The sequence below is a fragment of the Actinospineispora acaciae DSM 45401 genome, from assembly GCF_000620785.1.
Lineage (GTDB): Bacteria > Actinomycetota > Actinomycetes > Mycobacteriales > Pseudonocardiaceae > Pseudonocardia > Pseudonocardia acaciae.
The window spans coordinates 55,289-168,411 of the sequence record NZ_JIAI01000014.1 but is presented as its reverse complement, the minus strand read 5'-3'; the positions used below and the strand labels follow the sequence as shown (position 1 = coordinate 168,411).

Below are 113,123 nucleotides of genomic sequence, written 5' to 3'. Positions count from 1 at the left end.
ACGCGCCGCTGCCGCACCAGGCCAGCCGGGAGGAGCAGATAGCCGTTGCGGAGAAGGTCCGGAGCTCACGCGGCGGGTTCGGGGCGTGGCCGGCGTGCTCCCGCAAGCTCGGCCTCGGCGGGCGATAACCCGGCCGCGCCGCCCGTGAACGGCCACGCTCCGTACTCAGGAGCGGCGCAACTGCTCGGGCCCGCCGAGGTGCGGGCGCTGGCCGAACGGCTGGGCATCCGTCCGACCAAGCGGCTCGGGCAGAACTTCGTGCACGACGCGAACACCGTGCGGCGGATCGCCAGGCTGGCGGAGGTCCGGCCGGACGACGTGGTGTTGGAGATCGGGCCGGGGCTGGGATCGTTGACGCTCGCGCTGCTGCCGCACGCCGAGGCGCTGGCCGCCGTGGAGATCGACCCGGTGCTGGCCGGCGCGCTGCCGGACACCGTCGCGGCGAGGGCGCCGGAGCTGGGCGGGCGGCTGCACGTGCTGGAGGCGGACGCGATGACGCTGCGTGCGCAGGCGCTGCCGGCGCCCGTGCGCGAGCCCACGGTGCTGGTGGCGAACCTGCCGTACAACGTGGGCGTGCCGGTGTTGCTGCACGTGCTGGAGGCGTTGCCGTCGCTGCGGCACGGGCTGGTGATGATCCAGGCGGAGGTGGTGGACCGGCTGGCGGCGGGGCCGGGCGGTCGGGAGTACGGGGTGCCGAGCGTCAAGCTCGCCTGGTACGCGAGCGCGCGGCGGGCCGGGTCGGTGCCCAGGGCGGTGTTCTGGCCGGTCCCGGGCGTGGACTCGGCGCTGCTCGCGCTGCACCGCCGGGAGCCGCCCGCGCCGGAGAGCCAGCGCGCCGAGGTGTTCACGGTGGTGGACGCGGCGTTCGCGCAACGGCGCAAGGCGCTGCGCGGCGCGCTCGCGGGGTGGGCCGGTTCACCGTCGGAGGCCGAGCGGGTGCTGCGCGCGGCCGGCGTCGACCCCGCGACCAGGGCGGAACGGCTCGACGTCGCCGACTTCGCGCGCATCGCCGCCGCCCGCGCCGGCTGAATCCGCGCCGATTGCGGCGCCCACCGACGGCCGACCGTCCGCTCGTGCACGTACAGTGATCGACGTGCTCGCCATCGTCCCACCCCCGGTGACCGTGAGGGTCCCCGCCAAGGTGAACCTCCATCTGGCCGTCGGGGACCAGCGCGAGGACGGCTACCACGACCTGGTCACCGTGTTCCACGCGGTCAGCCTCTTCGACGAGGTGACGGTGGCGGCGACCGACCAACCCGGGGTGGAGGTGCTCGGCGAGGGCGCACCGGGCACCGGCCCGGAGGGCGACCCGGACGGCATCGGCGAGGTGCCCGCCGACGGGCGCAACCTGGCCTGGCGGGCGGTGCTCGCGGTGGCGAAGCTGGCCGGCAAGGAACCCGACGTGCGGGTGGTGCTGCGCAAGGGCATCCCGGTGGCCGGCGGGATGGCCGGCGGCAGCGCGGACGCCGCGGCCACCCTGGTCGGGCTGTCCGCGCTGTGGAAGCTCGACCTGCCCCGCGACCAGCTCGCCGCGCTGGCCGCCGAGCTGGGCAGCGACGTGACCTTCGCGCTGCACGGCGGCACCGCGCTGGGCACCGGGAGGGGCGAGCGGCTGGTGCCGGTGCTGTCCCGGCACACCCAGTACTGGGTGATCGCGCTGCACCACCGGGGCCTGTCCACGCCGGCCGCGTTCGCCGAGCTGGATCGGCTGCGCGAGGCGTCCAAGTCGGCCAACGTCCCGCCACGGGCGGGCGCGGTGGAGCCGGTGCTGGAGGCGTTGGCCTCCGGCGACCCGCGCCAGCTCGCGCTGCTGCTCGGCAACGACCTGCAGGCGGCCGCCGTGAGCCTGGAGCCCACGCTGCGCCGGACCCTGCGCGCCGGGGTGGAGGCCGGCGCGCTGGCCGGCATCGTGTCCGGCTCCGGGCCGAGCTGCGCGTTCCTGTGCGCGGACCAGGAGGCGGCGTTCTCGGTGGCCGCCGAGCTGGCCGGCGTCGGGGTGTGCCGCACGGTGCGGGTGGCGCACGGGCCGGTGCCGGGGGCCAAGGTGGTCGACGACGAGGAGGCGGACCCGAACGGAGCCCCGCCCCGGGTGCCGCCGCCGGCCCGCGCTTGACTGTCACTCGATGGCTGAGACGAATCTGATCAACTTCGAGGCGGTCACCGCCAGCGTGCCCGGTGACGCCTCCCGGGTGCTGCTGGACAGGGTGTCGCTGGGCATCGCGGCCGGCGAGCGGATCGGCGTGGTCGGCCCCAACGGCGGCGGCAAGACCACCCTGCTCGAGGTGATCACCGGTGACCGGGAGCCGAACGCCGGCCGGGTCAGCAGGGTGCGCGGGCTGCGCATCGCCTCGGTCGGCCAGCGCACCGAGCTGCCGGCCGGTGCTCGGGTCCGGGACGTGGTGCTGGGCTCGCTGGGTGTCGCTGACGAGCATGAATGGGCGGGCTCGCCGAAGGTCCGCGCGGTGCTGGCCGGGCTTGGCCTGCGCGGGGAGGCCGGGCTGGATCGGACGGTGGACGGGCTGTCCGGCGGCGAGCGGCGCCGGGTGGCGCTGGCCGCCGCCCTGGTGGTGGACGCCGACCTGGTGGTGCTCGACGAGCCGACCAACCACCTGGACGTGGAGGGCATCGCCTGGCTGGCCGAGCACCTGGTGGCGCTGCGGAAGGCGCTGGTCGTGGTCACGCACGACAGGTGGTTCCTGGACGCGGTGTGCACCAGGACCTGGGAGGTGACCGGGGCCGAGTCGCGCGGCGCGGGCGGCCGGGTGGAGGCGTACCAGGGCGGCTACGCGGACTGGGTGTACGCCCGCGCCGAGCGGGCCCGGCTGGCCGACGCCGCCGAGGAGCGCCGCCGCAACCTGGCCCGCAAGGAGCTGGCCTGGCTGCGCCGTGGCGCCCCGGCCCGCACCTCCAAGCCCCGCTTCCGGATCGAGGCCGCCGAGGCGCTGATCGCTGGCGTGCCCGAGCCGCGCAACACCGCCGAGCTGATGTCGTTCGCGTCCGCCCGGCTGGGCCGCACCGTGCTGGAGCTGGAGGACGCCACCCTCCAACTGCCGGGCGACACCGGGCGGACGCTGTTGGACGGGGTGACCTGGCGGCTCGGCCCCGGCGACCGGATCGGCGTGGTCGGGGTGAACGGCTCGGGCAAGACCACGCTGCTGCGCGCGCTGTCCGGCGCGCGGGGGCTGGACGGCGGCCGGCTGGTGACCGGCAAGACCGTCCGGCTGGCGCACCTGACCCAGGAGGTCGACGGAGCGTCGCTGGACCCCGGCCTGCGGGTGCTGGAGGCGGTGGAGCAGGTCGCCCGGTTCGTCCGGCTGGGCCGCTACGAGATGCCGGCGTCCTCGGTGGCCGAGCGGCTCGGCTTCCCGGCCAGCCGGCAGTGGACCCCGGTGGGTGAGCTGTCCGGCGGCGAGCGGCGGCGCCTGCAGCTGACCCGGCTGCTGATGGGCGAGCCGAACGTGCTGCTGCTCGACGAGCCGACCAACGACCTGGACATCGACACCCTGCAGCGGCTGGAGGACCTGCTCGACTCCTGGCCGGGCACCCTGGTGGTGGTCAGCCACGACAGGTACCTGGTGGAACGGGCGTGCGACACGGTGGTCGCGCTGTTCGGCGACGGTCGGATCACGCACCTGCCCGGCGGGATCGACGAGTACCTGGCCCGCCGCCAGGACGCGTCGGCGGGCCCCTTTGCCCTGCGTACGGATACGCAACGCGAGGCGGTGTCGCGTCAAGGTGCGCAGGGCAAAGCGTCGTCGGCCGCCGAGCAGCGGGAGGCCCAGAAGGAGGCGCGCCGGCTGGAGCGGCGGCTGGAGGCGCTGGCCACCCGCGAGACCGAGCTGCACACCGCGCTGGCCGAGGCCGCCACCGAGCCCACCCGCCTGCTCGAGCTGGACGCCGAACTGCGCGCCCTGACCGCCGAGCGAGCCGAGCTGGAAGATCGGTGGCTGGCCGCCGCGGAATCGGCCGAGAGCTGAACGAGCATCGACACCGAGAGCAGCGCCAGCGGAACGAGCGTCAACACCGAGAGCAGCGCCAGCGGAACGAGCATCGACACCGAGAGCTGAGCGACATGTAACTGATGCGGACCGGCCGTCGAACCGGGATGATCGTCGAGTGCACGGTCCCGCCCAGGTAGCGACGCCGCTGTCCGAGGTGCTGGCGCGCGGGCCGGTGCCGGTCGCCACGCTGGCCCGGTGGGGCGCGCAGCTCGCGCGGGCGCTGGCCGCCGCGCACGCGGCCGGCTCCAGCCACGGCGATGTGCGCGCCTCGGTGGTGACGGTCCGTCCGGACGGCTCGGTGCATCTGGGCGGGTTCGGCCTGCCGAGGGCGGAGCGGCCTGCGCATCCGGCGCCGGAGTGGACCCCGGAGTCCTGGCCGTCCCCGGCCGCCGACGTGTACGCCCTGGGCGCGCTGCTGCACGGTGCCGGCGCCGGCGTCGAGCCGGGGCTGGCCGACCTGTGGGCCTGGACCGGCGACTCCGAGCCGACCCGCCGCCCGAGCGCCGCCCAGCTCGCCGCGCGCCTCGACAGGTTCGCCGACGCGGCCGACCCGGCCGGGCGCCCGGACACCAACCGGCGGAAGCTGGTCGTCTTCCTGGTCGTGGTGGGGGCGCTGGTGGCCGGCGCGCTGGTCGGCAGCGGGACGTGGCTGCTGATCCGCCCGCACCCGAACGAGACGACCTGGGCGAACCCGATGGCCGAGGTGCGCACCGCCGACCCGTGCGCGCTGGTCGACGCGACGGAGATGCAGCGCTTCGGCTCGACCAGGCTCTACCCGGACCGCAACGTCGTCACGGCCTGCACGCTGTACATCCTGCCGGGCAGCGGGCCCGGCTCGTGGCTGACGGTGGCCATCACCGGGCCCATGAAGGACGAGAAGGACCTCGCGGAGCTCGCCCACCAGCGCGTCGGGCAGATGACCGTCTACGAGGAGCCGAGCGGGCCCCGGTACTGCTCGCGGGTCGGGCTGCTGCCGGATCGCAGCCGCGTCTACCTGCGGATGGACGGCGAGGGCTCGACCAGCTCACTGGACGCCTGCACGGCGGACGACGCGGCGGTGCGGATCGCGGCCCGTGCGCTGGACGGCCCGACGCTGCCCCGTCGCCCCATCGCCGGCCCGCCGAACTCGCTGGTCTGGCTGGACGCCTGCAACCTGGGCGACGAGCGGACGCTGCGCTCGCTGCCCGGGCTCAACGTCAACCTGCGCGAGCGGTCCTACGGCGGCTGGGGATGCAGCTGGGGGTATGACGGGGCGCTGGCCAACCCGCCGCCGTACGTGCGGTTTCTCGTCATGCGGGACGAACCGCTGAGCGGCGAGACCAAAGTGATCGGCGGGCGCACCGCGACGGTGGTCCCCTCGGGTGACACGACGTGCGTGGTCCGCATCGCCCAGCGCTCCTACCAGGGCGTTTTCGACCAGCCGAGGGTGGAGACGCTGTATGTGAACGTCTTCCTGCCGCTGGCGCAGCCGGGTGTGGCGTGCTCGGCCGCCACCTCGCTGGCCGAGGCCGCCTCGGCCAAGCTCCCGCCGCCGGGATGACTAGCGGGGCACGACACGCAGGATCGCGCCGTCCTGGCCGATCGCCGCGACCCCGATCGACACCTTCTCGAACGTCATGCGGCCACCGGTCCTGCAGTCACCGGTCACCAGCCCCGGCGCGGCGGCGGTGGCCGTCTGGATGTTGACCGAGCATCGGGTGGAGCGCACGGAGCCGCCGCCGGGCGCGCTGGCCGAGAGCCGCACGTTGTCCGGGCCGATCGAGAGGACCCGCACGTCGGCGAGGCCGAAGCGGGCGTCCAGCGGGATGGTCACCGCGCCGGGGGTCTTGACCTCGCAGGAGCCGCCGGTGCACGCGGCGAGGTTGGTGCCGTCGGCGGCGGTGGGCAGTGGCGCGAGCGGTGGGGTCGACACGGGCTCGGGGGGCGGTGGGGGCGCGGGTTCGTTCCGCATGCCGGCGCAGCCGGAAAGCCCGAGCAGCACGCACCCGAGCGCCACGACCAGCGACACCGCGCGCGCCGGCATAGGCCAACCCCTTTTCACGTCGGACGATCCAGGCGATCTTTTCGGACCCTCCCGGCGGCGGCAAGGGCCGGACGCGGCGGCCGACGATTCCGCAACGAAATCCTGCGCACCGGCGGGCGAACTGACATGATCCTCTGGTGGGCGAACCGGGCCAGGGCGCGACCCCGCTGTCCGAGGCGCTGGCGCGCGGCCCGGTGGCGACCGGGCGGCTGGCCGGATGGGGCGCGGACCTCGCGCACGCGCTGGCCGCTGCCCACGCCACCGGCAGGACGCACGGCAACGTGCGTGCCGAGGCGGTGCGGATCACCGAGGACGGCACCGCCCGGCTGGAGGGTTTCGACCGGCCGCCGCCCCAGCGGCCCGAGCACCCGGCCCCCGAGCTGGTCTTCGGCGGGAAGCCGTCCCCGGCCACCGACGTCTACGCCCTGGGCGCAATGCTCCACCAGGCCGGCGGCGGCGCCGAACCAGCCCTGTCCGAGCTGCTGACGGCCATGGGCGACGCCGAGCCGTCCCGCCGCCCCGACGCCGCGCAGGTGTCCGATCGGCTGCGCCGCTTCGCCGGGTCCGCCGCCGAACCCGCGTCACCGTTCGAACCGACCGTGACGACCTCGCCGTTCGACCTCAGGGCGCTGTCCGGGCCGGCGTCCAGGCCCGTGCCCATCTCACCGTTCGAGCCGACCAGACCGTCCGCGTCGTCCGCGCCGTCCGCGCCGGCCTCGCCGTTCGGCCCGCCGGCGCCCGCGCCCACCAAGCGCCGCCGCCGGCTGGCCTGGATCGCGGTGGCGGCCGTCGTGGTGCTGTTGGGCGCGGCGGGCGGCGCGGTGTGGCTGATGCGGGAGCGGCCCCAGGCCACGGCCGTCGACCTGGCCGACCCGATCGGCGACGTCCGCACGGTCAGCCCGTGCTCGCTGGTGGACTCGGCGGCGATGCAGCGCTTCGGGGCGACCAGGCTCTACCCGGACATCAGCCTCCCGTCGTCCTGCTCGGTGTTGATGCGCCCGGACACCACCGACAGCGCGATGCTGACCGTCACCGTCGACGAACCCCACGCGGACGACCACGACCTGGCGCGCCGGCCTCGCCAGCGCGCCGGGGCCATGACCGTCTACCACCTCGGCGAGCCCGATCCCGGCTTCTGCGCCCGCCAGGTGCTCCTGCCCAACCGGTCCCGGGTACTGGCGGTGACCAGAGCCGACACCCCGACCAAGATGGACATGTGCGCGATCACCGACGCCGGTGTGCAGGTCGTGATCGCCGCCCTGAACAAGGGCAGCCTGCCCCGTCGCGCCGTCGCCGGGCCGCCGAACTCGGTGGTGTGGATGGACGCCTGTGGGCTGCTCGACGATGCGACGCTGCGGCGGGTCGTGCCCGGCATCGACCCCACCCGGCGCCAGCGGATGGACGGCGGCTGGATGTGCAAGTGGGGCGCCGACGGCGCGCGGGCCGACCCGGCCACCGTGAGCATCATCCTGTCCAGCAACGTGCCGACGACGGAACCGACCACCGTCATCGGCGGCCGGACCGCCGCGGTGGGCGACCTCTCCTGGGAGAACGACCGCGCGATGTGCGCGGTGAAGCTGCTGCACCGGGACTACAAGGGCAACTTCGACGAGCGGCGGGTGGAACAGCTCTGGGTGTATGTCCACCTCACCGTGGCGACGCCCGACGACGCCCAGTGCGCGATCGTCAACACGCTCGCCCAGGAGCTCGCCCCCAAGCTCCCGCCGCCCAACTGACAATTTTCGCGCCGGGTGTCTGTCCGGGTCGGCATCGTTCGACGCACTGACCGAGAGGCGCCGGGAGCAACCCGGCCCCGCACCCGGAAGGACACCGGCGATGAGCGTCAACCCCGAGACCACTCACACCACCGACACCGCCGCGCGGCCCGGCAAGGGCGCCGCCAGGACCGGCATGGTGCTCACCGTGCTGGCCGTGCTGTTCCTGCTGTTCGACTCCGTGACCAAGCTGGCCAGGCTGCCGTTCGTGGTCGAGGCCACCGTGCAGCTGGGCTTCCCGGCGTCCAGCGTCGTGGTCATCGGGGCGACGCTGCTGGCCTGCCTGGTGCTCTACGTGATCCCGCGCACGGCGGTGCTCGGCGCGGTGCTGCTGACCGGCTACCTCGGCGGCGCGGTCTGCACCAACCTGCGGGTCGAGGCACCGCTGTTCTCCCACGTGCTGTTCCCGATCTACGTGGCGGTGTTCGTCTGGCTGGGGCTGTACCTGCGCAACCCCGGGCTGCGCGAGCTGGTCCGCACCGGCGGGAGGTAGTTCACCCGAGGTGGGCGCCGGCGAGCCACCGGTCGTACCCGGAGCCGGCGCCCGTGGCCCTGGCGACCAGCCGCAGGTAGCGCTTGCTGTTGCCGGCGTACCAGATCGGCCGGTCCTCCGGCGCCCAGGCGTAGGACGGCACCCCGCCGCCGGTGAGCCGGTCCACCGGCAGCCGCAGCGAGCTCGCGGCGAAGGCGTAGAGCTCCTCCAGCCGGGGCGCGATCACGCCGTAGTCCAGCGACCTGGCCAGCGACCCCTCCACCGCGATGAGCTCGTCGAGCGGGGTGTCGAGCGGGTACTCCACCGGGAACGCGTGGCGAAGGTCCAGGAACAGCCCCACGGTGCCGCGCCGTGGGTCGGCCACCGCCCGCGCCGCCCGCGCCAGCCGGCCCGCCGCGAGCCGGGGCTCGGCCACCATCGCGTGCGCGTGGAAGACCCGCAGCAACGCCACGTTCATCATGAACCGCTCGCTGCGCACCTCCAGGTAGGCCAGCGGCTCGTGCTCCAGGTACCCGCCGGCCACGCTCGCGTTGTGCGCCCGGTACCAGCGCGCGGGCGACGGTGACCGCAGGAACCGGGCCCACAGCTCGACGCTGTACGCCGACGCCGTGCCCCCCGCCCCGGCCAGCAGCAGCCACGCCTCGATCTTGTCCCGCAGCAGCCGCTCGTTGACCGCCCGCCACCACGGGCTGCCCGGCCGCCGCGCCGACGGCGGGTTGAGCACCCCGCGAGCCACCTCCCAGCGCAGGAAGCTCAGCTCCGCCCTCCCGTACCTCCGCAGCGCCGTCTCCCGGTAGAACGCCTCGACCAACCGACACCGCCCGGCCGGGCTGTCCTTCACCTCCGCTACTCGGGATGTGGCGCGGGCCGCGGCGTCACCGAGGTTCGTCACCGCCCCAGCCAACAACATGACCCGTCGCGGTGTCGACGCCCGCGCCGGTCGGTGCTCGATACTGGTCGCCACGTTCACGCTCGGACACGACAAGCACCTCGACGACGTCCTCGCCGGCTACGGCACCGATGTCGACATCTACGTGATCCGCGCGTGGTGGTCGCCGCGAAGCCTGCTGGGGGTTCGCTGGCTGGTCGAGCACGGCTTCGACGCGTTCGCGCCGGGTTGCGAGGTCGACGTGCTGCGATCCCGGATGTGAGGGCGCGCGTACTACGAGCGACCACCCAGCTCGGTGAGCAGCAGCGCCTCGGCCAGCACGGCGCGGCGGAACATGTCCAGGTGCAGGCTCTCGTCGATGCCGTGCCAGCGGCTGGCCGGATCGCCAACGCCGGTGACCAGGACGGCCGCGCCGGGGAAGGTGCGGGCGAACTCGGCGATGAACGGGATCGACCCGCCGATGCCGACCTCGACCGTCTCGTTGCCGTAGGCGGCCGCGAACGTGCGCCGGGCCGTGTCGTACACCGCGCCGACCGGGTCCAGCGCGAACGGCGCGCCGACCATCCCGGGCGTGACCGTCACGGTGGCGCCCCACGGCGCATGGGTCTGCAGGTGCTCGTGCAGCGCGCGCTGGGCGTCCAGCGGGTCCTGGCCGGGCGCGAGCCGCAGGCTGACCACCGCCCGTGCCGACGGCAGCAGCACGTTCGCCACCTCGGAGACCTTGGGCGCGTCGATACCGAGCACGGACGCCGCGGGCTGCTGCCAGAGCCGCTCGGGCAGCGTGCCGGTGCCGATCAGCTCCACGCCGTCCAGGACGCCGGCGTCCGAGCGGAAGGTGGCCTCGTCCAGGTCCGGCGCGCTGGAGTCGTTGTGCACCAGGCCGGGGATGGCGACGCGGCCCTTGTCGTCGTGCAGGGTGGCCAGCAGCCGGCACAGCGCGGTCAGCGCGTCGCCCAGCGCGCCGCCGTACACCCCGGAGTGCGCCGGCCGTTCCAGCATGCTGACCTCGACGGTGCAGTCGACCAGGCCGCGCAGGCTGGTGGTCAGCGCCGGGACGTCGGTGGCCGGGTTGGACGAGTCGGCGATGACGATCACGTCGGCGGCCAGCTTCTCGCGGTGCTCGGCCAGCAGCGCGGGCAGCGTCGGCGAGCCGGACTCCTCCTCGCCCTCGATGAACAGCGTCACCCCGACCGGCAGTCCGCCTTCCAGCGAGCGGAACGCGCGCAGCACCGACAGGTGGGTCATCACGCCGGCCTTGTCGTCGGCGGCGCCGCGCCCGTACAACCGGCCGTCGCGTTCGGTCGGCTGGAACGGCGGGCTGGTCCACTTCTCGTCGCCGCCGGTGGGCTGCACGTCGTGGTGGGCGTACAGGAGCACGGTCGGGGCGCCGGGCGGGGCGGGCCAGCGGGCGATCACGGCGGGCGCGCCCTCCCCGGCGGACACGACCTCGACAGCATCGGCGCCTTCGGCGCGGGCCAGTTCGGCCACGGCGGCCGCGCTGCGGTGGGTGTCGTCCCGGTGGGCGGGATCGGCCCAGATGCTCGGGATCCGGACCAGCGCCTCCAGGTCGGCGCGGGCCTCGGACAGGACGTTCTGGACGGCTGTTTCGATGGCCGGGCTCGCGGCCGGATGCAGGTCGGACACGCCGTCAGAGGCTACTCGCCCGTAGGCTTCCGGTCGTGAGTCATTTCCTCGACCTGCTCGTCGCCAGCGCCGCCGAATCGACCCGGGGCATGACCACCGGCGAGCCGCGTGAACCCGTCCGCCGAACCTGGGCGCAGGTGCACGCCACCGCCCGCCGCATCGCCGCCGACCTGGGCTCCGGAGCCGGGGCCGGCGGTGGGGTGAGGCCGGGCACCTCGGTCGCCGTGCTGGCCGGCGAGCCAGCGATGATCGCGCCCGCCGCGCAGGGCGTCTGGCTGGCCGGCGGCAGCGTCACCATGCTGCACCAGCCCACCCCGCGCACCGACCTGGCGGCCTGGGCCGAGGACACCGTCCGGGTGCTGGACATGATCGGCGCTGGCCTGGTGCTGCTCGGGCCGCCGTTCGACCCGCTGGCCGACGTGCTCACCCAGCGCGGCATCGCGTTCCGCCCGATCGGCTCGCTGGGCGCTTCGTTCGAAGGGGACGACCCGCCGCTGCCGGACGTCCCGCACGACGAGGACGACACCGCGCTGCTGCAGCTGACCAGCGGCTCCACCGCCGAGCCCAAGGCGGTCCGGATCACCCACCGCAACCTGTACGCCAACCTGCGGGCGATGGTCACCGCGTCCGAGCTGAAGGTGGACCGGGACATCATGGTGTCCTGGCTGCCGCTGTTCCACGACATGGGCATGGTCGGGTTCCTGACCGTGCCGATGACCGTCGGGCTGGAGCTGGTCACGGTCACGCCGGCGGACTTTCTCGCAAGGCCGCTGCTGTGGGCGGACCTGATCAGCCGGTACGGCGGCACCGTGACCGCCGCGCCGAACTTCGCCTACGCGGTGCTCGGACGCCAGCTCGCGCGGGCCGAGGCCGGCTCGCTGGACCTGTCCAGCATGCGGTTCGCGCTCAACGGCGCCGAGCCGATCGACCCGGACGCGGTCGCGTCGTTCACCGGGGCCGGCGCGCGGTTCGGGTTGCGGCCGGAGTGCGTGGTGGCCGCGTACGGGATGGCCGAGACGGTGCTCGGGGTGTCCTTCGCGAAGATCGACACCGGCCTCGAGGTGGACGTCATCGACGCCGACGAGCTGGAGGCGCACCGGCGCGCGGTGCCCGCCGAGTCCGGGCACGAGGCAGCCGTCCGGAGGTTCCCGCTGCTCGGGCCGCCGCTGCCCGGCCTGGAGGCGCGGGTGGTGGACGACTCCGGGCGGATCCTCGGCGACCGCGAGGTGGGCGCCATCCACCTGCGCGGCGAGGCCGTCACGCCCGGCTACCTGACCGTGCACGGCCCGGAGGCCACCCAGGACGCGGACGGCTGGCTGGACACCGGCGACCAGGGCTACCTGACCGACGGCACGGTGGTGGTCTGCGGCCGGCTCAAGGACGTGATCATCATGGGCGGCCGCAACATCTTCCCGACCGACATCGAGCGCGCCGCCGCCGAGGTGGACGGGGTGCGCGCCGGCAACGCGGTGGCCGTTCGGCTGGACGCCGGCAGCGGGGTCGGCGCGTCGCGGCGGGAGTCGTTCGTGGTCGCGGTGGAGTCGCGCCGGGCCGCCGACGACGAGGCCGCCGAGCTGATCCGCAAGGAGGTCACCTCGCGCGTGGTCTCCTCCGTGGGCGTACGCCCCGCCCGCGTGGTCGTCCTCCCGCCCGGCTCGCTGCCCAAGACCCCCTCCGGCAAGCTCCGCCGCGCCGCGACCAAGGACCTCGTGAGTGGTTAGCGTTGTCAGAGCAACGCTAACCACTCACGGCTGCAACTGGTCCACGCAAGCGGGGTTCAACTGGACCCCGGGCGTGGACAGGTGCGGGCTAGCGTCGGTGGCATGACACAGAGAGTTCAACTCACACCGGGGCATTCGAAGTCGTTCAAGGCGCTGCTGGCGCTGGCCGGCGAGATCACCCGGGCGGGCGCGGACGCCGGCCTGGACCCGCTGCTGCTCGAACTGATCAAGATCCGGGCGTCGCAGGTCAACGGGTGCGCGGCCTGCCTGGACATGCACACCGCCGACGCGGTCCAGCTCGGCGAGAACCCGCACCGGATCTTCATGCTGGACGCCTGGCGGGAGACCGAGCTGTTCACCGAGCAGGAGCGGTCCGCGATCGAGCTGACCGAGGTGATCACCCGGCTGTCCCAGACCCAGGACGTGCCGGACGAGGTCTACCAGCGGGCGATGACGGCGTTCACCGAGGCGCAGTACGTTGCCGTCGGCTGGATGATCATGCTGATCAACTGCTTCAACCGGCTGGGCGCGCCGAGCCGTCCCCGGCTACCGGAGCGGCCGCACGTGTCGGTCGGCTGACCGGCCGCTCGGGTTCGGGGGTTTGGCCGGTGCGGGTGCGGGTACAGGTGGAGCATCAAGCTCCCTCTAACCGACACCGTTGCATATCGCCGGGGCCAGCATATGAGTTCCCTGCAGACCGAACCGCAGATCGAGATCCGAACCGGCCCGGTGGAGTTCGTCCACCGGGCCTGGCCCGCCGCCGCGTCGGAGCTGTCCGGAATCCGGCGCGAGGTCTACGCATGGCTGGCGACGTTCAGGCTCGACGACGACGAGAAGGACGACCTCGTGCTCGCGGTGGACGAGGCCACCGCCAACGCCGTCGAGCACGCCTACGATCCGGACGAGCACGGCACCGTGGAGCTGCTGCTGTGGACCGAGCCGCACGTGCTGTACATCGAGGTGGTCGACCACGGCCGGTGGAAGCCGCCGTCGGATGCCACCTCGTACCGCGGCCGGGGCATGCAGGTCATGCGCAGCATCACCGACTCGGTGCTGATCCACTACGACGGCCGGGGCACCCGGGTGTTGCTGCGCCGCCGGCTGCCCCGCCACCGCAAGCAACGACCCTGACTAGGGCCAGAGCAGCTCGCGCACCCAGTCGTCGCCGTCGCGGCGGTAGCGGAGGCGGGCGTGCCGGCGGTCGTGGCTGGCCTGCCAGAACTCGATGGTGTGCGGCGTGAGCTCGTAGCGGGTCCAGGCCGGCGGCACCCGCTCGGGGTCCTCACGTACCCGGCCGGCGGCGGCGTGGGCGGCGGCGGTCAGTTGGGCGCGGTCGGTCAGTTGGGCGCGGTCGGCCAGTGGCTCGGACTGGTGGCCGACCAGCACCTCGGCGCGTGAGGCCGGCGAGCGCTCCCGGAAGTCGACGGCGGACGCCTCGGCCGAACACGGCGCCACCGACCCCCGCACCCGGACCTGCCGCCCGCGCCCCGGCCAGAAGAACGTCAACGCGGCCCGGGGCTCGCCGGCGAGCTGCACGCCCTTCGGGCTGTCCGCGCCGGTGGCGAACCGGAACCCGGCCGCCACCACGTCGCGCAGCACCACCACGCGCGCGTCCGGGGCGCCGTCCGCGTCCACCGTGGAGAGCACCGGTGCGTGCGGCGCCAGCAGGTGCTCGCCGGCGTCGGTGAGCCAGCTCAGGAACAGCTCGTGCGGGTCGTCCGGCGCGTCATCGGGATCGAACGCGGGCAGCTCGTCCGGGAACGAGGGCCAGCCGCTCATGATCAGGAGCTGAGCGCGTGAAAGCGGTTCTGCGCCGCCTCCAGCCCGTCGGTGAGCAGCGCCAGCGCCGCGTCCGCCGCCAGGTCCACGGCCAGCGCCAGCTCGGTCCGCTCGGCGGCGGCGAACGGGCGCAGCACGTAGTCGGCGGGGTCCATCCGCCCCGGTGGCCGCCCGATCCCGAACCGCACGCGCAGGTAGTCCTTGGTCCCCACGGACTGGCTGATCGAGCGCAGCCCGTTGTGCCCGCCCTCGCCGCCGCCGCGCTTGAGCCGCACGGTGCCGAACGGCAGGTCCAGCTCGTCGTGCACCACGACCATGTCCGTCGGCGCGACCCGGTAGTAGCGCAGCACGCCGGCCACCGGGCCGCCGGAGAGGTTCATGTACGAGCGCGGCTTGGCCAGCACCACGCGGGCTCCGTCGTGGGCTCCGTCCAGCCGTCCCTCCGCCACGTCGGCGACCCCGCGATGGGGCCGGAACCGCTCGCCGGCCCGCTCGGCCAGCAGCTCCACCACGGCGAACCCGACATTGTGCCGGGTGGCGGCGTACTTCGGCCCCGGGTTGCCCAGCCCGATCACCAGGTGGGGCGCGCTGCTCATGCCCGGTCCGTCAGCTCTCCTCGGACGCGGCGGCGGCCGGGGCCTCCTCGCCCTCCTCGGCGGCCTCTTCGCCCTCGCCCATGGCCTCGGCGGTCGGCGAGACGACCACGTGGACCACCAGGTGCTCCGGGTCGGTGCGCAGCTCGACGCCGGCCGGCAGGGTGACCTGGTTGGCCAGGATCTGCGTACCGGCCTCGATGTTCTCGACGGAGACCTCGAACGCCTCCGGGATGCTGGACACGTCGGCCTCGACCTCGAGCCGGTCCAGCTCCTGGCGGACCAGGGTGCCGGGCAGGGCATCGCCGACGACGTGCACCGGCACCTCGACGACCACCTTCTCGCCCCGCTTGATCACCAGCAGGTCGACGTGCTCGATGTAGTTGCGGATCGGGTGCGTCACCACCGTCTTGGGCAGCGCCAGCTGCGGCCCGCCGCTCAGCGCCAGGGTGAGCACCGCGTTGCGCCCGTTCTCCCGCAGCGCGCGGGCGAAGTCGAGCGCCGGCAGCGCGAGGTGCACCGGCTCGCTGCCCCGGCCGTAGAGCACCGCCGGGATCTGTCCGGCGCGTCGCACACGTCGTGCCGCGCCCTTCCCGAACTCGGTGCGGGGTTCGGCGTTGATACGGACCTCGGCCACGGCAGTGCACTCCTCGGACTAGCAAACTTCAGGGGTCTTCGTTGGCGGGCCGCGGCAAGGACGCGCGTCGGATCAAGCCGGGCCAGATCCGCCATCCACGTCGATCACGGTGAACCAGACGTTCACCCTCGCCGAGGCAGCTTGTCCAGGATACGTCACGCCCTGGTCACCCCTGACCTCGGCTCAGCCCGTGCCGACCTCGCGGCGCAGCAGGTCGGCCTCGCTCTCCCTGCGCACCACCAGCCGGCTCTCCCCGTCGGCGACCGCGACCACCGGCGGACGGCCCACCATGTTGTAGTTCGACGCCATCGAGAGCTGGTAGGCGCCGGCCACCGGTACCGCGAGCAGGTCGCCCGCGTGCACGTCCTCGGGCAGCCCGACGTCGGTGGCCAGCACGTCGCCGGCCTCGCAGTGCCGCCCGACCACCGTGACCGGCCGGTCCGGCGCCCGCAGCGGTCTCCCCAGCAGCCGCACCGCATAGCGCGCGCCGTACAACGCCGGCCGGGGGTTGTCGCTCATGCCGCCGTCCACCGCCACGAACGTGCGCCCGCCCGGGCGCCGCTTGACCGCCGCCACCCGGTACAGCGCCACCGCCGCCGGCCCCACGATGGCCCGGCCGGGCTCGACGGTCAGCCGCGGCTCGGAAACCCCGTGCCGCGCGCAGGCCGCCCTCACCGCGCCCGGGATCCGCCCGGCGAAGCTGCCCAACCGCAGCTCCCGGTCGTCCTCGGTGTACCGGATGCCGTGCCCGCCGCCGATGTTGAGCTGCTCGAACGTCACCCCATGCTGGCGGGACAACCGGGCCAGCAGGCCCACCATCCGGTCCACCGCCCGCTCGTACCCGCACACCGAGCCGACCTGCGAGCCCAGGTGGCAGTGCAGCCCGACCAGCCGCAGCTCCGGGCGCTCCAACACCCGCGCGACCGCGTTCGCCGCCGTGCCGTCCGCCAGCCCGAACCCGAACTTCTGGTCCGCCGTACCCGTGGTGACCGCCCGATGCGTCCCGGGATCCACCTCCGGCGCGACCCTGATCAGCACGTCCTGCCGGTCCCTGACCAGCGTGGCGAGCTGGCCGATCTCGTCGACCGAGTCCAGCACGATCCGCCCCACCCCGGCGCCGAGCGCGGCCTTGACGTCCTCGGCGGTCTTCACGTTGCCGTGCAGCAGCATCCGCTCGGCGGGAAAGCCCGCGGCCTCGGCCACCGCGATCTCCCCGGCCGAGCACACGTCCAGCGACAGCCCCTCCTCGGCCACCAGCCGGGCCATCGCCGTACACAGGAACGCCTTGCCCGCGTACGCGACCTCCACGCCGGGCAGCAGCCGCCGGTACTCCCGGCAGCGCCGCCGCACTTCGTGGACGTCCAGCACGTAGCTCGGGGTGCCGTGCTGGGCCGCGAGCTCGGATAACGGCACTCCGCCGACGGTGACCTCACCGTCGCAGCCGGCGCGCGCTCCGGCCGGCCACAGGCCGGGTTCGAGCTTCGCTTTCAACGAGGTACGCAGGGACGGGACGAGATCGCCCAGAGTCACAGATCCTCCGTAGGCCGGGTCGCCCACCGGCCGGTTGGCCGGCGTCCACACCGGTATGCCCCGCCGCGCGTACCGGCGGGGGAAGGTCAGCGGATTCCGCGCGGAACGGGCCGGTTCCTTGGCGGGTTCCTGACGCTGCCGGTGACGGGGATCACGGCGCGTCATGGCGCCGAAATCCGCGACTCATACGCCCTTTACATCCCCCATTCGTGCAGCCTCTAAACGTCGTGAGATCGCGGTCGCGGGTTGCGGGCGTTCCTAGGCTCGCCCGATGGAGCGGCGGCAGCTGGAGTACTTCCTCGCGCTGGTGGAGCACGGGGGGTTCACCAACGCGGCGCGGGCGTTGCGGGTGGCGCAGCCGTCGTTGTCGCACGCGATCGCGGCGTTGGAGGCGGAGGTGGGCGGGCTGCTGTTCCACCGGCTGCCGCACGGGGCCGTGCTCACGCCGGCGGGGGAGGCGCTGGTGGGGCCGGCGCGGCAGGTGGTCAGGGATCTGGCCACGGCGGCGGCGTCGGTGCGCGAAGTGCTCGGGTTGTCGGGCGGGCGGTTGGACATCGTGGCGCAGACGACGCTCGCGGTGGATCCGTTGGCGCGGATGCTCGGACGGTTTCTGGGGGAGCATCCGAGGGTGGCGGTGCGGGTGACCGATCCGGAGCGCGGGGTGGAGGTCGATCACCTGGTGCGGACGGGACAGTGTGAGCTCGGGCTGGTCAACGCCGCGCTGGCCACGGACGGGCTGGAGGGCGTGGACCTCACCGAGCAGGAGCTGCTGTTGGTGCTGCCTCCGGGGGTCACCGCGTCCGGCGGCGGACCGATAGGGCTGGGTGAGCTGGCGGGGATGCGGCTGGTGGCCACCGCGGCGGGCACCGGGATCCGGGACATCCTCGCCGATGCGGCCTCCGGGCTGGGGTTCGAGCTGACGGTGGCGGTGGAGACGGCGCATCGGGCGATGATCGTCCCGTTGGTGCTGGCGGGGGCCGGTGCCACGTTGTTGCCGCCGTCGATGGCGGAGGAGGCGGCGAGCAAGGGCGCGGTGGTGCGGGCGACGGATCCTGTGTTGCGGTACCGGGGGCGGCTGGTGTGGCGGTCCGGGCCGCTCTCGCCGGCGGCGGATCGTTTCGTCGCGATGTCCCGGGAGCACTACGCGCGGCCATAGGCCGGGCGAATGGCGTGCATCGAAAACCGGTCTCGGCTGGTCGTCACGGGTCGTTGTCGCGCCGCTTACCGTGTGCGATTGTGATGTGAACCACATTTGCGGTGCGGCGCCGACGAGCATCTGCGAACTCGACGAAACGAGAGCCCGGTGTCCCATTCGCACGCCCATTCGCACGGTCACGCGCACTTCTGCGGCTTCGACCACCACAGCGGGGAGTACACCGCCGCGCAGCGCGCCGACCTGGACCTGGTGCTGGCGTTCAACCGGCGGCTGGCGGCGGCGATCGAGGAGTGCCGGGACGTCTCCGGGGTGGAGAAGCTGCTGGACCCGGACCCGCTGCGCTACATGTGGGTGGACGAGGGCGCCGGGCACATCGGCGAGTTCCTCCGCCGTGGCGACGAGGCGCTGGCCGCCGCGCCGAAGGTGGCCGGGCAGATGCGGGTGTCGGGGCATGCCGTCTCGGACGACGGTAGCGCGTCGGCGGCTCGTCCTGCCGTTGCCGCTAGCCAGGACGGGCACATCGTGTGGGCCTGGGTCGAGTGGCGCAAGGACGTGGGGGAGACGGTGGTCGCGGCGCTTGCGAGCCCGGGCGAACAGCCAGGTGAACCGGTCACCTTGTCCGGCGAGCCGGCGGACTGTTTTCGTCCGACCGTCGCGTTCGACAAGGCCGGGCGGGCCTGGGTGTGTTGTGCGCGAGCTGGCGCGGACGGCGGCGTCGGGGTGTGGGCGTGCCGGCACGAGGACGGCCGGTGGAGCGAACCCGAGCCGGTGAGCACGACGGGGCATCCGTCGTTCAACCAGGAGGTGCTCGGGCACGCGGACGGTTCGGTGCAGGTGTGCTGGCAGGGGTACGCCGGCGGGCGGTTCGGGATCTACTCGCGGCGGTGGGTCGACGGACGGTGGGGGGCCGAGGAGCTGGTCAGCGGCGCGAACGCGGCGAACGTGTGGGATCCAACGCTCGCGGCCACGCCGGACGGCGGCACGGTGTACGCCTGGAGCGAGTACCACGGGGGCAGCTACCGGGTGGTGGTGCGCCGCGGCGGCGGGGAGGCGCGGGCGGTCAGTTCGGGTACGGACTACGCCCTGCACCCGAGCCTCGCGGTGACCTCCGACGGCGGCGTCTGGTGCGCGTTCGACGTGATCACCGTGCACGGCCACGGCGGCTCCGGGCCGACCCGGCTGCGCGCGGCCGCGACCCTGCGTGGCGCGAACCCCGAGCCGACGGGCATGCGCGCCGCGGGGGAGTTCGTCCCGCCCGAGCTGCTGCCCGACATCGAGGCGTCCATGCGGGTGGTCCGGGTCGACGACACCGGACTGTCCGAGCCTGCCGGCGAGCTGGCGCCGAGGCTGGACACCACGCCGTGCGGGCTGCCCAAGCTGGCCGCCACCGCGTCCGGAGGCCTGGTGCTGGCCTACCGGTACCACCGCAGGCTGCCGCTGATGACCTACTACTGGGAGGTGGCCACCCAGACGCTCGGCGACGGCGGCTGGTCCGCGCCGACCACCTACGCCGGCAGCGACGCCACCCTCGAAGAACCAGGCCTTTCCGCGTTCGGTGACCGGGCGGTGCTGGCCTGGCAGGTGGACGGGCGGTTGCGGCGCGGGCTGGAGTGGACGGAGGGGTTCGGCGGGCGGGAGTGCCCGTTCCTGCTGGAGCACCAGGGCGAGGTGATCTGGCACAGCGTGCACGGCACCGGCGCCGTCCGGTACGCCGAGGTGCCCGCCCCGTCCGGCACACCCCGCGCGCCACACCCGAAGGCGGTGGTGGCCGGCGAGCGGCGGCGGGAGGCGCGGACCTGGCTGAGCGCGGAGCGGGAGCGGTACCGGACCCGGTGCGGCGGTCGGGACTACGGGCTCTACTGGGGTGACCTGCATCGACACTCGCTGGTCAGCCGGTGCACGTCCGGGGACGAGCCGTCGCTGGAGGACTTCTACAGGTACTCCTGGGACGTCTGCGAGTACGACTTCTGGGCGGTCACCGACCACGCCGAGAACAGCAGCGACTACCAGTGGTGGAGCATCCAGAAGATGGCGGACCTGTTCCGCATCGACGGCCGGTTCGTCCCGCTCTACGGCTTCGAGTGGACGGGCATGAGCGGGCACCAGAACGTCATCTTCGGCGACGTGGCGCGCGGCGCGCCGATCTACTCCTCGTACGCCCAGCCGTCGTCCACCCCGGCCCGGTTGTGGGAGCTGCTGGACCGCCACCCGGACCACCCGGCGATCACCATCCCGCACCACCCCGGGTCGGCCATGGTGCCCTTCGACTGGGACTTCTACGACGCGCGCTACCTGCGGCTGGCCGAGGTGTTCCAGGCCTGCCGGGGCAACTACGAGGACGACGACTGCTTCCGCCAGTACTCCGACGGCACGCTGCCCGGCACGTTCGTGGCCGACGGGCTGCGGCGCGGGTACCGGTACGGGCTGGTCGCCTCCTCCGATCACGGGCACGGCGCGAGCTACGTCGGCGCGTACGCCGAGCGGCTGGACCGGGCGGCGGTGTTCGACGCGCTGGCCCAGCGGCGGGTGTACGGCGCGTCCACCCGGGGCATCGTGCTGGACTTCCGGCTGGACTCCGCGTTCATGGGCTCGGAGGCTCGCGTCCGCGCCGGTGACCAGGTTGCCGTCGGCGGCTACGTCCGCGGCTACACCGACCTGGCCCGCATCGACGTCATCCGGGACGGCGTCGTCGCCCACTCGGTGCGCCCGGAGCTGGACCTGCCGGCGGGCTGGCTGGAGGTGCCGCTGCGGCTGGAGTGGGGGCGCGGGCACGCCACGGTGGCCTGGGACGGCACGCTGCGCATCGACGGCGGCGAAGTACTGGCCACGCCGTTCCACAGCCCCGAAGTGACGGCGGCGAACGCCCACGAGCTGTCCTGGGCGGCCACCACCCGGTCCTTCGGCGAGCCGTACGGCGCGCAGCGCGGCGGCATCGAGCTGACACTGGTCGGACACGCGGACGCCGCCGTCACGGTCCGCACCGCGCACGGCGGGCTGACCACGACGCTGGGCGCGGTGGCCGGTGCCGTCACCGAGGTGCCGGTGAGCTGCCCCGGCCGGTTCGAGCTGCGGCCCGGCACCGGCGGGCTGACCACCATCGGCGGCCCCGAACACCGCCTGACCTGGGTCGACACCGTCGACACGCCTGCCTGGTACTACCTGCGCGCCATCCAGGTCGACGGCGAGATGGCCTGGTCCTCGCCGATCTGGGTAGACCCAAGCTAGCTTTCGAACCGAAAGGCACCAGCCATGGGCTTCACCGCCGTCGACGAAGCGCCGGTCACCGGCTTCCACCGCAAGCTCGCCGCCGCGTGCAGCGGGGGACCGCTGCTGGACGGCTACCTGCTGGGCATCGTGGGCATCGCGCTCACCGGCGTCACCGCCGAGCTGAGCCTGGACACCACCATGGAGGCGGTGGTCGGCGTCGCCGCGCTGGTCGGCATGTTCTTCGGCGGCCTGGTCTTCGGCCCGCTGACCGACCGGATCGGCCGCAAGCCGATGTACACCCTCGACCTGCTCGCACTGATCATCGCCTCCGCGCTGTCCGTGATCGTCACCGAGACCTGGCAGCTGATCGTGCTGCGGTTCGTCATCGGCGTGGCCATCGCCGCCGACTACCCGATCGCGACAGCGCTGCTGATGGAGTGGCTGCCGCGCAAGACCCGGGCGAAGATGTTCACCTCCGTGATCATCATCTGGTACATCGGCACCGCGCTGGCCTACTTCGTCGGCTACCTGATCACCGCGACCCTCGGCCCCGAGGGCTGGCGCTGGATGCTCGGCAGCTCCGCCGTGCTCGCCGTCGCGGTGTTCCTGCTGCGCATCGGCACCCCCGAGTCACCGCGCTGGCTGGTCAGCGCCGGCCGCACCGCCCAGGCCCGCGAGGTGATCGAGCGGTCGCTGAACCAGAAGGTCACCACCGCCGACCTGACCGACGCCGCCGCCGGCACCGACGCCGCCGCCGCACCCGAGGCCGGCCGAGGCAGCATCACCGAGCTGTTCCACGGCATCTACCTGCGGCGCACCGCGTTCGTGGTGATCTTCTTCAGCTGCGCGATCATCCCGCTGTTCGCGCTGCTCACCTTCGGCCCGCAGCTGCTGGGCGCGTTCGGCCTGGGCACCGGCAACGGCGCCAACCTGGGCACCGCGCTGGTCAACCTGATCTTCGCGGTGGGCTGCCTGCCGGCGATGTGGCTGCTGGAGTCCGTCGGCCGCCGTCGGACGATCACCTGGTCGTTCGCCCTGATGGTGCTCCCGCTGCTGGCCCTCGGCGCCTTCACGCACGCCCCGGCGTGGCTGGCGGTGTCGTTCTTCTGCCTGTACGCCCTGTTCTCCGGCGGCCCCGGCATCCTCGAATGGGGCTACCCGAACGAGCTGTTCCCGACCCGCATCCGCGCCGCCGCCGTGGGCATGGCCGTCGCGCTCACCCGCTTCGCCGCCGCCATCGGCACCTTCCTGGTCCCGCTCTCCCTGGCCGCCCTCGGCGCGTCCACCACCCTCTACATCGGCGCGGCCATCACCTTCGTCGGCTTCCTGGCCTGCGTCGCCTGGGCCGAAGAAACCCGCAACCGCTCCCTCGAAGACATCGGCGCCCCCCACCCCGAACGTGCCGCGCTCGCGCCGTAGTCACTGAAGGGCTCGCACACCCACTCTCGCCGCCGCACACAGGCTGGGACGCGTGTGCCGCGACCACACCGGGTGTGCCGTGGTGGTTACGCGTTGCCGTTGAAGAGGCTGGTGACGGAGCCGTCGTCGAAGACCTCGTGGATGGCGCGGGCGATCAGGGGGGCGATGGAGAGGACCGTCAGCGCCGGGAAGCGCTTCTCCTCGGGGATGGGCAGCGTGTTCGTCACCACCACCTCCTTGGCCCCGCACGCGGAGAGCTTCTCGCGCGCCTTGCCGGACAGCACCCCGTGCGTGCTCGCGATCACCACGTCACGAGCCCCGTTGGCGAGCAGGGCCTGCACCGCGCCCGCGATGGTGCCGCCGGTGTCGATCATGTCGTCGATGACGATGCAGGTGCGGTCCGCGATCTCGCCGACCACCCGGTTGGCCACCGCCTCGTTCGGCTTGAGCGGGTCGCGGGTCTTGTGGATGAACGCCAGCGGGCGGCCGCCGAGCAGCTCCGACCACTTCTCGGCCAGCCGGACGCGGCCGGAGTCGGGGGAGACCACCGCGATGTCGTGGTCGGCGTAGGAGTCGCGGATGTACTCCGCGAGCAGCGGCATCGCCCACAGGTGGTCCACCGGGCCGTCGAAGAAGCCCTGGATCTGGGCGGTGTGCAGGTCCACCGTCATGATCCGGTCGGCGCCGGCGGTCTTGAACATGTCCGCGATCAGCCGGGCCGAGATCGGCTCGCGGCCACGGTGCTTCTTGTCCTGGCGGGCGTACGGGTAGAACGGCATGACGGCGGTGATCCGCTTGGCGGACGCCCGCTTCAGCGCGTCGACCATGATCAGCTGTTCCATCAGCCAGTCGTTGATCGGACGACAGTGGCTCTGGATGACGAACGCGTCGCAGCCGCGCACCGACTCCTCGAACCGCACGAAGATCTCCCCGTTCGCGAAGTCGTGCGCGCTCTGCGGGGTGATCTCCACGTCCAGGTGCTTGGCCACCTCTTCGGCCAGCTCGGGGTGCGACCGGCCGGCGAAGAACATCAGGCTCTTCTTCGGGGTCACCGACATCGCCGACATGGTCTGCGAACCTCCCTACCCGAGTTGGCCGCCGCCGCATCCCGCGGTCGGCGCGCTAACAGTGTCGCTCGGAGCTCCCGAGTCCACACGACCGGGCGGGTCGGACAACGCCTTTTCGGCGGCCAGCGCGGCCGGCGTACCGGGACGTCGACGGTTCACCCAGCCTTCAATGTTGCGTTGCTCACCCGCCGAAACGGCCAGCGCTCCTGGCGGTACATCCTGCCGAATGACGGCCCCGGCGCCGGTGTACGCGCCGTCCCCGACGTTGACCGGCGCCACGAACGTGTTGTCCGAACCGGTGCGCACGTGCGAGCCGACCACCGTGCGGTGCTTGGCCACCCCGTCGTAGTTGACGAACACCGAGCTCGCGCCGATGTTGGAGCGCTCGCCGATGGTCGCGTCGCCGACGTAGGTCAGGTGCGGGACCTTGGTGCCCGGGCCGATGTCGGAGTTCTTGACCTCGACGAACGTGCCGATCTTGCCGGACTCGCCGAGCCGGGCGCCGGGACGCAGGTAGGCGTACGGGCCGACGCTCGCGCCCGCGCCGATGTCCGCCCCCGAGCCGTGGGTGCGGACCACCCGCGCGCCGGCGCCGATCCGGCAGTCGGTGAGCGTGGTGTCCGGCCCGATCTCGGCGGCCTCGGCGACGGTGGTCGCGCCGTGCAGTTGCGTGTTGGGGTGCAGCGTGACGTCCTGGCCCAGCCGGACGCGCACGTCCACCCAGGTGGTGGCCGGGTCGATGACTGTCACGCCGGCGCGCATCCAGCCGACCAGCAGCCGCCGGTTCAGCTCGGCCCGGATCTCGGCCAGCTGCACCCTGTCGTTCACGCCGCTGACCAGCCACGGGTCCGCGCAGCGCTGCGCGCCGACGCGGCGGCCGGCGGCGTGCGCGAACCCGACCAGGTCGGTCAGGTACTGCTCGCCCTGGGCGTTGCCGGGGCCGGAGTTCGCGGTCGAGGCGGCCAGCGTGGCCAGCCCGTCGGCCAGCACGTCCGCCTCGAACACGTACACCCCGGAGTTGATCTCCCGGATGGCCAGCTGCTCGGGCGTGCCGTCCCGGTGCTCCACGATGCCGGTGATCGGCCCGTTCGGGTCACCCAGCGTCGGGTCGGCGTCCGGCGGGTCGGTGCGCAGCACCCTGCCGTACCCGGTTGGGTCCTCGACCACGGCGGTGAGCACGGTGACCGCGTTGCCGGCGGCGGCGTGCTCGGTGAGTAACCCGCGCAGGGTGGCCGCGTCCAGCAGCGGCACGTCCCCGTAGGTCACCATCACCGGGCCGGACAGCGCCGGCAGCGAGTCCAGCGCGCAGGCCACCGCGTGTCCGGTGCCGCGCTGCTCGTCCTGGATGGCCAGCATCGCCGAGCGGCTCAGCTCGGACGCCAGCCCGCCCAGGTACTCCCGCACCTGGTCGCGGCCGTGCCCGGCGACCACCACCAGATGCTCGGGTGCCAGCGCGGCCGCCGCGTGCACCGCATGGCCGAGCAGCGCGCGCCCGGCTATCTCGTGCAGTACCTTCGGCCGTGCCGACCGCATCCGCCGGCCCTCACCGGCGGCGAGCACGACAACGGCGGCCGGGTTCGGCGCCTCCGGGGTCCCCATCCCGGAAGCATGACCGTCGGCCCGACCGTTCGCACTATTACCTTCCAGCATGGCGGTTCCCCCTGCCTCGTCGCTCGCCTTGGGCACGTCCGCTGGACGGCTGCATGGTAGGGCGGGGCACGTGGTCCCCGATCCCGCGACCCCGTATCGGCCACGCGCGGTAATAAGGGGGCAGCAGACAGTTACCGTACGTTACTCGATACAGTCCGCTGGCTGGGAAATCCGGGGGCGGGCGCTGGGGGGCGTCGCGCGCTGCGTGGAGGGGGCCACCGCATGTCTGAGCACGGCGCTCGCCGTGGGCTGTCACGTCCTGTTCGGTTGGTGACGTGCCTGGCGACGGCTGTGTTACTCGGGTCCGTCGCGTTCGCCGGTACGGCGTTCGCGGACGACGACTCCGACCCTCGTGACCGTTCGTCACACTCGCGGTCGTCCGATGACTCGTCCGACTCGCCCAAGCCGGCGCGGGGTTCGCGCTCCGCCAAGCCCGACGAGAACCTGCCCAGCAACATCGTCAAGGGCACCCCGTGCACGGACGATGCCATCGCGTGCGTGTCGCTGGGCGCGCAGAAGGCCTGGCTGTTCAAGGACGGCGTGATCAGCTACGGGCCGGTGCCGGTGTCCACCGGCGGGCCGGGGAAGCAGACCCCGGTGGGTGACCACGTGGTCCAGTGGAAGCACAAGGACCACACCACCAGCGAGTTCAAGACGCCGCAGGGCCGCCCGGCGCCGATGCCGTTCGCGGTGTTCTTCGCCGAGGGCGGGGTGGCCTTCCACGAGGGCACGCTGAACCGCCGCTCGGCCGGCTGCGTCCGGCTGGCCCGCAAGGACGCCCAGTTCTTCTACAACTTCCTGCAGTTGGGCGACAAGGTCGAGGTCCGGGGCTGATCCCTCACCAGGCCGGGGCGGACGGCTCCGGTCCGTTCAGGGACGGGAACAGCGGCAGGATCTCCGCCACGATCTCGGCGACCGCGTCGGCGGCCGGGCGCCGGCCGTGCTGCACGCCCAGCGCCACGTGGTTGATGCCGTTGTCCCGCCACCGGCCGAGCTGCTCGATCAGCGCGTTGCGCCCGGTGCGCAGCACGAACCCGCCGCGCAGCGGGGTGGGCGGGTGGTTCGGGTCCTCGTCCAGGTCGATCCACTCGTTCGTGATCGCCGGCTTGAACGCCCCGCCCGGAATGTGTGCGCGCCAGCCCTGGATCTTCTGGCCGAGCGCCACCGGGCCCTCCGGGGTGTGGGTGACGCCGGGGTAGACCAGCCAACCGTCGCTGTGCGCGGCTATCCATTCCTGGGTCTGGCGGGACGAACCGGTCACGATCAGCGGCACGGTGCCGACCGTCGGCTTGGGCAGCAGGTCGGTCGAGCCGTCCATCCTGGCCAGCTCGGAGTCCACCCGGGGGAACCGCTCGGTGAGCAGCCTGCGGACCAGCGGCAGGGTCTCGGCGAAGCGGGCCGCGCGGTCGTCGTAGCCGATCCCGTAGGCGGGGAACTCCGAGGCGCGGTCGCCGCTGGCCACGCCCAGTACGAGCCGGCCTCCGGACAGTCTGTCCAGCGACGCGGCCTGCTTGGCCAGGTCGATGGGGTGGCGCAGGGTAGCGACCACGCTGCCGGCGGCCAGGGCGATGCGGTCGGTGTGCGCGGCCAGCCAGGTCAGGGTCGTCCACGGGTCGTACACCTGGCCCACGTCGCCGAACCGGGTGTCGTGCAGCGGGATGTCCCGCACCCACAGCCCGGCCAGGCCGCCCCGGTCGGCCCGAGCCACGATCTCGCCGTGCCCGCGCAGGCCGTCGGGATCGCCGTTGTACGGCCAGAGCGGCAGGAACAGGCCCAGGGTGAGCCGGTCGGGCGCGAACATGCGCCGGTACCCGGGGTGGCGGTCGAAGGCTCCGGTGGCGGGCTGTGTGGCCTGTGGCTGCGTGACGGACACGGGCTTCCTCTCGATCGGGATCGTGACTGGATCGATCGCTCCATCCAGTAGTACCACATGGATGGAGCGATCGATCCAGTACGCTCTCGGGCGTGGAGTCCATGAGCACCCGCGAGCGGCTGGTGCGCGAGACGGCGGCGCTGCTCGAACGGAAGGGCTACCAGGCCACCGGCATCAAGGAGATCGTCCGCGCGGCCGGTGCCACGCCGAGCTCGCTGTACCACCACTTCCCCGGTGGCAAGCAGGAGCTCGCGGTGGCCGCGCTCGGGCACGCCGGCGAGCGGTTCGCCGACCTGCTGCGCGGCGCGCTGGCCCGGGAGCCGGACGTGGACGCCGCCGTCGCCGCGTGTGCGACCGACCTGGCCGACGACCTCGCCGCGACCGACTGGGCGGACGGCTGCCCGGTCGCGGTGACCGCGCTGGAGAGCGTCGGCGACTCACCGCTGCTGCGCACCGCGGCCGCCGACATCCTGCGCGGCTGGCGGGAGCTCATCGCCGCTCGGCTGCGCGCGGGCGGCATCGACGCCGACGCGGCCATCGACCTGGCGTGCACGGTCGTCTCGATCCTGGAGGGCGCCGAGCTGCAGAGCCGGGTCACGGCCGGCCCCGGCGCGCTGCACACTGCGGCGACGCACCTGTCATGGCTGGTCAGGGGCGCCGTCAGGGCCGAGTCGGCACCCGCGCGGTCCGGTTAGTCGGGGTGCGCCGAGTGGCCGGCGATAACATCCTCGCCGTGACCGCCGGCTCCTCTCCTCCTGACGACCCCGAGGCGCTCGCCCGGCTGCTCGCCGACGGAGTGGTGCACGGCGACGCCGCCGACTGGCTGCCCCGGCTGCCCGCGCGCGGCGTCGACCTGTTCTTCACCAGCCCGCCCTACGCCGACGCGCGCGCCTACAGCCGCATCCACCCGGACCGCTACGTGGCCTGGTTCCTGCCGTTCGCGCAGGCCATGCTGGCCGCGACCAGCGAGACCGGCAGCCTGTTCCTGAACATCAAGAACCGGGTGGCCAACCGGGGCCCGCTGCGCGGCCAGCGGCATCCGTACGTCTATCAGCTCGTGCTGGCCATGCAGGAGCTCGGCTGGCGGTGGATCGAGACGTACATCTGGGCCAAGCCGAACGCGGTCCCCGGGCGGTTCGGGCCGCGCACCAAGGACAGCTTCGAGTACGTCTACCACTTCGCCGCCGGCCCGAAGCCGTACTTCGACCTGGACTCGGTGCGGGTGCCGTACCGGGCCGACGAGGCCGAGATCGCCCGCCGCAAGTCCGACCGGCTGGGCCGGCGCAACACCGAGGCCGGCTTCGGGCGCGACCGCACCAAGACCTACCTGCTCGGTGGCGCCGACCCCGGCAACGTGGTCAGCGTCCCGCAGACCTACAACCAACATCGCGGCGTGGCGCACACCGCCGCCATGCCGGAGGGGCTGGCCGAGTTCTTCGTCCGGGTCGGCTCGCCGCCGGACGCGCTGGTCATCGACCCGTTCGCCGGCGGCGGCACCACCGTCGTGGTGGCTCGCCGGCTGGGCCGCCGCGCGGGCGGGATCGAGATCCACGAGCGGTTCGTGGACGAGGCCCGCCGGCGCATCGCCGAGGACGACCCGGACGACGTGCCCGGCTCGCTCCAAGACGTCGGATGACGGCACAAGACACGATCGACGAGATCGTGCACGCGGACAGCTGGGACCGGCGGGTGGCCCGCATCCGGCTGGTGCCGCAGCGGCACGGCACCGCCGAGCACGGGCGGATCTTCGCCGAGGTGGCCAGGGCGGTGTACGTGCCGCAGCTCGCGCCCGACTTCGCCTACATCCACCCCGCGCCGTTCTACGAGCCGGAGTACTTCTCCGACGTCTACGCCGCCGCGCACGCCGCCACCGAGGGGTTCTCCCTGGTCGCCGAGGACGAGCTCGCGTCCGTACTCACCGTCGACCCCCGCACCCTGCTGGTCTTCCGCACCATCGCCGGCCTGGCCAAGGAGGAGTTCGGGCACGCCACCGCCCTGGTCGCCGGCCCGCTGGAGCTTCCGCCGGTGTCCGCCGGCAAGATCGACTCGATGGAGCGCCGCGGCGTGCCGGCGTCCGCGGGCCAGGTCCAGGTGATCGCCCGCACCCTCACCCAGATCATGGACGGCACGCTGTTCGGCGAACCGGCCGGCGAACTGCGCTCCAAGCAGGACAAGCCCGACACGGCGTCCGGCTGGTCGTCCGTTCGCGCGTTCGCAACCGGCGGGGTCCCGTTCGCGCTGTTCCTGCACCAACGGCACTACGGCGGCGCGTTCCGCCAGCTCCTGGACGCAACCTCCAGCCGCCGGGGCGACCTGATCGAGGACGCCGTGGCCGCCCTGTTCACCGTCAACGGCGTGCCGTTCATCCGCACCGGCGCCCACAACCAGGGCGAGATCGCCGCCCGGTTCGAGGTCAAGGTCACCCCCGCGCCCGACTTCGTGGTCTACGACGAGTCCGGCGCGCTGCGCGCGATGCTCGAATGCAAGGCCACCAACAACGGCGGCACCGCCCGGGACAAAGCCCTCCGCTTCGAACGCCTGCGCGACGAGTCCGTCCGCCTCGGCGGCGTCCCCCTCTTCGCCGTCCTGGGCGGCATGGGCTGGGCTCGCGTCAACGACACCCTCGGCCCCGTGGTCCGCGACACCGACGGCCGAGTCTTCACCCTCGCCACCCTCGACGACATGCTCACCGTCGCCCCGTTTCCCCAGCTCACGACCCGTGAGTGATTAGCGTTGCCATAGCACCGCTAATCACTCACGGGTTCTGACCAGCGGAAACGGGCGCCGGGGCCGGGGCGGACGCGGAGGCGGGCGGTGGGGTCGAGGCGGTGGCCTTCCGCGCATTCGAGGCGGACGGTGACGGGGGCGCCGCAGTCGGCGTGCTCGAGCTGGACCGGCGGGCCTTCCGGGCCGGCCAGGTGTTCGTCGCCGTAGGCCATCACGGCGATGAGGACGGGGCGCAGCGCATGGCCGGCCTGGGTCAGGCGGTACTCGTGGCGGGCGCGCTGGCCGGGCTCGCGGTAGGACCGCCTGGTGACCAGGCCGGCGTCGACCAGGGTGGCCAGCCGGCGGGTGAGGACGTTGCGCGCGATGCCGAGGTGCTCGGCCAGCTCGTCGAACCGGCGCACGCCGTTGAACAGGTCGCGCAGCACCAGCATGGTCCACGGCTGGCCGATCAGCTCCATGGTGCGGGCGATCGAGCACACCGTGCTGTCCAGCTCGCGGGGATGCGTCGCCATGACCTGCATGATAGCGGGTTCAGTTGCTAATCGAGACCCAGCGGGGGCAGACTGGGCGGCGTGCTAGGTGGCGTTTCGAAACTCAGGAACGATGAGGCGCCGACGATCGTGCCGGTGACCGGCGCGGACGGGCGGCGGTTGATCGCCAGGCTGGTGGCGCGGTGCAGTGCGGCGTCGCTGGGCGCGAGGTTCTTCCTGCCCGAGGCCCAGGTGGCCGGGCGTGACCTGGTTTCGTTGCTGGTCGGGCCGGCGGACGGGTGGGCGTACCTGGCGTTGGACTACGGGAGGCCGGTGGGGTTGCTCAACCTGGTTCGGTCGGGCTCGGGGGAGGTGGAAGCCGGGGTGTTGGTCGCCGACCGGTGGCAGCGGCGTGGCGTGGGGCGGGCGCTGGTGCGGCATGCGGTTCTGCACGGGCCGTGGCCGGGGGCGCCGGTGCGGGTCGCCGTTCAGTCGGACAATGCGGCCGCGCTGGGGATGCTGCGTTCGCTGGGGCTGCCCCGGAGGTTGGTCGCGATGGCGCCGGGGGAGTACCACTTCGAGCTTCGGCCGGCGGTGTCGGCGCACGTGCGGTCCACCGTGGCCGGATAGTCTCGGGGCCATGCTCGACCGCGCCCTCATCGACGGCCTCTTCCCCGCCGACCTGCCCGACCCGTCCCACTGGGAGCAGCGCTACCCGCCCCGGGACCTGCCGGAGGGCGCCAAGGTCACCCGGTTCGCGCCCAGCCCGACCGGGTTCGTGCACATCGGCGGCGTGTACGTGGCGATGATCGCCAAGGACGTGGCGCACCGGTCCGGCGGGGCGTACCTGGTCCGCGTGGAGGACACCGACCAGGCCCGCGAGGTGGCCGGCGTGGCCGAGCAGTTCGCGCGGGTGTTCGCCTACTTCGACATCGCGCCGGACGAGGGTGACCCCGACGGCGGCTACGGGCCGTACCGCCAGTCCGAACGGGAGCGGATCTACCTCAGCTACGCGCGCGAGCTGATGCGCCGGGGCGAGGCGTACCCGTGCTTCTGCACCCGCGAGGAACTGGCCGCGATCACCGAGCAGCAGCAGGCCGCCAAGCTCCCGACCGGCTACTACGGCTCGTGGGCGCGCTGGCGCGACGCCGACCCGGACGAGGTGGCCGCCCGGCTGCGTGTTGGGGAACCGTACGTGGTGCGCTTCCGCTCGCCCGGCGTCGAGGGCCGCGCCTCGTACACCGACGCCATCCGCGGCCGCGTCGAGCACGAGGCGAACCGCAACGACGTGGTCATCCTCAAGACGTCGGCGAACAGCCCCCGGCTGCCTACCTATCACTTCGCGCACGCCGTGGACGACCACCTGATGCGGGTGAACCTGGTGATCAGGGGCGACGAGTGGCTGTCGTCCGTGCCGCTGCACCTTCAGCTGTTCGCCGCGCTCGGCTTCGAGCAGCCGACGTACGCGCACATCGCCCCGCTGATGAAGCTGGACGGCTCCGCGCGGCGCAAGCTGTCCAAGCGGCGCGACCCCGAGGCGTCCGTGGACTTCTACGTCGACTCCGGCTATCCCGCCGAGGCGGTGCTCTACTACCTGCGCGGCCTGGCCAACGGCCGGCTGGCCGAGTTGCCGCTGGCCGATGCGTTGTCCTCGCCGATCCGGCTGGAGGACTGCGGGGTGGCCGGTCCGTTGGTGGACCTGGTCAAGCTTGCGGACATCAGCGGTGACCACATCGCCACCCTGCCCGGGCCGGTGATCCTGGACTCGGTGGTTGAGTGGGCTCGGTCGCGGGACCCTGAGCTGGTGTCGGTGCTGGATGATGAGCGGACGCTGGCGGAGCGGGCTGTTGATGTGGAACGTGTCGGCGTGGAGAATCCGCGTAAGGACCTGACGCGGTGGTCGGACTTTCGGGCGTTGTACGGGTTCTTCTTTCCGTCGTTGTTCACGCTGGTGACGGATCCTGGGGATGAGCGGTTCGGTGGGCTGGACGTCACGCTCGTGCGCAAGCTCGCCGCCGACTTCGCGGATACCTACGCCTGGAACGACGACCAGCCGACCTGGTTCGGCCAGATCCGTGAGCTGGCGGCGCGGCATGGGTTCGCCCCAAACCCCAAGACGTACAAGAAGGACCCGGATGCCTATCCGGGCATGCTGCGTGATGCCGCGAACGTGATCAGGGTGGCGTTGACCGGGTCGAGCCGGAGTCCGGATCTGCATGCCGTGGCTGGGGCTCTTGGGGTTGACGAGGTGACTCGGCGGGTTCGTGCGTTGGCGGGTTAGTTCGTGACCGTGCGTGCCGTTGTTTGTTTCGTTCGAAAATCGCTGGCGCGATTTCCGACGACCTGAATTTGTAGGTTGCTTGGTGCCGTCCCCGGCTGGTGGCTGGGCACGCTTGGTGGGGTTGGTCCCGTTGGTAGACGGGACCACAGCCAGATGACCACGCTGGGTCTGGCTTCCCTAGGCTCTCAAGTCTTGGAGACAGTCCGGGAGGGCAGGCGACGCGCCCAGCACTGCCGCGGTTAAAAAACTTCAGCCGGGTACGGTCGTCGAGGCCCCGGTTTTGTCGGTGCCCCCGGGCACAATTACTGGCATGTCCGAGAGCGAGCTGCTCGCCGCGTACCGCGAGGCCATCGAGTCGATGGCCCGCGCCCGCGCGCTGGCAGCGGCCGCCGACGGACAGGAGCTGATCGACGCACTCAAGCTCGGTGCCACGCTGCAACGGCTGGCCCGCTACGACGACATCTGCGCCATCGCGCGGCTGGACCGCGAGGGCGAGTTCACCTCTCGTGGGGTGGACGCGGCGCCGGCGGTGTCGGACATCCTGCGCCTGCCTCGCCGCGCGTCCACCCGGATGGTGGCGGTGGCGCGGGCGGTGTTCCCTACCACGCTGGACGGGCAGCCGGTCGAGCCGAAACTCCCGGCCACCGCCACCGTGCTGGCCACCGGCGAGATCGACACCCAACACGCCGACGTCATCGAACGACACCTGTCCTGCGACGCCGCGCGGCGCATCGACCCCGCACGGTGGGCCGCCGCCGAGGCACAGCTGGCGGACTGGGCGCGGCTGTACCGCCCCGATGAGCTGGACAGGATGGCTCGGGAACTGATCGACCAGCTCGACCAGGACGGCCCACCGCCCGGTGATGGCGAAGACCAGGTCAACGTGCTGCACCTGACCAAATCCCGCAACGGTGTCGGTGGGCGGGTCAAAGGCGAGCTGGACTCCGTCACCTTCGAAATGCTCGCCCGCGCCATCGAAGCCCACCTCAAACCCGACGACCAACACAAAACGCTCGGCGAGCGGCAGGCCGATGCGTTGGGGGAAATCTGCGAGAACGCGTTGGACGAAGGCCGGCTGCCGGTCAAGGGTGGGCAACGGCCGCACGCGGTGATCAGCATCGACTACGACACGTTGCTGCGCGAAGGCAAGGGCGCCACCCTGGACTACGGCGGGTACATCGGCGCCGGCGACCTCCGCCGACTGCTCTGCGACGCCTGCGTCGTCCCGGTCGTACTCGGCGGCAACAGCGAAGTCCTCGACGTCGGCCGCACACAACGCACCGCCACCAAACCACAACGCGACGGACTCACCGCACGAGACCGCGGCTGCGCCTACCCCGGCTGCGACGCCAAGGCCTACCGATGCCAAGTTCACCACGTCGTGCACTGGGCCCATCGCGGCCGCACCGCCATCCACTCCATGGTCCTACTCTGCGTCACCCACCACCGCATGATCCACCGCGCCGGCTGGACCATCCACATGGTCGACGGATTCCCCGAGTTCATCCCGCCGAAGTGGCTCGACTACACCCAAACACCACGACGCAAACCCAAACCACTCGACATACTCCGAACCTGATGCATACGGCGGAGTCCGATCCGTGGCGGGCGAATCCGGTGCTGGTACGGCTGCCGCCAGGGTATCGAGCGGTGCCGTATGTCGGGGCGCGGTTTCCGGGGTCGGCGGCGGTTGTCGCGCGGCCGGGATCGCGTACGGGGGCAATTGTCAGTTGTTTGCCTATGCCGTGCTCGAACGGTTCGGGAGTGCGCTGCCGGCGATGCGGTCGCGCGAGCTGTGGGCGGATGAGGTGTGGACGCAGCGGGTGGCGTCGGCTCGTCCGCTGGACCTGGTGATGTTCGCGGCGGGCGGCGATGCGTGGGGCGCTCATGTCGGGGTGTGGGTCGGGGGCGGGCAGGCGGTGCACCTGTGCGCGGAGGTGGGGCGGCCGGCGGTGTGGGCGTTGGGGGAGTTCACGGGGCGGGAGCGGTATCGGACGGTGGTTGGTTTCAAGCGCGTGCGGGCGGGGAAAGGGCACGTCGGATCGACGAGCGGTGGAACTCGGTGCGGGCGGTCACGCGGTGTGGGCGAAGCTGAGTGCGGTTCGAGCCAGACGGAGTAACGGGGGCGCGGGGACGGAGCAGCGGGTCGGCACTGAGCGCGTTTTCCCACCTCGTGGTCGACAACCGGGAGGGCCGGCTCTCATGTGACGGGGTGTGGCGGTAGGGGCGGCTTATCGTCGCCGGCATGCTCCCCGGCCAGGCTCGACTGTTGTGGGCTGCCGCGTTCGTGGCGGCCCTGCTCGCGCCGGTGCTCCTCAGCCTGGTCACCGGCAACGACAACCCGCTCATCTCGCAGCTGGCCATCCAGAGCGGGCTGCTGGCGACCGGGTTGTTGGTGTGTGCCGTCGTCACCCCGTCGCGGTTGCGGTCGCTGACCCGGGCGCTGGGGATCGAGGGCGTGTTGGGCGTGCATCGACTGCTCGGGATGTTGGTCACCCTGATGGTGGTCGTGCACATCATTTTGGTGCTGATCGCCACGCCGAGCTCGGTCGCGCTGTTCGACCCCAGGCAGTGGTCGATGCCCTCGCGGGCGGCCATCGGGGCGACCGTGGGCCTGGTCGTGCTGGTCGGGCTGGCGGTTGTGCGGCACCGGGTGCGGCGGCGGTACGCGCTGTGGCGGTGGGTGCACCTGATCCTGGCCGGCGCCGTGCTGGTGTTGACCGCGTTGCACATCTGGTGGTTGCGGCACCTGGTGAACGACCCGGTGCTGCGGGCCACGTTCGCGGTGATCGCGGCCGTGGTGATCGGCATGCTCAGCTACCGGTGGGTGTGGCGGCCTAGCTTCGACAAGCGCGGCGCGTACGAGGTGCGCGAGGTGCGGGCCGAGACCGACCAGGTGAACACGCTGGTGATCGGTCCTCGGCGGCCTCGGCACGGGTTCGACGTGTCCGCCATGAAGTTCGCGCCGGGGCAGTTCGCCTGGCTGCGGCTCAAGCGCTCGGTGACCGCCGAGGAGCACCCGTTCACGATCACGTCGTGCCCGCGCGGTTCGGAGGACGTGGAGTTCACCATCCGCAACGTCGGGGACTTCACCTCGGGGCTGGCCGAGCTCAAGCCGGGTGACCCGGTCTGGATCGATGGTCCGCACGGGGACTTCACCTGGGACGACAGCGCCTACAAGCGCGCGCTCGTGCTCATCGCCGCCGGCGTCGGCATCACCCCGATGATCAGCATGCTGCGCGCGCTGGCGCACCGGGGCGACCGCCGCCCGGTGCTGCTGGTCTCCGGCGCCCGGACCGAGGACGAGCTGCTGTTCCGTGACGAGCTGAGCGAGCTCGCGGACAAGCTCGACCTCACGGTTGTCGAGGTGCTCAGCCGGCCCCCCGACGGCTGGAAGGGCCTGTCCGGACGGATCGACCGGGAGGTGCTCGCGGAGGTACTGCCCGAGCGCACCGGGCGACGGAAGATCGAGTACTTCATCTGCGGCCCCGGCGGCATGGTCACCGACGTGACCGCCGCGCTGGAGGAACTGCGTGTGGATCCGGCTCGCATCCACACCGAGCAGTTCGACATGGTCTGAAACAGAAAGGTTTCTAGCGGTGCTCCCCGCTGTCCGCTTCGTACGCTGGACGGTTCTCGCTTCGGTCCTGGTGGCCACACTCGTCTCCATAGTGCTGGCCGGCCGCTCCCCGTCCGCTCCACAGTCGTTGTCGTCGCTGTTCGGCGGGGGCATGACCGACACCCGGTGGGGGCCGCTCGGCGCCTCCGACCGGGACATGCTGATCAAGGTCCGGCAGGCCAACCTCTGGGAGGGGCCGGCCGGCGAGCAGGCCGCGCAACGGGCCGCCAGCCCGGCGGTGCGCGAGGTCGGCCGCAAGCTCGGCGTCGAGCACGCCCAGCTGGACGCCTCGCTGCGCTCGGTCGCGGAGCGGCTCGGTGTGGTGCTGCCCAGCCAGCCCAGCGACCAGCAGAAGGTCTGGATGGACCAGATCGCCGAGGCGTCACCGGCCGGCTACGACAAGACGTTCGTCAACCTGGTGCGCTCCGCGCACGGCGAGGTGATGCCGCTGGTCGAGGGCGTCCGCTCGGGCACGCAGAACGAGCTGGTCAGGCAGTTCGCCATCGAGGCCAGCCAGTTCATCGGCCGGCACATGGAGTACCTGGAGAGCACCGGGCTGGTGGACTACGCGCTGTTCCCGCCGTCCACCGCGCCGGCCGCCCGGCTGATCTCGATCGGCGGCTACCACGTGCCGATCACGCTGTTGCTCTTCGCCGTGTCGGTGATCGTCGCGGCGGCGATGCTGCGCGGCCTGGGGCGGTCGCGCCGGCGCGGTGCACGGCCCGCCCGGCCCACCCGGGGTGAGGCCGAACCACGCCGTCAGACCCCCGACGGCGAACCGAGCACGGTGACCACCGAAGAGCTCATCGCCGTGCTCAACCCTCCGGAGCCCCCGCCGTCCGCGTCGAAGTCACCGCCGACGGCGAAGATCCCCCGTCCGCGCGGCACCCCGGACCGCCGCCGCCCGCGCGACCGCCGGCCCCCCAAGCTCCGCCGCACCAGCGGCGACCGGGGCTGGTAGCGGCCAAGGCCGTGAAGGGCGTCACCCGGCCTCGATTCGTCCCGAAAGACGCGCCGCCGCGATGAGTTTTCCCCGCATGCACCGGGTACTCCAGGCGGCGAACGGGTGGGAGCCGATCGTAAGCTGGTGTGCCGCTGATGAACATCGGGTTGGCGCACGGGGTGCGCCGAGAACTACTGGTGCGTCGGGTGCTCGCCGCCGATGCCATGGCGCCGTCCATCGTCCGCCGGATGTTCCGGGACTGGTTCCGCGAGCTGGAATGGCCCGGCGACGACGCCGACGACCTACTGCTCGCGGTCAGCGAGGCGGTGTCCAACGTGAGCGACCACGCCTACCCGGAGGGCGTGGCCGGCAGGGTGGTGGTGCGCGGCAGATGCCTGCCGGCCGGCCCCGGCCAACGACAGCTGGTCATCACCGTGCGGGACAACGGCTCGTGGCGGCCGTCGCCGGAGTGGCACGAGAACCGCCGGCGCGGGCTGCCGCTGATGCGCGCGTGCACGGCATCGCTCAACGTCCGTGGCACCCCGAACGGCACCCGCGTCCGGATGATCAGCCGCCCGGCACCCAACCCGTGAGTGGCCAGGGCCGCCATAGCGACCCTAGCCACTCACGGGTTCTGCCCGTCCGCTCGCCGAACCCCGTCTGGTCGCACGGCTGCGCGCCGGCATAGTGGTGACGAGTCGTAGACCGAACAGCGAACGGAGCATCCATGACGTCACCGAACGGCCCCCAGGAGGACGCGGAGGACATGGCGCGGCTGCTGCGCGAGGTGCGTGCGATGAAGGGGGTGTCCGTCGCGGAGCTGGCCGACCGCAGCGGGGTGCGTCCTTCGGACGTCCTGGAGTTCGAGGCCGGCCGCGTCATCCCGGCCGAGCCGCCGTTCAGGGCCTACATGCGGGCGCTCGGCTTCGCCGCCTGAGCGCTGGGGCCAGCGCTCCGCCGCCAGGATTCGAACCTGGACCATCGGAACCAAAATCCGAGGTGCTGCCTTTACACCACGGCGGATCGGGGAGATCGACGGTGATCCGCCCGGATTCTCCCACTGCTTCATGGTGACACGCCGCTCGGGCGGCTCCGGCCACCCCGGGGGCGACTCCGACACGCCGTAGGACACGACACGCCGTGAGGGGTGTCGGCGGGCGCGGCGCTAACCTACGCTTGCGTAGGTTACGGCACCGTAACCCAGCCCGCTCTCCCCGCGCAGAGGTGACCATCGACATGGCCAACACCACCGCCGAGGCCCTCGCCGGGCCCCAACCGATCGTGGACGGCCAGCGACCCACGTGGCAGCACGTCCTGATCTACACCTTCGTCATCGTCCCCATGGTCGCCTTCGTGGCCGCCGTGCCGGCCGCCTGGGGCTGGGGGATCCACTGGCACGACCTGGGCATGATGATCGTGTTCTACGTCATCGCCTGCCTCGGCGTGACCGTCGGCTACCACCGCCACTTCACCCACAAGTCGTTCAAGGCGCAGACCTGGTTGCGGGTGCTGCTCGGCATCGCCGGCTCGCTGGCGGTGCAGGGCTCGGTGATCCGCTGGGTCGCCGACCACCGCCGCCACCACGCGTACTCCGACAAGGAGGGCGACCCGCACTCGCCGTGGCTGTTCGGCACCTCGCCGGTCGCGGTGGCCAAGGGCTTCGTGCACGCCCACTTCGGCTGGCTGTTCGAGCGCGCCGAGACCAACGTGCGCCGGTTCGTGCCCGACCTGCTCGCCGACCGGGCGATCATGCGCGTGAGCAACAGCTTCGCCTGGCTGGTGGTGGCCAGCCTGGTGCTGCCGGCGGTCATCGGCGGCCTGATCACCTGGTCCTGGTGGGGCGCGCTGACCGGCTTCTTCTGGGCCGGCGTGGTCCGGATGGGCGTGCTGCACCACATCACCTGGTCGATCAACTCGATCTGTCACATGATCGGCCACCAGCCGTTCAAGTCCCGCGACAAGTCCCGCAACTTCTGGCCGCTGGCCATCCTGAGCATGGGCGAGTCCTGGCACAACCTGCACCACGCCGACCCGACCTGCGCCCGGCACGGCGTGTTGCGCGGCCAGATCGACATCTCGGCGCGGCTGATCTGGGTGTTCGAGAAGTTCGGCTGGGCCCGCGACGTGCGCTGGCCGACCACGTCCAGGCTGGCGAAGTTGCGCAGCCGCGCCTGATGTCCATCTCCGCCCCGCGCCGCAACGGGGTCTCGCCGGCGGGCGGGACCGGCGCGGCGCGGGTCCGGATGACCGGCAGCGAACGCCGCGAGCAGCTGATCGAGGTGGCTCGCGCGCTGTTCGCCGAGAAGGGGTACGCGGCCGCCTCCATCGAGGAGGTGGCGCAGCGCGGCGGGGTCAGCAAGCCGGTGGTGTACGAGCACTTCGGCGGCAAGGAAGGGCTGTACGCCGCCGTGGTGAGCGGCGAGATGCGGCACCTCCTCGACGACATCACCAGCGCGCTGTCCGACCACGCGGACGACCATCCCCGTGAGCTGCTGCGGCGGGCGGCGGAGGCGTTCCTCGGCTACGTCGACGCGAACGCGGGCGGGTTCCGGGTGTTGGTCAGGGACTCGCCGGACGGCTACGGCACGTTCTCCAGCCTGCTCGGCGACATCGCCGGCCAGGTCGAGCACGTGCTCGGGCGGGAGTTCGCCAGCCGGGGCATCGACGCCTCGCTGGCGGCCCTGTACAGCCAGGCGCTGGTCGGCATGGTCGCGCTGACCGGGCAGTGGTGGCTGGACGAGCGCCGGCCGCACCGCGACGAGGTGGCCGCGCACCTGGTGGCCCTGGCGTGGCACGGACTCTCCGGTATCGGTACTCCGCCCGAGGAACAGGGCCGACGCCCGTTCGGCTGACGGTGCCGTCCGATTTCGCTACGTGGTGGTGCACTCCGCTGAATGGGGTGTCCCCCTACGGGGTGAGATACTGCCCGCCGGAATCGGCGGAGCGACCGCCGATCGTGTTCGACGAGGTGGTTTCGCGAGGTGCTGACCCTGCTTCCCGAGCGGCTGGACAGCGTGGCCCTGGTTGGCGCGCACTGTGACGACATCGTGCTCGGCTGCGGCGGAACGCTGCTGGAGTTGTGCCGAGCCAGGCCGGGCATCGAGGTCAGCGCGATGACCCTCACCGGCGGGGGCAGCCTGCGCGAGGAGGAGGAGCGCGCCGCGCTGGCGGCCTTCTGTCCCGGAGCGCAACTGAGGGTGACCGTGCTGGACCTGCCGGTCGGCCAGCTGCCGGACCGCTGGGAACGGGTCAAGCGGACCCTGGAGGACCAGCGGGCGCGCGCCGAGCCGGGCCTGGTCTTCGGGCCGGCGCGACACGACGGCCACCAGGACCGCAGGGTGGTCGCCGAGCTGGTGCAGGTGGCGTTCCCGGACCACCTGGTGCTCGGCTACGAGATCGTCCAGCACGACGGCGACCTGTACCAGCCCAGGCTGTACTCGCCGCTGGCCGAGCCGGTGCTGCGTGAGAAGATCGACAAGATGCTGGAGCACTACGGTTCGCAGCGGGACCGGCCGTCGTTCGACGCGGAGTCCGCGGCCGGGCTGGCGCGATTACGCGGCGTGCAGTGTCACGCCCGGTACGCCGAGGCGTTCCACGTGACCCGGCTGGTGCTCGGCATGGCGCCGCTGACCGGCGAGAGCCCGTATGGCCCAACCCCGTCGTGACGCTCCGGAACCGTCCCTGATCACGGCGCGGATGCGGCCGTCGGATACTTTTGCCTGAGGCCCCTGTTACTACGGCTAGTAAATGAACAGGTACTCTTCGCGTCCGTAGTCGACCCGAGAGGGGTGGGCGGGTGGGCGTGTTCGCCGCATTCGGCATGGCCGCTCGGCGTTGGTACATCCTCCTGCCGATGGTGGCGCTCTCGGCCGGGGCCGCGTGGCTCGCGTACACCCAGATGCCGGCCAGCTACGACGCGACGGCGGTGTACCGCGTCACCGGCGGTGCCGAGGCCGCCGTGCAGGCCCGGGCGGGCAGCCCGCAGGTCAACCCCGGCGAGGTCGCCGGCCGGCTGATCGGCAAGATGCAGCCCGGCGCCGGTCGCCCGGCGGGTCCGTACACGGTGTCCGGCCGGCCGGGCAGCCCGATGATCACGATCAAGGCCAGCGGCGACGGCGCGACGCAGGCCCTCGACCGGATCGGGGCCGCGAACACCCGGCTGAACGCCGCGCTCAACACGCTGGAGACCGAGCGGGTGATCCCGCCGAACGCCGGGTTGCGGCTGGACGCGACGATGCCGCCGACCACGGGGCCGCCGATCCGGGATACCGGGATCCAGGTGTTCGTGGTCACGCTGGTGTTCGGGCTGATGCTGTCGCTGGTGTTCGCGGCGGCGGTGGAGCGCAGCTCGCGCAGGCGTCGCGCGCTCACGGAGCCCTCGGAGCCCCCGGCGCCGTCCGAGGACGACAAGCCCACCGACGTGGTGGCCAGGATCAAGGACGCGCCGCCCGCCGCCGAGCCGCCCGCCGCACCGGCGGTGTCCGACGCGGACCGGGTGGCCGCCAAGACGGAGCGGCACGCGCTCGCCGCGGACCGGCATCCGCCCGATACCGAGCGGCCCGGGCCTGACCCGGACCGGGACGTGGCCGAGGCCGACCGTGACGCGCCCGGTGCGGGCCAGGTGCCTCCGGGCGCCGGCCAGGTGCCTGCCGGCGCGGGCCAGGGGGCTCCCGGCGCGGAGCGGAGGGCTCCGGACGTGGAGCGGAGGGCTCCGGACGCGGGCCGGCCGGCGCCCGAGGTGGAGCGCGCCGCTGAGCCGGTCGCGTCGACGGGCACGCACGCCCTGCAGCCGACGCGCGCCCGGTCGGGGGCTCACGCGCTGCACGAGGAACCGGACGAGCCCGAAGCCGACGCGGGTGCGTCGTTGGCGACGTCGGCGATCCCGATGGGGTCGCTGCGGTCGCAGGACGAGGACGCGGGTGCGTCGCTGGCGACGTCCGCGATTCCGATGGGTTCGGTGACGTCGAACGAGGGCCCGGACGAGTCGTTGGCCACCTCGGCGATCCCGATGGGGTCGGTGATGTCCGGCGAGAGCGGCGTGGACGAGTCGTTGGCGACGTCGGCGATCCCGATGGGGTCGCTGCGGTCGCAGGACGAGGACGCGGGTGCGTCGCTGGCGACCTCGGCGATCCCGATGGGGTCGGTGACCCCGAACGACCCGAACGAGGAGCCGGACGAGTCGTCGAACGAGAGCGTGAGCGTGGACGAGTCGCTGGCGACCACCGCGATCCCGATGGGTTCGGTGACGTCGACGAGCGCGGACGAATCGTTGGCGACGACGGCCATTCCGATGGGTTCGGTGACGTCGACGAGCGCGGACGAGTCGCTGGTGACGACGGCGATCCCGCTGCCCCCCGCCGACCGCCTGGTTCCGCCGCCCGGCTCGTTCCCGGGTGGCGCGGACCAGTCGCCGGCGGCGGCCGCGATGAGGACGGCGATGAACACGCCGTCGCGGCCGGTCGGGGAGTCGATGGGCCGACCGGGTCCGCCGGACCGTCCGAGGGAGACCAGGCCGATCTCGCCGGTGGGCCGACCCGGGCCGCTGCCCCCGGAACCGCCGAGGCGACCGGCGCACGCGCTGATCGAACCGCCCGAGCCGTCGGCGCCGCGCGAGCCGCCCGCCCGCATCGACCTGTCCGGCGCGACCGAGCTGTCCGACCTGAGCGAGCTCAGGCTGCCGACGCCGCCGGCGCCGCTCGGGCCGAGGCCGCCCGACCCGTCGATCGGGTTGCTGGGCTCGCGGCCGCCGGCCGGTGACCAGTACGGGCGTCCCGTCCCGCCGGCGAACCAGGAGCCGCCGCGCTCCGGGCCGCCGCTGTCGCTGGTGCCCAGTGGCCCGGCACCCGGCCCGCAGGGACCGCCCGACTCGTTCGCCGACCGCGAGGACCCGCCCGAGCAGCCCAGGACGCCACCGAGGCTGCGCGCCGTCCCGCCGCTCGACGAGCGGCCGGACCAGCGACCGCCCGGTCTCGCCTCCGGCGAGCGGTGGGAGCCGGACACGTCGAGCGCCGGGAACGCCGACGGCTGGCTGCCCGCCAACGTGCCGTCCACCCTCTCCAGCGAACCGAGCGAACCGTACGAGCCGAGCGGACCGTACGAGCCGGCCGAACCGGTCGCCTACGAGCCGCACGAGCGGCCGGAGACCCGACACGCCCCGGAGCCCGTCGAGTACGACGACATCCCGGCCGGGTTCGAGCTCGACGACGTCGAGGACGAGCGCCCGCCGGCCCGGTGGGACGACCTGGCGACGGCCGGCGACCCGGTCGAGGAGCCGATCGACGAGGAGCCCGCCGACCACCGGTGGGACAGCGAGCTGTCAGGCCGGGACGACGACGCGGACGCGGAGGACCAGTTCGGCTGGCCGGAGTTCGCCGACGAGGAGACGGCCGACGAGGACGAGGTCCGCGACGAGGCCCCGGCCGCGCCACCGGTGGATGACGACGACGAAGAGGACGCCGTCGAGTCCTGGGAGCGGTGGGGCGACGAGAACGAGCGCCCGGCGTCCCCCGGCGACGAGAACGAGCGCCGGGTGTCCCGAGGGGCCGCGACCGGCTGACGTGAGCCCGGGGCTGCCGGCCTATCCGGCGCTCACCCGGAGCACCACGTCCGACGAGCCGTTGTCGGTGGTCAGATACAGGTCGCCGGACGGCGACAACCGCGCGCTGCGCAGCCGCCCGTACTTGTCGTCCAGCTCGGCGGGCACCCGCAGCTCGGCCGCCGTGCCGTCCGGCGCCAGGGTCATGAGCAGCAGCTTGGAGCCCTTGAGCGCCGGCACCGCGAGCGCGCCCTCCAGCGTGCCCCAGCGGCCCCCGGACAGGAACGCGGCGCCGGCGGTGGCCTCGGTGGTCTCGCCCGAGCTCCACCTGGCCGGCACCGCGTCCGGGAACCGGGTGAGGTCGGTCATCGGCACCGTCTCCTGGTAGCCGCCGACGGTGCCGCCCCGGGACGGGTCCCAGCCGTAGTTCCGCCCGCCCGCCAGCAGGTTGACCTCGTCGTCGTAGTCCGGGCCCTGCTCGGCGACGAACACCTGGTCGGTCCCGGGCCGGATCGCCACGCCCTGCACGTTGCGGTGGCCGTAGGTCCAGATCAGCCGCTCGTTCGGGTTCGCGGACCCGGCGAACGGGTTGCCGGCGGCCGGCGCCCCGGTGGCCGGGTCCACCCGCAGCACCTTGCCGCCCAGGTTGGTCCGGTCCTGGGAGAAGGCGCCGCGCGCGGTGTCGCCGGTGCCGATCAGCAGCGTGCCGTCCGGGGCCAGCGCGGGCCGGCAGCCCGAGTGGCGCCCGGACGGGTTCAGCGGCAGCCCGCCGACCAGCGGGTCGCGCACCCGCCGCGCGCTGGCGAAGTCGGGCGACAGCTCCCAGACGACGACCCGCACGTCCCGAGGCTGGCCGCCCTCGGTGTGCGTCTGGCAGGTGACGAACCGCCGCGAGCCGGCGAAGTCGGGCAGCAGCGCCAGGCCCATCAGCCCGCCCTCGCCCTTGGCCAGCAGGTCGCCGAAGTCGGCGTCCACCGGCCGGGCCTCGGCCCCCGGCATGGGACCGGACAGCAGCACCAGCCGCCCCGGCCGCTCGGTGACCAGCAGCCGCCCGTCCGGCAGGAACGCCAGGTCCCACGGGTTCTCCAACCCGCCGGCTACCTCCTCCACCCGCAGCGGTGGCGCCGCGACCCTGGGCACCGGACGGCCGGCCGCCGTGCCACCGCCGCCGTTCGACACGCTCACGCCGCTCGCCGCCGCGCCGCCCGCGCCGCCTGCCGACGAGCCGCCGCCACCGGCCGCGAACGCCGTGCACCCGGCCACCGCGACCACACCGGCCACCGCGACCAGCCGGACCAACCAGCCTCGAACCATCCCCCAACTATGCCCGCACCCGCTGTGAGGGCGGGTCTGCCGCACCGACCGCTACTCCGCACGCACGACCGATGAGCCAGCCGATTACCGTCAGGTCATGGCATCCGGTTCGCCCACCTACCTGCGTTTCCCCCACCTGCGCGGTTCGTCCCTCGTTTTCGTCGCGGAGAACGACGTCTGGCTCGCCCCGGTCGACGGCGGGCGGGCCTATCGCCTGTCCGCCGACCAGGAACCGGTCCGCAACCCCCGGCTGAGCGACGACGGCGCCAGGGTCGCCTGGACATCGCGGCGGGACGGCGCGCCCGAGGTGCTGGTGGCCGACACCGAGGGCGGCCTGGCCACCCGGCTGACCTACTGGGGCGACCCCAAGACGCTGACCCTGGGCTGGACCGACCAGGACGAGGTCGTCGCGATCACCGCGACCGGCCAGCCGTCCTCCCGCCGCACCTGGGCGCACGCCGTCCCGACCGACGGCGGCCCGCCCCGGGTGCTGCCCTACGGGCCGGTGGCGAACCTTGCCGGCGGCCCGACCGGCACCGTGCTGCTGTCCGCCGTGATGTCCCGCGAGCCGGCCTGGTGGAAGCGCTACCGGGGCGGCACCGCCGGCAAGCTCTGGTGGCGTCCTTCCGGGGGTGACGAGTTCGCCCGGCTGTTGCCGGAGCTGAACGGCAACATTGAGTCGCCGATGCTCGTCGGGGACCGGATCGCGTTCCTGTCCGACCACGAGGGCTGGGGGAACGTCTACTCGGTCGCGGTGGACGGCACCGACCTTCGGCGGCACACCGATCACGGCGCCGAGGGCGGATCGGCCGCCGAGCCCGCCGACGCCTCCGAGCGCTGGCCGTTCTACGCCCGGCACGCGACCAGCGACGGCACCACGGTGGTGTACGAGTCCGGCGGCCAGCTGTGGCTGTTGGACGGCCTGGACGCGCCCGCGCGCCGGCTGGACGTGCGCCTGGGCGGCCCCCGCACGGCCAGGGCGCGCTACCAGATCAGCGCCGCCCGGCACCTGTCCACGGCGGTGCCGGACAAGACCGGCCGGCTCAGCGTGGTCGGGGTGCGCGGCACCGTGCACCGGCTGACCCACCGCGACGGCCCGGCCAGGACGCTGGCCAGCGAGCCCGGCGTGCGACACCGGTTGGCACGCCCGCTCGGCGAGGACTGGGCGGTCTGGATCACGGACGTGGACGGCGAGGACGCGCTGGCGGGCGGCCCGCTCACCGACGGCGACAGCCACAGCGACGGCGAGGAGCAGCCGGAGCCGGCAAGGTACGGCGCCGGTGAGATCGGGCGGGTACTGGAGCTGGCCTGCGCGCCGGACGGCTCCCGGGTGGCGCTGGCCTGCCACGACGGGCGGCTGCTGGTGTTCGACGTGGCGGCCGAGCGGTTCACCGAGCTGGCCAGGGGCGCGGACGGCGAGGTGACCGGCCTGGCGTTCTCCCCGGACAGCGCCTGGCTGGCCTGGTCCGACCCGGTGGAGCAGGGCATGCGGCGGATCCTGATCGCCAAGGTCACCGACGACTCACCGGTGCCGGTCGCGGTGACGCCGACCCGGTTCGTGGACACCTCGCCGGTGTTCACCACCGACGGCAAGCACCTGGCGTTCCTGTCCTACCGCAGCTTCGACCCGGTGTACGACGCGCACTCGTTCGACCTGTCGTTCCCGAACGGCTGCCGCCCGTTCCTGGTGCCGCTGTCCGCGCGCACACCGTCCCCGTTCGGTCCGTCCCCGGACGGGCGGCCGCCCAACGGCGCCGACGACCACGACGACAAGGAAAAGGACGACAAGGACAAGGCCAAGGACACCGAGAAGGACGCGGAGGAGAAGGACGCCAAGGACGCCGCGAAGGACACCGAGAAGGACGTCGACGCGCCCGAGGTGCGGGTCGACCCGGAGGGGCTGCCCGAGCGGGTGGTGGCGCTGCCGGTGTCCGAGGCCAGGTACTACCGGCTGCGCGCCGGCAAGGACTGCCTGCTGTGGCTGCGCGCCACCCCGACCGGCGTGCTCGGCGACGGGCTGGCCGAGGGCGCCGAGGGGCCGCGCCCGGTGCTGGAGCGCTTCGACCTGGTCCGGCGCCGGCACGACCGGATCGCCGACCCGGCGGACGCCTTCGAGGTCAGCGGGGACGGCTCCCGGATGGTGGTCCGCGACCGGCGCGCGCTGCGGGTGCTGCGCACCGACCGTCAAGGCTCGGACAAGCCCGGCGACGACAGCTCCGACGAGTTCGACATCGACACCGGCCGGATCTCGGTGACCGTCGACCCGACCGCCGAGTGGCGGCAGATGTACGACGAGGCCGGCCGGCTGATGCGCGACCACTTCTGGGTCGCGGACATGGCGGGCGTGGACTGGGCCGGCGAGCTGGCCCGCTACCGCCCGCTGGTGGACGGCGTGGGCAGCCACGACGACCTGGTGGACCTGCTCTGGGAGGTGCAGGGCGAGCTGGGCACCTCGCACGCGTACGTCTCGCCGCGCGGCGGGTACGGCTCGGGAGAGCTGCCGGGGCTGCTCGGCGCGGACATCGAGCGCGGCGAGGACGGCAGGTGGCGGGTGGCGCGGGTGCTGCCCGGCGAGTCGTCCGACCCGAGGGCGCGCAGCCCACTGACCGCGCCCGGGGTGGACGTGCGCGCCGGCGACGTGCTGCTCGCGGTGGGCGGGCACCCGGTCGACCCGACGGCCGGGCCGGCGCCGCTGTTGGTCGGCACCGCCGGCCAGCCCACCGAGCTGACCATCGAGCCCGCCGACGCCCCAGGCACCCGCCGCCGGGTGGTGGTGCTGCCGCTGGACGACGACGAGCAGCTGCGTTACCAGGACTGGGTGGCCGGCCGGCGCGCGTTCGTGGCGGACCGCTCCGAGGGGCGGCTGGGCTACCTGCACCTGCCGGACATGGTGGCCAACGGCTGGGCGCAGCTGCACCGCGACCTCGGCCGGGAGACCGCGCGCGAGGGCCTGATCGTGGACGTCCGCTACAACGGCGGCGGGCACCTGTCCCAGCTCGTGATCGAGAAGCTGTCCCGCCGGGTGATCGGCTGGGACATGATCCGCCACGGCCAGCCCACCACCTACCCGCTGGAAGCGCCGCGCGGGCCGGTGGTGGCAGTGGCCAACGAGTTCGCCGGCTCGGACGGCGACATCGTGACCGCCGCGTTCCAGCGCGTCGGTATCGGCCCGGTGGTCGGCGAGCGCACCTGGGGCGGCGTGATCGGCATCGACAGCCGCTACCAGCTCGTGGACGGCACGCTCGTGACCCAACCGCGCTACGCGTTCTGGTTCGACAACCTGCAGTGGTCGGTGGAGAACGGCGGCGTGGCCCCCGACGTCGAGGTGGTCATGACCCCCGCCGACCACGTCGCCGACCGCGACCCCCAACTCGCCAAAGCCGTGGACCTAGCCCTAGAAGCCCTCTCCGAGCGCCCCGCCGCCATACCCCCCGACCCCGCCACCCGCCCCACCCGCTCCCGCCCACCCCTACCACCCAGGTAAGGAAACGTGACCGCCCGCACTTATGACCGCACCGCGAGTCGGGGATTTTGACAGGGTGAGTCGGGCTTTTTGACAGGTGAGTCGGACGTCCCGGCGAGCCCGGCTCGGCCCGACAACACGCGGTCAGCCGCGCAGCAGAACCTCGCGCGGTGAGCCGTACACGGGCCTGGTCAGGACCGTTCTGGGCGTCCGCAACGCGTCGTTTCCGGTGAACAGGGCGCTGGCCGCCTCGAACGGCACGTCCCCGACGGTCAGCGCGGCCGCCCGGTCGTACAGCTCGCAATCCTCGGCGGCGAGGCGCTCACCGTCGGTGACCTCCGGACCCCAGATGTCCCACAGCAGCGGCTCCACCTTGTTGATCATCGCCAGGTCCAGCCGGACGTTGCCGGCCACGAACCACTCGCCCACCAGCCCGCCCTCCTCGGGAGGCAGGCCGAACGTGTTCGGGTCCGCCTCACCGGCCCGGATCGACCGCCAGGCCGCGCCGGCGACCAGGAACCGATCCCTGGGCACGTCCATGTGGTCGAAGTCGACACCCAGCGAGCCGGCCGCCGAGGGGTCGGCCAGCTGCGGGTCGGCCAGCCGCCAGCCGTGCCGTTCGTCCCAGTACTCGCACACGACGTGGTCGAAGTGGAAGCCGGTGTCGCCGAAATAGTCCGCGAAGCCGGATCGTATGCGCGCCGGAACCCCGGCGTGACGCAGGAACGAACAATGCAGCAGGGCGAAGTCGCGGCAAATTCCGACGAATCGGTCGTCGAGCCGGCGTGGCGAGGTCAGCGGCGCGCCGTCGCGCCCGGTAATAAGTCTGAGGATGTCGTCCACATAGCGGGTCTCGGCGTCGTCGCGCAGCCGGTCGGGCGGGATGCGGTAGTCGAACAGCTCGCCCTCCAGGCGGTGGACCAGCAGGTTTCGGACGATCCCGGCAAGTGCGGTCGGGTCGGCGGGCAGGTCGGGGTAGTACCCGACCAGGTCGTTCGGCTCGGAGAAGACGCTCTGGGTCATGTAGAAGTCGGCGATTTTCGGCGCCAGTGGCGCGGGTTCCACAAATTCCTCCATGAAACGCGGCGGTCGAGGGTGCGCACGACCGGTCCGTCTCACTGTGCCAAATTTTCGCCGAAATTGTCGACGGCTTCAGGGTGCGCCGCGATACGTGCCGAACGTCCAGAGGTTGCCCTCCGGGTCGCGCAGGCCGAAGGTGTGCGAGCCGTAGTCGGTGTCCTCCAGCTCGCTGACGACCTCCGCGCCGGCGGCCTTGGCCCTGGCGTACACCGCGTCCACCCGGTCGGTGACCACGTAGGCCGAGTTGGCGCCGGCGGACATGAGGGCGTGCGGGCCCTCGCAGTGCTTGGTGGAGCCGAGCATCACGGCGCCGCCCTCCGGCCAGCGCAGCTCGGCGTGCACGATGTCGCCGTCGTCGTCGGGCACCCTCAGCGCCTCGCGGAAGCCGAGCACGTCGACGAGGAAACGCAGCGCGCCCGGGGCGTCGTCGTAGCGAAGCGCGGGCCACACGGTCGGATCTGGTTCGCTCATGCCGCTCAGGTTGGCGCGCCCATGACCTCCGCGTCTTGGAGAAACGGGAGTTCCTCGACCAGCCAGGTGCGCGGGCTGCAGCCGGCGAGGGCGCGGAACTCGTTGCTCATGTGCGCCTGGTCGAAGTAGCCGCAGGAGTACGCCACCTCGGCCAGCCCGCCCGGCGGCAGCCGGCGCAGCAGGGCGGCGGCCCGGCCGAACCGCACCACCCTGGCCGCCTGCTTCGGGCTCAGCCCGACCTCGCGGGAGAACCGCTCGGAGAAGTGCCGCCGGCTCCAGCCCACGTCGGTGGCCAGCTCGCTCACGGCGACCGCGCCGCCGGACCCGAGCAGCCGCCGCCAGGCCCAGCCCACCTCGCCGGGCGGCTGGTGCGCGGCGGCCGCCCTCGCCGAGCCGAGCAGCGCCCGGTCCACCAGCTCGAACCGGCTGGCCCAGCCCGGCGCCGCCCGCAGCCGCTCCGGCAGGTCGGCCAGCGCGGGCCGTGGCAGCTCGGCGAGGTCGATCACCCGCCCGGAGAGCTCGGCGGCCGACACCCCGAGCAGGGTGCGCACGCCCATCGGGTTGATCTCCAGGTGCACCCCGGCCTGCTCCGGGTCCTGCGCGATCAGCGCCGGGCCGGCGTGCAGGCCGCTGACGAAGCCCTGCCAGCTGTCCGGCCGCTGGTCCGAGGACGGCATGTCGATCAACCGGACGGGTTCCCGAAGGCTGATGATCAGCGTGATGTGCTCGCTGGGCAGGCCCCGGTGCACCGGGAGGGTCACCCCGCGCTGGTGGTAGCCGATGTAGCGGGAGACCAACGAGCGCAGCGCCGGGTGCGGGCGGCGCAGCGCCCAGTCCAGCTCCGGCTCCCGCTCGGTCATGACACCCAGGGTACGGGCGAGCCCCGACTACTCCGTCGCCTTCGGATGCCGAGCCGGTGGGGCAACCCGGTCGCCGCGCTTGGCCGGCACCGGTTTCAGTCCATGACCGGTGGCGGGACCGGCCCGTGATCCTCACCGTCGATCGGCCGGGTGAGGGCCTGGAACAGCTCCGGATCGGCGTAGATCTCCGCGGTGGAGCGCCACTCGTACATCATCTGTTCGAGGACGGACCAGCGGTTGAGCTCGCTGGCGGTCTCGACCTTCCGCACGAAGTCGGTGACGAACTCGGCCTGGCCGTCCACCGGCAGCAGGTCGAGCCACGCGAACTCCTCGCGCAACACCTCGCGCACCTGATCCGGCTGCAGCCGGGCCCAGATCCGCAACGTGCGGGCGGCGATCAGCGCGCCCTGGGTCGACTGCCTCGCCTGCTCCTCCTTGATCAGCAGCAGCGCGTCGCCGTCGCGGCGGCGGACCCGAACCGCGCCCTTGTCCGCCAGCGCGGCCACGCCCTTGGGGTCGCGCTGCAGCTCGCTCCACTGCACCTCGGTAGTCGTCACGACTCAATTCTGAACTTATTCAGAAGTCTCCGCAACTCCTCGCCCGACCGGCCGGTCAGATAGTGGTTCCGGACGAGTCGTACGCTGGGTATGTGGCTCCTGCCGGGGTACTCGTCCCAGGCAGGAGTCTGTCCGCATGCGCCCAGCCAGCGCGTCCCGCGCCCGTGAAGGAACACCCGTGTCCGCTGTTGTCACCCCTGCCGCCTCCGGCCTGCTCAGCGCCGCGCTCGCCGATGCCGGGCTGAGCGCGCTGATCGACTCGGTCGACCGGGCCACGCTGCGCGTCGAGGGACCGGCCGCGCTGCGCCCGCTGGTGGCCGGCGCGCTGGCCCGCGTGGACGGCATCCCGGCCACGCTCGCGGTGTGCGCCACCGAGCGGGAGGCCGAGGACCTCGGCGCCACGCTGGCCGAGCTGATCGGCGGGGACGCGGTGGCCGTGCTGCCGTCCTGGGAGACGCTGCCGCACGAGCGGCTGTCGCCGCGCAGCGACACCGTCGGGCGGCGGATTGCGCTGTTCCACCGGCTGGACCGAGGGGACCCGACCCTTCGAGTCGTGGTGGCCGCCGTGCGCAGCCTGATCCAGCCGATCGCGCCGGGGCTGGGCCGGCTGGAGCCGGTCGAGCTCGCGCCCGGCGACGAGCACGACTTCGACGAGCTGCTGCACCGCCTGGTCGAGCTGGCCTACCAGCGGGTGGACATGGTCACCGGGCGCGGCGAGTTCGCGGTCCGGGGTGGCATCGTGGACGTCTTCCCGCCCACCGCCGAGCACCCGGTCCGGGTGGAGCTGTGGGGCGACGAGGTCTCCGAGCTGCGCCAGTTCGCGGTCGCCGACCAGCGCACGATCGGCAAGGTGGAGCGGCTGTACGCGCCGCCGTGCCGGGAGCTGCTGCTCACCGACGCGGTCCGGGACAAGGCGGCCGCGCTCGCCAAGGAGCACGCGAACAACGCCCAGCTCGCCGAGCTGCTCGGCCGCCTCGCCGAGGGCATCCCGAGCGAGGGCATGGAGTCGCTGATCCCGGTGCTCTGCGAGGGCAGCCTGGACCTGCTCACCGACCTGATGCCGCGCGGCGCGCACGTGCTGGTCATCGACCCGGAGCGGATCCGCACCAGGGCCTCCGACCTGGTCCGCACCGGCCAGGAGTTCCTGGAGGCGTCCTGGCTGGCGGCGGCGGGCACCGACGCGGCCGCGCCGATCGACCTCGGCTCCTCGGCGTACCGGGACCTGGACGAGATCGAGGAGCACGCGCTGGCCAGCGCCCGCCACTGGTGGACGCTCAGCCCGTTCAACACCGACGAAGACGCCGACGAACCGGCCGACGAGCAGGTCATCCGCCCCGGCTTCCACGCCGTGGAGTCCTATCGCGGCGAGATGCCCCGAGCCCTGGCCGATTTGCGCAAGCACACCACCGGCGGCGGCGCGGCGGTCCTTCTGCTCCCCGGCGCCGGCACCGCCCAGCGCGCCGTCGAACAGCTCGGCGAGGCCGAGATCCCGGCCAGGCTGGCCCCCGACGGCCTGCCGGACGCCCCGGAGAAGGGCCTGGTCACGGTGGCCACGGGCGTGTTCTCGGACGGCTTCACCGCGCCCGAGCTGGGCCTGATGATGCTCACCGAGGCGGACCTGACCGGCAACAGGGCGGCCACCGGCGAGATCCGCAAGCTGGCCTCCCGGCGGCGCAACGCGGTCGAGCTGGACGCGCTCAAGCCGGGCGACTTCGTGGTGCACAACCAGCACGGCATCGGCCGGTTCATCGAGATGCGCGAGCGCACCGTCGCGGGCGCGACCAGGGAGTACCTCGTCCTGGAGTACGCGCCGAGCAAGCGGGGCCAGCCGGCGGACCGGCTGTTCGTGCCCACCGACGCGCTGGACGAGGTGAGCCGCTACGTCGGCGGCGAGGTGCCGGCGCTGAACAAGATGGGCGGCGGCGACTGGGCCAAGACCAAGGGCCGCGCGCGCAAGGCGGTCAAGGAGATCGCCGCCCAGCTGGTGCAGCTCTACGCCGCGCGCAAGGCCTCCCCCGGACATGCGTTCGCCCGCGACACCCCGTGGCAGCGCGAGCTGGAGGACGCCTTCCCGTTCACCGAGACGCCCGACCAGCTGGCCGCGATCAACGAGGTCAAGGCGGACATGGAGCAGCCGGTCCCGATGGACCGGGTGATCTCCGGTGACGTCGGCTACGGCAAGACCGAGATCGCCGTCCGCGCGGCGTTCAAGGCGGTGCAGGACGGCAAGCAGGTCGCCGTGCTGGTGCCGACCACGCTGCTGGCCGACCAGCACCTGCGGACGTTCACCGACCGGATGCGCTCGTTCCCGGTCACGGTGAAGGGCCTGTCGAGGTTCACCGACCCGTTGGAGGCCGAGCAGACCGTCGCCGGCATGGCCGACGGCACCGTGGACATCGTGATCGGCACCCACCGGCTGCTGCAGACCGGGATCCGCTGGAAGGACCTCGGCCTGGTCATCGTGGACGAGGAGCAGCGCTTCGGCGTCGAGCACAAGGAGCACATCACCGCGCTGCGCGCGCACGTGGACGTGCTGGCGATGTCCGCCACGCCGATCCCGCGCACGCTGGAGATGAGCCTGGCCGGCATCCGCGAGCTGTCCACCATCGCCACCCCGCCCGAGGAGCGCCACCCGGTGCTGACCTACGTCGGCGCCTACGACACCAAGCAGGTGGCCGCCGCCATCCGCCGCGAGCTGCTGCGCGACGGCCAGGTGTTCTTCGTGCACAACCGGGTGTCGTCGATCGAGCGCGCCGCCCGCACGGTGCGCGAGCTGGTGCCGGAGGCGCGGGTCGCCGTCGCGCACGGGCAGATGAACGAGGAGCTGCTGGAACGGACGGTCACCGGGTTCTGGCACCGGGAGTTCGACGTGCTGGTGTGCACCACGATCGTCGAGACCGGGCTGGACATCTCCAACGCCAACACGCTGATCGTGGAGCGCGCGGAGAACCTGGGGCTGTCCCAGCTGCACCAGCTGCGCGGGCGGGTGGGACGCAGCCGCGAGCGCGGGTACGCCTACTTCTTGTACCCGCCGGAGTCGCCGCTCACCGAGACCGCCTACGACCGGCTGGCCACCATCGCACAGCACTCCGAGCTGGGCGCGGGCCAGGCGGTGGCCATGAAGGACCTGGAGATCCGGGGCGCTGGCAACATCCTGGGCGCCGAGCAGTCCGGGCACATCGCCGGCGTCGGCTTCGACCTGTACGTGCGGCTGGTGGGGGAGGCGGTCGCGGCGTTCCGCAAGCACAGCGGCGCGGCCGGCCCGGACAGCGCCGAGGTGGAGACGCTGGCCGAGGTGCGGGTGGAGCTGCCGGTGGACGCGCACGTCCCGCACGACTACGTCACCGGCGAGCGGCTGCGGCTGGAGGTCTACCGCAAGATCGCCGAGGCGGCGGACGCGGACGCGCTGGCCGCCATCGACGAGGAGCTGACCGACAGGTATGGCACCCCGCCGGTCCCGGTGCGCAACCTGATCGCGGTGGCCAGGTTCCGGCAGACCTGCCGGCGCCTCGGCGTCAGCGAGGTGGCGCTCGGCGGGACCTCGATCCGGGTCGCCCCGCTGGAGCTGCCGGACTCCGCCCAGCTGCGGCTGCGCCGGCTCTACCCGCGCGCCACGTACAAGGCGGCGGCCAAGACGGTGGTGGTGCCCCGCCCGTCCGAGGGCGACGCGGGCACCGGCGGCCGGCGGATGGGGACGGCGCCACTGCGCGACACCGACCTGCTCGACTGGTGCACAAAGCTGATCTCCAATCTGGCCGGCCAGGGTGTCGGTTCGTCGTGATAACCCAGGCGTGAGAAGGTACGGCCGTGCTGATCCACCACAAGCGCGTCTTGATTTCGTTCATCGGGCTGGTCGCGGCGTGCGCGACGCTCGCCGGGTGCGGTGAGGGGCCGCGGCAGGCCGGGTCGGCGGCGATCGTCGGCTCCGACGCGGTGTCGCTGTCCACCGTGCAGCGCCAGGTGGACAGCGTGTACGCCAAGCCCGAGGTCGCGCAGCGGGTCACCCAGCTCGGTGGCACCCCGGCGGACATCGCCCAGCTCATGGTCACCCGTGACGTGCAGCACATCGTCTACGGCGAGGCCGCCCGGCGCGACGGCATAGTCGTCGACGAGGCGCAGGTCGACGCCGAGCTGAACAAGCCGGCCGTGGCCGCCCAACTGGCCGGCCAGTTCCTCATCGACCAGGAGTCGAAGCGGGACATGGTCCGCGACCGGATCATCGCCAAGGCGCTGGCCACCAAGTACTTCGACCGGCTGATCGTCACCGTCGACATGGTCGCCACCGCCACCCGCCAGGACGCCGAGGCTACCGCGCGGCGGCTGGCGGCCGGCGGCGCGCAGGCCGACGCCGTGCTCGCCACCGGCGACGCGAACACCGCCCTGCGCGGGCTGCCGTTACGCGCCGCCGCCGCCCCCACCCTGGCCACCGAGCCGATCTTCGGCACGCCGGCCGGCCAGGTCGTCGCCTCCCAGAGCACCACCACCGGCCAGTGGACGGTCCTGCGCGTCACCGACCGCCGTTTCGAAGGCCCGCCCGTGACCGACCCGAACCTGAGCGCCGTCTCCCGGCTCGACGACAGGTCCCTCGAGGTGATCGGTCGCCGGCTCACCCAACCGCTGTCCGAGGAGCTGGGCGTGCGGATCAACCCCCGCTACGGCGCCTGGGACCCGGTCAAGCTGATGGTTCTCCCCACCGACCAGGCCACCAGCATGATCGTCAAAACCGCTGGTCAGAACCCGTGAGTGGTTAGCGTTGTCATAGCAACGCTAACCACTCACGGGTTGGCCAGGCCTTACGCTGGTGATCGATGTCCCGAACTCTGATCGTTGTCTCCCCCCGGATGGGCGCCGTGCTCCCGGCCGCCGCGCTGCCGGCGCTGCGCGCGGCCGAGCGGGTGGTCGCCGACGAGTCGGTGTCCGCCGAGCTGGCTGAAGCGGCCGGGATCCCGGCGCCGGTTGGGCCGGTCACGGAGTGGCCTGGCGACTCGTGCGCGCTGTTGACCTCGGACTCCGACCATCCGCTGGTGGAGAGTGCGGACGCGGTGGTGGGCACGCCGGAGCCGGACGGTGCCGCGTTGTTGGACGCGGTCGCCGTGATGGACCGGCTGCGCTCGCCGGGCGGGTGCCCGTGGGACGCCGAGCAGACCCACGTCACGCTGTTGCCGTACCTCATCGAGGAGGCGTACGAGCTGCACGAGGCGGTGGACGATGCGGACCGGGCGGCGCTGCGCGAGGAGCTCGGGGACGTGCTGCTGCAGGTGCTGTTCCACGCCAGGGTGGCCACCGAGGGCGGGGTGGCGCCGTACCCGCCCGACGCGGCGGTGTTCGGCATCGACGAGGTGGCGTCCGACCTGGTGCGCAAGCTGGTGGAGCGGCATCCGCACGTGTTCGGCGCGGACCGGGCGGGCAGCGCGAGCGACCTGGAACGCCGCTGGGACGAGCTCAAGCGCGTGCAGAAGGGCAGGCGGTCCGCGCTGGACGGCGTCGCGCACGGCCAGCCCGCGGTGGCGCTGGCCGCCAAGCTGGTGTCGCGGGCGGCCAGGGCGGGCCTGCCCGAGGACCTGCTGATGAACGGTGACGGCCTGTTCAACCTGATCGCCCGCACCAAGCTCACCGGAGCCGACCCGGAGCAGCAGCTGCGCGCCGCCGCCCGTGCCTTCGCCGCGTCCGTACGCACCGCCGAGCAGGCCGCCACCGCCGCCGGCCTCGACCCGCACGCCCTCACCCCCGAGGACTGGCACCGGTTCTGGCCTTCGCCCTCGGCATAACAGTTGGCCCGCTGGCGACGTCGACGAGTAGCGTGACCGGGCACGCCTGGTCAGGCCCTCGGCTCGAGGGGGTTCGGTCGCCCTCGCCGGCGTCGAACGTTTGCATCCACGATGGGAGGACCGTTGATGGCTCGCGCCGTCGAGGAGCACGACCCCGGCACGCCGGAGGCGGGGATCCCGGCGGCAACCGAGCCGCCCGCTCCGGCCGCTCCCGCTGCGCCGGCCAAGGGAGACCTGGTCGTCTGGCTACTGGTGGCGTCCGCGTTCGTCATGATCCTGAACGAGACGATCATGAGCGTGGCGCTGCCCGCGCTGGTCACCGCGCTCGACGTCACCGTCGGCACGGCGCAGTGGCTGACCAGCGGGTTCCTGCTGACCATGGGCGTGGTGATCCCGACCACCGGGTTCCTGCTGCAGCGGTTCCGGCCGCGCCAGGTCTACCTGGCGTCGATGACGCTGTTCAGCGCCGGCACGTTGATCTGCGCGCTGTCGCCGGGCTTCGGCATGCTGCTGGTCGGGCGGATCGTGCAGGCCGTCGGCACGGCGGTGATGGTCCCGCTGCTGATGACCTCGGTGATCAGGCTCATCCCGGCCGAGCGGCGGGGCGCCATGATGGGCACCATCACCGTCGTGATCGCCGTCGCGCCCGCGATCGGCCCGACCATCTCCGGTGTGATCCTCACCGCGCTGAGCTGGCGCTGGATGTTCATCATCGTGCTGCCGATCGGCCTGCTCGCGCTCGCGGCCGGTGCCACCTGGCTGCGCATCGACAGCGAGACCAACCGCGTCCCGCTGGACCTGGCGTCGGTGCTGTTGTCCGCGCTCGGGTTCGGCGGGCTGGTGTTCGGGCTGAGCGGCGTCGGCGAGTCCGCGCGCGGCGGGGCCCCGCTGCCGCCGTGGCTGCCGACGCTGGTCGGGCTGGTGGCGCTGGCCGTGTTCGTGGCGCGCCAGCTGCGGCTGCAGCGTGACGACCGGGCACTGCTCGACCTGCGGCCGCTGGCCCATCGGCCGTTCACGGTCTCCCTGGTGCTGATCGTGCTGGGCATGATCTCGCTGTTCGGCGTGATCATCCTGCTGCCGCTGTACATGCAGGACGTGCTGCGGGTGGACCCCTTCGTGACCGGGCTCTCGGTGCTGCCGGGCGGGCTGGCGATGGGGCTGCTCGGGCCGGTGGTCGGCCGGCTCTACGACAAGGTCGGGGTGCGGCCGCTGACGCTGCCGGGCGCGGTGGTGCTCTGCGCGGCGCTGTGGGCGTTCACCACGCTGGGGCCGTCGTCGCCGCTGCTGCTGTTCATCGCGATGCACGTCGTGCTGGTCATCGGCCTGTCGTTCATGTTCACCCCGCTGATGACCTACGCGCTCGGGCTGCTGCCGCCGGGGCAGGACTCGCACGGCAGCGCGATCGTCACCACCCTGCAGCAGGTGGCCGGCGCGGCCGGCACCGCCCTGTTCATCACGGTCATGAGCCTGGCCTCCGCCGCGCCGGCCACCGGCCGTACCGACGCCGCCGGCGCGCACGCCGCCTTCCTGTGCGCCGCGATCATCGGCACGATCGTGGTGCCCGTCGCCCTGCTGGTCGGCCAGAAGAAGGCCGCGCCGCGGGCCTAGCCGAACAGGCCGTCGGCCCAGAAGCCGCCGCGCTTGACGCCGGGCGGGACGGCGAACAGGGCGGACCCGGTGTGTTCGAGGTACTCCTGGGTCATCTCGTCCTTGCTGGCCAGGGCGCGCTGGATGGGGACGAACTGCTTGCCGGGGTCGCGGACGAACGCGATGAAGAACAGGCCGGCGTCCAGGTGGCCGCTGCCGTCCGCGCCGTCCACGAAGTTGTAGCCCCGGCGCAGCATCCGGGCGCCGCCGTGCTCGGCGGCCGACGCCAGCCGGATGTGCGAGTTCTCGTCGATCAGCGGGCGGCCGTCGTTGCCGGAGACCTGGTAGTCGGCCAGGTCGAACTCGTTGGACTTGCCCAGCGGGGCGCCGGTGCCCTTGCTGCGGCCGACCAGGCGCTGCTGCTCGGACAGCGAGGTCCGGTCCCAGATCTCGATGTGCATCCGGATCCGCCGGGCCACCAGGTAGCTGCCGCCGGCCATCCAGGCCGGGCCGTCGCCGGGCGCCACCCAGACGTGGTCGCGCAGCGCGTCCGGGTCCTCGGCCTTGACGTTGTTGGTGCCGTCCTTGAAGCCGAACAGGTTGCGCGGGGTGGCCTGCGCGGTCGAGGTGGACGAGGTCCGGCCGAACCCGAGCTGCGACCAGCGCACCGCGGTGGTGCCGAACCCGATCCGCACCAGGTGCCGGATGGCGTGCACGGCGACCTGCGGGTCGTTCGCGCAGGCCTGGATGCACAGGTCGCCGCCGCTGCGGGCGGGGTCGAGCTTGTCGCCCTGGAAGTGCGGCAGCTCGGCCAGCGCGGCGGGCTTGCGGTCGGCCAGCCCGAAGCGGCCGTCGAACAGCGACGGACCCAGCCCCAGGGTGAGCGTGAGCTGGCTGGCGGCCAGGCCGAGCGCCTCGCCGTTGTCGTCCGGCGGCGCGTCCGGGTTGCCGCCCACCGCGCCCAGCGGGCTGACCTCGGCGCCGGCGGTCATCCGCTCCGCCGCCCTTGTCCACTTCTTGAGCAGGTCGACCAGCGCGGCGCGCTCGCCGGTGGTGACGTCCAGCGCGACGAAGTGCATCCGGTCCTGGGCGGCGGTCACGATGCCGGCCTGGTGCTCGCCGTGGAACTCCACCGGGGAGGCGATGGCGGCGGCCTCCTCGGCCGGGCCGGAGTTCGCCGACGAGCCGACCGCCGCACCGACCGCCGCGCCGGCGCCGGCCAGCGCGGCACCCGCCCCGGCCAGCCCGAACAGGGTGCGCCGGGACAGGCTCGACCGGGGCTCCTCCGACTCGTTTTGTGCCGGCCCCGGTGCCGGCCCGGCTGGATCGCTCACGTCCTCGTCACCACCCCGGAGACCTTGCTGACCGGCTCGCCGAGCGCGTCCACGGCCTCGGCCATCTTCTTCTTGTCGGCGTCGTTGAGCGCGGTGTAGAGCTTGAACCCGTCACCGGCGCGGTAGCCCTCCAGCAGCTTGTCGACGGCCTCGAACCGCTGGTCCAGCGTCGGGCCCAGCGCCTTGTCCTTCTCGTCGATCACCTGGCGCAGCGCGGCGACCGCGGCCTTCGAGCCCTCCACGTTGGCCTTGAAGTCCCACAGGTCGGTGTGCGAGTACCTGTCCTCCTCGCCGGTGATCTTGCCGGTGGCCACCTCGTCGAGCAGCTCCTTGGCGCCGTTGGCCAGCTGCACCGGGGTCAGCTCGACGGTCTTGACCCGGTTCTGCAGGTCCTTCATGTCGGCCAGCAGCTGGTCGGCGATCGCGCCCGAGTCGGCCTTCAGGCCGTCCACCCAGAGGTCCTTCTCCAGCCGGTGGTAGCCGGTGAACTGCTCCCCGGGCTTGCGTTCGTCGTCCTCGCGGCCGTCCACCTTGGGGTCGAGGTCGCCGAACGACTCGGCCACCGGCTCGATCCGCTCCCAGTAGGTGCGGGCGACCGGGAACTGCGCCTTGGCCGCCTCGGCGTTGCCGGACTTGACGGTGTTCACGAACTCCTCGGTCTTGGGCACCAGCGCGTCGATCTGCGAGGTGACGTACCGCTTGTAGCTGGCGGTGGCCTCGGCCAGCTTGGTGTTGTTGTCCACCGAGCGGTTGGCCTGGCCGGTCACGGTGAACGGCGCGCGGATGCCGTCACCGACCATCCCCGGCTTGCACGCGGTGGTGTACGCCCCGCCGTCGGGCACCTCGACCACCAGCTTGCGGGTCAGCGCCGGGCCGATGTTCTCCACCTCGCCCATGATCCGGTCGCCGGTGCCGTACAGGTAGAACTCGGTGACCTTGTTGCCCTTGTTGGTCACCTGGAAGGTGATGTGCCCGGCGGGCGCCTCCTTCTTGGACACCTCGCAGGAGGTGTCGGTGGCGGTGACCTTGATGGTGCCGTCGTCGGCCGGGGCGCCGCCGCCGGAGGAGCCGCCGCCGCAGCCGGCGAGTAGGGCGCCCGCGCTGACCAGCGCGGTCGGGATGATCAGGGTGCGGGCGGTTGCCACGGGTTCTCCTCGGGGTGCGGGGTAGGGGACCGCGCTCAGGCGGGTGCGGCGGTGGTGGTGGCGCGCCGGGTGCGGATCGGCAGGAGGAACAGCGTGAGCACGATGCCCACGTACAGCACCCAGACCGTGGCCTCCAGCACGGTGGTCTGGGGAGACAGGTTGAAGATGCCCTTGAGCAGCGTCCCGTACCAGGAGTCGAGCGGGACGGCCTCGCTGATGTCGAACGCCAGCGTGTGCAGGCCCGGCAGGATGGCGGCCTCCTGCAGGTCGTGCACGCCGTAGGCGAGGATGCCGGCCGCGACGAAGATCAGCAGCACGCCGGTGACCTTGAAGAACTTGGCCATGTTGATCCGGACCGCGCCCCGGTAGATCAGGTACGCCAGCGCCACGGCGACCGCGATGCCGATCAGGAAGCCGATCAGCGGCTGGGTGGTCTCGCCGGCGGCCTGCGCGGCGGCCCAGAAGAACACCGCGGTCTCCAGGCCCTCCCTGCCGACCGCCAGGAAGGCCATCAGCACCACGGCCCAGGAGCCGATCTCCAGCGCCTGCGCCAGCTTGTCGCGCAGCTCGCCGGACAGCGCGCGGGCGGTGCGCCGCATCCAGAAGATCATCCAGGTGACGAAGCCCACCGCGACGATGGACATGCTGCCGCCGAAGGCCTCCTGCGCCTCGAAGCTCATGCTTTGGGTGCCGAACGTGAGCAGCGCCCCGACGCCGACGCTCAGCGCGACCGCCACCGCCACGCCGGCCCAGACCCAGGGCAGCGCCGCGCGGCGTTCACTCCGTACCAGAAACGCCACCAGGATGCTCACCACCAGGGCGGCTTCCAGGCCCTCGCGCAGGCCGATCAGCGCGTTGCTCAGCATGCCGCGCCCTCGCCGATCAGTGCACTTAAAGGCCAGCCTAACCTCATGGTGCGGAGCCTAACCTGACTCGCGGGCGAGAGCTATAGCACCGTGATCTCGAACTCGCTACGGCCGGTCGTCGGGGGGCCTACCTGCCAAAAGTTGGCGATAACCCCGCTCAGGCCTGCTCGATGGCGATGCGTGCGCGGACCTCGCCGAGCGCGTCCTGGTACTCCGGGCGGGGGGCCATCGCGTCGGCCATGCGCAGTTGGGCGAGCGACTCGGTCAGCCTGCCCTGCCGCTGCAGCGCCTTGCCCAGCGCGAACCGGGCGTAGTGCTCGGTCGGGTCGATCTCCAGTACCCGGGTGAACGCGGCCTCGGCGCGGCGGAGCTGTGCGGAGTCCAGGAACGCGCGGCCGGCGAGCAGGTGCACCGAGGCGTCGTCCGGCTGCGCGGCGAGCACCGGGAGCAGGGCCTGCACCGCGTCCAGCGGGCGGCGCTGGGACAGCAGGGCCTCGGCCCGCTTGAACGAGGCGAATGTGGTGTCGTCGCTGTTGTCTCTGTCGTCGCCGTTGTCGCCGTTGTCGGAGAAGGGAGCCTGCGTCATGGTCGTTCCTACGCTAGAGCCACCCGCCGCGACGCGCGAGCGCGAGCCCCTCGGCCTCAGAACCGGTAGCGCAGGATCCGGCCGATGTCGCGCAGCCCGGGGATGTGCGCCATCACCCGCATGCCCAGCCGGCCCGACGCGGGCAGCTTGTCCAGCCCGGGGACGTCGACGCTGCGTATCGCGTCCAGCAGCCGCAGGCCCTGGTGCCAGTTCTCCAGTTCGTGCGGGTCGTCGATGCCCCAGTGCAGGGTGGCGCCGGCGTTGCGCACCGCCGGCACGAGCTTCTGTAGCCGGATGCCGATCGTGCCGTAGCAGTCGAACAGCAGTTGGCCGCTCGGGAATCGGCCGGTGATCCGCTCGATGAGCCGCCGGCCGTCCTGCTTGATCAGGTACATGCTGAGGCCCTCGAAGACGGTGACCGTGGGGCGGTCGGAGGGCACCTGGTCGAGCCAGGCTTCGTCGGTGACGGAGGTGCCGATCGGGTGGTAGTCGCCGCCGGGCGGGGGGAGCAGGCGCTCGCGCAGGTCGACCACCTCGGGGTAGTCGACGTCGAACCAGCGAACGGTGGGGGCGGGGGCGAGCCGGTGCACGCGGGTGTCCAGGCCGCAGGCCAGGTGCAGCACGGTGGCGTGTTCGTGTTCGGCCAGGAACTCGCGGGTCCAGCCGTCGAGCTGGTGGGCGCGCAGTGCGACGCCGGCGGCGGTGGTCGCCGAGATCCCGGTCCGGCCGAAGTCGTAGTCGATCCGGTCGACGGCGCGGGCGGCCTCGTGGTCGCCGAGCACGGAGTTCGGTGAGCGGCTGTCCAGCGCGCGGCCGTACAGGGTGGCGAGCAGGGTCTCCTGAGCGCCGGACAGGGTGATCTTTTCGCGGCTCACGTCCGTAACAATACAACGCAGCATTGTATTGTTTTTCACGTGCAACCCCCACGGCGTCCAGGTCGCCCGCGCGACCAGCGGACGGATCTGGCGATCATGGCCGCCGCCTTCGAGCTGTTCACCGAGTGCGGCGCCGGGGCGACCAGCATCGAGCAGGTCGCCCGCCGCGCCCGCGTCACCCGCGCGACCGTCTACCGCCGGTTCCCCGACAAGACGACGCTGCTGGCGCGGGCGATCGAGTGGGCGGACCGGGTGGACAACGAGGACCACCAGCGGCCCGAATGGCCGGACTGGCCGGACCTCGACCGGATGCTCGACGACTGGGCGGATTACCTCGCCCGGCCGCGCAACCGGCGGATGCTGCGCCGGCTCTACGGCGCGGTCGACGACTTCCCCCAACTGCTGGAGGCCTACCGCGAGGCCCACGGCCACCGGCGCGGCGAGGCGGTACGAGCCACCCTGGACCGCGCCCGCGCGCACGGCCAGCTCCCCGAGCACGGCAACACCGAGGTACTCCTGGGCCTGCTCAACGGTGCGGTCCTGCACCACCTCGGCGGCTATCCGGACACCAGCCGCCGCGCCGAGATCAAGGACTACCTGACCGCGGTGCTCCGGGAGGCCGGCTACCGACCCGGGCGGGCGTAGGTTTGGTGGCGCGGCGCACGGGAGCCCGCTCGGGCCCGGCGGTTAGGCTCTGCGGGACCGATACCCAATGCTTGAGCCAGATTGATCCAAGGAGCTGATGTGGCCGTCATCGAGCAGGTCGGCGCCCGCGAGATTCTCGATTCTCGAGGCAACCCCACCGTGGAGGTGGAGGTCGCACTGGACGACGGCACGCTGGCGAGGGCGGCGGTGCCCTCGGGCGCGTCCACCGGCGAGCACGAGGCCGTCGAGCTGCGCGACGGGGACTCCCGGCGCTACGGCGGCAAGGGGGTCGAGCGGGCGGTGGCCGGCGTGCTCGACGAGATCGGCCCCGAGCTGCTCGGCGTGGAGGCCGTCGACCAGCGGGTGGTCGACCAGAAGCTGGTGGACCTGGACGGCACCCCCGACAAGTCCCGGTTGGGCGCCAACGCGCTGCTCGGGGTGTCGCTGGCGGTGGCCAAGGCGGCGGCCGAGTCGTCGGGGCTGGAGCTGTTCCGCTACGTCGGCGGGCCGAACGCGCACGTGCTGCCGGTGCCGATGATGAACATCGTGAACGGCGGCGCGCACGCCGACAACGCGGTGGACGTGCAGGAGTTCATGATCGTCCCGGTCGGCGCCGAGTCGTTCCGGGAGGCGCTGCGCTGGGGCGCCGAGGTGTACCACGCGCTCAAGTCCGTGCTCAAGGCGCAGGGCCTGTCCACCGGGCTGGGCGACGAGGGCGGCTTCGCGCCCGAGCTGTCCGGCACCAGGGCCGCGCTGGACTTCATCGCCAACGCGATCGGCAAGACCGGGCTCACCGTGGGCCGGGACGTGGCGCTGGCGCTGGACGTGGCGGCCACCGAGTTCTTCACCGACGGGACCTACGCCTTCGAGGGCTCCAAGCGCTCCGCCGAGGAGATGTCGAACTTCTACGCCGAGCTGCTCGGCTCGTACCCGCTGGTGTCCATCGAGGACCCGCTGGCCGAGGACGACTGGGACGGCTGGCGGGCGCTCACCGCGCAGATCGGCGGGCGGGTGCAGCTGGTCGGCGACGACCTGTTCGTCACCAACCAGGAGCGGCTGGAGGACGGCATCTCCCGCCAGGCCGCCAACGCGATGCTGGTGAAGGTCAACCAGATCGGCACGCTGTCCGAGACGCTGGACGCCGTCACGCTGGCGCACTCCTGTGGCTACAAGTGCGTGATGAGCCACCGCTCCGGCGAGACCGAGGACACCACGATCGCCGACCTGGCGGTGGCCACCGGGTGCGGACAGATCAAGACCGGCGCGCCGGCCCGGTCCGAGCGGGTGGCCAAGTACAACCAGCTGCTGCGCATCGAGGAGACCCTGGGCGACGCCGCCCGCTACCTCGGTGACCTGGCGTACCCGCGCTACACCCCGGAGGACTGAGGGAGTACATGCCTGCCGCTGGTGACCCCGGCCGGGCGCGGTCCGGACGGGGCCGGCCGTCCGGCGATCCGCGCGGCACCGGCACGGGGCGCGCCTCGGGTACCGGGCGGGCGTCGGCGACTGGGCGGGCGTCGGGTACCGGGCGGGCGGATCGGGGTTCGAACGCGAGCCCGGTCCGGGCATCGCCGACGCCGGGCGGCAAGGTGCGCGGCGCCGCCGCCGGTGGTGCGTCGGACGCGATCAGGGGCAGCCGGGCGCACCGGGTCGCGGTGGCCACCTCGGGCATGCTCGGGGTGTCCTCGACCCGGCACGCCGCGGTGCTCGCGCTGGTGGTGTGCGCGCTGGCGCTGACCGTGGCGGTGCCGCTGCGCAACTTCCTGACCCAGCGCCAGGAGCTGTCCGCGCTGCAGGCCAGGCAGCGACAGCTGACCGAGCAGGTGGACCAGCAGACCCGCCGCCGCGACGAGCTCCGCGACCCGGCCGCGGTGGCCGCCGAGGCCCGCCAGCGGCTCGGGTATGTCTGGCCGGGGGAGACGCCCTACGTCGTGCAGCTGCCCAGCGACGTGCCCTCGACGACCCCGGACGCGGAGGCCGCCGCGCGCGCCCCGTGGTTCGACAAGCTGTGGACAGACCTGCGAGGAGCACCGCCGAAATGACGCCGAAGTGACCGAGCCGACGACCGTGACCGAGGCGGACCGGGACGCGGTGGCCGCCCAGCTCGGACGCCGGCCCCGGGGGCTGCACGACGTGGCGTACCGCTGCCCGTGCGGGCTGCCGGCCGTGGTCCGTACCCACCCCCGCCTGGAGGACGGCACGCCGTTCCCCACGCTCTACTACCTGACCTGCGCGCGGCTGTGCTCGCAGGTCGGCGGCCTGGAGGCGGCCGGGCGGATGCGCGCGATGACCGACCGGCTGGCCGCCGACCCCGAGCTGGCCGCCGCCTACCGCCGCGCCCACGAGCGCTACCTGGCCGAGCGCGACGCCCTCGAACCGCTGGGTACCGACGTCAGCGCCGGCGGCATGCCGACCAGGGTGAAGTGCCTGCACGTACACGTCGGGCACGCGCTGGCGGCCGGCCCCGGGGTGAACCCGTTCGGCGACGAGGCGCTCGCCGAGCTGGGCGACTGGTGGCGCGCCGGCCCGTGCGTCACGCCTTGTGTCAGTCCAGCGGCGGGGGCGTGAAGCCGCCGACCAGTTGCTCGGCCAGCTCGGCGAACCTCAGCGTGGTGCGGTCGCCGTACATCGGCCCGATCGCCTGCACCCCGATCGGCAGGTTCTCCTCGGAGCGGCCGATGGGCAGCGCGGTGGCCGGCAGGCCGGGCAGCGTCGCCACGCCGGCCATGGCCAACTGGTCGAAGTACTCGTAGTCGGTCCCGTCGACGGTGATCCGCCGCTCCGCCATGCCGCTGTGGTCGTGCGGGATCGCCGGCGTCGACATGACCGGGCAGAGCACCACGTCGAACTCGGCGAACAGCTCCCGCCACTGCTGGCGCAGGACCGCGCGCCGGCCGTCGGCGATGACCCAGTCCCGGTGGCTGAGTGCCCCGCCCCTGGTGCGCTCGGCGGCGAGGCTCCGGTCGTCCGGGTCGAGCCCGGCGGCCGCCTCGCGGACGGCCTCGTACTGCTCCGACGGGATGTTCGCGTAGAGGAAGGAGATCAGCAGGCGCATGTAGAGCCGGGCGGCGTCGCTCAGGTCGGGCAGCAGCGGGCTGTCCCGCGTCACCTTCGCCCCGGCGTTGGCCAGCTCGGTCGCGAAGTCGTTGATCGCGTTCCGGACGCTGGTCGAGCTGGGCATCAGCGGGTGGGCGTCGAGCACCAGCACCCGGAAGTCGGCCAGGTCGGTGTGCCGCGACGGCGGGAGCGCGAGCCGGTAGGCGGTGCCGAGGGACAGCTCGTCGGGCTCGGCGAGGATGTCCAGCAGCAGGGAGAGGTCGCCGGGGGTGCGCGCCATCGGCCCGATCACCGCGAGGTCGCTCTCGCCCGGCACGGCCGGCACGCCGGGCGGGGTGTGCCCGCGCGCCGTCAACAGCCCGAGCGACGGCTTGTGCGCGTAGACGCCGCAGTAGTGCGCCGGGTTGCGCAGCGAACCGCCGATGTCCGAGCCCAGCGACAGCGGCCCGTACCCCGCCGCGAGCGCGGCCGACGAGCCACCGGAGGAGCCGCCCGGGATGCGGTCGGGGTTCCAGGGGTTGCGGGTGGTGCCGTAGAGGTCGTTGTAGCTCTGGAAGTCGCCGAGGCCGACCGGCACGTTGGTCTTGCCCAGCACGACGGCCCCGGCCGCCTTGACCCGCGCCACCGCCACCGCGTCGGCGTCCGGGACGAAGTCGGCGAACGCCGAGAATCCCCAGGTCGTGGGCAGGCCGGCGACGTGGTACGACTCCTTGACGGTCATCGGGACGCCGAGCAGCGGCGTGACCTCACCGCGAGCACGCGCGGCGTCGGCGTCCCTGGCGGCCGCGAGCGCCCGCTCGAAGTCCGGCACGCACACCGCGTTGATCGTCGCGTCGTGCCGTTCGATCCGTGCGATGGCGGCCTCGGTCAGCTCGACCGACGAGACGCGGCCGCTGGCCATCGCCTCCGTCAGCTCGGTGGCGCTCCCGTACACAAGCGCGGCGTCAACCACACCGATCCCCTCCCTCGCCCCCGGCCGGTATCCAGACCGAACTCTATGTCCGCGGGTAACCTTCCGCGAGCCGATACCGGCACCGCTATTCGGGAACCCGGCCCGCCTCCCTGAGCAGGCCGGCCGGGCGAATGTCGACGTTCGGCAGGAACCCGGGGAAGAACCGGAGATCGGCTCCGGACAGCCGCCCCGGCGGGTTTTCCGTCCGGTAGCTGCACAGCACCCGTGCCTTCGAGGTGGCGCCTCGGGCGAGGCGATGCAGGTGGACGAAGAGCAACTGCCGGTTGTCGTTGCGCAGCTGTCGTGCGATCCGCACATCGGCGCCGGGCGCGACTCCGTCCGGGTTCCATGGGTCCGCGAGCGAGCGCAGTCCCTCCGGGAGCTCGACGCGCGGGCGCAGCGCGTGCTTCTCCGGGTCGGCGGCGTCGCGGACCATGAGGTCGCGGTGGCCGCTGTTGGTCACCGCGATCTCCAGCACCACCAGGTTGGTCACCTTGATCGTGCCGATCCGCATGTCGACCTGCACACCCAGCGTCGACGGGTCGATTCGGGCGAGCTCTTCCATGCCGACGAGCAGTCCCGGGCGCGCCGCCCCGCCCTTGCGGTAGTAATAATGCGCGGTGACGATTCCGATCAGCGCGCCGATCACAGCGGTCACCAATGTGATTATCAGCTCGGTGGTTGACAAAGATTTGATCCTGACGCTGGTTGACGCCCCGACGACGGTCGAGCACTATACGAGCATGCGGGCGAGGTGGCTCGTCCAGCCGACGAGGGGAGGTGGGGTTGTTGCGTCCACGGCTAGCTGGTGACCGGCATGGGATGCCGAGGAACACACGTGACGGCCGGATCTCTTCTTTTCGTCGGCCTTTTTCGTCGTGCCGATCTTCTTTTCTTCCGGCTTAACGGGGTTTAGCCTTCCCTTTTTGTCGTAGCGCCCTTTTTGTCGGGCGCGCCTGAGGGCTGGCCCCGGCACGTGACCGTCGCCTAGGCGTGCGGTGTCACCCTGGCCAGGGTGGCGGCGGTGGCGGCATCCGAGGCGGTGTGGGTGCCGGCGGTGCGCCAGTTGGGCTCGTCGCCGAACCGGGCGGCCAGGAACACCTCGGTGACCTCGCTCGGCGCGTGCCGCACCAGGACCGAGCCCTGCAGGCACACGCCCATCAGCTCGGCCAGCCGCCGCGCGCGCCGCTCGTCCGGCGCGGACAGCTCGGCGCGCAGCGCGCGGACGGCCGCGTCGAACGCAGACGACTGCCCGGCCGCCGCGTCGATCTCGGCGAGCACGGCGTCCACGCTCTCCGGCGAGCGGGCGATGGCGCGCAGCGCGTCCAGCGCGTTGACGTTGCCGGAGCCCTCCCAGATGGAGTTCAGCGGCGCCTCCCGGTACAGCCTGGGCAGCCCGGACTCCTCGACGTAGCCGTTGCCGCCGAGGCATTCGGCAGCCTCCGCGACCACCGTGGTGGCCCGCTTGCACACCAGGTACTTCGACACCGGCAGCGCCAGCCGCAGCAGCGCGCGCTCGTCGCGGCCGCCCCGGTCCGCCGCCCCGGCCAGCCGGAACGCCAGCCGGGTGGACGCCTCGGCCTCGGCGGCCAGCTCGGCGACCACGGAGCGCATCAGCGGCTGGTCGGCCAGCCGGGCGCCGAACGCCGACCGGTGCGCGATGTGGTGCGCGGCCTCGGTCAGCGCGATACGGATCAGGGCGGCGGAGCCGAGCACGCAGTCCAGCCTGGTCGCGGACACCATGTCGATGATCGTCCGCACGCCCCGGCCCTCGTCGCCGAGCCGCCAGCCGAGCGCGTCGGCGTACTCGATCTCCGCCGAGGCGTTGGACCGGTTGCCCAGCTTGTCCTTCAGCCGCATGACCCGGAAACCGTTGCGGGTGCCGTCCGGGAGCACCCTGGGCAGCACGAAGCAGGTCAGCCCGCCGGGGGCCTGGGCCAGGGTGAGGAACAGGTCGCACATCGGCGCCGAGGTGAACCACTTGTGGCCGACCAGCCGGTAGGTGCCATCCCCGGTGGGGGTCGCCACGGTGCTGCCGGCGCGTACGTCCGAGCCGCCCTGCTTCTCGGTCATCGACATGCCGGCCAGCAGGGCCGCCTTGCCGGTGGGCTCGGCCAGGCCGGGGAGGTAGGTCGAGGCGCTCAGGCCGGGTTCGTAGCGGGCGGCCAGCTCGGGGTCGTTGCGCAGCGCCGGCACCGCCGCGTACGTCATCGAGATCGGGCAGCAGTGTCCCTGCTCGAGCTGGCTCATCAGGTAGAACGCGCCGGCGCGGGCCACGTGCGCGCCGGGGCCGGCGTCCGGTGCCCAGGGCGCGGCGTGCGCCCCGGCCTGGACCGAGCGCTCCATCAGCCAGTGCCAGGACGGGTGGTACTCGACCTCGTCGATCCGGTTGCCGTACCTGTCGTGGCTGCGCAGGACCGGTTCGTGCTCGTTGGCCAGCCGGGCGTGCTCGCGGCCCTCCGCCGAGCCGACCACCGTGCGCGCCAGCTCGGCGAGGCGGGTCAGGGCGGACTCTGACGCCTCGGGGGCCTCGGTGCGGATGGCGTCGGCCAGGGCCGGGTCGCAGGCCAGCGGGTCGTAGCCGTCCAGCGGGGGCGCCTGGTTCGTCACCGTGTGGGTGCGGAAGCGCTCGCCCACGGTCGGGTCTTGGGTCGCCCGTTCGGCGGCGTGACCATGGTTCGCTGGAACACCGCGCTGGTCCAGAAGCTCGGTCATCCTCCGAGACTAGCCGCGAGCTGGTGACCTTGCTCGGGCTCTCGTGCAGGGTATTTCGGGTGCGGTTCGGGCGTGGTGGACGACCGTCGGCCTGGGTGCTGCTGATCGTGGGCTTCGGCGTGCTCGCCGTTCTCGGTGTGGTGCGCGGGCGCGAGCCGGCGGCCGATGGTCCGGGTCCGGCCGATCCGGCGGCCGGGGGTCCGGCGTTGCCGGGTTCGGTGCCGTTGCGGGCGGCGATCCCGGCGCCGTTGCCGGGGGAGTCCGCGACGGGCGGCGCGCCGACCGGAGAGCTGATCACGACCGAGCCGCCCGCCGGCGCGCCCGTCGAGCCTGCGCGGGTGCCGGTTGGGCCGAGCGGGGTGCCGGGCGTGCCGCTGGCCGCGTACCAGCGCGCGGAACGGGTCCTGGCGAGCACCGCGCCCGGGTGCCGGCTGCACTGGTCGCTGCTGGCGGCGGTGGGGCGCGCCGAGTCCGGGCATGCGAGCGGCGGGCGGGTGGACGCTTCGGGGCGAACCATCGGGCGGATCCTCGGGCCTCGGCTGGACGGATCCCGGAAGCTGCCGCGGGTGCCGGACACCGACGGGGGCACGCTGGACGGCGACCGCCGGTGGGACCGCGCGGTCGGCCCGATGCAGCTGCTGCCGGCGGTGTGGCGGCGGTACGCGGCCGGTGTGGACGGGCGGCCGCCCGACGCGGACAACGTGTTCGACGCCGCGCTCGCGGCCGGGCGTTTCCTGTGCGCGAGCGGGGCGGACATGGACGCGCCGGATCGGATGGCGGCCGCCGTGCTGCGTTATCGGGACTCGCCGAGCTATCTGGGCAGCGTGCGTGCGTGGTCCCGGGCGTACGCAGAGGGCGCCGCGTCCGTTGCCCCGGTCCCCGAGTCGACGCCGCGCCCGCCGAACGCCGTGCCCTCGCCGAACGCCGCGCCCAAACCCCCGCCCGTATCCCCCACACCGCCGCCGGCACCGTTCACCCGGCCGCCGCGCGCCCAGCCGACGGCAATACCGACCGACGGTCGGTCTAGCGGCCGGGAGGGCCAGCCCGCTCCGGGCGGTCGCCCGACCCACGGACCGACGAACGGCCCGGTGAACGGACCGGGGAATGGCCCGACCCGCGGCCCGGCCAGCGGACCAACGACCGGCCCCGGCAACGGACCATCGGGCGGCCCGACCGCCGGCCCGACCGCCGGCCCGACCGCCGGACCAACCGGCGGGCCCTCGCGCGGGTCCACGGACGGTTCGACGGCGGGATCGACGATCGCGGCCGGACCCACGTCGGCGCCCCCGCCGTCGAGCGCGGCGGCTCCGTCCCCGGAACGGAGCGGTTCGGCGGACGGCAGCGCGGGCGGGACCGGTGGGTCGCCGTCGCGGGAGGGCACGCCTCGGTCACCGTCAGCTCAGCCCGGACCGTCCGGCTCGGCACCGGCGGGGGGCGGCGCGGAGTCGGCGCCGGGATCCGGGTCGGCGTCCACGGCGCCTTCGGCGGGGCCGACGGGCATGGCCGTCCCACCCACCTCGGCCGCCCCTCAAGCCACACCGACACCCCACGCCGTCCCGACCACACAGCCCGGACCCACGCCGGCCACACCGACCACACCGACCACACCGCCCCAGCAGGCGCCAGGCCCGATCATCGTGGTCGAACGGGACGCCCCCGCCTCGACGGGTTCGTCAACGTCGGTCATCCCGACACCGTCCGCGGCGCCGGCCCCGAGCCGCTGACGTCCATCGAGCATGCCTCGGTAACGTGGAAAGCGCCGGGCACCCGTCGTCCCGGAAGCCAACGACGAGCACGACCACCGAGGAGCGGGCATGCCGAGAGTCGCCGCCATCGACTGCGGGACGAACTCGATCCGACTGCTGGTGGCCGACGCCGCGCCCGGCCCGGACGGGCGGCAACGCCTCACCGACGTGCACCGCGAAACCAGGATCGTGCGCCTGGGCAAGGGCGTCGACGCGACCGGCGTGCTCGCCCCGGACGCCATCGAGCGCACCCGCGAGGCGCTAGCGGACTACACGGCGATCCTGCGCGAGGCCGGCACCGAGCGGGTGCGGATGGTCGCCACCTCGGCGACCAGGGACGCGTCCAACCGGGAGGACTTCTTCGGCATGGTCCGCGCCACGCTCGGCGCCGAGGCCGAGGTGATCAGCGGCGACACCGAGGCCAGGCTCTCGTTCATCGGCGCGGTCGGCGACCTGCCCGGGAGCGACGGCCCGTTCGTCGTGGTCGACGTCGGCGGCGGCTCGACCGAGGTGGTCATCGGCACCCGGGACAACGGCGACGCCGAGGTCCAGGCCGCCCGCTCGGTGGACATCGGCTGCGTCCGGATCACCGAGCGGTGCCTGCGCTCCGACCCGCCAACCGCCGACGAGCGCGCCGAGGCCCACGAGCTCGCGCACCGGATCCTGGCCGAGGCGTTCGACCACGTGCCGGTGGACGGCGCGCACACCTGGGTCGGCGTGGCCGGCACGGTGACCACGCTGTCCGCGATCTCCCAGCGGCTGCCGACCTACGATGCGGACGCGATCCACCTGTCCCGCCTGGACCTGACCGAGGTGCACCGGGTGGCCGACGAGCTGCTGACGCTGTCGCGGGAGGAGCGCATGCGGTTCGGTGCCATGCACCCCGGGCGGGTGGACGTGATCGGCGGCGGCGCGCTGATCGTGGCGGTGCTCGCGGAGGAGCTGGCCAAGCGCGCCGGCATCTCCGAGCTGGTGGTCAGCGAGCACGACATCCTCGACGGCATCGCGCTGTCGCTGGCCTAGGAACCAGACGCGATGCTGGCGGAGCTGGATAGAGCGGTCAGTGACTGCCGGGCCTGCCCGAGGCTGGTCGACTGGCGCGAGCGGGTGGCCAGGGAGAAGCGGGCCGCGTTCGCCGACCAGGAGTACTGGGGCCGGCCGGTGCCCGGGTTCGGCCCGCCGGACGCACGGCTGCTCATCGTCGGCCTGGCACCCGCCGCGCACGGCGCCAACCGGACCGGCCGGATGTTCACCGGCGACCGCAGCGGCGACGTGCTCTACGCCGCGCTGCACGCCGTCGGCCTGGCCAACCAGCCGACCGCCGTGCACAAGGACGACGGCCTGACCCTGTACGGCACCCGGATCACCTCGCCGGTGCACTGCGCGCCGCCGGAGAACAAGCCGACCCCGGCCGAGCGGGACGCCTGCCGGCACTGGCTCGCCGACGAGCTGCGGTTGCTCACGCCCACCCTGCGCGCGGTGATGGTGCTCGGCGGTTTCGGCTGGCAGGCGCTGTTGCCGGTGCTGGCCGAGGCGGGCTGGACGGTGCCCCGCCCGCGCCCGGTGTTCGGCCACGGCGCGCATGTCGAGCTGGCCGCCGCGCACCCCGACCGCCGCCCGCTGCACCTGCTCGGCTGCTACCACGTCAGCCAGCAGAACACGTTCACCGGCCGGCTCACCCCGGACATGCTGTGCACCGTGCTCGACAACGCCGCCAAGCTCGCCGGGATTAGTCAGGCGGGATGACCTGAACCCGCCCGTCCACCGCGGCCAGACGGCGGTCACAGGTGAGCACGGCGGCCTGTTCCACGATGCCGGTGGCGATCACGAACGCGTCCGCCAGCCGCAGCGACCGGTGCCGGCCCCGCAGCTCGGCCGCTACCAGCGCGAGACCCTCGTCGATCGGCCGGACCGGACCGAAGAGCGTGACGATCCGTCGTCGCCGGTCGGGCGCCGTGCCCAGCCGGTACCCGCCGACCAGTGCCTCGGAGAGCACGGACGCGGGCAGCACGAACGTGTCGCCCCGTCGCCGGGCGGCCGCCACCTCGGCCCGGGTGGACGCGTGGTGGGGGTCGCCCGGCTCGAGCAGGCCGATCACCACGCTGGTGTCCAGCGCTACCGCTCCCACTCGTCCCGCATCTCCTCCAACTCCTCCCGGGTGGTGATGCCCCCGATGCCGACGGTCTCCTCGAACAGCTCCCACCACGGGTCGTTGCTCTGGCGGACCAGCCGGAACACCCCGGGCGCCTCGACCTCGACGCGCAGCACGTCACCCGGCGCCACCTGGGCGGCCCGCAGTGCGGCAACCGGCAGCGTCACCTGGTTCTTCCTGCTGACCTTGGTGGTCCGCACCCGCCGATCGTCGTGCTTTACCAACGTCTCCATAAGTAAAGCGTACCCCCACCCAGCGACCAGGCTCACCCGTTATCCCCACCCACGCCCGTCCCGAAGTTTGGGAGCATGGAGGCATGGCTCGCAACACGCGCATCGTGATCGTCGGTGGCGGCTACGTCGGGATGTACACGGCGCTGCGCCTGCAGAGCAAGCTGGGCGCGGACGAGGCCTCCGTGACGGTCATCGACCCGCAGTCGAACATGACCTACCAGCCGTTCCTGCCGGAGGCGGCCGCCGGGTCCGTCGAGCCCCGGCACGTGGTGGTGCCGCTCCGCAAGGTGCTCCGTAAGTGTCACGTGCTGACCGGCCGGGTCACCGCGATCAACCGGGAGCGCCGCGAGGTGACGGTGGAGGCGGCCGCCGGGCACGTCACGCAGCTCGGCTACGACGTGCTGGTGGTCTCGCCGGGCTCGGTGGCGCGCACCCTGCCCATCCCCGGGCTGGCCGAGCACGGCATCGCCTTCAAGACCGTGGCCGAAGCCATCTACCTGCGCAACCACGTGCTGTCCCGGATGGACGAGGCGTCCAGCACGATCGACCCGGCGCTGCGCCGCAAGCTGCTCACCTTCCTGGTGGTCGGCGGCGGCTACGCCGGGGTGGAGGCGCTGGCCGAGCTGGCCGACATGTCGCGCTACGCCGCGCGCTACTACGAGAACATCGACCGCTCCGACCTGCGCTGGGTCCTGGTCGAGGCGGCCGGGCGGATCATGCCCGAGGTCAGCGCGCCGATGGGCCGCTACACGGTCAAGCAGCTGATGGACGCCGGCATCGAGGTCTTCCTGGACACCAGGGTGAAGTCCATGGAGGGCGGGCACGTGGTGCTCGACGACGGCACCGAGTTCGACGCCGACACCATCGTCTGGACCGCCGGCGTCAAGCCCAACCCGATGCTGGCCAACACCGACCTCCCGCTCGACGACAAGGGCCGCGTGACCTGCGGCGCCTCCCTGCAGGTGGAGGGCAGCCCCGAGGTGTTCAGCGCGGGCGACTGCGCGTCCGTGCCCGACCTGTCCAAGAGCGACCCGAACGCCAAGACCAGCCCGTCCGCCCAGCACGCGGTCCGCCAGGCCAAGGTGCTGGCCGACAACGTCGTCGCGCACCTGCGCGGCCGCCCGGTCAAGCCGTACAAGCACAGCTACGCCGGCTCGGTGGCCAGCCTCGGGCTGTACAAGGGCGCGGCGGAGATCTACGGCATCAAGCTCAAGGGCGTGGTGGCCTGGTTCATGCACCGCACCTACCACCTGAGCCGGATGCCCACCTTCAACCGCAAGTTCCGCATCGTCACCGACTGGACGCAGGCGCTGCTGTTCCGCCGCGAGGTGGTCGCCCTGGGCCAGATCCACGAGCCCAAGGCGGAGTTCTCCCGCGCAATCGGCCAGGAAAAGAAGCCGTGAGCCACTAACGGGTCAGGAACTCGACGATCAGGATCTGTAGCTCGCCGACGGCGAAGCCGAGCACGGCGCCGGTGGCGATCAGGATCCACTCGTCCTGTTCGAAGGCCGGGCGCAGCAGGCGCTCGAACTGCTTGGCGGACAGCTGCTGCATCTTGGTCATCAGCGTGTTGCGGATGTCCATGGCGTCCGTGGCGTAGTCCTCCACGTGCGCCATGGCCTCCGGTAACCGTTCCATCACCCGCAGCGTGACCAGCGCCTTCATCCGCTGGTAGCGCCGCCCGCCGACGGCCACCACCAGCAGCGGCCGCGCCAGCCCGACCTGGGAGTCGATGATCCGGTGCACCTCGCGCTGGACCAGGGCGAACAGCCGGTCCGACAGCGGGCCGTTGAGCACCGCCTCCACGACCCGGCGCGGGGTGATGATCTCCTTGGCGATCAGGTCGCCGTAGTCGCGGGCCACCTCGGCGCGGCGCTTGAAGAACAGCCCCTGCCAGGTGAACAGCCCGAAGAACTTGCGCGGGTACATCGGGCGGAACACCATCCGCAGCGCCAGCCAGTCCGTCGCCCACCCGGTGATCAGGCCGAACGCGGGCAGCAGCAGCGGCTCCCGGAACACCGCCCAGGCCACCGTCTGGATCACCCCGATGGCGAACCCGAACGGCGCGCCGACCCGCGCGATGAACCGGAACTCCTGGTGCCCGGCCTCCCGGAAGATCTTGTTCAGCAGCGCCTTGTCCCGCACCAGGTTGGTGACGACCATGCCCTTGAGGTCGAACACCGAGTCGATGTCGGTCTGGACCTGCTGCATGACCTTCTCGACAAGCTGCGGCGCCTGCCGCCGCACCCTGGCCACGATCAGGTCCTTGATCCGGTCCGGCAGCGCCTCCCAGAGGTCCGGCTGGGTCGCGGCGGCCACCTCGCGGGTGATGTCGTCGATCGCGGCGACCAGCGGCTGTTCGATCTCCTTGGCCACCCGGCGCGGATCCAGCCGGCCGAAGATCTCCGCCGGCGTGATCAACTGGTTGGTCATGGTGTCGGTCGCGATGCCGGCCATCCGGGCGGCGCGGCGCGGCACCACGCCCTGCCAGCCGAACGGCTTGCGGCCGACGAACTCGATCGGCTTGAACATCATCTCGATGGCGACCAGCTTGGTCAGGTAGCCGATGGCGGCCGCGATGAACGGCATCGAGACGTAGACGGGCCAGTTGCGGGTGACGTCGGCCAGGATCTCGGCCGGGCTGCTCACGGCGGTCCGCCGGTGGGTCCGGCGGGGTGGCTCCCGTTCTCGGGGCGGTAGATGGTGTCCGGCGTGTGGTGCGGCAGCGGGGTCACGCCGTCCAGCAGGTCGGAGTCGGACGGGTGCAGGCCGGCCTCGGTCTCGTCGTCCGGCCGGCAGGCCCGCCACAGCGCCCGGCCCAGCGGCGAGATGCGCAGCGTGCGGCGCACCACCCGGGTGCCCAGCCGGCCGACGTCGTGCGCCTGCTCGTCGGCGTGGCGCACCGCGGGCTCGCCGAGCAGGATGTCGTACTGGACCGACAGCGACTCGTCCGCGGGCCCTTCGTCGGCCAGCCCCAGTGCGCGCAGGTGGCCCACGTAGGTCGGCACCACCTCGGGCACCTGCACGCCGGCGGCCCGGCCGACCGTGGAGGCGTTGGCCAGCACCGTCCGCCCGCCGTTTCCCCTGGTCTTGATGTGCACCAGCGGGTAGCGGGTGCCGTCGGCCAGCGCGGCGAGGATGCGCGCCTCGTCGGGGACCATCCGCAGCAGCAACGAGGTGTACAGCGCCTCGCGGCTCTGCGCGGAGTCCGCGTCGATGGACGCCGTCAGCAGGTTGTCCAGCAGCCGCGCCGGGGTGCTGGGGTGGGCGCCGGGGGTGGGCTCCGGGCGGTACGCCGGGTCGTCCAGGTGGTCCAGGCGGGCCTTGAGCTCGCGCAGCATCGCGTCCTCCACCCGGCCCCAGCCGCTGACGAGCTGCTCGAGCGGCGGCACCGGTACCTGGCGGGCCATCTCGGTGCCGGCGGTGGTCAGGTCGACGGCCAGCGAACGGACGTCGCGGAGCACGGCCGCCCAGGACGCCGTCAGCCCCGGGCCGGGCTCGTCGCTCTTGTCGTCCCACTCGTTGCGCACCGGTATCACTCGCCTCCGCCGTCTGCCTAGCGCTGGTGGATCAGGTGATCGTCGTGCCCGCCGACCCTGAAAAGCAAGCTCGCGCCCCGGCGCCACCCGGGTTAGCGTGATGTGACCCGGGGCACAGCGACGTGTGGGGGGCCGGTATGGCGGACGGGCGCTGGGCGTGGCTGTGGCGGCGCGAGCTGGACCACTACCCCTCGCCCCGGGAGCGGGCGCGCTACCTGGCGGTCGTCGTGCTGGCCACGGTCATGCTGTATTACGAGCTGTACGTCGTCGGCGGCGTGGCCAGCCTGATGCTCGCCGACCTGCACATGTCGTTCCTCTACTTCGTCCTCGCGCTGGCCGCCGGCAACTTCGTCGGCGCGTTCGGCTCGCTGTTCGCCGGGTTCACCGACCGCTCCGGGCGGGCCAACCTGGTGGTGATCGGCCTGCTGGTCACTGGGCTGTTGACGCTGGTGGTGTTCCCGCAGGTCCGCACCGGGCTGGCGTGGGCGGTGGTCACGCTGGTGGTGTCGTTCGTGGAGGGCGTCATCCTGGTCGCCACGCCGGCGCTGATCAGGGACTTCTCCCCGCAGGTCGGCCGGGCCACCGCGATGGGGTTCTGGACGATGGGGCCGGTGCTGGGCAGCCTGGTGGTGAGTGCGGTGGCCAGCCAGACGCTCACATCGCTGAAGACCTGGCAGAGCCAGTACGTCATCTGCGGCGCGGCCGGCCTGGTGGTGTTCGTGATCGCGCTGTTCGGGCTGCGCGAGCTGTCGCCCCGGTTGCGCGGGCAGTTGATGGTCTCCGAGCGCGACCGGGTGCTGGTGGAGGCGCGGGCGCGCGGCCTGGACGCGGACCAGATAGAACGGTCGCTGCGCCACCCCTGGCGGCAGGTGCTGCACCTGGACGTGATCGCCTCCGCGCTCGGCGTCTCGGTGATGCTGTTGATCTACTACACGATGGTCGCGTTCTTCACCGTCTACGTCGTGATCATGTTCGGGTTCGACCTGGCGGCGGCGAACGCGCTGGGCAACTGGGCCTGGGGCGCCGACGCGGTGGCGCTGCTGGTCGCCGGGTACCTGTCCGACAAGCTGCGGGTGCGCAAGCCGTTCATGCTGGCCGGCGGCATCGGCGGGGCGGTCATGGTGGTGGTGTTCGGCCTGCAGGCCGGCCAACACCCGTCGTTCGGCACCCTGGCGCTGATCGTCAGCCTGCTGTACGTGACGCTGGCGTTCGCGTACGCGAGCTGGATGGCGGCGTTCACCGAGACGGTGGAGGCCCGCAACCCGGCGCTGATCGGCACCGGGCTCGCGGTCTGGGGCTGGCTGCTGCGGCTGGTGGTCACCGCGTCGTTCCTGCTCATCCCGCTGGTCGTGAACACGGTGACCACCCTCGTCGAGGACCCGGAGAACGCCGAGGCGCACGCGCTGGCCGCCGGACAGTGGCGCGCCTGGTACTGGATCTGCTTCGCGGGCGTGGTGGTGTTCGTGCTGCTCATCTTCGTGATGAAGGGCCGCTGGAGCCCGCGCGCCGCCGCCCGCGACCAGGCCGAGCACGACCGAGCGGTGGCCGCCGAGCTGGCGCGCATCACGAGCTGAGTGCCCCGCGTTGCCCCGCGCGGCGTCCACCTGTAAGAAGTCGGGGACGATTCGGCATCACCAGTCTGGGCGACATGTTGGACAGCCATGCACTAGAGGCCGCGGCGCCTCGTGCCCGAGTGACGCCGGTGACCCGGCCCCCGCCGCCGAAGGCACCGCCGATCGCCCGGCTCCCGCTCGGCCAGACACTGGTGGAGCTGCTGCTCGGCGGGGCGGTCGCGGTCGCGGTCAGCCTGGGGTTGCAGCTCGCCGTCGACCGGATGGCCGTCGGCCCGGGGACGTACGTGCTGCAGTCGCTGGCCAACGTGACCGGCGCGGTGATCCTGGTCGGGTTGTTCGTGCCGGTGGGGCTCGGTTGGGCGGCGCGGTGGCCGCTGTGGTGCAACCTGGCGGGGGCGTGGACCGGGCTCAGCGCGCTGGCCACGGTGTTGCTGGCGATTCCGCTGGAGGCGACGAAGTTCTTCCTCGGCGGGTCCGGCGTGGACAACACCTTCCGGCTTCAGTACATGGAGCGGATGGCGTCGACGGTCGGGTTGGCGGACGCCAACTATCGCGGGCTGGCCGCCTACTACCCGGGCGGATGGTTCTGGCTGGGCGGGCGGTTCGCGAACCTGGTCGGGCTGGACGGTTGGGCGGCGTACAAGCCGTACTCGATCACGTGGGCGGGGCTCAGCGCGGTGGTCGCGTTCGTGTTGTGGAGCCTGGTGCTTCGCCGCAACCGCGCGCTGTTGGTCACGGTGGTCACGGTGCTCGCGGGGTTCATCGCGTTCGGCCCTGACGAGCCGTACGCCTGGCCCACCACCGCATGGCTGCCGCCGGTCGCGCTGCTCGCCTGGCGGGTGTTCCGTCGCGGCGCCCGGGTGTTCACCTGGCCGTTGGTGCTGGTCGGCGGCTATCTCGGCGTCTGCGCGGTCACGTACACGCTGCACCTGGTGTTCGGTGCGGTGGTCGTGGTGGTGCTCGCCGTTCTCGCCGGCGTCCTGGACCTGCGCGCCGGCGCGCCGCCGTGGCCGACGGTGTGGTGGCTGTCGTCGCGGCTGGTCGTGATCGGCGTGCTGGCCGCGCTGGTCGGGGCGCTCACCTGGGGGCCGTTCATCCTGGCCGGCGGGCTCGGCACGTCGAACGTGGCGGCGCACTTCCTGCCCGAGGTCGGCGCCTCGCTGCCCACCCCGTTCGTGCCGACCAGCGCGTTCGGTGTGCTGTGCCTGGGCGGGTTGGTGTGGTTGGTGTGGCGGGCGCGCGACGAGCTGGCGACGGTGCTGCTGGTGATCACCGGCGCGGTGTACGCCTGGTTTGTGCTGTCCACGCTGGCCATCGTTGCGAACACGACGTTGTTGGCGTTCCGGTTCATCGTCACGGTGGACGTCGCGCTGGCGGTCGCCGGCGTGTTCGCGGCGCTCGACGTCCTGCGCCGGCTGCCGGTGGTATCCGTGCGCGCGATCGGCGTGGTGCTCGCCGTGGCGGGCGCGGTGTCGATGATGCAGGCCGGCGTGGACTCGTCGAAGGGGATGGTCGCGGCGGCGGAGTCCGACTACGACACGGACGGGTACAACGCCAAGGGCGAGCACGATTTGGCCCTGGACGCGGCCTGGCGGGGCGCGCTGATCACCACCATCGACGAGCTGTCCCGGCGCCCGCCCACGGAGAACGTCGTGCTCTCGACGGAGGAGCGCCTGCTGTCGTTCCGGCCGTACTGGGGTTTCCAGACAACGACGCCGCACTACGCCAACCCGCTGGCCGCGTACCCGCAGCGCAACGAGGAGATCCGCCGGTGGGCGTCGTCGTCGGGTCCGGACGAGCTGTCGGCGCGGATGGCGAGGAGCCCGTACGAGCCGCCGAACGTGCTCGTCCTGCGCCGGGGTCCGGAGGGAAAGCTGCTGCTCAGGGTGGCGTCCGACTCCTTCCCGAGGGCCGCGCCGGTGCGGGTCGAGGAGCTGGAGTTCGACCCGGGGCTGTTCGAGTCACCGCCGTTCGTGGAGCAGGACGTCGGCCCGTTCGTCGTAATCGTCCGCCGCTAGCGCGCGGACGGCTAGCGGCTGGCACATCCGGTTTGTGGCCCGTACGGCGGTTCCAGTGCGTGTGCGGGGTACGGAGTGGGTGTGCGGGCGGCGCGGATCAGCCGGCGTTGCGCGCGGACGGCTCGTGACCGGGGCGGTGGAAGTCGAACTCGCCGGCGCGGATGCCGGACACGAACGCGCGCCATTCGCCGTCGGTGAAGTGCAGCTCCAGGCCGTCGCGCAGGGAGCGGACGCGGGCGGCGCCGTCGTCGGCCAGCTCGATCTCGGCGGCACCGTTCGTGCTCGGCCGGTTCGAGCGCGCGTCCCTGATGAAACGCAGCCATTCGCCGCTGCTGAACGAGATCGTGCCGGCGTCCGGCCGCCTGCTGTGCCGGATCAGCGCGCCGCCCGCTGTCGGCGCGACCTCGACGCAAAGCTCGGTGTCCCGCGTGTAGCTCGACGTTCGCCAGGCATCCTGTGGCATTCGACTCCTCTACGAAATGAGCGCTCGAATGAACTCCGCCGTCTCGGCGGGTGAGAGCGCCGCCTCGCGGATCCGGTCGGCTGACTCTTTGTACCGCGCCACGCGCTCCGAGTCTTGGATGTAGATGGCTCCGTCCGCATGTCCGACGTAACCGATGCTCTGCGCCTTGTCGAAGTCGAGCACCAGGAAGTCGCCGTCGAGCCCGTCGTGCACCGCAACAGCGGTCGGCATGACCTGCACTTCGACGTTGTCCAGCTTCATCAGCCGCAAGATGTGTTCGAGTTGCTGCCGCATGACCGCCTCGCCGCCGACCTTGCGCTCGAAGACGACCTGCTCGATGACGGCGGCGAATCGGAGTGGCCGCGTCTCGTCGGTCAGCCGCTGGCGGTCCATGCGTGCACGCACAATCAGTGGCGCATCCATCGGCGCGACTCCGGCGTGGCCGACCAGCAAGCCGGCCGCGTAGTCGGAGGTCTGGAGCTGGCCGGGAAGTAGGCGCGAGGCATAGGAGAACTCGGCGGTCGCGAGCCCTTCGAGCCCGACGAAGGTCTGAAACCAGTCGCGCAATACCTTCGAGTAGGGCGCCCACCACGCCGTCTGGTCGGCGCGGGCCGCGAGTGAGGCCATGCGATCGGCGTGTTCCGCGCTTGCGCCGTACGCGCGCAGCAGCGCCGCCACCTCTTTCGGCTTCGGCCCGGTTCGGCCGGACTCCAGGTGGTTGATCTTCGCTTGCCCGCATGCCAGAACGCGGGCCGCCTCCCGTTGGGTCAGGCCGGCGCGCTCCCGCATGGTGCGCAGGTCCCGGCTAATGAGGAAACGCAACGCCGACGGATCCGGCCGCCCGAACGGCACCGGCCGTGCCTTCCGTCGGCCCGCTGGCATGGCCACACGCTATCGGGCAGGCGCTCGTGCACCGCTCACCGGTCGTGCGTCAGTACGCAATCAGTGCACCAATCAATGTCTGACTTGACTGCGTAATACATTGCAGATACGGTGGCCAAACGTTGTTTGGCAGGTGCTTGACCTGCGATAACTAACCAACCACGGGTAGCCGATCGGAGCTGACCACGTGCTGATTTCTCCTTCCTCTGACGCGAAGCCGGTGAGCGAGTTCGTGTACTGGATCGCACGACAGGGCGACGGCGCGAAGATCGTCCGCGAACATGTGCGGGCCGACGACGGGACGTGCGTGTCCTGCGGGCATCGATGGCCGTGCGGGCTGCGGCGGTGCGCCGAGCAGTCGTTCAGGCTCCGTCCGTACCCCGCTCCGCCTCGGTGTCGGCCCGGGCCGGCCGTCGCGGGGGCCGTCGCGATCTGGCGGGGTGAGACGTTCTGGAGCGACGGTGTGCGGACGCGGGCGTTGTGGCTCGGGCGGGCCGACTATCCGGACGCGGACGCGGCGTGTTGGTGGCTGGCGATCTCGTTGGAGACGTTGCGGCACCGGCACGAGTCGGGGTGTTACTGGGGCGAGGTGACGGCGGGGCAGGTCGGTGAGGACGTGCCCGAGGGCGGCACCGTCGTCCTGGTCGGGGGTTGGCGTCCCATCGAGGAACGGGGAGCGACGGCCACGGCGCTCCTCCGTACCGCCGTCGAGCCGATCACCTGGGGTGACCGGCCGGAATGAGCGCTCGTTCTCGGGATGCGGCTCGGTTGGCGGATCTCTTGCGCGAGCGGGCGGGGACTCGTGAGGTCGGATGCCGGTGGTACGGCAATGGCGCGGACCGCCGGTTCAGCGGGTGGCGGGTGTGCTGGCGGGACGGGCCGGTCGAGTGGTACATGCGTGGGCTCGTCGAACGGCTGGCCGACAGGGTGCCGGCGCTGGACGTCCATTCCCTCGGCTATGACCGCCGCACCACCGACCTGTCGGAGGCGGTGGCCTTGCTGCTCTACGTGAAGGCCAATCCGGGTGAGGCGCCGCATCTGAATCGGTTCGTGCGGAAGTGGGCCATTAGCAAGATCAGCTTTCCGGAGTCCGCGGGGGAGCTGTGGCTGTCTCGCGGGCGTGCGCTGCTCGCGGTGGAGGACGAGTTCTATGCGCGGGTGCGGGATGCGGGGCATGGGTGGGAGCTGGCGTTGGGGTGGCTGGACACGTTCGCCGGGGTGAATCCGGTGGAGGTCGCCAGCATCGCAGCGGCTCATGAGCGCCGCTATCGCTATCAGGTCGGTCGGTCGTGAGCCCGGAGCAGGAGGTGATGCGGCTGGCCGCGATCGGGCTGGCCATTACGCCGGGTGGGGTTGAGCGGTGGCTTGATCAGCATCGGCTTGGGGCGGATGGCCGGTGTGGTGGGTGTGGGCGGGCTTGGCGGTGTCGGTATGTGCTCATTGCGCAGTCCGCGTCCGCGCTCGTCGAGGTGGCCGTGCGTGCGGTGTGGGAGGACGTCGTTCCGCCTGTTCTGGGGCTTGGCGATGAGTGGTGATCTCGTGGGAGGGGTGGGTTGTGATGGTCGGTAGGTGGTGGGTGGGCGGGGTGTTGGTGGTGGCGTTGGTGGGGTGCGGCGGCGGGGGGTCGGCGGTGAGTGCGGCGTCGCGGTTGCCGTCTCGTCCGGTTGAGTTGCGGCTGGATGGGGTGGAGGCGTGTGCGTTGTTGGGGGCGGAGCAGGTTCGGCGGATGGGGGTTCGGGCGGGGGAGCGGGCGGAGGGTGGTGGCTGTCGGTGGCGGGACGGGGCGATGTCGAGCTATCTGGCTCGGTTGATCGTGGACCAGGACGCGGAGTCCGTGCTGAACAGCGGGGCTACGAGGGAGAACGTTGACATCGATGGGTTCTTGGCGGTGCGGGCCAGTGCGCCGTATGTGGATCCCAAGAATCACTGTGTGTTGGCCGTTGATGTGGCGGACGGGCAGGCGCTGTGGGTGCAGTGGACGTCGTTGTCGGGCGGTTATCCCGGGTTGAGTCACGAGGTGGCGTGCCAGCGGGCGGAGGAGGCGGGGCGGCTCATGTTGGCCAGCTTGCGGAGGTTGTCGCGTTAGTACGAGGTTTGGCGTTTCGGCCCGGGGCGTGGGGTGGGGGCTCTATCGTCTTGGGGTATGGCAGGTCTCGGCCAGCGCGCGCTGGCCGGTGCGCAGGGGCCGCAGGCGTCGGCGTTAGCGGCATCGTTGGATCACCTTGGTTTGCAGGTGACCCAGGAGAACGTGCTTGCCGTGCGCAAGACATTGCTCGCAGAGGCCGTCCAGTTGGATGGATTGCTCAGTTTGCACAGCCGAACGCTTCGGGTGCGCGCACCGGCTGGCGATCCGGTGTCTGGGCCGGCTGCCGAGTTGTTGAACGAAAAGCTTGAGGGCCTCAAGGTCCAGTTTCAGACCCATGTGAATGCGCTCAAGGCTGCCGGGAACGCGCTGACGGTGACCGCTCAGGCGTACGGCTACACCGAGGAGCAGATCAAGGCTTCGTTTGATCCGGAGAACCCGCTCTGCGAGGCGGAGGGTGGGTTGTCGTGACGGGAGGTCATCGCTGCTGGCTGGCTGTGTTGTCGGTGCTGGCGACGGTTGGGCTGGTCGGATGTTCCAGCGGGACACCCGTCGGCGAGTCGCGGTTGCCGCCACGGCCGAGCGAGCTGCGGCTCGATCAGGTCGACCCGTGCGCGTTGCTGACCCGGGAGCAGTTCCGCCAGCTGGGGGTACGAGCTGGGGAACGCGCGGAGGACAGCGATGGACTCGGCAGCATCGCCTGTCAGTGGCGGAACTTCCCGAAGGAACCCGATATTCACTATCTGGCTCGGCTGATTGTGAAGCGGGGAGCCGACTACGCGTTGGACAGCACGACGCCTACCCAAGTTGTGACGATCGACGGATTCTCGGCGGTGCAGACCACCTCGCCGGACGGGAGCCCGAATGACCATTGCCTGCTGCTGGTCGATGTGGCGCAGGGCCAAAGCCTGTGGGTGCAGTGGATGACCACCTCACCGGACTATCCGGGCTTGACTCACGAGCTGGCGTGTCAGCAGGCGCGGGATGCCGGGCGGCTCATGTTGTCCAACCTGCGAGAGCTATCACGGTAGGGGGAGATCGTGGCCGCTCAGATACCCGAGATCAACTACGCGGGTATTTCGTTGGACGAGAAGTTTCGGTGGATGCAGAGCGGTCCCGGGGAGAGCGGCGTCGACCCGGCGGTTCAGTCCCTGGCGAAGGTGGCGCCGGAGTTCGAGGCGTCGTCGGACAACATCAACCGTTCGCTGCCGGAAGGGGTGAGCTGGCGGGGGAGCGGCGCGGCGGCGGCGAGCGGCTCGCTGCGGGGTATCGCGAACACGGCGCAACGGACCGGCCAGGCGGGACAGGTCGGCAGCGGACTGGTCGGCAACTACAGCACGTCGTTCGCGGGTGCCAAGGCGGCGGTCGCGGCGCCCGTCGAGCAGAACTGGTTTAGCAGGCTCACCGACTGGTTCGGCGCCACCCACGACCACGCGCAGATCGTCGCCCAGAACCAGGCGCTCGACGCCGAGGCCAACCGCGCGCTCAAGGCGTACGAGAACCAGGCCCGCCAGACGGTGGCCGCCTTCCCCGACCCCTCCGCGCCGCCGCGTCAACCCGCCGGATCGGCCGGCGACCCGGGAGCGGTGGTCAGACGATCGCCCCCGGTGGCCGGGGCCGGCGCCGCATCGCCCGGCGGCGCGCCGTCATCCGGCGCCCCGACGACGCCCGGCGGCGGCCAGACCCCACCGGGCGGCAACCCACACCACACCCCACCAAGCAGCCCGCCCAACGGCGTCGTCCCTGCCCCGACCGGCCGAGGCTCCGCCCCGCCGACCCCGGCCCCGCCCGGCGGCCGCGCCGAACCCAAGCACCCGTTGCCGCCGACCCAAGGCCCGCTCCCATCCCCACCATCACGCGGCACCAACCGCCTCCCCGGGAACCCGCCGCCCAACAACACGCCCCGACCACCGCTCCCCGAGCGCGCGCCCGCGCCCACCCACCTGCGCACCTCGACCACCTCGACACCGGAGACGACCCCGCCGAAGCCGCCGGGCATGCCGCCACCGACGCCACCGGCTCTCGGCGCGCGCGGCCCCGACGAACGCGAGCACCGCAACAACGTGTTCATCCCCAGCGACGAACCGTTCGCCATACGCCTCGACGACGAGATCGTCGAACCGGTCCTCGGCGCCGAGCGATGACCGCGCTGCGCCTGTCCCCAGCCGAGTTCTTCACCTGCTGGAGCTCGCTCGCGCTCGACGAACCACCGCCGCTGCTCCAGATCCGCCCGCCCGGCTTCACCATGGCCGACCACCGCCGGATCCTCGCCGACACCGCCGCCGCCCTGCGCGCCCTCGGCCTCTTCACGTCCGACCACCCCGAACCCACCCTGCGCCGAACCCTGGAAACCCTGGCCCGCCCGGACTACACGCTCGACATCCGCTACGCCGCCGACCCGCACACCCAAACCCTCGGCCTGGCCGCCATCAACGGCGCCTCAGCCACCGTCGCGATCAGCGACGGCACCGGCCAAGGCCCGATCGACCTGCTCACGCTCGACAGCGCGCACGCCCCCGCACACCTGCTCTCCCTGGCCGGCCCCATCACCCCCGGCCGCACCGCCGCCGTCAACCTCCCGCTCGAAGTCCTCGACGAAGCGCGCACCGCCACCCCCAACGGCGACCTCTGGGCGATCGCCGACCACCTCCACGCCCGAGGCATCCCCCGCGCCGACGCGTCCTCCTTCGCCCGGATGTGCGCCGACATCCAGGCCGGCGGCCAACTAGGCGCCACCTCCCCACGCCGCCGAGGCCCCTGGGTCATCGCCTTCCACCGCACCCCCACCGGCCACTACATGCAGCTCAAACGCCACCACACCCTCACCATCTGCCCCGCCGCCCCCGCCCTCCTGATCCGCCACTGGCGCGAGCTGCTGGAAGCCGTGAGTGGCTAGGGCCGCCATAGCGGCCCTAGCCACTCACGGGTCACGGGATGACCTTGCGGCGGCGGAACTCGTCGAAGATGTCGTAGAACATCCGCTCGGTGTCGACGAACTCGTGGAAGCCGAAGCGGCGGGCCTTGGAGCCGTCGGCGATCACGTCGTAGTCCCAGCCGAACACCGCGTCCCCGAACGGCCAGGACGAGACCTCGCGGTAGCCGTACTTGAGGTCGTGGCGCTCGGACATGCGCTGCCAGAGCGGCTCCTTGTCGGCCATCACCTCGGTCAGGCTCATGGGCAGCGGCGGGGCCACCGGGAGCCCGAACCAGTCGCCGATCTTCGGCCACATCTCCGACCAGCGGAACAGGTCGCCATTGTTGATGTTGAACGCCTGGTTCGCGGCGGAGGGTGCGGTGGCCGCCCAGACCGCGGCGTGCGCGAGCAACCCGGCGTCGGTCATCTCCAACAGCGCGTCGTAGGCGCCCGGCTTGCCGGGGAAGCGCAGCGGCACGCCCAGCTCCTTGCTGATCGAGGCGTACACCGCGATCACCATGGCCAGGTTCATCGGGTTGCCCAGCCCGAACCCGCACACCACCGACGGCCGCAGCGCCGACCAGGTCCACGAGCCGGAGCGCTGCTCCAGGAAGTCCTGCTGGCTGATGTTGAACTCCGGCGGCAGGTGGCCGGGGTCGGACTCGCGCGCGGGCGTCTTGAACGGGCCGAGGTGCGCGCCGTACACCTTGTAGCCCTGCATCAGGCTCACGTGGCGCAGCCCCGGCGCGGCGGCCTCGATGCCGTCCACGGCGTTGACCAGCATGTTGACGTTCGGTTCGACCAGCTCGGACCAGCTCGGACGGTCCTGGTAGGCGGCGTAGAAGATGTGCGTGGCGTCTTTCAGCTCGCTCAGCGTGGCCTTGCTCGCGGCACGGTCCAGCAGGTCGACGCTCAGGTGCTGGACCCGGTCGGTGGGCTCCGCGCCCCGCCGGGACAGGCCCACCACCCGCCAGCCGTCCAGGCTCGACAGGTGGTCGACCAGGGTGCGGCCGATCACGCCCTGCGCGCCGACGACCACCGCGACGTTCTCATTGCTCATGTTTTCGAGCATCCGCGCGCCCCCATGAGAAGTCCAATGCATGGATGTGCTCGCAGGCATAGATTGTGTGCATGCTCAACCTGCGGCAGCTGGAGTACCTGGTCACCGTGGTCGACACCGGGTCGTTCACGAAGGCGGCGGCGTTGTTGCACGTCAGTCAGCCCGCGCTGTCGCACCAGGTGCGGGCGCTGGAGCGGCGGGTGGGAGGGCCGCTGTTGGAGCGGCTGCCCAGGGCCGTGCGGCCGACGGCGATGGGGCGGGCGATGCTGCCGCACGCTCGGGCCGCGCTCGCGGACGCCGGGCGGGCCGGGCAGGCGGCGCGGCGGGCCGGCGGGCTGGAGTGCGGCGAGCTGGACGTGGCCACCATCTACTCGGTGAGCCTTGGCGTGCTGCCGCCGGTGCTGCGGGCGTGGCGGCGGGCGCATCCGGACGTGCACGTGCGGCTGCTGGAGTTCCGGCATGCCGACGAGCTGCGGGAGGCCATGGACGCGGGCCGGGCGGACGTCGCGGTCGGGCCGGTGCCGCCGGAGTGGGACGGCACCGTCCGGGAGATCGGCACCGAGGAGTTCGTGCTGGTGCTGCCCCCGGACGATCCGATATGCGCGAACGGTTCCCGGGTGAACCTACGGGAGCTGGCCGACCGGGGCTGGGTGCACTACGCGCCAGGTCACGGCCTCGCCGAGCTGCTGGACAGGGCCTGCGCGGCCGCCGGCTTCACCCCGCGCGCCGCCGTACGCACCGAACAGACCGCCACCGCGCCGGTGCTCGCGGCCGCCGGCCTGGGCCCCACCCTGACCCCGTCGAACGTCATCCCCGCCCGCTTCGACGGCGCGCTGCGCTGGACGGACCCGCCGATCACGCGCGTGCTGGCCGGCTACACCCGAGGTGGCGCGGATCCGCTCGCCGCCGCCTTCCTGACCGCCCTCACCGAACACGCCAGCCCCGCCGCCGGCCGCGCCTCGGCGTGAGCCGGGGTCACGGGCTTCCGCCGGGGTCCGGGCCCTTGTAGCCGGGCCGCGAGGAGCCGTCGATGCCGACCTCGAACTTGATGCTCGGCCTCAGCTTGTTTCCGCTGACCTTCGCGCCGGTGCTCTTGTTCTGCAGGGCCAGCGCGTGATGGATGGGGCCGGCGATCTCGTTGTTGCTGAACACGACGTTCTGCACGTCGTCGATCTGCAGGGCCTGGGCCGCTCGGTTGTCGCAGTAGTTGTTGACGAACCTGATGTCGGCGGTCGCGCCGACGCCGCTGCCGTCGCCGGCCAGGCTGTTCGGGCCCTCGGCGATCAGGCAGGTGTTGTCGATGTCCTCGCAGCGGTTGCTGTCGATGACGACCCGCTGGCTGGCCGGGTGGTCGCCGTCGGTGGCGAAGGTCTGCATGCAGTCCGCGTGCGCGCGGATGTTGCGGGTGTTGCGCATGGTGTTGTGTTTGATGGTGATGTCGCTGCCCCAGAACCGCAGGGCGTCGCCGTCCTCCTGGCGCGGGCTGATCGAGGTGGAGTTCTCCACCGTCAGGTGCCGGCCGGTCAGCTCGATGCCGGGCGCCTCCGCGTTCATCGAGTTGAGGCCGGAGATCGTCACGTAGTCGGCCTTCACGGTGATGCCTTTGACCGACGTCGTGCCGTCGCCGACGACCTGGATCGGGGCCTGCGCGCTGCCGGACTGGTCGACGGTCAGGCGGGTGCTGCCCATGTCGCCGAACACGCAGATCTTGCTGCCGGGGCGGGCGGCGGACACGGCCTGGGTCATGGAGTTGGCGTCCAGCGCGGTGCTGGTGCAGCCGGTGGGCCTGGCCAGTGGGCGGATCGCGCCCCGGTTGTCGGGGGAGGTGGTGGGCACCGGGCTCTGCGACGCGGGCGGCGGCTTCACGATGGGGGCCGGGGCGCTACACCCGGCGATCACGGCGGCGAGGACGGTGACACAGACGGCAACGACTCCGCGCCGGTTCAGCTGGCTCAATGCGGTCTCCGAAATCCATCAGCCGATACACGGCGGGCCTCCGGGCGGAGGCTACTGAAGTACGGAGCGTGAGCGTAGTTGGATACTGAGAGTGGCTGATAAACGGTCGGTGGACGCCCATCCCGGTACCAGACTCGGGGCGTGGTGTGCCAGCGATTTGCCGGGCGTGGTTGAGTTGTCAGGTGGGTGGTGCCTTACAGCCGGACGGTCCCGGTGAACTCCCTGCTCCCCCCGAGCTGCTGGCCGCACCTGGCTACGTGGTTCGGCGGTTGCACCAGGCGTACCTGGCCGCCTGGGTGCGGCTGGTGGACGCCACGCTCACCGGCCCGCAGTTCGCGGTGCTGACCGCCGTGAACGCCTATCCCGGCGCCGAGCAGGGCTCGCTGGCCAGGGCGGTGGCGCTGGACCGCTCCACCATGGCCAGCATCGTGCGCCGCCTGGAGGACCGGCGGCTGATCACCCGCGAGACGCCGCCCGAGGACGGCCGCAAGCGCCTGCTCTACCTGACCGAGGCCGGCGCCACCACGCTGCGCACCGCCGGCCAGCGGGTCCACGAGCTCGAGACCATGCTGATGAGCGGCTACCGGCCCGACCGCCAGGACGCCCTGTTGCGCGAGCTGACGGCCCTGTCCGAGAGCTGGGAGGCGCTCACGCCCGACTAATGATGGTGCGCCGCGCCGTGCTTGCGGATCTCGTGCACCCGCTTGCGGGCGGCGAACCAGCCGACCACGAGCAGCACGACGATCACCGGGATGCCGGAGACGACGATCTTGCCGGTCTCGCCGTTGAACCAGGTCATGGCCAGCACCACGAGCAGGAACCCGAGCGTGAGGTAGTTCGTGAACGGCGCGCCCGGCAGCCGGAACGCCGGCCGCTCGACGAAGCCGCGCTTGGCGGCCCTGAGCATGGCCAGGTGCGCGATCATGATCATCGACCACATGCCGATGATGCCGACGGCGGAGAACTCGGTGGTGATCTCGAACGCCTCGTGCGGCAGCAGCAGGTTGAGGAACACCCCGACCAGGTAGATGAACCCGGTGAGCAGCACGCCGGCGTACGGCACGCCGTGTGTGCTCATCCTGCCGAGGAACATCGGGGCCGAGCCGTTGAACGCCAGCGAGCGCAGCACCCGGCCGGTGGTGTAGAGCCCGGAGTTCACCGACGAGAGCGCCGCGGTGAGCACCACGATGTTCATGATCCCGGCCGCCGCCGGGATGCCCAGCTTGGACAGCACGGTGACGAACGGGCTGCCGGCCGAGGAGTACATCGCCGAGGGCAGCAGCATGACCAGCAGCAGCACCGAGCCGACGTAGAACACCGCGATCCGCCAGCCCACCGAGTTGACGGCCTTCGGGATGACCTTGCGCGGGTTGTCGGTCTCGCCGGCCGCCACGCCGACCATCTCCACGCCGGCGTAGGCGAACACCACGCCCTGCAGGATCATCAGCACCGCGAGCAGCCCGAACGGGAAGAACCCGCCGTGCTCGAAGATCATCTGCGGCCCGGTCTCGAAGCCGGGGGCGACCTCCCGGCGGCTGATCAGCACCACGATGGCGATCACCATGAACGCCACCAGGGTGGCCACCTTGATGAGCGCGAACCAGAACTCCAGCTCGCCGAATATCTTCACCGAGGCCAGGTTGACCGCGAGCACCACGCCGAGCGCGATCAGCGCCGGGATCCACTGGTCGAGGTTCGGAAAGAAGAACTTGACGTAGACGGCCGCCGCCGTGACGTCACCCATTCCGCTGCAGGCCCAGTTCAGGAAATACATCCAGCCGGCGAAGTAGGCGGAGCGCTCGCCGATGAACTCCCGGCTGTAGGAGACGAACGAGCCGGACGTCGGCCGGTGCATCACCATCTCGCCCATGGCCCGCACCACCAGGAACGCGAACGCCCCGGCCACCGCGTAGACCAGCATCAACGCCGGCCCGGCCGAGTGCAGCCGGCCGCCGGCGCCCAGGAACAACCCGCTGCCGATCGCACCGCCGATCGCGATCATCTGGACCTGGCGGTTGCCGAGCTCCTTCTTGTAACCCTGATCCTCGAACACTGCTATATCAGTACGCGACTCGTACTGCGCAGAATCCTCGGCCTCAATCTCGGGTCTGGCCACCGTCGTCCCCCTTGACGGGCGCATGGTTGCGCTCAAAATCGCTGAAATGGATAAATCAGCTGGGCGCGGAGTTTAAGCAGCCGCGGACGGGGGCGTCCAGATTGCTTGAGAGAGACTTGAGAAAACCGCGGGGTGCGCCACCCGTTCGGTGGGCGGCGGTGGCGGTGCGCCGGGCTCGGCCGGTGCTCAGCCGTCCCAGTAGGCGGCCTGGAACGCGCCGACCTGGCCGGTGCCCATCGAGTCGACCTTCGCGATCCGGTTCTTGCGCTCGCAGGCGGGCGTGTCGTACAGCTCCAGCCGGGCGTCGGTCATGTTCTTGACCGGGCCGCTGCCGACCAGCGGGACGCATTTCCCGGACGGCGGGCTGGAGCTGGTCCGGACCTTTCCGTCACCCGCGGTGTAGGTGAAGCTCCCGGTCGCGGCGTAGGCGCTCGGGTGCGGTGCGAACACCGCTATCGCCCCGGCGGCCGCCACGGTACCGAGGAGGGCTGCGAACCTCACGCCACTACGCATGGTGATACCCCTAGTCCCTGACGTGTCCCACGAAGCGGTTGCGCGGCGACGGCGCGGCGAATGACGCGGTGACTATACCCACGTCCTGGCCGGGCCGCGCGGCGTGTTCAGGGGGCGGTTCGGCGCGGCCAGGGGCGTGCGGGCGGGCGCGGTGGGGTCGGGTGCGGGCCGGTCGGTCCGGGTAGCTCGATCGAGTGAGCACGGTGTGCGCCGGTGGGTCTGCGTGATCGGCGCGGACGGGTGGTCAACCCATTCTGAGCGGCCTTTTCGGTGGCGTGTCGCGATCGGTCGCATTCGAGGTTTCACAATTGTCTGGGTGGCCGGTTCGGGGTCCGGCGCGGTGGCCGTGATGTGGCCGTGACCTCGGATATCAAGCTGTTGAGTGGCCGGTTTCGAATGGTGGCGTTACGTGCCTGATTGTCGCTGTTGAATGGCTTTGTGCGGTATTGGTTCGGGCTCCTGCTCGGCTCGTGGGACGCGGCTGTCGAGGGGGTGTCCGGGGAGTCGGCCACCGGGGTCACCGAGCCGTCTGCCGGCCCGGGCGAGGCGGGGACCGGGCGGTCGGCACGCTCTGGCCGGAATGTTGGACGGGTTCGGCGTGTCGCGGCGTGTCGGATCTGATGATCGGGATCGGGGATGGGCGGAGCCGGCGCGGATACCCGGCAATAGTGGTGATGCTCACATGCCGGAGGCGCTATTCGGCCGGGTCCGGTGACGTGGCTAACCCCGCCCCGAGTGTTGCGACAAGATCAATAACTCGTTGTGTCTGCGCAGGTAAAGGCGCCTTTACAGGCGACTCTCGGGTGCCCCCGGTGGGAGTCGAACCCACACTGCGGCCCTTTTAAGGGGCTTGCCTCTGCCGATTGGGCTACGGGGGCTAGCCGTAGAGGGTACGGGGTCGCCCGATCGTTGTGTAAAAAACACTGAACAAGGGGGTCGGTGGTAGCGCTGCGTGCACGGCCGTCCGCGAAGTGTCACGAGTTGGCGGCATCGCCGTGGGGACGGCCGAGCGGATGGGCGTCGGACACGGACACGCCGTCGGCCGGATGAAGATCACCCGGGTAGGTGAGCGGCGGTCGTCGCGGGTCAGATCAGCTGGGCTCGCCGGGCGACCGCGAGCGCCTCGATCCGGCTGCGCACGCCGAGCTTGGTGAGCAGGGCCTTGGTGTAGCCCCGCACGGTGCTCTCGGTCAGGAACAGCTCCTGGGCGATCTCCCGGGTGGACCGGCCGAGCGCGAGCGCGCACAGCACGTCGTACTCCCGGGGGGACAGCGGATCGACCACCGGCCGGCCGGGCTCGCCGCCCCTTGCCGCCGCGCGCTCGCCGCGTAACCGGGGGTCCAGGTAGCCCTCGCCGGTGTCGAGCAGCGTGCGCAGCGCGGTCACCAGGTCGCGGCCGTCCTTGAACACGGCGCCGTCCGCGCCGGCCCGCAGCGCGGCCAGCACGGGTTCGTTCTCCTCCGAGGAGGTGTGGATGAGCACCTTGCAGCCCGGCGCGGCGGCCTTCACCGAGGCGGAGGTCTCCGGGCTGAACCGCCCGCCCATCCGCAGGTCCAGGATCACCGCGTCCGGGCGCAGCTCGCGGGCCAGCCGGACGGCGGCTCCCGGCTCGTCGGCCTCTCCGACCACCCGCAGGTCCGGATGCCCGGCCAGCAGGTTGCGCACCCCGTCCAGCACCACGGGGTGGTCGTCGACCACCAGGATCCGCCGTTCGGTCATCGCGCCTCGGCCGGCCGGGGCAGCTCGACCCGCAGTTGGGTGCCTCCGGCCATGTCGCCGGCCATGTCGCTGTCGACGTCGCTGTCCGGGGCGCGGCGCAGGAGCACGGACCCGCCGAGGCGTTCGACCTGTTCGGCCATGGAGGTGAACCCCCAGTGGTGGCCGTCGGCGGGCACCGCGCGCGGCTCGAACCCGTCAGGGAGGCCTCGGCCGTCGTCCTGGACGATCATGGCCAGCCGGTCGGGCTGGTAGTCCAGCGTGACGACCACCAGGCCCGCGTGCGCGTGTCGCTCGATGTTGAACAGGGCCTGGCGCAGGCAGCTCAGTGCGACGCGTTCCACCGGAGGCGCGAGGTGCACCGGGCGGCCGCGCACCAGCAGGTCCGCGCTCACCCCGGTCCGGTCGGTGAAGTCGTCGAGGTCGCGCTGCGCGGCGGTGGGGACGGTGTCCGACGCCGATGTCGGGCCGCACGCGCTGATCACGCCGCGCACCCGCTGTTGTGCCTCCTGGAGCTGCTCGGCGATGAGCCTGAGGGCCTCGCGCAGCTCGGCGGGGTCGTCGGGGTGCAGGTCGTGGGCGCGGCGGGCTCTGGCGGCCATCGCGAACAGCAGTTGGCTGACGTCGTCGTGCAGCGCGCCGGCGATGCGCTGGCGCTCGGCGCTGACCTTCAGGTCGACGTGGTCGATCTCGGTGGTACGGCGTCGGCGGCGGCCGCGGCGTTCGGTGGTCGCGCTGGTGCCGAAACCGCCGTGCTTGAGCGCGCCGGTGAGCTGGGCGAGCGCCCGATCGACGGTACGCGCCGTGGTGGACCGATCACGCAGCGCCGTCATACCCGGTTAACGAGCCGCTGGCCAGCGCGGTAAGGCCAACCACTCGAAAGTAGGAGCGTGCACCGAGGTACCGGGGTCGGTCGCGATCCGTGACCGCTGTCAGGGGTTGGTGAGGGCGGTGGTGAGGGCGGTGGTGAGGGCGAGGACGGCGGGTGGGTCGGGTGGGCGGCCGTAGCGGGCGAGCAGGACGCGGCGGGTGGTGCCGGTGAGCTCGGTGGTGCGGACGCCGGGGTGGCGGTAGGCGCGCAGGGCGAGGTCGGGCAGGACCGTCATGCCCAGGCCGGCGGACACCAGGGCCTGGGTGGCCACGTAGTCGTCGGTGGTGAAGCGGATTCGGGGGGTGAAGCCGGCCTGGGCGCACAGCCAGAGCAGGTGGTTGCGGCAGCGCTCGCAGCCGGCGATCCAGTCGGCGTCGGCGTGGTCGGGCAGGGTCGCGGGCCAGGGGTCGGCGGCGGGGCCGACCAGGTGCAGGGCCTCGTCGTCCAGGGGGTCGAGGCGCAGGTCGGTGTCGGCGTCGACGGCCTCGGGGCTGTGGTGGAAGACGACGGCCGCGTCGACGTCGCCGGAGCGGAGCATGGACAGGGCTTCGGGGGGTTCCGCCTCGGTCAGTTCGAGGGCGAGGTGCGGGTGGGTGGCGCGCAGGCGGGCGGCGGCGGTGGGCACGATGGTGCCGAGCGCGGAGGGGAAGGCGGCCAGGCGGACCCGGCCGGTGCGCAGGCCGGTGTGCTCGTCCAGCTCGGCGCGCGCGGCATCCACCCGGCCGAGGATCTCGGTGGCTCGGGCCGCGAGCATCCGGCCGGCGTCGGTCAGCCGCACGCCCCTGCCGACCCGTTGCACCAGCACCGCGCCGGTCTCCGCCTCCAGCCTGGCCAGGTGGTGGCTGACCGACGGCTGTGCGTAGTGCAAGGCGGCCGCCGCCGCGGTGACCGACCCATGCTCCGCCACGGCGGCCAGCACCCGCAACCGCGTCAAGCTGAACATCCGTCGTCCCGTCGGCTCGTCGCATAACAATACAGCGCTGCGTTGTATTGTTGGGGTGTACGTATCGATCCCGTCTATGTGTTCTAGAACGTAGTGGCATTGGATTGATGTGTCGATCGTGGCCACCATGGACGGCGTGGACATCGAGGACGTTCGAGCCGCCGGGCGAGCCATCGCGGGGCATCTGGAGCCGACGCCGGCATGGGGGTCACCGGCGCTGGACGAGGTCACCGGCGCGCGGGTCGTCCTCAAGCACGAGGAGGTCCAGCCGACCGGGGCGTTCAAGGTGCGCGGCGGGCTGAACCTGCTGGCCGGGATGGCGCCGGCGGAGCGCGCGCGGGGCGTCGTCTCGGCCTCCACCGGGAACCACGGCCAGTCGCTGGCGTACGCGTCGGGCGCGTTCGGCGCGCGGTGCCGGATCGTGCTGCCCGAGCCGGCGAACCCGACCAAGGTGCGGGCGCTGCGCGGGTGGGGCGCCGAGCTGGTGCTGCACGGCGAGACCATGGAGGCCGCCTCCGCGCACGCCCGCGCGCTGGCCGAGCGGGACGGCGCCCGGTTCGTCCATCCCGCCGACGAGCCCGCGCTCATCGCCGGCGTCGGCACCCTCTACCTGGAGCTGCTCACCGCTCACCCGGACCTGGAGTACCTGTTCGTGCCGGTCGGCGGGGGCAGCGGGGCGGCGTCCGCGTGCCTGGTGGCCGCCGCCGTCGCACCGGGCTGCCGGGTGATCGCCGTGCAGAGCGCCCGCTCGTGCGCCGCGCACGACTCGTGGCGGGCCGGCGAGCTGCTCGAACGGCCCAACCGGACGGCACTGGAAGGCCTGGCCATCGGCGCCGGGTACGCCACCACGCAGGCCGTCCTGCGCCGGCACCTGTCCGACTTCGTGCTGGTCGACGACGATGCGGTGCGCGCCGCCCAACTGCTGCTGCTCACCCACGCGCACACCCTCGCCGAGGGCGCCGGCGCCGCGTCGCTGGCCGGGCTGCTCGCGGTGGCCCCCAGGTTGGCGGGCGCGCGGGTGGGCATCGTGATCACCGGTGGCAACGCCTCGCCGGCCGAGCTGGCCGCCGTCCTCGCCGCCTCGCCCGCCGAGGAGCCCGCCGCCTGACGCCGGTGGGCCATCCTCGCGGATTTCGCTGGCCCGGGGAACCGACCGCCTGGTAGATGCGTTAGGGGGGTGAGGGCCAGCTACGGCCCGTCTACGGGTTCCGCGAGGAGGACCAGGGTGCGCACCAGTAGTAACCCCGCGTTCCGCAACTTGCCTTCGGGCTCGGGCGGCTACGCCGGATTCGACGACCGGCTCGGTGGCGCCGCCGGGGGTGCGGCAGCGTATGGCCACGCGTCCGGCCCGGCCGGGCTCGACCGGGCGCAGGACACCGAGCGACCGATCACCGTCGACGACGTCGTCACCAAGACCGCGATCACCGCCGGCATCGCGCTGGTCGCCGGCGTTCTCACCGTGCTCAGCGGCATGTACTGGCTGGCGCTCCCGGCGTTCATCGTCGGCTTCATCGTGTCGCTGATCGTCATCTTCAAGCAGAGCAGCAACCCGGCCCTGGTGATCACCTACTCGGCGGCCATGGGGGTGGCGCTGGGCGGCATCACCGGCGCGCTGGAGTCGGCCAGCAACAGGTACGCCGGCATCGGGTTCCAGGCCATCGTCGGCACGTTCGGTGTCTTCGTCGGCATGCTGGTCGTGTACAAGACCGGCGCGGTGAAGGTGACGCCTCGGTTCACCAAGATCCTGATGGGCGCCATGTTCGGCGTCGTCGGCCTGATGCTGGTGAACTTCATCGTCAGCTTCTTCACCACCGGCGGCATCGGCATCCGCTCCGGCGGCCCGCTGGCGATCATCTTCAGCCTGGTGGTCATCGGGATCGCGGCGTTCATGCTGCTGCTCGACTTCGACCAGGCCGACCAGGCCATCCGCGCCGGGCTGCCGGCCAAGACCGCCTGGTACATCGCGTTCGGGCTGATGACTACCCTGGTCTGGCTGTACCTGGAGATCCTGCGGCTGCTCAGCTACCTGCGGCAGGACTAGCACCACCCGCGGCACAGTCCGCACCTGGACCGCCGGGTCCCCCTCCCCGGCCGGCGACGCCGCGAGCGCCTCCCTACCCGGTGGCGCTCGCGGCGTTCGTATTTGAGTGCTGCTAGCTCAGGCGCTCGATCACCATCGCCATGCCCTGGCCGCCGCCCACGCACATGGTCTCCAGGCCGATGCTCTTGTCGTGCGTGCGCAGGCCGTTGATCAGGGTGGTGGTGATCCGGGCGCCGGTCATGCCGAACGGGTGGCCCAGCGCGATCGCGCCGCCGTTGACGTTCAGCTTGTCCTCCGGAATGCCCAGGTCACGGGCGGACGGCAGGACCTGGGCGGCGAACGCCTCGTTGATCTCGACCAGGTCGATGTCGTCGATGGTCATCCCGGCGCGGCCCAGCGCCTGCTTGGACGCCTCCACCGGGCCGAGGCCCATGATCTCCGGGGACAGCGCCGAGACGCCGGTGGAGATCACCCTGGCCAGCGGGGTGATGCCGAGCTCGGACGCGAGCGTGTCGGACATGACCACCAGCGCGGCGGCACCGTCGTTGAGCGGGCAGCAGTTGCCGGCCGTAACCCGCCCGTCCGGCCGGAACACCGGCTTGAGCCCGGCCACCGCCTCGTAGGTGACGCCGGGGCGCGGGCCGTCGTCGGCCTCCACCACCGAGCCGTCCGGCAACGTCACCGGGGTGATCTCGCGGGCGAAGAAGCCGTCCGCGATGGCCTTCTCGGCCCGGTTCTGGGACAGCACGCCGAAGTGGTCCATGTCCTCGCGGCTGACGTCTTTGTACCGGGCCACGTTCTCGGCGGTCTGGCCCATCGCGATGTAGACGTCCGGCAGCAGCTCGTCCTCGCGCGGGTCGTGCCAGGCGTCCGCGCCGTTCTCGGCGGCCTGCTGGGTACGGGCGGCGGCGTCGGCGAACAGCGGGTTCTGGGTGTCCGGGTGCGAGTCGGAGTTGCCCTTGGTGAACCGCGACACGGTCTCCACCCCGGCGGAGATGAACGCGTGCCCCTCGCCGGCCTTGATCGCGTGGAACGCCATCCGGGTGGTCTGCAGCGAGGACGAGCAGTACCGGGTGATCGTGGTGCCCGGCAGGTCGTCGTACCCGAGCAGCACGGCCACCGCCCGCGCCATGTTGAACCCGGACTCACCGCCGGGCAGCCCGCAGCCCAGCATCAGGTCGTCCAGCCGGCTCGGGTCGAGCTGCGGGACCTGGTTCAGGGCGGCGCGGACGAGCTGGACGGTCAGGTCGTCCGGGCGGATGCTGACCAGCGATCCCTTGAACGCGCGTCCGATCGGTGACCGGGCGGCGGCGACGATCACGGCCTCGGGCATGGCGGAGCCTCCTCGTGTCACGGCGGCCGCTCGACCGACGCGGCCTACCTCTGAACCCTACTGCCGGGTAGGCGTCCGTGCGCGTGCTCAGGTGAGGGCGGCGGCCAGCTCGGCCTCGGTGGTCACCGGGCGGTCGCAGACGAACCCCCGGCACACGTAGGCGGCGGGCGCGCCGGACACCAGCGGGCGGTCGGCCAGCAGCGGCACCCCGGGGGCGTCCGGCTCGCCGGCGACCACCACCGTGCCGCCGGGGGCGACCCGCTGCGTATAGGTACGCAGGGCAAAGCGGCGTTCGTCGTCCTCCGGGCCGACCACCGCGACCTGCAGCGGCCCGCGCGCGGCGGCCTCGGCGACGGACAGCCACTGGCCGGCGAACCGGGGATGCCGCCCGGCCAGCGCGCCCACCGCCGCCACCGCGGCCGCGCTGGCCTCGGCGAACCGTCCCGACGATGCCGGCGCGGCGAGCACCGAGGCGGTGAGCAGCGCGCCGGCCAGCGCGGACGCGCCGGACGGGGTGGCGCCGTCGGTGAAGTCGCGCGGACGGTGCAGCAGGGCCTCGGCGTCGTCGGCGGTGTCGAAGTACGAGCCGGGGGTCTGCGGGTCGGCGAAGTGGGCGAGCGCGGTGTCCAGCAGGCCGATCGCGGCGTCCAGCCAGCGCGGCGCGCCGGTGGCCTGGTGCAGCGCGAGCAGGGCGTCGGCCAGGCAGCCGTAGTCCTCCAGCACGCCGGCCGCCGCGCCGACGGCCCCGTCCCGGGACGAGCGGCGCAGCCGGCCGTTCTCCAGGTGCCGCTCCAGCAGCAGCGACGCCGCCGAGGCCGCCGCGTCCACCCAGTCCGGCCGGCCCAGCGCGCCGCCCGCCTCGGCCAGCGCGGCGATGGCCAGCCCGTTCCAGGCGGTGACGACCTTGTCGTCGCGGGCGGGTTGCGGGCGCTGCGTACGGGCGGCGAGCAGGGTTGCGCGCACCCGTTCCCAGCGGGCCGGGTCGTCCGGGTCGGCGAGTAGTTGCAGGGTGGACGAGCCGTGCTCGAACGTGCCGGCCTCGGTCACGGCGAGCAGGGCGGCCGCCCAGGCGCCGTCGTCGTCGCCGAGCGCCTCGCGCAGCTGGGCCGGCGTCCAGGCGTAGGTCAGGCCCTCCACGCCGTCCGTGTCGGCGTCCAGCGCGGAGGCGAAGCCGCCCTCGGCGGTGCGCAGGTCGCGCAGCAGGAAGGTGGCGGTCTCGTCGGCGATCCGGTGCGCGAGCGGGGATCCGGTGCGGCGGGCCAGGTGGGCGTACACCCGCAGCAGCTGGGCGTTGTCGTAGAGCATCTTCTCGAAGTGCGGCACCACCCACGCCGCGTCCACGCTGTAGCGGGCGAAGCCGCCGCCGAGCTGGTCGTACATCCCGCCCCGGGCCATCCGCTCGCAGGTCAGCTCGACCATGCGCAGGGCGTCGGGCGAGCCGGTGCGCTCGTGGTGGCGCAGCAGGAACTCCAGGGTCATGGACGGCGGGAACTTCGGCGCGCCGCCGAACCCGCCTCGGTCGCCGTCGAACTCGCCGGCCAGCGCGGCCACCGCCTCGTCAAGGTCGCTCGGGCCGAGGGCGGTCGGCGGGAGGTTGGCGGCGGCCGAGCCCGCGAGGCGTTCGGCGATCTGGCCGGCCGCGTCCCGGACCCGCTCGCCGTCCTCGGTCCACGCCCTGCTCACGGCCGCGAGCAGCTGGCGGAACCCGGGCATGCCCTGGCGCGGCGCCGGCGGGTAGTACGTGCCGCAGTGGAACGGTTCGCCCGACGGGGTGAGGAAACAGGTCATCGGCCAGCCGCCGGCGCCGGTCATGGCCTGGGTGGCCGTCATGTAGACGGCGTCGATGTCCGGGCGCTCCTCGCGGTCGACCTTGATCGCGACGAACTCGGCGTTCACCTGTTCGGCGGTCGCGTCGTCCTCGAACGACTCGTGCGCCATGACGTGACACCAGTGGCAGGCGGCGTACCCGATGGACAGCAGCACCGGCACATCGCGGCGGCGGGCCTCCTCGAACGCCTCGGGGCACCACGGCCACCAGTGGACCGGGTTGTCGGCGTGTTGGAGCAGGTAGGGGCTGGTCGAGTCCGCGAGCCGGTTGGGCATGCCTCCAGGGTGGCAGCTCCGAGCACCGGCTGCCGGCTACGACCCGGAGTCGTCCTTGCCGCCGGCCCCGTTCTTGGCGGCGTTCGGCTTGTCCTCCGTGGGCTCCCCGGCCGTCGGCTCAGGTGTCTCGTCCTCACCGTTGAACGTCTTGGGCACCTTGCGCAGATGCTTGTTCATCGACCGGATCAGGAACACCAGCGCGACCGCCATCAGCAGGATCACCACCAGCCCGACCGGCGACGACGCGCCGAACTCCGGCCCCTGCGGCGGCTTCGGCGGATCCTGCGCGAGCCACATGCTCACACTCATGCTGTAACACCTGCCTCGCTTCGCTCGGCGTGCAGGGCATTCGCATTGGTCCCGCTGGGCACGTTGCGTTGTGGGCTCATGCCGAGACACGCTCCCTGACGCCGGCGAACAGGTCGTCCTCCGGGATGGTCTCGCCGACCAGCGAGCGCACCAGCTCGTAGTCCTCGGTCGGCCAGATCTGTCGCTGCAGCTCCAGCGGGACGCCGAACCAGCGGCTGGTCGGGTCGATCTGGGTGGCGTGCGCCTTGAGCGCCTCGTCCCGCACCGGGAAGTACTCGCCGCACTCCACCCGGGTGGTCACCCGATCGGCGGGATCCGCCTTGTCGTCCGACCAGTTCTTCAGCCATTCGGTGTACGGCGACTCCAGCCCGGCGGCCAGCATCGCCTCGTGGAACGCGATCATCCGCTTCCGGGAGAAGCCGTGCGAGTAGTACAGCTTGAGCGGCTGCCAGGGCTCGCCGAGGCCGGGGTAGCGGTCCGGGTCGCCGGCCGCCTCGAACGCCGCCACCGAGATCTGGTGGCAGCGGATGTGGTCCGGGTGCGGGTAGCCGCCGTTCTCGTCGTAGGTGATGATCACGTGCGGGCGGAACTCGCGGACCACCGCGACCAGCGAGCCGGTCTGCTCGTCCAGGTCGCCGACGGCGAAGCAGCCCTCCGGCAGCGGTGGCTTCGGGTCGCCCTCGGGCAGCCCGGAGTCGACGTAGCCGAGCCAGCGGTGCTCGACGCCGAGGATCTCCGCCGCCCTGGCCATCTCGGCGCGCCGGATCTCGGTCATGTTGGCCAGCACCTCGGGCCGGTCCATGGCCGGGTTGAGGATGCTGCCGCGCTCACCCCCCGTACAGGTGACGACCATGACCTGGTGACCGTCCGCGACGTAGCGCGCGCAGGTGGCCGCGCCTTTGCTGGACTCGTCGTCGGGATGGGCATGCACGGTCATCAGACGAAGGGGCTCGACCATGTCCTCTTTCCTCGTTCTCAGTCACCGCCGCGCCGCGAGCGGTCCGGTGTCCACACCATTGTCCCGACGCCACCGACAATCCCGAACCACAGGTCCAACCATCGAACTGACCCGTTTGTTCCCGCCGCCGGTCGTCGTGTCACATCACCCACATCGGTCACAGACGGCGGCGATCTGGCAACGACTATTGCGCCGGGCGTCGCGGGGGAGTGGGGTCGTCTCTGACCAGGCTCGTCTCTAGATCCTCTCGGCTGGCCGGGTTCCCAACGACCGGCACGCCTCTCAGATTCGGGAACTTCACCGTGACGTCGACCGTTCGTCGAAAGACTGCGCCGAACGGTTGGGCGGCGTGTTACCGTTGCCGTCGCACGGCCCGGCGTCGGGTCGTGTTTTTCCATCTCAGGGCCGTGTGCCCTGAACGGGCGGCCCGAAGGATGACCGACCCGCAAACCGCTGGTCCGGAAGGCTGGAGGAGTGATGACCGTGACCGAGATCCAGGTGACCTGGCTGACCCAGGATGCCTACGACCGGCTCAAGCATGAACTCGATGAGCTGATCGCCAATCGGCCGGTTATCGCTGCGGAAATCAACGCGCGGCGCGAAGAGGGCGACCTCAAGGAGAACGGCGGATACCACGCCGCCCGCGAGGAGCAGGGCCAGCAGGAGGCCAGGATCCGGCAGCTCCAGGAGCTGCTGCGCACCGCCAAGGTCGGCCAGGCGCCGACCGAGACCGACGTGGCGGCGCCCGGCATGGTGCTCACCGTCCGCTACGACGGCGACGACGAGCCGGAGAAGTTCCTGCTCGGCTCCCGGGAGGAGGGCAGCCACGGTGACCTGGAGGTTTACTCTCCGAACTCGCCGCTCGGCGCCGCCATCCTGGGTGCCAAGGTCGGCGAGACCCGCCAGTACCAGCTGCCCGACGGCGGCACCATGAAGGTGACCTTGGAGGCCGCCGAACCGTTCCGCGCCTAGCCCGTCAGGCGAGGTGGACCTGGTGGCCCGCCGCGCGCAGGGCGTCTATGACCTCGACACGGTGGCGTGGGCCTCTGGTTTCCATCCGGAGGGCCACGTCCACCTCGCCGAGGGCCAGGGCGCCTGAGATGCGGGTGTGCTCGACGTCCAGGACGTTGCAGCCCAGGTCGCCGATGAGGGTGAGCAGGTTGGCCAGCGCGCCGGGGCGGTCGACCAGGCGGACCCTGGTGGACAGGTAGCGGCCGGCGGCGGCCATGCCGTGTTGGATGACGTGCAGCATGAGCAGCGGGTCGACGTTGCCGCCGGAGATCACGCAGACGACCGGGGGCTCGAAGCGCTCGGGCTCGTCCAGCAGGGCGGCGATGCCGGCGGCGCCGGCCGGTTCGACCACGAGCTTGGCCCGTTCCAGGCAGTGCAGCAGCGCGCGGGACAGGGAGTCCTCGCTGACCGTGAGGACCTCGTCGACGTGGGTGGCGAGCAGCTCGAACGGGACGTGGCCGGGCTGGGCCACGGCGATCCCGTCCGCGATCGTGGGGCGGGTGGGCGCCGTGACGGGCTGGCCGGCCGCGAGCGAGGCCAGCCAGGCGGGCATCTCGGCGGCCTGCACGGCGATCACGCGAGCGGTGGGTACGAGCGCGCGCAGCGCCACGGCGACGCCGGCGGCCAGCCCACCGCCGCCGGTCGGCACCAGCACGGTGCGCGCGTCCGGGGCCTGCTCAGCGATCTCCAGGCCGACGGTGCCCTGGCCGGCCACCACGTCCGGGTGGTCGAACGGGTGAATGAAGTGTGCGCCGGAGCGCTCGGCGAACTCCTCGGCGGCGGCCATGGCGTCCATCAGCCCGGCGCCGACGAGGCGGACGTCCGCGCCGTAGCCCCGGGTGGCGGCCACCTTGGGCAGCGCCGCGCCGCTGGGCATGAACACGGTGGCGTGCATGCCCAGCAGCTGGGCGGCCAGCGCGACGCCCTGCGCGTGGTTGCCGGCGCTGGCCGCGACCACGCCGTCCTTGCGTTCGGCCTTGGACAGCCCGTGCAGCCGCACGTACGCGCCACGGATCTTGAACGAGCCGGTCCGCTGCAGGTTCTCGCACTTCAGCTCGACGCGCCCGCCCACGGCCTCGCTCAGCGCGCGGGAGTGGGCCATCGGCGTGCGCCGGGCGATGCCGTCCAACAGCGCGGCGGCCTCCCTGATGTCGTCAAGACCCACCATGGGGGCATCCTCGCACCGGCAGCGGGTAGCCTCGAGATCAGCCGCACCCGCTACGGTGTGCCGGCGTGATCGGGGAGGGACGTATGGCGGGGCCGAAGATCAGCGGCACACGCTGGTCGGTCGCGGTCTCGCTACTGGTCGCCGCCGCGATGGCCACCATCGCCTTCATCACCGTCCAGCAGGCCGGCTGCCACAACCCCGGCCACTACGTAGCCCGAGGTGACGGCTACGAACTAGTCGGCGGCTGCATCGAACCCGACGACCTCCCCGTCGCCCCCGACCCCACCCCGACGGCGCCCGCCTCCGACGCCCGCTCCCCCCTCCGCCCGTAAACCCCTCCGCGAGTCGGGCGTCTGGGCACACCGAGTCGGGCGTTTGAGCACACCGGGTCGCGGGATCTCCGCCGCGGCGCTCACCGGTTCGGGTGTCCCGGCGTGGCGAAGTGACGTGTTTCACTCCGGCGAGCCGGAGACCTAGGGCGCGGAGTCGCGGCGTCACAACCGACGAGCCCGGTCACCGGCCCTGACGAGCGGCAGCGGCTCGGCCCGTCCCGGTTTCCGGACACCGGAACGACGGTCGCGAGGCCCCGGCCGGGCCGGGGAGCGGGCGCCCGCGACCCGTCGAGCTCCGGCCGAGGCGTACCGTCGCGGCCGTGAACGGCTTTTCCACCCGCGCGATCCACGCCGGACAAGATCCCGATCCGACCACCGGATCGGTCATCCCGCCGATCTACGCCACGTCGACGTACGCCCAGGACGGCGTGGGCGGCACCCGGGGCGGCTACGAGTACTCGCGTACCGCCAACCCCACCCGTACCGCGCTGGCGGAGTGTCTGGCCGCGCTCGAGGGCGGCCGGCACGGGCTCGTGTTCGGCTCCGGCATGGGCGCCACCGACACGCTGCTGCGGGTGGCGCTGCGCCCCGGTGACCACCTGCTGATCCCGCACGACGCGTACGGCGGCACGTTCCGGCTGGTGGACAAGGTGCTCAGCCACTGGGGGCTGGCGCACACCGCCGTCGACCTGGGCGACCTGGACGCGGTGCGCGCCGCCCTGCGCCCGGCCACCCGGATGATCTGGTGCGAGTCGCCGACCAACCCGCTGCTCGGCATCGCCGACATCGCCGCGCTGGCCGACATCGCGCGCACCGCCGGCATCCGGCTGGTGGTGGACAACACGTTCGCCTCGCCGTACCTGCAGACCCCGCTCGCGCTCGGCGCGGACGTCTCGCTGCACTCCACCACGAAGTACGTGGGCGGGCACTCCGATGTGGTCGGCGGCGCGCTGGTCACCGACGACGACGAGCTGGCCGAGGCGCTGGCGTTCACCCAGAACTCGGTGGGCGCGGTGCCAGGGCCGTTCGACGCCTGGCTGACCCTGCGCGGGCTCAAGACGCTCGCCGTGCGCATGGAGCGGCACTGCGACAACGCCGAACGGGTGGCCGCCGCGCTGGTCAGCCACCCGAAGGTCACCCGGGTGTACTACCCGGGGCTGCCCGAGCACGCCGGGCACGAGGTCGCCGCGAAGCAGATGCGGCGGTTCGGCGGGATGGTGTCGTTCCAGGTGGCCTCGGACGCGGAGTCCGCCGCCGACCCGGCCTCCGAGGCGCTGCGGGTGTGCGCGGCGACCCGGTTGTTCACCCTCGCGGAGTCGCTGGGCGGTGTCGAGTCGCTGATCGAGCACCCCGGTCGGATGACGCACGCGTCCACCGAGGGCTCGGCGCTGGAGGTGCCGGCCGACCTGGTGCGGCTCTCGGTCGGGATCGAGGACGCCGACGACCTGGTGGACGACCTGCTGGAGGCCCTGGGCTGACCCGTTCAGCCGGTGGGCTCCTGGTCGCGGTGCGACCACCTGTCGTGCGCCCACCCGGCGAGCACCACCCCGGCGGCGGTCAGCACCACGAGCACGGCCAGCCGGCCGATCCACCCGCCGGGGACCCAGCCGAGTGCGCCCCACAACTGGACCGAGGCGTGGTCGAACAGGGTGCGGATCGCGGCCTGGGCGAACACCACCGTCGCCACCATGCCGAGGATCTGCAGCCCGATGTAGCCGCCCTTGTTCATCACGTTCTCCGTTCGAGGTCGGTGTCGATCTCCGGTCGGGGAGGAGTCTCGCCGGGCGGCGCGCGCGGGCACATCGGCCCGAGGCCTCGAACCGCCCCCGACCGAGGTTGAGGACGGGTACTCGACCGCGGTCGGGGGTGGGTCCGCCTGTGCCGATACGAGTGGATCGACGATGATGGCCCGGTGGGTACGGAGGTGGGTGAGGCGCTGCGGCCGTGGCAGCAGGCGTGGCGTTTGCTGGCCGCCGCGGTGATCGGCGTGCTCATCTGGATGGTTCCGGCCAGCCAGTTGCCGGCCTCGGCGGGCCCGATAGGCGAGTGGCTGCTGATCGGCGACCCGCTCGTCGCCATCGGATGCCTGGTGGCGGTGGCCTGGCGGCGACGCTACCCGCTGACCGTGGCCACGGCGGTGACGATCGCCTCGACCGCGTCCAGCGTCGCGAGCGGTCCCGCACTGCTGGCGCTGGGCTCGCTGGCCACCCGCCGCCGCCCGGTGCACACCGCGCTGGTGGCGGTGATGTCCGTGGTGACCGGGGTGATGACCAACCGGCTCTACCCTCACCGCGACGGGCCGGACCCGCTCTGGTTCGCCTGCGTCAGCGCCGCGCTGGTCGTCGGCATCGTGGTGGCGGTGGGCGTCGCGGTCGGGGCGCGGCGGGAGGAGCTGCGGTCGCTTCGGCAGCGGGCCCGGATCGCGGAACGGGAGCAGGCGGCGCGCGCCACCGAGGCCCGGATCCTGGAACGGCACCGGATCGCCCGCGAGATGCACGACGTCCTCGCGCACCGGGTGTCGCGGGTCGCGATGCAGGCCGGGGTGTTGGGGCACCGCGACGACCTTCCGCCGGACCAGGTGGCGGTGCTGGCGCGGGGCATCGCGGACGGGTCGCACCGGGCGCTGGAGGAGCTGCGCGACGTGCTCGGCGTGCTGCGGGCGAGCCCGGACGGCCGCGAGCCGCCGCAGCCGTCGCTGGCCGGCATCGCGGAGCTCGCCGCCGACGCGCGGGCACACGGGACGGACGTGACGTACACGGCCGCCGCGACCGGGGAGCCGCCCGAGGTCGTCGCCCGGACGGCCTACCGGATCGTCCAGGAAGGGCTGACCAACGCGGGTAAGCACGCGCCGGGTGGGCGGGTGCGGGTCACCGTCTCGGGGGCCGCCGGGGACGGCCTGCGGGTCACGGTCGCGGACTCCGGTCCGGCGGCGGGTGTCGCCGGGCCGCCGGTCGCGTCCGGGTACGGCCTGCTCGGGCTGGCCGAACGGGTCTCGCTGGCGGGCGGGGAGATCAGCCACGGCCCGGCGCCCGGGGGTGGGTTCGTGCTCGACGCGGAGCTGCCGTGGGAGGGCGGCGGGTGAGCGTGCGGATCGTGATCGTCGACGACGACCAGCTGGTGCGGATGGCCCTGCGGCTCATCATGGAGGGTGAGCCCGGCTTGGAGGTCGTCGGCGAGGGGGTCGACGGGGACAGCGCGATCGCCGTGGTGCGCGAGCGGCTGCCCGACGTCGTGCTGATGGACGTCCGCATGCCGGGGCGTGACGGGCTGAGCGCGACGGAGGAGATCCTGAGGTTGCCCCGGCCGCCGGGCGTCCTGGTGCTCACCACGTTCGACTCCGACGAGATGGTGCTCGGCGCCCTGCGCGCCGGCGCGCTCGGGTTCGTGCTCAAGGACAGCCCGCCGCCCGATCTCGTCGCCGCCGTCCGTTCCGTGGCCGCCGGCAACCCGGCGCTGTCCCCGGCCGCCACGTCGCGGGTGATCGCCGCGGCCACCGGGCCCGGGTCCTCCGCCGCGCGCGAGGCATCCCGGGAGAGCGCGCGCGGTCGCCTCGCCGTGCTCACCGAGCGCGAGCTGGACACCGCGCGGGCCATCGCCGAGGGGCTGTCCAACGCCGAGATCGCCCAGCGGCTGCACGTCAGCGTCGCCACCGTGAAGGCGCACACCAGCAGCCTGTTCACCAAGCTCACGGTCGGCAACCGGGTCCAGATCGCGCTGCTGGTCCGCGACGCCGAGGGATGACCGCCCTGACAGAATCCGCGACTCACCCTGACAGCGACACGCGCTCGCTCGCAAGCTCGCTCGCTGGTGGTCGGTCGCTGCGCTCCCTCTGAATCCCCGACTCGCGGGCGGTTTTTGGGCGCGGAGGGGTTACGGGGTGGAGAGGTGGGTGAGGAGGTCTTGGCGGGTGATGACGCCGGCGGGTTTGCCGTCTACCAGGACCAGGGCGCCGTCGGCGTGGGCTAGGGCGTCGATGGCGGTGGTGACGGGCTCGCCGGCGCCGATGGTGGGGAGGGGCGCGGACATGTGGTGCTCGACGCGGTCGGCCAGTTTGGCGCGGCCGGTGAAGAGGGCGTCCAGGAGCTCGCGTTCGTTGACGGCGCCGACCACCTCGGCGGCCATCACGGGGGGTTCGGCCGAGACGATCGGGATCTGGGAGACGCCGAACTCGCGCAGGTAGCCGGCCACGTCGGCGACCGTCTCGTTCGGGTGGCCGTGCACCAGGTCGGGCAGGGTGCCGTCCTTGCGGCGCAGCACGTCGCCGACGGTGGCCTCGCTGGAGTCCGGCGAGAGGAAGCCGTAGGTGGACATCCACGCGTCGTTGAACACCTTCGCCAGGTAGCCCCGGCCGCCGTCCGGCAGCAGGACCACGACCACGGCGTCCTCGGCCTCGGGTCCGGACAGGCCGGCGGCCACCCGCAGCGCGGCCACCGCCGCCATCCCGCACGAGCCGCCGACCAGCAGCGCCTCCTCGCGGGCCAGCCGCCGCGTCATCTCGAACGAGTCCGCGTCGCGCACCGCCAGGATCTCGTCGCAGATGTCCCGGTCGTAGGTGGTCGGCCAGAAGTCCTCGCCGACGCCCTCCACCAGGTACGGACGGCCGGTGCCGCCGGAGTACACCGAGCCCTCCGGGTCCGCGCCGATCACCTGGACCCGCCCGCCGGAGACCTCCTTGAGGTAGCGCCCGGTGCCGCTGATCGTGCCGCCGGTCCCGATGCCGGCGACGAAGTGCGTGATCTTCCCGGCGGTCTGCTCCCAGATCTCCGGGCCGGTGCCCAGGTAGTGGCTCCGCGGGTTCTGTGGGTTGGCGTACTGGTCGGGCTTCCAGGCGCCGGGCAGCTCGCGGGCGAGCCGGTCCGAGGTGGAGTAGTAGGAGTCGGGGTGCTCCGGCGCGACCGCGGTCGGGCACACCACCACCTCGGCGCCGTAGGCCCGCAGCACGTTGCGCTTGTCCTCGCTGACCTTGTCCGGGCAGACGAACACGCACCGGTAGCCGCGCCGCTGCGCGAGCATGGCCAGGCCGATGCCGGTGTTGCCCGAGGTCGGCTCGACGATGGTGCCGCCGGGCCGCAGCTCGCCGCTCGCCTCGGCCGCCTCGATCATTCGCAGCGCGATGCGGTCCTTGACGCTGCCACCTGGGTTGAAGTACTCGACCTTGGCCAGCACCGGCGGGGTCAGCCCCTCGGCGACCCGGTTGAGCCTGATCAGCGGGGTGTTGCCCACCAGATCCATGACGTGTTCGGCGAACTGCATGGATTCATCGTCGCACCCCGGCCGCTCAGGGCTGCTCGAACACCTGGATCGGGCGCACCTCGACCTTGCCCCGCCGCGCGCCGGGGATGCGGGCCGCCCAGTCCAGCGCGGTGTCCAGATCGGGCACGTCGAGCAGGTAGTAGCCGCCGAGCACCTCGCTGGTCTCGGTGAACGGGCCGTCGGTGACGATCCGTTCGTCGCCGCGCACCGCGATGGTGGTCGCGGCGTCGACGCCCTTCAGCGCCTTGCTGTCCACCATGACCCCAGCCTCACTCACCTCCTTCTCGTAGGCCCAGTACTCGCCGATCTCCTGGTCGATCTCGGCCTCGGTCCGCCGCTCGCCGTTGGGTACGTAGATCAACAGCAGGTACTGCATGTCGCGCTCCTCGGTGGTCGTCCGGTCGTCATGACGTCATGAATGACGAACGAGCGGCCCCCGAATCGACACCCGGGGCCTCACGTGCGGGTGATGCGCCGCAGCCCGCTGTCCGGCCGCCACACCTCGATGACCAGGTGATCCGCCGGCTCGC

The 113,123-nt window shown here is 72.4% G+C and carries 106 protein-coding genes and 2 tRNA genes (2 of these 108 running past the window's edge); 60 read left to right on the top strand and 48 right to left on the bottom strand.

Features of this window, described 5'->3' with window-relative positions:
- The 5 genes from N912_RS66625 to N912_RS0139865 all read left to right on the top strand — a co-directional run.
- Positions 1–128, top strand: the 3' end of a protein-coding gene (locus N912_RS66625; protein ID WP_051581449.1) for a resuscitation-promoting factor. The gene continues 988 nt to the left of window position 1, outside the view; the window shows 128 of its 1,116 coding nt (coding positions 989–1,116); its start codon lies off the left edge, out of view; the stop codon is at positions 126–128.
- Positions 129–144: 16 nt separating this feature from the next.
- Entirely contained in the window at positions 145–1,029 is an 885-nt protein-coding gene (rsmA, locus tag N912_RS0139880) for a 16S rRNA (adenine(1518)-N(6)/adenine(1519)-N(6))-dimethyltransferase RsmA (RefSeq protein ID WP_064745523.1), read from the top strand.
- Between the two features lie 73 nt (positions 1,030–1,102).
- Positions 1,103–2,113, top strand: a complete 1,011-nt coding sequence (locus N912_RS0139875; protein WP_211261565.1) for a 4-(cytidine 5'-diphospho)-2-C-methyl-D-erythritol kinase — start codon at positions 1,103–1,105, stop codon at positions 2,111–2,113.
- A gap of 10 nt (positions 2,114–2,123) precedes the next feature.
- A complete protein-coding gene (locus N912_RS0139870) occupies positions 2,124–3,977 on the top strand; it encodes an ABC-F family ATP-binding cassette domain-containing protein (protein WP_028926830.1) in 1,854 nt (617 codons plus the stop codon).
- 139 nt (positions 3,978–4,116) lie between these two features.
- Positions 4,117–5,541 carry a serine/threonine-protein kinase gene (locus N912_RS0139865; RefSeq protein WP_028926829.1) on the top strand — a complete coding sequence of 475 codons (1,425 nt, stop codon included), beginning with the start codon at positions 4,117–4,119 and terminating at the stop codon, positions 5,539–5,541.
- Here N912_RS0139865 and N912_RS0139860 read toward each other — a convergent pair whose 3' ends face one another.
- A complete protein-coding gene (locus N912_RS0139860; RefSeq protein ID WP_028926828.1) occupies positions 5,542–6,024 on the bottom strand; it encodes a hypothetical protein in 483 nt (160 codons plus the stop codon).
- A 137-nt stretch (positions 6,025–6,161) separates the two neighbouring features.
- Here N912_RS0139860 and N912_RS0139855 point away from each other — a divergent pair, with 137 nt between their 5' ends.
- Both N912_RS0139855 and N912_RS0139850 read left to right on the top strand, forming a co-directional pair.
- Positions 6,162–7,760 carry a protein kinase family protein gene (locus N912_RS0139855; RefSeq protein ID WP_028926827.1) on the top strand — a complete coding sequence of 533 codons (1,599 nt, stop codon included), beginning with the start codon at positions 6,162–6,164 and terminating at the stop codon, positions 7,758–7,760.
- Between the two features lie 100 nt (positions 7,761–7,860).
- Entirely contained in the window at positions 7,861–8,292 is a 432-nt protein-coding gene (locus N912_RS0139850; RefSeq protein ID WP_028926826.1) for a DoxX family protein, read from the top strand.
- A gap of 1 nt (position 8,293) precedes the next feature.
- On the opposite strand, the gene N912_RS57575 is transcribed toward N912_RS0139850, so the two are convergent.
- Entirely contained in the window at positions 8,294–9,133 is an 840-nt protein-coding gene (locus tag N912_RS57575) for a hypothetical protein (protein ID WP_156994318.1), read from the bottom strand.
- 67 nt (positions 9,134–9,200) lie between these two features.
- Here N912_RS57575 and N912_RS0139840 point away from each other — a divergent pair, with 67 nt between their 5' ends.
- Positions 9,201–9,443 (top strand): hypothetical protein, encoded by a 243-nt coding sequence (locus tag N912_RS0139840; RefSeq protein ID WP_028926825.1) that lies wholly within the window; start codon positions 9,201–9,203, stop codon positions 9,441–9,443.
- Between the two features lie 11 nt (positions 9,444–9,454).
- Here N912_RS0139840 and N912_RS0139835 read toward each other — a convergent pair whose 3' ends face one another.
- Complete coding sequence (locus tag N912_RS0139835; protein WP_028926824.1) at positions 9,455–10,825, bottom strand: dipeptidase; 1,371 nt, start codon at positions 10,823–10,825, stop codon at positions 9,455–9,457.
- A 35-nt stretch (positions 10,826–10,860) separates the two neighbouring features.
- On the opposite strand from N912_RS0139835, the gene N912_RS0139830 reads away from it, so the two are divergent.
- The 3 genes from N912_RS0139830 to N912_RS57570 all read left to right on the top strand — a co-directional run bounded on the left by N912_RS0139830 (position 10,861) and on the right by N912_RS57570 (position 13,677).
- Complete coding sequence (locus tag N912_RS0139830) at positions 10,861–12,546, top strand: fatty acyl-AMP ligase (protein ID WP_028926823.1); 1,686 nt, start codon at positions 10,861–10,863, stop codon at positions 12,544–12,546.
- Between the two features lie 102 nt (positions 12,547–12,648).
- Entirely contained in the window at positions 12,649–13,125 is a 477-nt protein-coding gene (locus N912_RS0139825; protein WP_028926822.1) for a carboxymuconolactone decarboxylase family protein, read from the top strand.
- Positions 13,126–13,227: 102 nt separating this feature from the next.
- Entirely contained in the window at positions 13,228–13,677 is a 450-nt protein-coding gene (locus N912_RS57570; protein ID WP_051581447.1) for an ATP-binding protein, read from the top strand.
- Here N912_RS57570 and N912_RS0139815 read toward each other — a convergent pair whose 3' ends face one another.
- The 4 genes from N912_RS0139815 to lysA all read right to left on the bottom strand — a co-directional run bounded on the left by N912_RS0139815 (position 13,678) and on the right by lysA (position 17,085).
- The gene (locus N912_RS0139815) at positions 13,678–14,325 is read right to left on the bottom strand and encodes a pyridoxine/pyridoxamine 5'-phosphate oxidase (RefSeq protein ID WP_037068981.1); all 648 of its coding nucleotides are present in this window, start codon (positions 14,323–14,325) and stop codon (positions 13,678–13,680) included.
- A 2-nt stretch (positions 14,326–14,327) separates the two neighbouring features.
- Positions 14,328–14,921 (bottom strand): aminoacyl-tRNA hydrolase, encoded by a 594-nt coding sequence (pth, locus tag N912_RS0139810; protein ID WP_028926820.1) that lies wholly within the window; start codon positions 14,919–14,921, stop codon positions 14,328–14,330.
- A 10-nt stretch (positions 14,922–14,931) separates the two neighbouring features.
- Positions 14,932–15,555 carry a 50S ribosomal protein L25/general stress protein Ctc gene (locus N912_RS0139805; protein WP_028926819.1) on the bottom strand — a complete coding sequence of 208 codons (624 nt, stop codon included), beginning with the start codon at positions 15,553–15,555 and terminating at the stop codon, positions 14,932–14,934.
- Between the two features lie 183 nt (positions 15,556–15,738).
- Positions 15,739–17,085, bottom strand: coding sequence for a diaminopimelate decarboxylase (gene lysA, locus N912_RS0139800; protein WP_028926818.1), 1,347 nt, complete (start codon positions 17,083–17,085; stop codon positions 15,739–15,741).
- Positions 17,086–17,356: 271 nt separating this feature from the next.
- Here lysA and N912_RS0139795 point away from each other — a divergent pair, with 271 nt between their 5' ends.
- The 3 genes from N912_RS0139795 to N912_RS0139785 all read left to right on the top strand — a co-directional run bounded on the left by N912_RS0139795 (position 17,357) and on the right by N912_RS0139785 (position 22,867).
- Positions 17,357–18,241: a LysR family transcriptional regulator gene (locus N912_RS0139795; protein ID WP_028926817.1), complete on the top strand. Its 885-nt coding sequence runs from the start codon at positions 17,357–17,359 to the stop codon at positions 18,239–18,241.
- 147 nt (positions 18,242–18,388) lie between these two features.
- The gene (locus tag N912_RS0139790; protein ID WP_028926816.1) at positions 18,389–21,466 is read left to right on the top strand and encodes a DUF3604 domain-containing protein; all 3,078 of its coding nucleotides are present in this window, start codon (positions 18,389–18,391) and stop codon (positions 21,464–21,466) included.
- Between the two features lie 24 nt (positions 21,467–21,490).
- Positions 21,491–22,867, top strand: a complete 1,377-nt coding sequence (locus N912_RS0139785) for an MFS transporter (RefSeq protein ID WP_028926815.1) — start codon at positions 21,491–21,493, stop codon at positions 22,865–22,867.
- An 86-nt stretch (positions 22,868–22,953) separates the two neighbouring features.
- On the opposite strand, the gene N912_RS0139780 is transcribed toward N912_RS0139785, so the two are convergent.
- Together N912_RS0139780 and glmU are read right to left on the bottom strand one after the other, a co-directional pair.
- Entirely contained in the window at positions 22,954–23,934 is a 981-nt protein-coding gene (locus N912_RS0139780; RefSeq protein WP_028926814.1) for a ribose-phosphate diphosphokinase, read from the bottom strand.
- 15 nt (positions 23,935–23,949) lie between these two features.
- The gene (gene glmU / locus N912_RS57565; RefSeq protein ID WP_211261561.1) at positions 23,950–25,533 is read right to left on the bottom strand and encodes a bifunctional UDP-N-acetylglucosamine diphosphorylase/glucosamine-1-phosphate N-acetyltransferase GlmU; all 1,584 of its coding nucleotides are present in this window, start codon (positions 25,531–25,533) and stop codon (positions 23,950–23,952) included.
- 342 nt (positions 25,534–25,875) lie between these two features.
- Here glmU and N912_RS57560 point away from each other — a divergent pair, with 342 nt between their 5' ends.
- Positions 25,876–26,418, top strand: a complete 543-nt coding sequence (locus N912_RS57560) for a L,D-transpeptidase (RefSeq protein WP_051581445.1) — start codon at positions 25,876–25,878, stop codon at positions 26,416–26,418.
- Between the two features lie 4 nt (positions 26,419–26,422).
- Here the strand turns inward: N912_RS57560 and N912_RS0139765 are convergent, their stop codons facing one another.
- Complete coding sequence (locus N912_RS0139765; RefSeq protein WP_211261560.1) at positions 26,423–27,457, bottom strand: LLM class oxidoreductase; 1,035 nt, start codon at positions 27,455–27,457, stop codon at positions 26,423–26,425.
- Positions 27,458–27,558: 101 nt separating this feature from the next.
- On the opposite strand from N912_RS0139765, the gene N912_RS0139760 reads away from it, so the two are divergent.
- From N912_RS0139760 to N912_RS0139750, 3 genes are read left to right on the top strand one after another with little or no spacing between them, the layout of a single operon-like run.
- Positions 27,559–28,152: a TetR/AcrR family transcriptional regulator gene (locus tag N912_RS0139760; protein WP_037068978.1), complete on the top strand. Its 594-nt coding sequence runs from the start codon at positions 27,559–27,561 to the stop codon at positions 28,150–28,152.
- Between the two features lie 38 nt (positions 28,153–28,190).
- A complete protein-coding gene (locus tag N912_RS57555; RefSeq protein WP_211261559.1) occupies positions 28,191–29,093 on the top strand; it encodes a DNA-methyltransferase in 903 nt (300 codons plus the stop codon).
- Positions 29,090–30,184 (top strand): hypothetical protein, encoded by a 1,095-nt coding sequence (locus tag N912_RS0139750; RefSeq protein ID WP_028926811.1) that lies wholly within the window; start codon positions 29,090–29,092, stop codon positions 30,182–30,184. The genes N912_RS57555 and N912_RS0139750 overlap by 4 nt, the downstream gene beginning before the upstream one ends.
- A gap of 20 nt (positions 30,185–30,204) precedes the next feature.
- On the opposite strand, the gene N912_RS0139745 is transcribed toward N912_RS0139750, so the two are convergent.
- A complete protein-coding gene (locus N912_RS0139745; protein WP_037069054.1) occupies positions 30,205–30,696 on the bottom strand; it encodes a winged helix-turn-helix transcriptional regulator in 492 nt (163 codons plus the stop codon).
- A gap of 114 nt (positions 30,697–30,810) precedes the next feature.
- Here N912_RS0139745 and N912_RS57550 point away from each other — a divergent pair, with 114 nt between their 5' ends.
- From N912_RS57550 to N912_RS0139705, 7 genes are all read left to right on the top strand, one after another.
- Positions 30,811–31,284 (top strand): GNAT family N-acetyltransferase, encoded by a 474-nt coding sequence (locus N912_RS57550; protein WP_169748042.1) that lies wholly within the window; start codon positions 30,811–30,813, stop codon positions 31,282–31,284.
- A gap of 10 nt (positions 31,285–31,294) precedes the next feature.
- Positions 31,295–32,935, top strand: coding sequence for a glutamate--tRNA ligase (locus N912_RS0139735; protein WP_028926809.1), 1,641 nt, complete (start codon positions 31,295–31,297; stop codon positions 32,933–32,935).
- A gap of 310 nt (positions 32,936–33,245) precedes the next feature.
- Entirely contained in the window at positions 33,246–34,514 is a 1,269-nt protein-coding gene (locus tag N912_RS57545) for an HNH endonuclease signature motif containing protein (RefSeq protein ID WP_051581443.1), read from the top strand.
- A gap of 666 nt (positions 34,515–35,180) precedes the next feature.
- On the top strand, positions 35,181–36,515 hold the full coding sequence (locus N912_RS0139720) for a ferredoxin reductase family protein (RefSeq protein ID WP_084211646.1): 1,335 nt from the start codon (positions 35,181–35,183) through the stop codon (positions 36,513–36,515).
- 70 nt (positions 36,516–36,585) lie between these two features.
- On the top strand, positions 36,586–37,515 hold the full coding sequence (locus N912_RS61145) for a DUF4142 domain-containing protein (RefSeq protein ID WP_156994316.1): 930 nt from the start codon (positions 36,586–36,588) through the stop codon (positions 37,513–37,515).
- Positions 37,516–37,652: 137 nt separating this feature from the next.
- Positions 37,653–38,090, top strand: a complete 438-nt coding sequence (locus N912_RS57530) for an ATP-binding protein (RefSeq protein ID WP_156994315.1) — start codon at positions 37,653–37,655, stop codon at positions 38,088–38,090.
- 134 nt (positions 38,091–38,224) lie between these two features.
- Positions 38,225–38,434, top strand: a complete 210-nt coding sequence (locus tag N912_RS0139705; protein ID WP_028926807.1) for a helix-turn-helix domain-containing protein — start codon at positions 38,225–38,227, stop codon at positions 38,432–38,434.
- Positions 38,435–38,449: 15 nt separating this feature from the next.
- Here N912_RS0139705 and N912_RS0139700 read toward each other — a convergent pair.
- A tRNA-Gln gene (locus tag N912_RS0139700) sits at positions 38,450–38,520 on the bottom strand.
- A 213-nt stretch (positions 38,521–38,733) separates the two neighbouring features.
- Between N912_RS0139700 and N912_RS0139695 the strand changes: the two genes are divergently transcribed.
- The 4 genes from N912_RS0139695 (at position 38,734) to N912_RS0139680 (ending at position 44,053) form a co-directional block, all read left to right on the top strand.
- Positions 38,734–39,672: an acyl-CoA desaturase gene (locus tag N912_RS0139695; RefSeq protein ID WP_037069045.1), complete on the top strand. Its 939-nt coding sequence runs from the start codon at positions 38,734–38,736 to the stop codon at positions 39,670–39,672.
- A 68-nt stretch (positions 39,673–39,740) separates the two neighbouring features.
- Positions 39,741–40,349, top strand: a complete 609-nt coding sequence (locus N912_RS57525; RefSeq protein WP_037069043.1) for a TetR/AcrR family transcriptional regulator — start codon at positions 39,741–39,743, stop codon at positions 40,347–40,349.
- Positions 40,350–40,478: 129 nt separating this feature from the next.
- Positions 40,479–41,162, top strand: a complete 684-nt coding sequence (locus N912_RS0139685) for a PIG-L deacetylase family protein (protein ID WP_028926805.1) — start codon at positions 40,479–40,481, stop codon at positions 41,160–41,162.
- 131 nt (positions 41,163–41,293) lie between these two features.
- Positions 41,294–44,053 (top strand): hypothetical protein, encoded by a 2,760-nt coding sequence (locus N912_RS0139680; protein WP_028926804.1) that lies wholly within the window; start codon positions 41,294–41,296, stop codon positions 44,051–44,053.
- 21 nt (positions 44,054–44,074) lie between these two features.
- Here the strand turns inward: N912_RS0139680 and N912_RS0139675 are convergent, their stop codons facing one another.
- Positions 44,075–45,346 (bottom strand): PQQ-dependent sugar dehydrogenase, encoded by a 1,272-nt coding sequence (locus N912_RS0139675; protein ID WP_084211644.1) that lies wholly within the window; start codon positions 45,344–45,346, stop codon positions 44,075–44,077.
- Positions 45,347–45,443: 97 nt separating this feature from the next.
- On the opposite strand from N912_RS0139675, the gene N912_RS0139670 reads away from it, so the two are divergent.
- The gene (locus N912_RS0139670; RefSeq protein WP_028926802.1) at positions 45,444–48,830 is read left to right on the top strand and encodes a S41 family peptidase; all 3,387 of its coding nucleotides are present in this window, start codon (positions 45,444–45,446) and stop codon (positions 48,828–48,830) included.
- A 123-nt stretch (positions 48,831–48,953) separates the two neighbouring features.
- Here the strand turns inward: N912_RS0139670 and N912_RS57520 are convergent, their stop codons facing one another.
- From N912_RS57520 to N912_RS0139650, 4 genes are all read right to left on the bottom strand, one after another.
- The gene (locus tag N912_RS57520) at positions 48,954–49,874 is read right to left on the bottom strand and encodes a transglutaminase-like domain-containing protein (RefSeq protein WP_211261558.1); all 921 of its coding nucleotides are present in this window, start codon (positions 49,872–49,874) and stop codon (positions 48,954–48,956) included.
- Positions 49,875–49,961: 87 nt separating this feature from the next.
- Entirely contained in the window at positions 49,962–50,360 is a 399-nt protein-coding gene (locus N912_RS0139660; protein ID WP_028926801.1) for a VOC family protein, read from the bottom strand.
- Positions 50,361–50,365: 5 nt separating this feature from the next.
- Positions 50,366–51,220 carry an AraC family transcriptional regulator gene (locus N912_RS0139655; protein WP_037068974.1) on the bottom strand — a complete coding sequence of 285 codons (855 nt, stop codon included), beginning with the start codon at positions 51,218–51,220 and terminating at the stop codon, positions 50,366–50,368.
- 95 nt (positions 51,221–51,315) lie between these two features.
- On the bottom strand, positions 51,316–51,777 hold the full coding sequence (locus N912_RS0139650) for a hypothetical protein (protein WP_156994314.1): 462 nt from the start codon (positions 51,775–51,777) through the stop codon (positions 51,316–51,318).
- A gap of 136 nt (positions 51,778–51,913) precedes the next feature.
- Here N912_RS0139650 and mfd point away from each other — a divergent pair, with 136 nt between their 5' ends.
- The 4 genes from mfd to N912_RS0139630 all read left to right on the top strand — a co-directional run bounded on the left by mfd (position 51,914) and on the right by N912_RS0139630 (position 59,153).
- On the top strand, positions 51,914–55,558 hold the full coding sequence (gene mfd / locus N912_RS0139645) for a transcription-repair coupling factor (RefSeq protein ID WP_084211642.1): 3,645 nt from the start codon (positions 51,914–51,916) through the stop codon (positions 55,556–55,558).
- Between the two features lie 26 nt (positions 55,559–55,584).
- Positions 55,585–56,520, top strand: a complete 936-nt coding sequence (locus tag N912_RS0139640) for an aldehyde dehydrogenase family protein (protein WP_028926797.1) — start codon at positions 55,585–55,587, stop codon at positions 56,518–56,520.
- A gap of 65 nt (positions 56,521–56,585) precedes the next feature.
- Positions 56,586–57,545, top strand: a complete 960-nt coding sequence (locus N912_RS0139635) for a nucleoside triphosphate pyrophosphohydrolase (RefSeq protein ID WP_028926796.1) — start codon at positions 56,586–56,588, stop codon at positions 57,543–57,545.
- A 126-nt stretch (positions 57,546–57,671) separates the two neighbouring features.
- Complete coding sequence (locus N912_RS0139630) at positions 57,672–59,153, top strand: MDR family MFS transporter (RefSeq protein WP_084211640.1); 1,482 nt, start codon at positions 57,672–57,674, stop codon at positions 59,151–59,153.
- On the opposite strand, the gene efeB is transcribed toward N912_RS0139630, so the two are convergent.
- The 5 genes from efeB to N912_RS0139605 all read right to left on the bottom strand — a co-directional run bounded on the left by efeB (position 59,150) and on the right by N912_RS0139605 (position 63,938).
- A complete protein-coding gene (gene efeB / locus N912_RS0139625; protein ID WP_028926794.1) occupies positions 59,150–60,400 on the bottom strand; it encodes an iron uptake transporter deferrochelatase/peroxidase subunit in 1,251 nt (416 codons plus the stop codon). The two genes, N912_RS0139630 and efeB, sit on opposite strands and share 4 nt — an antisense overlap.
- Positions 60,401–60,462: 62 nt before the next feature.
- Positions 60,463–61,611 (bottom strand): iron uptake system protein EfeO, encoded by a 1,149-nt coding sequence (efeO, locus tag N912_RS0139620; RefSeq protein WP_051581437.1) that lies wholly within the window; start codon positions 61,609–61,611, stop codon positions 60,463–60,465.
- Between the two features lie 35 nt (positions 61,612–61,646).
- A complete protein-coding gene (efeU, locus tag N912_RS57515; protein ID WP_037068971.1) occupies positions 61,647–62,477 on the bottom strand; it encodes an iron uptake transporter permease EfeU in 831 nt (276 codons plus the stop codon).
- Positions 62,478–62,634: 157 nt separating this feature from the next.
- On the bottom strand, positions 62,635–63,063 hold the full coding sequence (locus tag N912_RS0139610) for a tetratricopeptide repeat protein (RefSeq protein ID WP_028926792.1): 429 nt from the start codon (positions 63,061–63,063) through the stop codon (positions 62,635–62,637).
- 56 nt (positions 63,064–63,119) lie between these two features.
- Positions 63,120–63,938, bottom strand: coding sequence for a class I SAM-dependent methyltransferase (locus tag N912_RS0139605; RefSeq protein WP_028926791.1), 819 nt, complete (start codon positions 63,936–63,938; stop codon positions 63,120–63,122).
- A 39-nt stretch (positions 63,939–63,977) separates the two neighbouring features.
- Between N912_RS0139605 and N912_RS0139600 the strand changes: the two genes are divergently transcribed.
- From N912_RS0139600 to N912_RS0139585, 4 genes are all read left to right on the top strand, one after another.
- Positions 63,978–64,583 (top strand): TetR/AcrR family transcriptional regulator, encoded by a 606-nt coding sequence (locus tag N912_RS0139600; protein WP_245645760.1) that lies wholly within the window; start codon positions 63,978–63,980, stop codon positions 64,581–64,583.
- Positions 64,584–64,682: 99 nt separating this feature from the next.
- Positions 64,683–65,969, top strand: a complete 1,287-nt coding sequence (gene eno / locus N912_RS0139595; RefSeq protein ID WP_028926789.1) for a phosphopyruvate hydratase — start codon at positions 64,683–64,685, stop codon at positions 65,967–65,969.
- An 8-nt stretch (positions 65,970–65,977) separates the two neighbouring features.
- Positions 65,978–66,625, top strand: coding sequence for an FtsB family cell division protein (locus N912_RS62815; protein WP_084211636.1), 648 nt, complete (start codon positions 65,978–65,980; stop codon positions 66,623–66,625).
- A 7-nt stretch (positions 66,626–66,632) separates the two neighbouring features.
- Positions 66,633–67,151 (top strand): DUF501 domain-containing protein, encoded by a 519-nt coding sequence (locus N912_RS0139585; protein ID WP_028926787.1) that lies wholly within the window; start codon positions 66,633–66,635, stop codon positions 67,149–67,151.
- Here the strand turns inward: N912_RS0139585 and N912_RS0139580 are convergent.
- The 3 genes from N912_RS0139580 to N912_RS0139565 all read right to left on the bottom strand — a co-directional run bounded on the left by N912_RS0139580 (position 67,129) and on the right by N912_RS0139565 (position 71,307).
- Positions 67,129–68,541 (bottom strand): amidase, encoded by a 1,413-nt coding sequence (locus N912_RS0139580; RefSeq protein WP_051581463.1) that lies wholly within the window; start codon positions 68,539–68,541, stop codon positions 67,129–67,131. The genes N912_RS0139585 and N912_RS0139580 overlap by 23 nt on opposite strands.
- A gap of 136 nt (positions 68,542–68,677) precedes the next feature.
- On the bottom strand, positions 68,678–69,241 hold the full coding sequence (locus N912_RS66120) for a hypothetical protein (RefSeq protein WP_028926785.1): 564 nt from the start codon (positions 69,239–69,241) through the stop codon (positions 68,678–68,680).
- Between the two features lie 338 nt (positions 69,242–69,579).
- Positions 69,580–71,307, bottom strand: coding sequence for an acyl-CoA dehydrogenase family protein (locus tag N912_RS0139565; protein WP_084211632.1), 1,728 nt, complete (start codon positions 71,305–71,307; stop codon positions 69,580–69,582).
- 95 nt (positions 71,308–71,402) lie between these two features.
- Between N912_RS0139565 and N912_RS66620 the strand changes: the two genes are divergently transcribed.
- From N912_RS66620 to N912_RS64105, 3 genes are all read left to right on the top strand, one after another.
- The gene (locus N912_RS66620) at positions 71,403–73,031 is read left to right on the top strand and encodes a hypothetical protein (protein WP_051581435.1); all 1,629 of its coding nucleotides are present in this window, start codon (positions 71,403–71,405) and stop codon (positions 73,029–73,031) included.
- Between the two features lie 90 nt (positions 73,032–73,121).
- On the top strand, positions 73,122–74,075 hold the full coding sequence (locus N912_RS64110) for a Ppx/GppA phosphatase family protein (protein WP_028926783.1): 954 nt from the start codon (positions 73,122–73,124) through the stop codon (positions 74,073–74,075).
- Between the two features lie 12 nt (positions 74,076–74,087).
- Positions 74,088–74,798, top strand: a complete 711-nt coding sequence (locus N912_RS64105) for a uracil-DNA glycosylase (protein ID WP_028926782.1) — start codon at positions 74,088–74,090, stop codon at positions 74,796–74,798.
- On the opposite strand, the gene N912_RS0139545 is transcribed toward N912_RS64105, so the two are convergent.
- Both N912_RS0139545 and N912_RS0139540 read right to left on the bottom strand, forming a co-directional pair.
- A complete protein-coding gene (locus N912_RS0139545; protein ID WP_028926781.1) occupies positions 74,782–75,180 on the bottom strand; it encodes a type II toxin-antitoxin system VapC family toxin in 399 nt (132 codons plus the stop codon). The genes N912_RS64105 and N912_RS0139545 overlap by 17 nt on opposite strands.
- Positions 75,168–75,437: an AbrB/MazE/SpoVT family DNA-binding domain-containing protein gene (locus N912_RS0139540; RefSeq protein WP_028926780.1), complete on the bottom strand. Its 270-nt coding sequence runs from the start codon at positions 75,435–75,437 to the stop codon at positions 75,168–75,170. The genes N912_RS0139545 and N912_RS0139540 overlap by 13 nt, the downstream gene beginning before the upstream one ends.
- Positions 75,438–75,520: 83 nt before the next feature.
- Between N912_RS0139540 and N912_RS0139535 the strand changes: the two genes are divergently transcribed.
- Positions 75,521–76,840: an NAD(P)/FAD-dependent oxidoreductase gene (locus tag N912_RS0139535; RefSeq protein WP_028926779.1), complete on the top strand. Its 1,320-nt coding sequence runs from the start codon at positions 75,521–75,523 to the stop codon at positions 76,838–76,840.
- A gap of 4 nt (positions 76,841–76,844) precedes the next feature.
- Here the strand turns inward: N912_RS0139535 and N912_RS0139530 are convergent, their stop codons facing one another.
- Both N912_RS0139530 and N912_RS57505 read right to left on the bottom strand, forming a co-directional pair.
- Positions 76,845–78,026, bottom strand: coding sequence for a DUF445 domain-containing protein (locus tag N912_RS0139530; protein ID WP_156994324.1), 1,182 nt, complete (start codon positions 78,024–78,026; stop codon positions 76,845–76,847).
- 56 nt (positions 78,027–78,082) lie between these two features.
- Positions 78,083–78,967 (bottom strand): Abi-alpha family protein, encoded by an 885-nt coding sequence (locus N912_RS57505; protein WP_156994313.1) that lies wholly within the window; start codon positions 78,965–78,967, stop codon positions 78,083–78,085.
- Between the two features lie 146 nt (positions 78,968–79,113).
- Between N912_RS57505 and N912_RS57500 the strand changes: the two genes are divergently transcribed.
- Together N912_RS57500 and N912_RS0139515 are read left to right on the top strand one after the other, a co-directional pair.
- Positions 79,114–80,550 (top strand): MFS transporter, encoded by a 1,437-nt coding sequence (locus N912_RS57500; RefSeq protein WP_051581433.1) that lies wholly within the window; start codon positions 79,114–79,116, stop codon positions 80,548–80,550.
- Between the two features lie 128 nt (positions 80,551–80,678).
- Positions 80,679–82,568 carry an arabinofuranosyltransferase gene (locus N912_RS0139515; RefSeq protein WP_028926777.1) on the top strand — a complete coding sequence of 630 codons (1,890 nt, stop codon included), beginning with the start codon at positions 80,679–80,681 and terminating at the stop codon, positions 82,566–82,568.
- A gap of 97 nt (positions 82,569–82,665) precedes the next feature.
- Here the strand turns inward: N912_RS0139515 and N912_RS57495 are convergent, their stop codons facing one another.
- Complete coding sequence (locus N912_RS57495) at positions 82,666–83,031, bottom strand: DUF397 domain-containing protein (RefSeq protein WP_037068965.1); 366 nt, start codon at positions 83,029–83,031, stop codon at positions 82,666–82,668.
- Positions 83,032–83,040: 9 nt separating this feature from the next.
- Positions 83,041–83,913 carry a helix-turn-helix domain-containing protein gene (locus N912_RS0139505; RefSeq protein ID WP_051581462.1) on the bottom strand — a complete coding sequence of 291 codons (873 nt, stop codon included), beginning with the start codon at positions 83,911–83,913 and terminating at the stop codon, positions 83,041–83,043.
- A gap of 220 nt (positions 83,914–84,133) precedes the next feature.
- Here N912_RS0139505 and N912_RS0139500 point away from each other — a divergent pair, with 220 nt between their 5' ends.
- The 7 genes from N912_RS0139500 (at position 84,134) to N912_RS0139465 (ending at position 88,892) form a co-directional block, all read left to right on the top strand.
- Positions 84,134–84,655, top strand: coding sequence for a hypothetical protein (locus N912_RS0139500; protein ID WP_028926775.1), 522 nt, complete (start codon positions 84,134–84,136; stop codon positions 84,653–84,655).
- A gap of 152 nt (positions 84,656–84,807) precedes the next feature.
- The gene (locus N912_RS57490; RefSeq protein WP_156994312.1) at positions 84,808–85,206 is read left to right on the top strand and encodes a hypothetical protein; all 399 of its coding nucleotides are present in this window, start codon (positions 84,808–84,810) and stop codon (positions 85,204–85,206) included.
- Between the two features lie 265 nt (positions 85,207–85,471).
- Positions 85,472–85,999 (top strand): DUF3558 domain-containing protein, encoded by a 528-nt coding sequence (locus tag N912_RS67145; RefSeq protein WP_425415372.1) that lies wholly within the window; start codon positions 85,472–85,474, stop codon positions 85,997–85,999.
- A 57-nt stretch (positions 86,000–86,056) separates the two neighbouring features.
- Positions 86,057–86,467: a hypothetical protein gene (locus tag N912_RS0139480; protein WP_028926771.1), complete on the top strand. Its 411-nt coding sequence runs from the start codon at positions 86,057–86,059 to the stop codon at positions 86,465–86,467.
- A complete protein-coding gene (locus N912_RS0139475; RefSeq protein WP_169748041.1) occupies positions 86,464–87,027 on the top strand; it encodes a DUF3558 domain-containing protein in 564 nt (187 codons plus the stop codon). Before N912_RS0139480 ends, N912_RS0139475 begins: the two co-directional genes overlap by 4 nt.
- A 72-nt stretch (positions 87,028–87,099) precedes the next feature.
- Complete coding sequence (locus tag N912_RS0139470) at positions 87,100–88,140, top strand: hypothetical protein (RefSeq protein WP_028926769.1); 1,041 nt, start codon at positions 87,100–87,102, stop codon at positions 88,138–88,140.
- Positions 88,137–88,892: an ESX secretion-associated protein EspG gene (locus N912_RS0139465; RefSeq protein WP_028926768.1), complete on the top strand. Its 756-nt coding sequence runs from the start codon at positions 88,137–88,139 to the stop codon at positions 88,890–88,892. Before N912_RS0139470 ends, N912_RS0139465 begins: the two co-directional genes overlap by 4 nt.
- A gap of 31 nt (positions 88,893–88,923) precedes the next feature.
- On the opposite strand, the gene N912_RS0139460 is transcribed toward N912_RS0139465, so the two are convergent.
- On the bottom strand, positions 88,924–89,970 hold the full coding sequence (locus N912_RS0139460; protein WP_028926767.1) for an SDR family oxidoreductase: 1,047 nt from the start codon (positions 89,968–89,970) through the stop codon (positions 88,924–88,926).
- 71 nt (positions 89,971–90,041) lie between these two features.
- On the opposite strand from N912_RS0139460, the gene N912_RS0139455 reads away from it, so the two are divergent.
- Positions 90,042–90,938 carry a LysR family transcriptional regulator gene (locus tag N912_RS0139455; RefSeq protein WP_028926766.1) on the top strand — a complete coding sequence of 299 codons (897 nt, stop codon included), beginning with the start codon at positions 90,042–90,044 and terminating at the stop codon, positions 90,936–90,938.
- A 7-nt stretch (positions 90,939–90,945) separates the two neighbouring features.
- On the opposite strand, the gene N912_RS0139450 is transcribed toward N912_RS0139455, so the two are convergent.
- Positions 90,946–91,926, bottom strand: coding sequence for a right-handed parallel beta-helix repeat-containing protein (locus N912_RS0139450; protein WP_028926765.1), 981 nt, complete (start codon positions 91,924–91,926; stop codon positions 90,946–90,948).
- A gap of 257 nt (positions 91,927–92,183) precedes the next feature.
- Between N912_RS0139450 and N912_RS57485 the strand changes: the two genes are divergently transcribed.
- Entirely contained in the window at positions 92,184–92,588 is a 405-nt protein-coding gene (locus tag N912_RS57485) for a MarR family winged helix-turn-helix transcriptional regulator (protein ID WP_245645758.1), read from the top strand.
- Here N912_RS57485 and N912_RS0139440 read toward each other — a convergent pair.
- From N912_RS0139440 to N912_RS0139415, 6 genes are all read right to left on the bottom strand, one after another.
- Entirely contained in the window at positions 92,585–93,928 is a 1,344-nt protein-coding gene (locus N912_RS0139440; RefSeq protein ID WP_245645764.1) for an amino acid permease, read from the bottom strand. The genes N912_RS57485 and N912_RS0139440 overlap by 4 nt on opposite strands.
- A 300-nt stretch (positions 93,929–94,228) precedes the next feature.
- Positions 94,229–94,543: a hypothetical protein gene (locus N912_RS0139435; protein ID WP_028926763.1), complete on the bottom strand. Its 315-nt coding sequence runs from the start codon at positions 94,541–94,543 to the stop codon at positions 94,229–94,231.
- A gap of 816 nt (positions 94,544–95,359) precedes the next feature.
- Positions 95,360–95,433: transfer RNA gene (locus tag N912_RS0139430), tRNA-Leu, on the bottom strand.
- Between the two features lie 208 nt (positions 95,434–95,641).
- Entirely contained in the window at positions 95,642–96,274 is a 633-nt protein-coding gene (locus N912_RS0139425; RefSeq protein WP_028926762.1) for a response regulator, read from the bottom strand.
- Positions 96,271–97,104 (bottom strand): sensor histidine kinase, encoded by an 834-nt coding sequence (locus tag N912_RS57480; RefSeq protein WP_037068960.1) that lies wholly within the window; start codon positions 97,102–97,104, stop codon positions 96,271–96,273. The genes N912_RS0139425 and N912_RS57480 overlap by 4 nt, the downstream gene beginning before the upstream one ends.
- Positions 97,105–97,203: 99 nt before the next feature.
- Positions 97,204–98,085: a LysR family transcriptional regulator gene (locus tag N912_RS0139415; RefSeq protein WP_028926761.1), complete on the bottom strand. Its 882-nt coding sequence runs from the start codon at positions 98,083–98,085 to the stop codon at positions 97,204–97,206.
- A 127-nt stretch (positions 98,086–98,212) separates the two neighbouring features.
- Here N912_RS0139415 and N912_RS0139410 point away from each other — a divergent pair, with 127 nt between their 5' ends.
- Together N912_RS0139410 and N912_RS0139405 are read left to right on the top strand one after the other, a co-directional pair.
- On the top strand, positions 98,213–99,193 hold the full coding sequence (locus N912_RS0139410; protein WP_028926760.1) for a threonine ammonia-lyase: 981 nt from the start codon (positions 98,213–98,215) through the stop codon (positions 99,191–99,193).
- Positions 99,194–99,310: 117 nt separating this feature from the next.
- Positions 99,311–100,126, top strand: a complete 816-nt coding sequence (locus N912_RS0139405) for a Bax inhibitor-1/YccA family protein (protein ID WP_028926759.1) — start codon at positions 99,311–99,313, stop codon at positions 100,124–100,126.
- A gap of 112 nt (positions 100,127–100,238) precedes the next feature.
- On the opposite strand, the gene N912_RS0139400 is transcribed toward N912_RS0139405, so the two are convergent.
- The 4 genes from N912_RS0139400 to mca form a co-directional block, all read right to left on the bottom strand.
- Complete coding sequence (locus N912_RS0139400; protein ID WP_028926758.1) at positions 100,239–101,459, bottom strand: acetyl-CoA C-acetyltransferase; 1,221 nt, start codon at positions 101,457–101,459, stop codon at positions 100,239–100,241.
- A gap of 87 nt (positions 101,460–101,546) precedes the next feature.
- Positions 101,547–103,562: a thioredoxin domain-containing protein gene (locus N912_RS0139395; RefSeq protein ID WP_028926757.1), complete on the bottom strand. Its 2,016-nt coding sequence runs from the start codon at positions 103,560–103,562 to the stop codon at positions 101,547–101,549.
- Positions 103,563–103,598: 36 nt separating this feature from the next.
- Complete coding sequence (locus tag N912_RS0139390; RefSeq protein WP_028926756.1) at positions 103,599–103,871, bottom strand: hypothetical protein; 273 nt, start codon at positions 103,869–103,871, stop codon at positions 103,599–103,601.
- A 76-nt stretch (positions 103,872–103,947) separates the two neighbouring features.
- Positions 103,948–104,829: a mycothiol conjugate amidase Mca gene (gene mca, locus N912_RS0139385; RefSeq protein WP_028926755.1), complete on the bottom strand. Its 882-nt coding sequence runs from the start codon at positions 104,827–104,829 to the stop codon at positions 103,948–103,950.
- 483 nt (positions 104,830–105,312) lie between these two features.
- Between mca and greA the strand changes: the two genes are divergently transcribed.
- A complete protein-coding gene (gene greA / locus N912_RS0139380; RefSeq protein WP_028926754.1) occupies positions 105,313–105,801 on the top strand; it encodes a transcription elongation factor GreA in 489 nt (162 codons plus the stop codon).
- 4 nt (positions 105,802–105,805) lie between these two features.
- Here greA and ilvA read toward each other — a convergent pair whose 3' ends face one another.
- Positions 105,806–107,008 (bottom strand): threonine ammonia-lyase, encoded by a 1,203-nt coding sequence (gene ilvA, locus N912_RS0139375; RefSeq protein ID WP_028926753.1) that lies wholly within the window; start codon positions 107,006–107,008, stop codon positions 105,806–105,808.
- 83 nt (positions 107,009–107,091) lie between these two features.
- On the opposite strand from ilvA, the gene N912_RS0139370 reads away from it, so the two are divergent.
- Together N912_RS0139370 and N912_RS0139365 are read left to right on the top strand one after the other, a co-directional pair.
- Positions 107,092–107,340: a hypothetical protein gene (locus N912_RS0139370; protein ID WP_037068958.1), complete on the top strand. Its 249-nt coding sequence runs from the start codon at positions 107,092–107,094 to the stop codon at positions 107,338–107,340.
- A 320-nt stretch (positions 107,341–107,660) separates the two neighbouring features.
- Positions 107,661–108,818, top strand: coding sequence for a cystathionine gamma-synthase (locus tag N912_RS0139365; protein WP_028926751.1), 1,158 nt, complete (start codon positions 107,661–107,663; stop codon positions 108,816–108,818).
- 5 nt (positions 108,819–108,823) lie between these two features.
- Here N912_RS0139365 and N912_RS0139360 read toward each other — a convergent pair whose 3' ends face one another.
- A complete protein-coding gene (locus tag N912_RS0139360; RefSeq protein ID WP_028926750.1) occupies positions 108,824–109,069 on the bottom strand; it encodes a hypothetical protein in 246 nt (81 codons plus the stop codon).
- A gap of 183 nt (positions 109,070–109,252) precedes the next feature.
- Between N912_RS0139360 and N912_RS0139355 the strand changes: the two genes are divergently transcribed.
- Entirely contained in the window at positions 109,253–110,422 is a 1,170-nt protein-coding gene (locus tag N912_RS0139355) for a sensor histidine kinase (protein WP_028926749.1), read from the top strand.
- Entirely contained in the window at positions 110,419–111,081 is a 663-nt protein-coding gene (locus N912_RS0139350; protein WP_281176350.1) for a response regulator transcription factor, read from the top strand. The genes N912_RS0139355 and N912_RS0139350 overlap by 4 nt, the downstream gene beginning before the upstream one ends.
- Before the next feature lie 129 nt (positions 111,082–111,210).
- On the opposite strand, the gene N912_RS0139345 is transcribed toward N912_RS0139350, so the two are convergent.
- The 3 genes from N912_RS0139345 to N912_RS0139335 form a co-directional block, all read right to left on the bottom strand.
- A complete protein-coding gene (locus tag N912_RS0139345) occupies positions 111,211–112,593 on the bottom strand; it encodes a cystathionine beta-synthase (protein WP_028926747.1) in 1,383 nt (460 codons plus the stop codon).
- A gap of 25 nt (positions 112,594–112,618) precedes the next feature.
- Entirely contained in the window at positions 112,619–112,969 is a 351-nt protein-coding gene (locus N912_RS0139340; RefSeq protein WP_028926746.1) for a YciI family protein, read from the bottom strand.
- Between the two features lie 80 nt (positions 112,970–113,049).
- On the bottom strand, positions 113,050–113,123 hold the final stretch of the coding sequence (locus N912_RS0139335) for a pyridoxamine 5'-phosphate oxidase family protein (protein ID WP_028926745.1). Its footprint extends 382 nt past the window's final position; only the last 74 of its 456 coding nucleotides appear in the window; its start codon lies off the right edge, out of view; the stop codon is at positions 113,050–113,052.

Coding starts and splice junctions, on each gene's coding strand:
- N912_RS0139400 (WP_028926758.1), bottom strand. CDS start 101,459: ATGCCCGAGGCCGTGATCGTCGCCGCCGCCCGGTCACCGATCGGACGC.
- N912_RS0139655 (WP_037068974.1), bottom strand. CDS start 51,220: ATGACCGAGCGGGAGCCGGAGCTGGACTGGGCGCTGCGCCGCCCGCAC.
- N912_RS57570 (WP_051581447.1), top strand. CDS start 13,228: ATGAGTTCCCTGCAGACCGAACCGCAGATCGAGATCCGAACCGGCCCG.
- N912_RS0139360 (WP_028926750.1), bottom strand. CDS start 109,069: ATGAACAAGGGCGGCTACATCGGGCTGCAGATCCTCGGCATGGTGGCG.
- N912_RS57545 (WP_051581443.1), top strand. CDS start 33,246: ATGTCCGAGAGCGAGCTGCTCGCCGCGTACCGCGAGGCCATCGAGTCG.
- mfd (WP_084211642.1), top strand. CDS start 51,914: ATGCGCCCAGCCAGCGCGTCCCGCGCCCGTGAAGGAACACCCGTGTCC.
- N912_RS0139410 (WP_028926760.1), top strand. CDS start 98,213: ATGGACGGCGTGGACATCGAGGACGTTCGAGCCGCCGGGCGAGCCATC.
- N912_RS0139735 (WP_028926809.1), top strand. CDS start 31,295: ATGCTCGACCGCGCCCTCATCGACGGCCTCTTCCCCGCCGACCTGCCC.
- N912_RS0139460 (WP_028926767.1), bottom strand. CDS start 89,970: ATGAGCAATGAGAACGTCGCGGTGGTCGTCGGCGCGCAGGGCGTGATC.
- N912_RS0139370 (WP_037068958.1), top strand. CDS start 107,092: ATGGCGGGGCCGAAGATCAGCGGCACACGCTGGTCGGTCGCGGTCTCG.
- N912_RS0139440 (WP_245645764.1), bottom strand. CDS start 93,928: ATGATCGCGATCGGCGGTGCGATCGGCAGCGGGTTGTTCCTGGGCGCC.
- N912_RS62815 (WP_084211636.1), top strand. CDS start 65,978: ATGCCTGCCGCTGGTGACCCCGGCCGGGCGCGGTCCGGACGGGGCCGG.
- N912_RS0139660 (WP_028926801.1), bottom strand. CDS start 50,360: ATGAGCGAACCAGATCCGACCGTGTGGCCCGCGCTTCGCTACGACGAC.
- N912_RS0139580 (WP_051581463.1), bottom strand. CDS start 68,541: ATGGCCAGCGGCCGCGTCTCGTCGGTCGAGCTGACCGAGGCCGCCATC.
- glmU (WP_211261561.1), bottom strand. CDS start 25,533: ATGGGGACCCCGGAGGCGCCGAACCCGGCCGCCGTTGTCGTGCTCGCC.
- N912_RS0139480 (WP_028926771.1), top strand. CDS start 86,057: ATGGCAGGTCTCGGCCAGCGCGCGCTGGCCGGTGCGCAGGGGCCGCAG.
- N912_RS0139345 (WP_028926747.1), bottom strand. CDS start 112,593: ATGCAGTTCGCCGAACACGTCATGGATCTGGTGGGCAACACCCCGCTG.
- N912_RS0139720 (WP_084211646.1), top strand. CDS start 35,181: ATGCTCCCCGGCCAGGCTCGACTGTTGTGGGCTGCCGCGTTCGTGGCG.
- N912_RS0139745 (WP_037069054.1), bottom strand. CDS start 30,696: ATGGCGACGCATCCCCGCGAGCTGGACAGCACGGTGTGCTCGATCGCC.
- N912_RS0139505 (WP_051581462.1), bottom strand. CDS start 83,913: ATGCCAGCGGGCCGACGGAAGGCACGGCCGGTGCCGTTCGGGCGGCCG.
- N912_RS0139795 (WP_028926817.1), top strand. CDS start 17,357: ATGGAGCGGCGGCAGCTGGAGTACTTCCTCGCGCTGGTGGAGCACGGG.
- N912_RS0139860 (WP_028926828.1), bottom strand. CDS start 6,024: ATGCCGGCGCGCGCGGTGTCGCTGGTCGTGGCGCTCGGGTGCGTGCTG.
- N912_RS67145 (WP_425415372.1), top strand. CDS start 85,472: ATGGTCGGTAGGTGGTGGGTGGGCGGGGTGTTGGTGGTGGCGTTGGTG.
- N912_RS0139825 (WP_028926822.1), top strand. CDS start 12,649: ATGACACAGAGAGTTCAACTCACACCGGGGCATTCGAAGTCGTTCAAG.
- N912_RS0139630 (WP_084211640.1), top strand. CDS start 57,672: ATGGCTCGCGCCGTCGAGGAGCACGACCCCGGCACGCCGGAGGCGGGG.
- N912_RS0139785 (WP_028926815.1), top strand. CDS start 21,491: ATGGGCTTCACCGCCGTCGACGAAGCGCCGGTCACCGGCTTCCACCGC.
- N912_RS57480 (WP_037068960.1), bottom strand. CDS start 97,104: ATGACGGCGCTGCGTGATCGGTCCACCACGGCGCGTACCGTCGATCGG.
- N912_RS57500 (WP_051581433.1), top strand. CDS start 79,114: ATGGCGGACGGGCGCTGGGCGTGGCTGTGGCGGCGCGAGCTGGACCAC.
- pth (WP_028926820.1), bottom strand. CDS start 14,921: ATGAGCAGCGCGCCCCACCTGGTGATCGGGCTGGGCAACCCGGGGCCG.
- N912_RS0139705 (WP_028926807.1), top strand. CDS start 38,225: ATGACGTCACCGAACGGCCCCCAGGAGGACGCGGAGGACATGGCGCGG.
- mca (WP_028926755.1), bottom strand. CDS start 104,829: ATGGTCGAGCCCCTTCGTCTGATGACCGTGCATGCCCATCCCGACGAC.
- N912_RS0139530 (WP_156994324.1), bottom strand. CDS start 78,026: ATGCCGTTCATCGCGGCCGCCATCGGCTACCTGACCAAGCTGGTCGCC.
- N912_RS0139670 (WP_028926802.1), top strand. CDS start 45,444: ATGGCATCCGGTTCGCCCACCTACCTGCGTTTCCCCCACCTGCGCGGT.
- N912_RS0139780 (WP_028926814.1), bottom strand. CDS start 23,934: ATGTCGGCGATGTCGGTGACCCCGAAGAAGAGCCTGATGTTCTTCGCC.
- N912_RS0139750 (WP_028926811.1), top strand. CDS start 29,090: ATGACGGCACAAGACACGATCGACGAGATCGTGCACGCGGACAGCTGG.
- ilvA (WP_028926753.1), bottom strand. CDS start 107,008: ATGGTGGGTCTTGACGACATCAGGGAGGCCGCCGCGCTGTTGGACGGC.
- N912_RS0139840 (WP_028926825.1), top strand. CDS start 9,201: ATGACCCGTCGCGGTGTCGACGCCCGCGCCGGTCGGTGCTCGATACTG.
- N912_RS0139815 (WP_037068981.1), bottom strand. CDS start 14,325: ATGAGCGGCTGGCCCTCGTTCCCGGACGAGCTGCCCGCGTTCGATCCC.
- N912_RS0139760 (WP_037068978.1), top strand. CDS start 27,559: ATGAGCACCCGCGAGCGGCTGGTGCGCGAGACGGCGGCGCTGCTCGAA.
- N912_RS64105 (WP_028926782.1), top strand. CDS start 74,088: ATGCTGGCGGAGCTGGATAGAGCGGTCAGTGACTGCCGGGCCTGCCCG.
- N912_RS0139425 (WP_028926762.1), bottom strand. CDS start 96,274: ATGACCGAACGGCGGATCCTGGTGGTCGACGACCACCCCGTGGTGCTG.
- N912_RS0139675 (WP_084211644.1), bottom strand. CDS start 45,346: ATGGTTCGAGGCTGGTTGGTCCGGCTGGTCGCGGTGGCCGGTGTGGTC.
- efeU (WP_037068971.1), bottom strand. CDS start 62,477: ATGCTGAGCAACGCGCTGATCGGCCTGCGCGAGGGCCTGGAAGCCGCC.
- N912_RS0139455 (WP_028926766.1), top strand. CDS start 90,042: ATGCTCAACCTGCGGCAGCTGGAGTACCTGGTCACCGTGGTCGACACC.
- N912_RS57525 (WP_037069043.1), top strand. CDS start 39,741: ATGACCGGCAGCGAACGCCGCGAGCAGCTGATCGAGGTGGCTCGCGCG.
- N912_RS0139635 (WP_028926796.1), top strand. CDS start 56,586: ATGTCCCGAACTCTGATCGTTGTCTCCCCCCGGATGGGCGCCGTGCTC.
- N912_RS57495 (WP_037068965.1), bottom strand. CDS start 83,031: ATGCCACAGGATGCCTGGCGAACGTCGAGCTACACGCGGGACACCGAG.
- N912_RS0139610 (WP_028926792.1), bottom strand. CDS start 63,063: ATGACGCAGGCTCCCTTCTCCGACAACGGCGACAACGGCGACGACAGA.
- N912_RS0139565 (WP_084211632.1), bottom strand. CDS start 71,307: ATGACCGAGCTTCTGGACCAGCGCGGTGTTCCAGCGAACCATGGTCAC.
- N912_RS64110 (WP_028926783.1), top strand. CDS start 73,122: ATGCCGAGAGTCGCCGCCATCGACTGCGGGACGAACTCGATCCGACTG.
- N912_RS0139470 (WP_028926769.1), top strand. CDS start 87,100: ATGCAGAGCGGTCCCGGGGAGAGCGGCGTCGACCCGGCGGTTCAGTCC.
- N912_RS0139540 (WP_028926780.1), bottom strand. CDS start 75,437: ATGGAGACGTTGGTAAAGCACGACGATCGGCGGGTGCGGACCACCAAG.
- N912_RS0139695 (WP_037069045.1), top strand. CDS start 38,734: ATGGCCAACACCACCGCCGAGGCCCTCGCCGGGCCCCAACCGATCGTG.
- N912_RS0139395 (WP_028926757.1), bottom strand. CDS start 103,562: ATGCCCAACCGGCTCGCGGACTCGACCAGCCCCTACCTGCTCCAACAC.
- N912_RS0139415 (WP_028926761.1), bottom strand. CDS start 98,085: ATGTTCAGCTTGACGCGGTTGCGGGTGCTGGCCGCCGTGGCGGAGCAT.
- N912_RS57490 (WP_156994312.1), top strand. CDS start 84,808: ATGCGTGGGCTCGTCGAACGGCTGGCCGACAGGGTGCCGGCGCTGGAC.
- N912_RS0139465 (WP_028926768.1), top strand. CDS start 88,137: ATGACCGCGCTGCGCCTGTCCCCAGCCGAGTTCTTCACCTGCTGGAGC.
- N912_RS0139390 (WP_028926756.1), bottom strand. CDS start 103,871: ATGAGTGTGAGCATGTGGCTCGCGCAGGATCCGCCGAAGCCGCCGCAG.
- N912_RS57530 (WP_156994315.1), top strand. CDS start 37,653: ATGAACATCGGGTTGGCGCACGGGGTGCGCCGAGAACTACTGGTGCGT.
- N912_RS0139850 (WP_028926826.1), top strand. CDS start 7,861: ATGAGCGTCAACCCCGAGACCACTCACACCACCGACACCGCCGCGCGG.
- N912_RS0139535 (WP_028926779.1), top strand. CDS start 75,521: ATGGCTCGCAACACGCGCATCGTGATCGTCGGTGGCGGCTACGTCGGG.
- N912_RS0139340 (WP_028926746.1), bottom strand. CDS start 112,969: ATGCAGTACCTGCTGTTGATCTACGTACCCAACGGCGAGCGGCGGACC.
- N912_RS0139870 (WP_028926830.1), top strand. CDS start 2,124: ATGGCTGAGACGAATCTGATCAACTTCGAGGCGGTCACCGCCAGCGTG.